86 protein-coding genes and 2 pseudogenes (2 of these 88 cut by a window edge) are annotated in these 115,343 nt (G+C 48.3%); 39 read left to right on the forward strand and 49 right to left on the reverse strand.

What is annotated here, in order from left to right; genetic code table 11:
- From NYE70_RS21555 to NYE70_RS21565, 3 genes are all read right to left on the reverse strand, one after another.
- Positions 1–954, reverse strand: the 5' portion of a protein-coding gene (locus tag NYE70_RS21555) for a glycoside hydrolase family 2 protein (RefSeq protein ID WP_341048101.1). 930 nt of this gene lie to the left of the window's left edge; the window shows 954 of its 1,884 coding nt (coding positions 1–954); its start codon is at positions 952–954; its stop codon lies off the left edge, out of view.
- A gap of 127 nt (positions 955–1,081) precedes the next feature.
- Positions 1,082–2,221: a 5-methyltetrahydropteroyltriglutamate--homocysteine S-methyltransferase gene (locus NYE70_RS21560; RefSeq protein ID WP_341048102.1), complete on the reverse strand. Its 1,140-nt coding sequence runs from the start codon at positions 2,219–2,221 to the stop codon at positions 1,082–1,084.
- A 126-nt stretch (positions 2,222–2,347) separates the two neighbouring features.
- Complete coding sequence (locus NYE70_RS21565; RefSeq protein WP_211022836.1) at positions 2,348–3,259, reverse strand: LysR family transcriptional regulator; 912 nt, start codon at positions 3,257–3,259, stop codon at positions 2,348–2,350.
- Between the two features lie 141 nt (positions 3,260–3,400).
- Here NYE70_RS21565 and NYE70_RS21570 point away from each other — a divergent pair, with 141 nt between their 5' ends.
- The gene (locus NYE70_RS21570) at positions 3,401–4,642 is read left to right on the forward strand and encodes a peptidase (protein WP_341048103.1); all 1,242 of its coding nucleotides are present in this window, start codon (positions 3,401–3,403) and stop codon (positions 4,640–4,642) included.
- A 58-nt stretch (positions 4,643–4,700) separates the two neighbouring features.
- On the opposite strand, the gene NYE70_RS21575 is transcribed toward NYE70_RS21570, so the two are convergent.
- The 3 genes from NYE70_RS21575 to NYE70_RS21585 form a co-directional block, all read right to left on the reverse strand.
- Positions 4,701–9,602 (reverse strand): S8 family serine peptidase, encoded by a 4,902-nt coding sequence (locus NYE70_RS21575; protein ID WP_341048104.1) that lies wholly within the window; start codon positions 9,600–9,602, stop codon positions 4,701–4,703.
- 358 nt (positions 9,603–9,960) lie between these two features.
- Complete coding sequence (locus NYE70_RS21580) at positions 9,961–10,710, reverse strand: PIG-L family deacetylase (RefSeq protein WP_290405646.1); 750 nt, start codon at positions 10,708–10,710, stop codon at positions 9,961–9,963.
- Positions 10,707–11,024: a DUF1806 family protein gene (locus NYE70_RS21585; RefSeq protein WP_290405647.1), complete on the reverse strand. Its 318-nt coding sequence runs from the start codon at positions 11,022–11,024 to the stop codon at positions 10,707–10,709. The genes NYE70_RS21580 and NYE70_RS21585 overlap by 4 nt, the downstream gene beginning before the upstream one ends.
- Before the next feature lie 179 nt (positions 11,025–11,203).
- Between NYE70_RS21585 and NYE70_RS21590 the strand changes: the two genes are divergently transcribed.
- From NYE70_RS21590 to NYE70_RS21600, 3 genes are all read left to right on the forward strand, one after another.
- Complete coding sequence (locus NYE70_RS21590; RefSeq protein ID WP_341048110.1) at positions 11,204–11,962, forward strand: GNAT family N-acetyltransferase; 759 nt, start codon at positions 11,204–11,206, stop codon at positions 11,960–11,962.
- Between the two features lie 285 nt (positions 11,963–12,247).
- Positions 12,248–13,498: a chitinase gene (locus tag NYE70_RS21595; protein ID WP_341048112.1), complete on the forward strand. Its 1,251-nt coding sequence runs from the start codon at positions 12,248–12,250 to the stop codon at positions 13,496–13,498.
- 95 nt (positions 13,499–13,593) lie between these two features.
- On the forward strand, positions 13,594–14,340 hold the full coding sequence (locus NYE70_RS21600) for a GTP pyrophosphokinase (protein WP_341048113.1): 747 nt from the start codon (positions 13,594–13,596) through the stop codon (positions 14,338–14,340).
- Between the two features lie 47 nt (positions 14,341–14,387).
- On the opposite strand, the gene NYE70_RS21605 is transcribed toward NYE70_RS21600, so the two are convergent.
- From NYE70_RS21605 to NYE70_RS21615, 3 genes are all read right to left on the reverse strand, one after another.
- Positions 14,388–15,548 carry a YecA family protein gene (locus NYE70_RS21605; RefSeq protein WP_341048115.1) on the reverse strand — a complete coding sequence of 387 codons (1,161 nt, stop codon included), beginning with the start codon at positions 15,546–15,548 and terminating at the stop codon, positions 14,388–14,390.
- Between the two features lie 40 nt (positions 15,549–15,588).
- Positions 15,589–17,544, reverse strand: coding sequence for a translation factor GTPase family protein (locus NYE70_RS21610; protein ID WP_341048117.1), 1,956 nt, complete (start codon positions 17,542–17,544; stop codon positions 15,589–15,591).
- Between the two features lie 429 nt (positions 17,545–17,973).
- Entirely contained in the window at positions 17,974–19,128 is a 1,155-nt protein-coding gene (locus NYE70_RS21615) for a GGDEF domain-containing protein (protein ID WP_341048119.1), read from the reverse strand.
- Between the two features lie 396 nt (positions 19,129–19,524).
- Here NYE70_RS21615 and NYE70_RS21620 point away from each other — a divergent pair, with 396 nt between their 5' ends.
- The 3 genes from NYE70_RS21620 to NYE70_RS21630 all read left to right on the forward strand — a co-directional run bounded on the left by NYE70_RS21620 (position 19,525) and on the right by NYE70_RS21630 (position 24,214).
- Positions 19,525–20,298 carry an NAD(P)H-dependent oxidoreductase gene (locus NYE70_RS21620; protein ID WP_341048121.1) on the forward strand — a complete coding sequence of 258 codons (774 nt, stop codon included), beginning with the start codon at positions 19,525–19,527 and terminating at the stop codon, positions 20,296–20,298.
- Between the two features lie 348 nt (positions 20,299–20,646).
- The gene (locus NYE70_RS21625; protein ID WP_341048122.1) at positions 20,647–22,452 is read left to right on the forward strand and encodes an ABC transporter ATP-binding protein; all 1,806 of its coding nucleotides are present in this window, start codon (positions 20,647–20,649) and stop codon (positions 22,450–22,452) included.
- Positions 22,439–24,214 carry an ABC transporter ATP-binding protein gene (locus NYE70_RS21630; RefSeq protein ID WP_211022848.1) on the forward strand — a complete coding sequence of 592 codons (1,776 nt, stop codon included), beginning with the start codon at positions 22,439–22,441 and terminating at the stop codon, positions 24,212–24,214. Before NYE70_RS21625 ends, NYE70_RS21630 begins: the two co-directional genes overlap by 14 nt.
- A 101-nt stretch (positions 24,215–24,315) precedes the next feature.
- Here the strand turns inward: NYE70_RS21630 and NYE70_RS21635 are convergent, their stop codons facing one another.
- Entirely contained in the window at positions 24,316–24,888 is a 573-nt protein-coding gene (locus tag NYE70_RS21635; protein WP_341048123.1) for a YdhK family protein, read from the reverse strand.
- A 223-nt stretch (positions 24,889–25,111) separates the two neighbouring features.
- Between NYE70_RS21635 and guaD the strand changes: the two genes are divergently transcribed.
- Together guaD and NYE70_RS21645 are read left to right on the forward strand one after the other, a co-directional pair.
- Positions 25,112–26,479 (forward strand): guanine deaminase, encoded by a 1,368-nt coding sequence (gene guaD / locus NYE70_RS21640; protein WP_341048125.1) that lies wholly within the window; start codon positions 25,112–25,114, stop codon positions 26,477–26,479.
- Between the two features lie 39 nt (positions 26,480–26,518).
- Positions 26,519–27,889: a uracil-xanthine permease family protein gene (locus NYE70_RS21645; protein ID WP_341048127.1), complete on the forward strand. Its 1,371-nt coding sequence runs from the start codon at positions 26,519–26,521 to the stop codon at positions 27,887–27,889.
- 140 nt (positions 27,890–28,029) lie between these two features.
- Here NYE70_RS21645 and NYE70_RS21650 read toward each other — a convergent pair whose 3' ends face one another.
- From NYE70_RS21650 to NYE70_RS21695, 10 genes are all read right to left on the reverse strand, one after another.
- Positions 28,030–31,329 (reverse strand): endonuclease, encoded by a 3,300-nt coding sequence (locus NYE70_RS21650; protein WP_341048129.1) that lies wholly within the window; start codon positions 31,327–31,329, stop codon positions 28,030–28,032.
- Positions 31,330–31,528: 199 nt separating this feature from the next.
- Complete coding sequence (locus NYE70_RS21655) at positions 31,529–34,141, reverse strand: family 16 glycosylhydrolase (RefSeq protein WP_341048130.1); 2,613 nt, start codon at positions 34,139–34,141, stop codon at positions 31,529–31,531.
- Between the two features lie 149 nt (positions 34,142–34,290).
- Positions 34,291–35,415, reverse strand: a complete 1,125-nt coding sequence (locus tag NYE70_RS21660) for a glycoside hydrolase family 88 protein (RefSeq protein WP_341048944.1) — start codon at positions 35,413–35,415, stop codon at positions 34,291–34,293.
- On the reverse strand, positions 35,415–37,310 hold the full coding sequence (locus tag NYE70_RS21665; RefSeq protein ID WP_341048131.1) for a DUF2264 domain-containing protein: 1,896 nt from the start codon (positions 37,308–37,310) through the stop codon (positions 35,415–35,417). The genes NYE70_RS21660 and NYE70_RS21665 overlap by 1 nt, the downstream gene beginning before the upstream one ends.
- An 89-nt stretch (positions 37,311–37,399) precedes the next feature.
- Positions 37,400–39,157: a glycoside hydrolase family 35 protein gene (locus NYE70_RS21670; RefSeq protein ID WP_341048133.1), complete on the reverse strand. Its 1,758-nt coding sequence runs from the start codon at positions 39,155–39,157 to the stop codon at positions 37,400–37,402.
- Positions 39,158–39,198: 41 nt separating this feature from the next.
- Complete coding sequence (locus tag NYE70_RS21675; RefSeq protein ID WP_341048134.1) at positions 39,199–40,473, reverse strand: Gfo/Idh/MocA family protein; 1,275 nt, start codon at positions 40,471–40,473, stop codon at positions 39,199–39,201.
- Between the two features lie 214 nt (positions 40,474–40,687).
- Positions 40,688–41,008, reverse strand: a complete 321-nt coding sequence (locus tag NYE70_RS21680) for a hypothetical protein (protein ID WP_341048136.1) — start codon at positions 41,006–41,008, stop codon at positions 40,688–40,690.
- A gap of 33 nt (positions 41,009–41,041) precedes the next feature.
- Positions 41,042–42,001, reverse strand: a complete 960-nt coding sequence (locus NYE70_RS21685) for a metallophosphoesterase family protein (RefSeq protein WP_341048138.1) — start codon at positions 41,999–42,001, stop codon at positions 41,042–41,044.
- A gap of 47 nt (positions 42,002–42,048) precedes the next feature.
- Positions 42,049–42,867, reverse strand: coding sequence for an MBL fold metallo-hydrolase (locus NYE70_RS21690; RefSeq protein ID WP_341048139.1), 819 nt, complete (start codon positions 42,865–42,867; stop codon positions 42,049–42,051).
- Positions 42,864–43,658, reverse strand: coding sequence for a DeoR/GlpR family DNA-binding transcription regulator (locus tag NYE70_RS21695; protein ID WP_341048141.1), 795 nt, complete (start codon positions 43,656–43,658; stop codon positions 42,864–42,866). Before NYE70_RS21695 ends, NYE70_RS21690 begins: the two co-directional genes overlap by 4 nt.
- A gap of 195 nt (positions 43,659–43,853) precedes the next feature.
- On the opposite strand from NYE70_RS21695, the gene NYE70_RS21700 reads away from it, so the two are divergent.
- The 6 genes from NYE70_RS21700 (at position 43,854) to NYE70_RS21725 (ending at position 50,187) form a co-directional block, all read left to right on the forward strand.
- Positions 43,854–44,849: a metallophosphoesterase family protein gene (locus NYE70_RS21700; protein WP_341048143.1), complete on the forward strand. Its 996-nt coding sequence runs from the start codon at positions 43,854–43,856 to the stop codon at positions 44,847–44,849.
- A 30-nt stretch (positions 44,850–44,879) separates the two neighbouring features.
- On the forward strand, positions 44,880–45,737 hold the full coding sequence (locus NYE70_RS21705) for a DMT family transporter (RefSeq protein ID WP_341048144.1): 858 nt from the start codon (positions 44,880–44,882) through the stop codon (positions 45,735–45,737).
- Between the two features lie 121 nt (positions 45,738–45,858).
- Complete coding sequence (locus tag NYE70_RS21710) at positions 45,859–47,277, forward strand: MFS transporter (protein ID WP_290405669.1); 1,419 nt, start codon at positions 45,859–45,861, stop codon at positions 47,275–47,277.
- Position 47,278: 1 nt separating this feature from the next.
- On the forward strand, positions 47,279–48,109 hold the full coding sequence (locus NYE70_RS21715) for a MerR family transcriptional regulator (RefSeq protein ID WP_290405670.1): 831 nt from the start codon (positions 47,279–47,281) through the stop codon (positions 48,107–48,109).
- Positions 48,110–48,126: 17 nt separating this feature from the next.
- Positions 48,127–49,605 carry a cellulase family glycosylhydrolase gene (locus tag NYE70_RS21720; protein ID WP_290405671.1) on the forward strand — a complete coding sequence of 493 codons (1,479 nt, stop codon included), beginning with the start codon at positions 48,127–48,129 and terminating at the stop codon, positions 49,603–49,605.
- Positions 49,606–49,716: 111 nt separating this feature from the next.
- Complete coding sequence (locus NYE70_RS21725; RefSeq protein WP_290405672.1) at positions 49,717–50,187, forward strand: hypothetical protein; 471 nt, start codon at positions 49,717–49,719, stop codon at positions 50,185–50,187.
- Positions 50,188–50,301: 114 nt separating this feature from the next.
- Here NYE70_RS21725 and NYE70_RS21730 read toward each other — a convergent pair whose 3' ends face one another.
- The 3 genes from NYE70_RS21730 to NYE70_RS21740 all read right to left on the reverse strand — a co-directional run bounded on the left by NYE70_RS21730 (position 50,302) and on the right by NYE70_RS21740 (position 56,725).
- Positions 50,302–51,093: a HEAT repeat domain-containing protein gene (locus NYE70_RS21730; protein ID WP_341048145.1), complete on the reverse strand. Its 792-nt coding sequence runs from the start codon at positions 51,091–51,093 to the stop codon at positions 50,302–50,304.
- Positions 51,094–51,161: 68 nt separating this feature from the next.
- Entirely contained in the window at positions 51,162–52,154 is a 993-nt protein-coding gene (locus tag NYE70_RS21735) for a GNAT family N-acetyltransferase (RefSeq protein WP_341048147.1), read from the reverse strand.
- Between the two features lie 182 nt (positions 52,155–52,336).
- Positions 52,337–56,725 carry a carbohydrate binding domain-containing protein gene (locus NYE70_RS21740; RefSeq protein WP_341048149.1) on the reverse strand — a complete coding sequence of 1,463 codons (4,389 nt, stop codon included), beginning with the start codon at positions 56,723–56,725 and terminating at the stop codon, positions 52,337–52,339.
- 260 nt (positions 56,726–56,985) lie between these two features.
- Here NYE70_RS21740 and NYE70_RS21745 point away from each other — a divergent pair, with 260 nt between their 5' ends.
- Positions 56,986–58,695 (forward strand): cache domain-containing sensor histidine kinase, encoded by a 1,710-nt coding sequence (locus tag NYE70_RS21745; RefSeq protein WP_213654695.1) that lies wholly within the window; start codon positions 56,986–56,988, stop codon positions 58,693–58,695.
- An 11-nt stretch (positions 58,696–58,706) separates the two neighbouring features.
- Positions 58,707–60,344, forward strand: coding sequence for a response regulator (locus NYE70_RS21750; protein ID WP_341048153.1), 1,638 nt, complete (start codon positions 58,707–58,709; stop codon positions 60,342–60,344).
- 91 nt (positions 60,345–60,435) lie between these two features.
- Here NYE70_RS21750 and NYE70_RS21755 read toward each other — a convergent pair whose 3' ends face one another.
- The 7 genes from NYE70_RS21755 to NYE70_RS21785 all read right to left on the reverse strand — a co-directional run bounded on the left by NYE70_RS21755 (position 60,436) and on the right by NYE70_RS21785 (position 70,264).
- A complete protein-coding gene (locus NYE70_RS21755; RefSeq protein WP_341048154.1) occupies positions 60,436–62,160 on the reverse strand; it encodes an extracellular solute-binding protein in 1,725 nt (574 codons plus the stop codon).
- Positions 62,161–62,252: 92 nt separating this feature from the next.
- The gene (gene bglS / locus NYE70_RS21760; RefSeq protein WP_341048945.1) at positions 62,253–62,966 is read right to left on the reverse strand and encodes a beta-glucanase; all 714 of its coding nucleotides are present in this window, start codon (positions 62,964–62,966) and stop codon (positions 62,253–62,255) included.
- A 159-nt stretch (positions 62,967–63,125) separates the two neighbouring features.
- A complete protein-coding gene (locus tag NYE70_RS21765) occupies positions 63,126–64,697 on the reverse strand; it encodes a response regulator transcription factor (protein WP_341048155.1) in 1,572 nt (523 codons plus the stop codon).
- 3 nt (positions 64,698–64,700) lie between these two features.
- On the reverse strand, positions 64,701–66,539 hold the full coding sequence (locus tag NYE70_RS21770; protein WP_211022875.1) for a sensor histidine kinase: 1,839 nt from the start codon (positions 66,537–66,539) through the stop codon (positions 64,701–64,703).
- 139 nt (positions 66,540–66,678) lie between these two features.
- The gene (locus NYE70_RS21775) at positions 66,679–68,352 is read right to left on the reverse strand and encodes an extracellular solute-binding protein (RefSeq protein ID WP_290405679.1); all 1,674 of its coding nucleotides are present in this window, start codon (positions 68,350–68,352) and stop codon (positions 66,679–66,681) included.
- Between the two features lie 88 nt (positions 68,353–68,440).
- Positions 68,441–69,325, reverse strand: coding sequence for a carbohydrate ABC transporter permease (locus NYE70_RS21780; protein ID WP_341048156.1), 885 nt, complete (start codon positions 69,323–69,325; stop codon positions 68,441–68,443).
- 18 nt (positions 69,326–69,343) lie between these two features.
- Positions 69,344–70,264, reverse strand: a complete 921-nt coding sequence (locus tag NYE70_RS21785) for an ABC transporter permease (protein ID WP_211022877.1) — start codon at positions 70,262–70,264, stop codon at positions 69,344–69,346.
- A gap of 147 nt (positions 70,265–70,411) precedes the next feature.
- On the opposite strand from NYE70_RS21785, the gene NYE70_RS21790 reads away from it, so the two are divergent.
- A complete protein-coding gene (locus tag NYE70_RS21790; protein ID WP_341048157.1) occupies positions 70,412–71,155 on the forward strand; it encodes a glycoside hydrolase family 16 protein in 744 nt (247 codons plus the stop codon).
- A 628-nt stretch (positions 71,156–71,783) separates the two neighbouring features.
- Here the strand turns inward: NYE70_RS21790 and NYE70_RS21795 are convergent.
- From NYE70_RS21795 to NYE70_RS21805, 3 genes and pseudogenes are all read right to left on the reverse strand, one after another.
- Positions 71,784–73,009: pseudogene (locus NYE70_RS21795) on the reverse strand (RtcB family protein).
- Complete coding sequence (locus tag NYE70_RS21800; RefSeq protein ID WP_341048159.1) at positions 73,009–73,809, reverse strand: nucleotidyltransferase domain-containing protein; 801 nt, start codon at positions 73,807–73,809, stop codon at positions 73,009–73,011. Before NYE70_RS21800 ends, NYE70_RS21795 begins: the two are co-directional and overlap by 1 nt.
- 35 nt (positions 73,810–73,844) lie before the next feature.
- Positions 73,845–74,960, reverse strand: coding sequence for a slipin family protein (locus NYE70_RS21805; protein WP_341048161.1), 1,116 nt, complete (start codon positions 74,958–74,960; stop codon positions 73,845–73,847).
- 582 nt (positions 74,961–75,542) lie between these two features.
- Between NYE70_RS21805 and NYE70_RS21810 the strand changes: the two genes are divergently transcribed.
- Genes NYE70_RS21810 through NYE70_RS21820 form a run of 3 tightly spaced genes read left to right on the forward strand, consistent with a single transcriptional unit; the run spans position 75,543 to position 78,413 of the window.
- Entirely contained in the window at positions 75,543–76,853 is a 1,311-nt protein-coding gene (locus NYE70_RS21810) for a helix-turn-helix transcriptional regulator (protein WP_211022882.1), read from the forward strand.
- A complete protein-coding gene (locus NYE70_RS21815; protein ID WP_341048163.1) occupies positions 76,840–77,739 on the forward strand; it encodes a WYL domain-containing protein in 900 nt (299 codons plus the stop codon). The genes NYE70_RS21810 and NYE70_RS21815 overlap by 14 nt, the downstream gene beginning before the upstream one ends.
- Complete coding sequence (locus tag NYE70_RS21820) at positions 77,739–78,413, forward strand: hypothetical protein (RefSeq protein WP_341048164.1); 675 nt, start codon at positions 77,739–77,741, stop codon at positions 78,411–78,413. Before NYE70_RS21815 ends, NYE70_RS21820 begins: the two co-directional genes overlap by 1 nt.
- A gap of 60 nt (positions 78,414–78,473) precedes the next feature.
- On the opposite strand, the gene NYE70_RS21825 is transcribed toward NYE70_RS21820, so the two are convergent.
- The 6 genes from NYE70_RS21825 to NYE70_RS21850 all read right to left on the reverse strand — a co-directional run bounded on the left by NYE70_RS21825 (position 78,474) and on the right by NYE70_RS21850 (position 83,889).
- A complete protein-coding gene (locus tag NYE70_RS21825; RefSeq protein WP_341048165.1) occupies positions 78,474–79,364 on the reverse strand; it encodes a spermine/spermidine synthase domain-containing protein in 891 nt (296 codons plus the stop codon).
- A gap of 74 nt (positions 79,365–79,438) precedes the next feature.
- Positions 79,439–80,287: a restriction endonuclease gene (locus NYE70_RS21830; protein ID WP_341048166.1), complete on the reverse strand. Its 849-nt coding sequence runs from the start codon at positions 80,285–80,287 to the stop codon at positions 79,439–79,441.
- Between the two features lie 27 nt (positions 80,288–80,314).
- Positions 80,315–80,968, reverse strand: coding sequence for a copper amine oxidase N-terminal domain-containing protein (locus tag NYE70_RS21835; protein WP_290405692.1), 654 nt, complete (start codon positions 80,966–80,968; stop codon positions 80,315–80,317).
- Positions 80,969–81,094: 126 nt separating this feature from the next.
- Positions 81,095–82,258 (reverse strand): DUF4317 domain-containing protein, encoded by a 1,164-nt coding sequence (locus NYE70_RS21840; protein ID WP_290405693.1) that lies wholly within the window; start codon positions 82,256–82,258, stop codon positions 81,095–81,097.
- Between the two features lie 94 nt (positions 82,259–82,352).
- Positions 82,353–82,931, reverse strand: coding sequence for a DUF4256 domain-containing protein (locus NYE70_RS21845; RefSeq protein WP_341048168.1), 579 nt, complete (start codon positions 82,929–82,931; stop codon positions 82,353–82,355).
- Between the two features lie 49 nt (positions 82,932–82,980).
- Positions 82,981–83,889 carry a putative RNA methyltransferase gene (locus NYE70_RS21850; protein WP_341048170.1) on the reverse strand — a complete coding sequence of 303 codons (909 nt, stop codon included), beginning with the start codon at positions 83,887–83,889 and terminating at the stop codon, positions 82,981–82,983.
- Positions 83,890–84,236: 347 nt separating this feature from the next.
- On the opposite strand from NYE70_RS21850, the gene NYE70_RS21855 reads away from it, so the two are divergent.
- From NYE70_RS21855 to NYE70_RS21870, 4 genes are all read left to right on the forward strand, one after another.
- A complete protein-coding gene (locus tag NYE70_RS21855) occupies positions 84,237–84,857 on the forward strand; it encodes a TetR/AcrR family transcriptional regulator (protein WP_247681867.1) in 621 nt (206 codons plus the stop codon).
- A 25-nt stretch (positions 84,858–84,882) separates the two neighbouring features.
- Positions 84,883–87,309 carry an MMPL family transporter gene (locus NYE70_RS21860; RefSeq protein WP_341048173.1) on the forward strand — a complete coding sequence of 809 codons (2,427 nt, stop codon included), beginning with the start codon at positions 84,883–84,885 and terminating at the stop codon, positions 87,307–87,309.
- 146 nt (positions 87,310–87,455) lie between these two features.
- On the forward strand, positions 87,456–88,055 hold the full coding sequence (locus tag NYE70_RS21865; RefSeq protein WP_341048175.1) for a group-specific protein: 600 nt from the start codon (positions 87,456–87,458) through the stop codon (positions 88,053–88,055).
- Between the two features lie 101 nt (positions 88,056–88,156).
- Entirely contained in the window at positions 88,157–89,536 is a 1,380-nt protein-coding gene (locus tag NYE70_RS21870; RefSeq protein ID WP_341048177.1) for a WG repeat-containing protein, read from the forward strand.
- A gap of 60 nt (positions 89,537–89,596) precedes the next feature.
- On the opposite strand, the gene NYE70_RS21875 is transcribed toward NYE70_RS21870, so the two are convergent.
- Both NYE70_RS21875 and NYE70_RS21880 read right to left on the reverse strand, forming a co-directional pair.
- Complete coding sequence (locus NYE70_RS21875; RefSeq protein ID WP_341048178.1) at positions 89,597–90,163, reverse strand: GNAT family N-acetyltransferase; 567 nt, start codon at positions 90,161–90,163, stop codon at positions 89,597–89,599.
- Positions 90,164–90,290: 127 nt separating this feature from the next.
- Positions 90,291–91,373, reverse strand: a complete 1,083-nt coding sequence (locus NYE70_RS21880; RefSeq protein ID WP_290405698.1) for a nucleotidyltransferase domain-containing protein — start codon at positions 91,371–91,373, stop codon at positions 90,291–90,293.
- A gap of 217 nt (positions 91,374–91,590) precedes the next feature.
- On the opposite strand from NYE70_RS21880, the gene NYE70_RS21885 reads away from it, so the two are divergent.
- The gene (locus NYE70_RS21885) at positions 91,591–92,079 is read left to right on the forward strand and encodes a YfbM family protein (RefSeq protein ID WP_341048181.1); all 489 of its coding nucleotides are present in this window, start codon (positions 91,591–91,593) and stop codon (positions 92,077–92,079) included.
- A 97-nt stretch (positions 92,080–92,176) separates the two neighbouring features.
- Here the strand turns inward: NYE70_RS21885 and NYE70_RS21890 are convergent, their stop codons facing one another.
- A complete protein-coding gene (locus NYE70_RS21890) occupies positions 92,177–93,193 on the reverse strand; it encodes a carbohydrate-binding protein (RefSeq protein WP_341048182.1) in 1,017 nt (338 codons plus the stop codon).
- A gap of 186 nt (positions 93,194–93,379) precedes the next feature.
- On the opposite strand from NYE70_RS21890, the gene vanR reads away from it, so the two are divergent.
- From vanR to NYE70_RS21905, 3 genes are all read left to right on the forward strand, one after another.
- Complete coding sequence (gene vanR, locus NYE70_RS21895; RefSeq protein WP_341048183.1) at positions 93,380–94,081, forward strand: VanR-ABDEGLN family response regulator transcription factor; 702 nt, start codon at positions 93,380–93,382, stop codon at positions 94,079–94,081.
- Between the two features lies 1 nt (position 94,082).
- Positions 94,083–95,201 (forward strand): sensor histidine kinase, encoded by a 1,119-nt coding sequence (locus tag NYE70_RS21900; protein ID WP_341048184.1) that lies wholly within the window; start codon positions 94,083–94,085, stop codon positions 95,199–95,201.
- A 125-nt stretch (positions 95,202–95,326) separates the two neighbouring features.
- Entirely contained in the window at positions 95,327–96,745 is a 1,419-nt protein-coding gene (locus NYE70_RS21905; RefSeq protein ID WP_290405813.1) for a VanZ family protein, read from the forward strand.
- A 56-nt stretch (positions 96,746–96,801) separates the two neighbouring features.
- Here the strand turns inward: NYE70_RS21905 and NYE70_RS21910 are convergent, their stop codons facing one another.
- The gene (locus NYE70_RS21910) at positions 96,802–97,290 is read right to left on the reverse strand and encodes an S-layer homology domain-containing protein (RefSeq protein ID WP_341048185.1); all 489 of its coding nucleotides are present in this window, start codon (positions 97,288–97,290) and stop codon (positions 96,802–96,804) included.
- A gap of 156 nt (positions 97,291–97,446) precedes the next feature.
- Between NYE70_RS21910 and NYE70_RS21915 the strand changes: the two genes are divergently transcribed.
- From NYE70_RS21915 to NYE70_RS21925, 3 genes are all read left to right on the forward strand, one after another.
- Positions 97,447–97,803 (forward strand): putative zinc-binding protein, encoded by a 357-nt coding sequence (locus NYE70_RS21915; RefSeq protein WP_290405701.1) that lies wholly within the window; start codon positions 97,447–97,449, stop codon positions 97,801–97,803.
- A 129-nt stretch (positions 97,804–97,932) separates the two neighbouring features.
- Positions 97,933–99,318: a VWA domain-containing protein gene (locus tag NYE70_RS21920; protein ID WP_341048189.1), complete on the forward strand. Its 1,386-nt coding sequence runs from the start codon at positions 97,933–97,935 to the stop codon at positions 99,316–99,318.
- Between the two features lie 44 nt (positions 99,319–99,362).
- Positions 99,363–99,521 carry a hypothetical protein gene (locus NYE70_RS21925; protein WP_211022906.1) on the forward strand — a complete coding sequence of 53 codons (159 nt, stop codon included), beginning with the start codon at positions 99,363–99,365 and terminating at the stop codon, positions 99,519–99,521.
- A gap of 23 nt (positions 99,522–99,544) precedes the next feature.
- Here NYE70_RS21925 and NYE70_RS21930 read toward each other — a convergent pair whose 3' ends face one another.
- The gene (locus NYE70_RS21930; RefSeq protein WP_290405703.1) at positions 99,545–100,114 is read right to left on the reverse strand and encodes an SF0329 family protein; all 570 of its coding nucleotides are present in this window, start codon (positions 100,112–100,114) and stop codon (positions 99,545–99,547) included.
- Positions 100,115–100,132: 18 nt separating this feature from the next.
- Entirely contained in the window at positions 100,133–101,125 is a 993-nt protein-coding gene (locus NYE70_RS21935; protein ID WP_290405704.1) for a tRNA dihydrouridine synthase, read from the reverse strand.
- Between the two features lie 254 nt (positions 101,126–101,379).
- On the opposite strand from NYE70_RS21935, the gene NYE70_RS21940 reads away from it, so the two are divergent.
- Complete coding sequence (locus NYE70_RS21940) at positions 101,380–103,305, forward strand: chitobiase/beta-hexosaminidase C-terminal domain-containing protein (protein WP_341048192.1); 1,926 nt, start codon at positions 101,380–101,382, stop codon at positions 103,303–103,305.
- Positions 103,306–103,361: 56 nt separating this feature from the next.
- Here NYE70_RS21940 and NYE70_RS21945 read toward each other — a convergent pair whose 3' ends face one another.
- The 4 genes from NYE70_RS21945 to NYE70_RS21960 all read right to left on the reverse strand — a co-directional run bounded on the left by NYE70_RS21945 (position 103,362) and on the right by NYE70_RS21960 (position 108,761).
- Positions 103,362–104,156 carry a response regulator transcription factor gene (locus tag NYE70_RS21945; RefSeq protein ID WP_341048193.1) on the reverse strand — a complete coding sequence of 265 codons (795 nt, stop codon included), beginning with the start codon at positions 104,154–104,156 and terminating at the stop codon, positions 103,362–103,364.
- Positions 104,068–106,215, reverse strand: coding sequence for a sensor histidine kinase (locus tag NYE70_RS21950; protein ID WP_341048195.1), 2,148 nt, complete (start codon positions 106,213–106,215; stop codon positions 104,068–104,070). The genes NYE70_RS21945 and NYE70_RS21950 overlap by 89 nt, the downstream gene beginning before the upstream one ends.
- Positions 106,216–106,424: 209 nt before the next feature.
- Positions 106,425–106,925 (reverse strand): cupin domain-containing protein, encoded by a 501-nt coding sequence (locus tag NYE70_RS21955; protein ID WP_211022912.1) that lies wholly within the window; start codon positions 106,923–106,925, stop codon positions 106,425–106,427.
- Between the two features lie 138 nt (positions 106,926–107,063).
- A complete protein-coding gene (locus tag NYE70_RS21960) occupies positions 107,064–108,761 on the reverse strand; it encodes a hypothetical protein (protein WP_341048196.1) in 1,698 nt (565 codons plus the stop codon).
- 1,144 nt (positions 108,762–109,905) lie between these two features.
- Here NYE70_RS21960 and NYE70_RS26040 point away from each other — a divergent pair.
- From NYE70_RS26040 to NYE70_RS21985, 6 genes and pseudogenes are all read left to right on the forward strand, one after another.
- Positions 109,906–110,094 (forward strand): annotated as a pseudogene (locus NYE70_RS26040) (helix-turn-helix transcriptional regulator); the annotation flags it as partial.
- Positions 110,095–110,287: 193 nt separating this feature from the next.
- Positions 110,288–111,382: a DNA sulfur modification protein DndB gene (gene dndB, locus NYE70_RS21965; protein ID WP_341048197.1), complete on the forward strand. Its 1,095-nt coding sequence runs from the start codon at positions 110,288–110,290 to the stop codon at positions 111,380–111,382.
- Positions 111,372–112,877 (forward strand): DNA phosphorothioation system sulfurtransferase DndC, encoded by a 1,506-nt coding sequence (gene dndC / locus NYE70_RS21970; RefSeq protein WP_341048200.1) that lies wholly within the window; start codon positions 111,372–111,374, stop codon positions 112,875–112,877. The genes dndB and dndC overlap by 11 nt, the downstream gene beginning before the upstream one ends.
- Before the next feature lie 18 nt (positions 112,878–112,895).
- A complete protein-coding gene (dndD, locus tag NYE70_RS21975) occupies positions 112,896–114,902 on the forward strand; it encodes a DNA sulfur modification protein DndD (protein ID WP_341048201.1) in 2,007 nt (668 codons plus the stop codon).
- Entirely contained in the window at positions 114,899–115,264 is a 366-nt protein-coding gene (locus tag NYE70_RS21980; RefSeq protein WP_341048203.1) for a DndE family protein, read from the forward strand. The genes dndD and NYE70_RS21980 overlap by 4 nt, the downstream gene beginning before the upstream one ends.
- Positions 115,265–115,285: 21 nt before the next feature.
- On the forward strand, positions 115,286–115,343 hold the start of the coding sequence (locus tag NYE70_RS21985) for a cysteine desulfurase family protein (RefSeq protein ID WP_341048205.1). 1,073 nt of this gene lie beyond the right edge of the window; 58 of the gene's 1,131 nt are visible here — the first part of the coding sequence; the start codon lies at positions 115,286–115,288; its stop codon lies off the right edge, out of view.

Raw genomic sequence — 115,343 nt, forward strand, 5'->3', positions numbered from 1 at the left:
GACTGCGCCGGCCTTATCCTTCCCGACACGGAAATCCCGCATCGCAAAGTAACTTTGTATCGTATCGAGCGTGCTTCCGTCTTCCGCATGCAATCGGACGGTTAGATCGTACAGAAACGGGTTGTCCGGGCTCCATAACTTCATTTTCGAAAAATAAAGCTTCAGTTCCCCGCCAACCGGACTACCCCCGGTTGCGACGATTTCGCCATCCGCATAAGCTATCGCCTCAATGCGGTTATGTACGGAATCGGATCCACCATTCGCAGAATCAATATGTATAAATACGGACAACTCCCCGTCCGCCAGGTCGGGCACCAGCCGAAAGGAGGCGATATGCGCTTCGGGAACCGGCTCAAGCCATACAGTCTGCCAAATCCCCGAGACGGCCGTATAGAACAGCCCCTTGGGATTCAAAGCCTGCTTGCCGCGTTCTTGCCCGAACGTGTCCGTCGGATCCCAGACCCGAACAATAATCTCTTGCTCTTGACTCCGCTCCGCATTCCCTGCATTTAAATGCCCGGTAATATCCAGGGAAAATGGGGTGTAACCTCCGGTATGTTCTCCGGCTTTACGCCCGTTGACCCAGATTTCCGTTTCCCAGTCCACCGCCCCAAAATGCAGCAGCAGCCTTCGCCCTTTCCAATTGTCCGGCACGGAAAATGTTCTCCTGTACCACAACCATTCCCCGGGACCCAGCGGTTGCTGCACCCCTGACAGAGCCGACTCTACCGGAAATGGAACCAGAATTAGACCGTCCCACAAGTCCGGTGTACCGCTCCCTTTCGCCCTGGGAGTGATCGCATATTCCCAAAGCCCGTTCAAATTCATCCACTCGTCCCTGACCATTTGAGGCCGCGGGTATTCCGTAAGCACTCGCTGCGGGTCGACCTGGCGCCCCCATCGGGTCTTCAGCCCTGCTCCGGCTTTCCAGCCGGACTGTTCCGTCCGTTGCATGTCATCCCTCCTTTTCTGCCTTGCATAATAGCAATTCTAATCTATATTTATTGTTTTGATAATCCATGAATTCCTCGCAAAAAGAGCGGAACCCGATATGCACCGGATCCCGCTCTCACTATATTCTCTAGCTCCATATTTCCTCGGCAATTTCCTTGATGAAGGCCAGCTTCCGCCACTGTTCTTCCTCCGTCAACAGATTACCTTCCTCCGTAGAGGCAAATCCGCACTGCGGGCTGAGGCAAATTTGGTCCAAGCCCACAATTTCCGCTGCTTCTTTAATGCGGGCGACAATGACATCCTTGTCCTCCAGCACTCCTGTTTTGGAAGAAAACAATCCCAAGACGACCTGTTGATCCTTTAGCTCTTTCAGCGGTGTAAAATCCCCGGCCCGCTCCGTATCGAATTCAAGATAATAGCCGTCGATATGCTGTATTCCGAACAACGTTTCCGCAACCGGCTCATATCCGCCAGACGAAGCCCAGGTGGAGTAGTAATTGCCGCGGCATACATGGGTCGTTACGACCAGGTCGGACGGCAATCCCTCAACCGCCTCCTGATTTACGCGGGCATACAGCTTCGCGATTTCGGCCGTATCCACCCCCGCACCCTGCATCGTTTTAGCGAATTCCCGGTCACAGAGCATGCCCCATGTGCAATCATCCAGTTGAATGTTGCGGCATCCTTCCTCATAAAAAGCAAGAATCGCCTTATGATAAGCCTGAGCGGTATCTCTCGCCAACTCGTCGGTGCTGCTATAATACTTGTCCGTACTTGCCTTGTTCTCTGGACGGAGCAGCTCCGCCAGGAACTGCGCTGGCGCCGGAATCGTCTGGCGGGCAACGACGTCGTCTCCTGCCGCTTGCTTCAAGAACCGGAAGTGCTCGACGAACGGATGGTCGGAAAATCCGATTTTCCCGTTCAAACGCGCGGTTTCCGCTCTTGTCTCAATGCCGTTGAACTGGTAGCCTTTTTCCGATCCTGCCTTCTCTACGCCGTCCAGTCCCCACATGAAATCCAAATGCCACCAGGAACGTCTGAACTCTCCGTCCGTCACGGCCTGAAGTCCGGCCGCTTTTTGCTGCTCGACCAAATTGATAATTTCGCGATCCTCAATTTGCTTCAGCTCGGCCTCCGTAATCTCTCCTTTGCCGAATTGCGCTCTGGCCTTCTTCAAAGCCTCCGGCCGCAAAAAACTCCCCACTACATCAAACCGGTATGGCGCCGCCTTTCTGGATGTTCCTTGAACCGTCGTCACGTTGCACATGGCTGATATCTCCTCTTCACGATTGAATTTGAATTCGTTAAGAGAAAAATACCATACCTACCCGGTTATAGAGTAACTCCAATAAGCTATAACTGGTTATAGCCAAAAGCTATATCTGTCTTTTTGCTAGCCCTGGGTAATCTTCACGGACTCCTTCAGAGCCTCGACGTAAGCCAATGCCAATTTGGAAAGCGTCGCGTGCTTATGACAAATCCAGCCGACATTAATGCTTTCACTGCAATCGAGCGGGACTGGGATAATTTCGTTTCCATTGAGATCCGAACTGAGCACGCCTGTAGAAATTGTATACCCGTTCAACCCGATCAACAGATTGAATAGCGTCGCCCGGTCATGGACCCGGATGCTCTTCGGATGCGACAACGTACTGAGAATTTCCTCAGAGAAATGAAACGAGTTGTATTCCCCTTGGTCAAAGGACAAGTACGGGTATTCCCGCAATTGGTCGATCGTCACCATCTCTTGCTTGGCCAGCGGGTTTTGAATGCTGATGAAAATATGCGGCTTCGCCACAAACAGGCTGTTGAATTGCAGCCCCGCTTCTTTTAACAGCTTGTTAATAACCTTGGCATTAAAGTCATTCAAATAAAGGATGCCGATTTCACTGCGCCGGGACTTCACGTCCTCGATAATTTCATGCGTTTTCGTCTCGCGCAGCGCCATCTCATATTCCGCATGCCCGTAATCTCGCACCAGGTTCACAAAGGCGTTCACCGCAAAAGCATAATGCTGGGTGGAGACCGAGAAATGCTGGGGAGCCAGCTTTCCGTCCAGATAACGGTTCTCCAGCAGTTCCGCCTGCTCGACCACCTGTCTGGCATAACTCAGAAATTCCGAACCCTCATTGGTCACGGAAATTCCCTTATTCGTCCGCTCAAAAATGGTGACCGAAATCTCTTCCTCCAAATCCCGGATCGCATTGGATAGACTGGGCTGGGAAATAAACAGCCGCTTGGCCGCTTCATTCATCGAACCGCGGTTTGCGACCTCGATGACGTACTTCAATTGCTGCAAAGTCATGGTTGCCGCCCCTCTCACACTGTGTACTCCATTATTCCTATTTAATGACGATTTTCCGCCAAGTGCAACATTTCAGGAATTATCCCGTCAAGGTTAATGAGCAGAGAACATAACATCACCATCCGACGGAGGACTCTAACTATGAAAAAAATGAACAAAGCTATCGCTACAGCATCCCTACTGGCAATGACCGCAATTCCGTTAGCCGCTTTTGCGCAGGATGTACCGCCGCCAACCAAAACCCCTGATTTAAGCATGGTTCAAAATCAAAATCAGGTTAAGATCGTACCGGGCACATTGGGACAAATTACTGACTTCATCAATGATGAGACCGGTAAATTCATTACAGTTAAAGGACGCGGACTCGCGCCTACCGATCAAAGCGAAATCATTCTAGCGATCACCAAAGATACGAAAATCGTGGACGCAAAAGGCAATAAAGTGGCTCTGAAGACCATTATAGATGAAAAGAAAGCGATTAAAGCCTTCTACGGTCCTAATATCACGAAAAGCTTGCCCGCCCGCGGAACCGCGTTGACGCTGGTCGTTCAGGATCAGTCGTTTACGGCGATAGACGGCGTCGTATCTGAAGTCCGGGAAAACGGTATTTTCGTCAAAGGAACCGATATTTACTCCGGTTTTGAGGACAGCATTGTGCTGCATTTTGCGGACAAGACCCAACTTGTGGACCAAACCGGCAAGGCTATTACGGCTTCCGAAATTAAAGAAGGAATGACGGTAAGAGCGTTCTACGGCCCGGCCGTCATGCTGAGCCTTCCTGCCCAATCCACGACAAACTATGTTGTAGTAAACACGGAAGAAACAGAAATGCCAAGTGAGGAGGCGCCGGGTACGAACGGAGTAATCACCAATATTGCGGATAATACCATCACAGTGATCGGTAATCCTCTGGAACAAGGCGGTATCAACTATATTTTCCTGAAGGTGGATGAAGAGACACAGATCGTGGACGAAAACGGAGTGGCATTGACCAAAGATGCCCTTAAAGCCGATCAACGAATCATCGCCTATTATCCTGAAGTCATGCTCATGATTTATCCGGCTCAATCTCATGCCGATAAAATCGTAGTTCAATCCGCGGTTGCTCCTAAAGTGGAAGGAACCATTCAAGCTTCCGATTTCGCTTCGGAAGGCCAAGTTTACGTGAATGTCGGTTCCGACGACTCGAAGAATAACGATGTTATTCTGAATATTTCGGAAGACACGGTAATCATTCCGCTGCTGGCCGGAGAACCTAAGCTCAAAGCCGGCATGAAAATCGTCGCTTACCACTCGCCGATCATGACCCGTTCGCTTCCTGGAATGACGAATGCAGAAATCGTCATCGTAACGGAAGACAAAGACGCCGAAATGCCGCGTTAAGACCTGCATGATACAAAAGAACCTTCAACCCGCCTTTGCGGATTGAAGGTTCTTCTTTTTACTTGGTATACGTCTTAAAGATCCGATACACCACCACGGCTGCTTCCGCACGAGTCGTAAAGGACTCCGCTTCGAACCGGTTTTCGCCTTTGCCCTGCATCAGTCCAAGCTCTGCCACCTGGGCTACCGCTTTCTTAGCCCATTCCTGAATGCTACCGCTGTCGGCAAATCCGGACTGCTGCCCATCGGCTGAACCTGTTTTGCCCAAGTACTCCAGCACTCTAGACAAAATAACCGCCATTTCCGCGCGTGTAATTCGTTGATCCGGTGCGAAGTTCAGGTTATCATATCCGCTTACGAATCCTTTTGCAACCGCGGTTTGCACGTCCTCGTAATACCAGCTTCCTTCCTTCACGTCACTGAACCGGGCTTCGCCAGCCTTCTCCTTCTCCAGCTCCAGGACCCGGATAAGAAGCGCAACGAATTCAGCTCTGGTTACTTGGGACCCTGGTGCAAATGTCTCCGCGCCTTGGCCGGTAACGATGTCCTTGGAAGCAAGCACTTCAATTTCGTTCACAGCCCAGGCATAGTTCGAGCTTGTCACATCCTTAAACGAGATGTCCTTAGCCATATACATATACCGGCTGAAGCTGTTCAGAGTGACAACAATTTTGCCGTCGATCAAGCGTCCCGGACGCTGGGTAAGCTGTCCTTTGTCACCGATCTTAAACAGGCTGATTTTTTCCCCGTTTAATTGCCCTGCGGCAAGTGCGATTACCGGGATACTCAGCTCCACAGGCTTGCTGAAACTAAGTCCTTCCAGCGGATTTCCGTCCTTATCCAGAATCGCAAAGTCATAGTACTGACCCAGCGGTTTGATCGACGATCCGAGTTTCAGACCGGCCAATAACTCCTTAGTAGCGTCTTCTGTTGCAGGAGTCACTTGCACAAAAGCCGCTTCCGCCGAACCAACAGCCCCCGCCGGCAGTGTCAGCGTCAACCCGTTCGGTAACTTAACCGTAGCAGGCTCATTCGGCTTGATCGCCGTTTTGACAGCTCCGTTTACCGATGGAGTCTCCGGTTTCGGAGTAGGAGTTGTAGGAGCCGTTACGCCGCCTCCGCCACCACCGCTGCCTCCGCCGTTGCTTCCACCGTTACCTCCGTCACTACCACCAGGATTTGTAACCTCCGTAACAGTAACTTCCACGGTTTGAGTCAATCCTTTGTAACTCACTTCCACAGCAGTACGGCCAACCTTCTTGCCGCTTACCAGTCCCTTTACTGCCGTGGCTACACTCGTATCGGCTACCTTATATTGCGCCGTTCCCGTTACATCCGACACCTTGCCGTCCGGTCCTTTGTAAGTGACCGTCAGTTGCTTGTCGGTCCCCTTCTGGATGGAGACGGTTTGAGGGGTGACGGTAAGAACCGATTGCTCTTGGATCGTAACTTCTGCGAACGGCGTTAAATCTAAGGTGATTTCCTTTCCTTCAGCATCAAGCAGTTGTAGATTCTCAATTTCGAATTTATAGTTTCCAGCCTTTTCTCCTGAAAAGTTGAAGAAAGCTAGGGAGCCTGTACCGGAGTAACCAATCGTATCATTCAGACTGACGGAATATTCATGCCTGATTGTATCCGCAGTATGCTCATACGCCGCCTGGGTAACCGTCAGCGGTTTTTCCGGATTATACTTGGTTTGATGATCGCTTAACTGCGGACTCTCTAATACATTAATAAATTCCAACTGATTGTTATACAAAAGATCGAATTTTGCAGAGTAAACAGCTTCCGTACTTGCAAAATACAAGCCAAGTACGAACTCATCATTAAGTTGTACCTGATCCGGGAAAATCAGAGGAGCGACATAATTATTCAAAGTGTAGTCGACAACATGAGCCGGCTGAATCATTCCGTTGCCTGCCAAATCGTATACATACACTTCAAAAGTGTTATTCCCGGGAATAATCGGAACCGGAATTTGGAATCTGCCGTTTTCATCAATTACACCATCGATTTGAGTATAACCCTCAGGGTTATCAGGTGTCTCAATCACCGCAGCAACGCCAATCAGATCAGAAATTACATAATCAGACTCATCGCCAACCAACAAATCGATCAACAGATCCTCGGTTATCTGGCCTGAAATCTTCCCACTCCCGCTCGTACTGTCAAAAACAACAGCGGGATCGTCAAGTTGACTGACAGGAGCCTCCCTATCGATTATGAAATCTTTTGATTGCCCCAATAACAACTCTGCCTCTTCCCATGAATTTCCTACAGCAGGAACAATGAAATATAACCCATCCGGCAGCTCGCTTCCATCCCAGCCGGACAATTTATATTCTCCAGGTTTAAAGCCATCTTCTTTTTCATACAAGGTGAATAACCATGACCCATCGCTTGAAAATACCTCGAATGAAAGATAGGAAGTATATTCATTAATTTTAAACAAGATATCCGATGTATCACTCACCCCATCCGCATTCGGAGAAAAAACAAACGGAGATAGTTTTAAATCCGTGACTACATCAATTTGCGGAGCTTCCCCTATATAAAGTGAAACCGGCATTTGAATCACGTGACCACTGCCCGATTCCTTCAAAATCAGTTCACCTTCGTAGTGCATTCCCTCTAAGGTAATAGGTACTTCAACGGTAACCGTAAAAGAATCCTGTCCATTAGGCGAAATAGCAACTTGGTTCTTGGATAGCTCTATGCCCACCGGTGAGTCGCCATACCACTTGGTCTCAATCGAATAAGCAGAGCTTGCCCCTACTATATCTTTAACGATAACCTGACGATTGGCGCTAGAGCCATAATTGACATAGCCGAATGAAACGCTGCCCGTGTAATGCGTGGTAGGTTCATTGTTTTCCACATATTGAGTTCTTTCCTCAGTCATAGCTACGGCTTTGGCTTGGAGGATTTTTTCCAGTGAGACACGTCCGGCTCCCTGATCCATATGTGTGTATTGTTTTCCCATACGATCATTTAGCTTTATCGTATTATTCATAAGCAAAGATTTGAGTTCATATACGCTTAGTTCAGGATATTTCTGCTTTACCAGTGCCGCGGCACCCGCAATATGCGGAGCTGCCATGCTAGTACCGTTTTGGGCTTCATACCAGCCTTCATACTCGGTTACGCTGGACAAAATCCCCATGCCTGGTGCGGAAATATCCGGCTTCAGATCGTATGATGGTTTCGAAGGACCACGAGAACTGAAATCCGCCATAATATCCTGCTCTATGATGGAATCAAACGCCACCGTGAGCTGCGGATTTTTATTCAACTTTTCCTTGATATAATCGCCATACGTCCCGGAAATCGCATAAATCGGAATGGTGATATCTTCTTCTCCGAGTGTGACACTCTCTAGCGCACCCGGTAAATTGTTATAAACAATGGCGGCAGTAGCGCCTGCCTGAATCGCATATTTTGCCTTTTCCGCAAAAGAGATGTCCCCGCGTTTAATAAATGCGATTCTACCTGCCAAATCCTTTCCTTCATAATCCGTTTGATACCCTAATCCAACTTCGACCAATTCATAAGAATCCGTTAAATTCTCGATTCCTTGGGATTTATCAAAGGTATCCATGAAAAATTCATCCGATCCGCCTGTAATTTTCAAGATCGGCGTGTTCAATGGCGGTTTGGACGCTCCCACTGTGATGGCCAGATCCGCTGTACCTGGATCCGAAACGGTAGCTTCGCCAGGTCCGCTGTTACCGCTGGATACAACCGCAATAACGCCTGCCTTGACCGCATTGTTCACTGCAATGGCATCTGCCGAACCCTCATTGTTGGATTCCGACCCGAGTGAGAGGTTTATTACATCCATCTCATCTTCAACAGCTTGCTCGATGCCTGCCATTACGTGTTCCGTAAGACCACTGCCATAAGGGCCAAGTACTTTATAGGCGAAAATCTGGGCCTCCGGGGCAACTCCCGTAATCCCTTCTTCAAAGTCGTCTGTTCCCGTTCCTCTTCCTGCAATAATTCCCGAGACGTGACTTCCATGCGAAGTCCAGTACGGCTTCCCGGTTACAGGATGATATTCGTTGGTTTTCGGATCCAATGCTTTTGCCTTCAGATAATCTTCCCTTGTCGTTTCATAAGGCTCATTATCGTCGTTTACAAAGTCGTACCCCCAATAACCTGTTGGAAGGGCGCCTTCCAAATCGGGATGGTCATTGGCAACCCCGGTGTCGATAACACCGACTTTAATTCCGCTGCCCTTCACTCCCTCATCCCAGAACGATTCGCTCCCGATGAATGGAACACTGCCTTCCGGCGTTACGACGGTAGCATCCGATTCCGCAGTCGCATACACCGTGTTGTTGGGATAAACGGCTTTGACCCCAGGGAGCGCGAGCAGCTCCTCCACTTGGTTGGCCGCGATCGTCAACGAAAATCCATTAAAGATCTCAGAATATTGACGGCCGATATCGGCATTCAATTTGCTCGTTACGTTCTTTTTAAAATTTTGCTGCTCTAAATTTACTTTTAATTGATGAGATGATACCGAAAAAGAACTGGAGCGCGACTTACTTTGAAGCTGTCCGGCTTCAAATACTTTCACGGGTTCTTCTTGAAGTTCCACGATGACGGAGATTTGTTCGTTGCTATCTGAAAGTGGTACAAAATTTTGAGGTTCAATCGTAGATGTTAATGAGGGGTCTTGCTGTTCGAGTGTTAATTCTTGGTTTGAAAAACTCTTTTTTGAGGACTTTCTAAAAGACTGCTTTTGCTTTCCTTGCAGCGAAGTGTTTGGATCAAGCTTTACCGAATCTAGCGATACGGCATCCGGGTTCAGTCTTGATATGACCTGACTTTGCCCTTTACTATCTTCTGCGAGCGGACTGCCCTCTTGCGCTCCCGCTGCCGGAAGAAGCAAGGTGAAGGCCAGAATGAAACTTAATAGTCCGGCAAATAATTTTCTGTTTACACTCCTACTCAAACTCTCATCTCCCTATTCTTGGTATTTTAGGTATGTCATCTACTGAAGTTGCCGTCCTATTTCTATTCTATGATTTAACAAGAAAACCTCTAATATTTTACAAAATATATAATAAAAATTCCCAGTTACATAATATTACAAATTGCGACATGATCCTATCTTTCAACTAATCCCTAGGAGATTGTCTATTAATTATCCGTCCTTCCCAAACGGACAAATCACCAAAATGTCCGCCTAAAAGTGGACAAACAGGATATATGCCTAGTAAAACTAACACGGGTCCATGCACAAAAAGCCCTTACACAACCATCAGGTTGCATAAGGGCTTAAGCTTAGCTTAGTTAGGCTTCTCTTCTACTTAACTTTCGAAGGCAAATATCGCGCTGCTATCTTCCGACTGAAACAAATCGTCGTCATTCACGAGGGGAGCCGCTAGCTCCGTTTTTATAAAATACTCATGCATGCCGAACCGTGCAAGGGCCTCTGCGTCCGGGAGCCACACCCATTCATCAATCTCGGATTGACAGCGGTGGGCCCGAAATGCGGCCAGCTTGGCCTCCAGATGCTCCGACACATTGATTTTAACGATATCGCTACGGGTATAGCCAAATCGTTCCGGAACCTCCATCATGTCTCCGAACGATATATAGTACAGTCCATCCTTACGCCCGGCGCGTCTGAACGCCGCCTTAGTCGCTTTGCCGATCGCGCAATGATCGGGATGTCCGCCCAATCGTTCATGGAAGGTCAATACCGCATCTGGATTGATGTCACGAATTAAGTCTTCGATCCGTGCAGTCAAGCTTTCTTCATCCGTGAATTCCACGGTCTTGTCGCGAATATCCAGGAAAATTAGTTCACGAATCCCGAGGCAGTCGCATGCTTCGCGCAATTCGTGTTCCCTTGCGGCTGCGATGGTCTCCCGGTTAAGATATGGCGGATTGCCCATCCGCCGTCCCATTTCTCCCCGCGTCGCGCTTACCAGCGTAATATCGGCACCTTCCGCCGCATATTTGGCCAAGGTCCCGCCGCAAATAAACGTCTCATCATCGGGGTGTGCAAATACGGCAAGCAGCTTCCGAGCTGCACTACGATTCATATTGTTCATTCAGGAAAAGGCTCCTTTCCCATATGGAGAGCTACGTCCATGCGTCCCCTGTCGTCAAATCCGGCCAGCAGCAAACGGCCCTGGTCGTCGATTTCGTAATGGGTGAGCGACTCCATCCGAAGCCAGCCGTGTCCATCAAAGCGGAGTGCTGCCCGGTAAGGGCCGTTCCCTTCTCCTGCAATAAAAGCATCCGTTACTTCAACCTTGAAATTGCGGACGAATACATACGATGTAGCTTCACTGTGAATAAAGGCTGGTCCTCCGGTAAATTTCCGGAGCTCGGCCTCCACCTGCATTCGGTCTATTTTTTTCATCGTGATCCAGTACCTTCTTCTTTTTAAAAATACCAACCCGTTTATTATATCAGGATTTCAAAACCAGAGCTGATTGAAAGTTCATACAATAAAATAAACTTATTGAATATATATACAGTAATATGTATAATTATCCGAAATAAATCATTCCATTCATAGGAGATGAGATGTCGAACAGTATGGATCATAAATTGATTGAAGAGCTGGCCCTAAACAATTGGCCCGCCTTAACCACCCTGCTCTATGACGGATGGATACTGCGTTTTGCGGAAGGGGTCACCAAGCGGTCTAACTCGGTCAGCCCTTTGTACGGATCTACACTGGATTTGAATCAGAAGATCGAGGAATGCGAAAAAGTTTACGCTGCCAATCAGCTGCCCGCCATCTTTAAAATCACACCGTTCATTCATCCCGCCGATCTGGACACTGCTCTGGAACAAAGAGGCTACGAGATGATCGACATCACCAGCATTCAAACCCTGAAGCTGGACCGCCTTGCGGAACCCCTGCTCAATACCGTCAAAATCCTGGAGCATGCGGATGGGGAATGGCTGGAGCAATACAGCAAAATAGATCAGGCTTCGGCGAGCAAAATGGACACGATGGTACGGATGCTATCTCACATCCGAACCCGGAAAGGCTTTATTTTGCTGTATCATAACGGACAAGCGGTCGCCTGCGGCCTGGGGGTAATTGAGCGAGGGTTTATCGGACTGTATAACATCGTTACGGATGCCGCTTACAGAAATCAAGGCTTCGGGGAACAGATGATATTGCATCTGCTTCGGTGGGGTCAAGCCAACGGGGCAACGGACAGCTATCTGGCCGTAGTCGCCAACAACGGACCTGCTAGGTCTCTGTATTCCAAAATCGGCTTTACCGAAGTCTACAACCATTGGTACAGGATTCAAACAGAAGGATTGCCGCAGGCGCAATGATCAATAAGATAAATTTATCCCAGCGGCTTTATTCCTATATTCCGCATTCTTCCAATGGTATTCGGGATCCAGACCTCGGGGAGGAGTGCCGCAAAGATCCGACCGCACCTCCCTTAATTCAACATCTTATCCCCTGCTGTTGGTCCTCCTTGATTAACGGCAGGGGATTATCATTTCTCCAGAAAACCGTCAGCTTTTTTCCCGTGGGCAGCACTACCTATATACATCGAAAAAACGCCTGAGTAATATGGAAGCGTTATCAACCCACGGAAGAGGAGAATGTGTATGTCCGATCGAAAGTCCCCTGTTATGACCAAGGTACTGCGCCGCAGTCTACCTATCGCTTTAGGCGCCGCCTTGTTTGCGGCTCCCCTGTCCGCATTCGCCCTGGAAGGAGCTTCGAAGCCCGCCCCGCCGCACCCAAATGAAAAGCCCCCTGTCCTTAGTACTGTCCAGTATCAGGGCAGTTCACTACTCGTCGGTGAACACCGTCTCTTGCAGCGTAAAGATATTTTCCGGGAATGGGACGGCATCGATCCCGACTATTCGCCCGATAAAGCGATTGAAGCCGTTAAGGCCCTTCTGTCGGAAAAAGATTTTGAGGAATTATTCCCCTACCGGTTAGGCTCCAAGGAATGGTTCAAAGTGGCAAAAGGAAAAGAGTACTTCAAAGAGGATCAAACCGATTATTTTTCCTATGACAATCTCATGAATGCCGTAGCTGAAGTATCGAACCTGAAAATAAAGATCAGCACCCGAACCGGGACCTCCGCCCAGGAAATACATAGGCTGGACAAAGAGGCCAAGGTCGAGACGCTGGTCCTTCGCTCCGCCGATTTTAATTCGGCCGAGAATAAGCTGAAGCCGATCGAGACCGTGATTGTCGACTGCGGAACTTTCCTGAAAGAAGGCTTCAAAAAGGACCGAAAACGGGAATTGGCCGCGTTTCTTGCCAACCTGTCGCATGAAACCGGCGGCGGCTGGGATGCGGCACCGGGCGGCCCACTGCGCTGGGGCCTGTTCTGGAACGAGAACATAGCAGGCCGGACCGGCGCCAATATGGATGCGTTCGTCGATCCGGGCACCGCCGAACTGTTCCCGGGGACCACCGGCAAACGATATTACGGCCGCGGGCCGATCATGCTGAGCTGGAACTTTAACTATGGATTATTCAGCTCCATTATTTATGGGGATAAAAGCGTCCTGCTCAACAATCCGGAAATAGTAGCGGCCGATGGAAAAATCGGCTATATGACGGCCATCCTGTTCTGGATGACCCCGCAAACTCCAAAGCCTTCGGCCCATGACGTGATGGTCGGCAGATGGAAGCCGAACGCGGACGAGAGGCTGAAGGGCCTAGGCAGGCCCGGCTTCGGCACCACCATTATGGTCCTGAACGGTCTCGAAGCCAATTTGGGCGAGGTCGAAGGCAGCCCGGTTAAACGCCGCGCAGGCCATTACCGGGAGATTACGCAAAGAATGGGCGTCGATATTTCCGGCGAGAAGGTCGACACGCTGAACATGAAGCCGTTCTAACTCCTTTTAAGACAGTTGGAAAGCGGAATCGGAAATAGGCTATAATAGAAGGACATACGCTTTCCATACTCTTTTTCACCAGAAGGACGGTAAACATGACACACAATCCCCTCGAACAGATGAAAGTAATTCAAAAAAATCTGACCCGCTTCATGATGATGTATAAATTTGCCCTGCAGGAAGTCGAAACGAAAATCGAAATTTTGCAGGAAGAATTCCAGCTGCTTCACGATTACAATCCGATCGAGCATACGAAATCCAGATTGAAGTCTCCGGAAAGCATCATGAAAAAGCTGTATCGCAAAGGCGGCGCGACCTCGCTTACAGACATCAAGAACAATATTAAAGATATCGCCGGTATACGGATAACTTGTTCGTTTATATCGGACATATATCGGATCAGCCAGATGCTGCAAAGCCAAAAGGACTTAAATATTCTGTCCGTTAAAGATTATATAAAAAACCCGAAGGCAAACGGCTATAAAAGCCTTCACCTTCTGGTTGAAGTCCCGGTATTCATGTCCGATGGCGAGGAACTGATGTGCGTTGAAGTCCAAATCCGGACGATCGCCATGGATTTCTGGGCAAGCCTGGAGCATAAAATTTTCTATAAATACAACGAAGCTGTACCTGAGCGTTTGCTCAAGGATTTAAAAGTCGCGGCTGACACTGCCTATGAACTGGATTTGAAAATGGAGCAGCTTCAGCAGGAGATGGAAGAAATCAAGCTGGCCCAACAATCCGAACCCGGCAATGATCTTCAATTGCTGATCAACAACGAGAAATTCAAAATTCCGGATAACCTGCTGAAACTAGTATCCGAGGGACTGGGTCAAGCGTAAGCGTCCACCATCCAGGTGGACATTTACGCTTTTCGTCCATAGTTCTCTTATTTGCCGCAGCACTTCTTATACTTCAATCCGCTGCCGCATGGGCACGGTTCATTCCGCCCGACTTTTGCCGATTGAACCGGAGCGTTAGCTCCTCCAGGCTTCTGGCCTGATTCCCGCTTGGAAGCGCCCAGTTCATTCGGGGTGTGTCCGCAGTTCGACCATCTTCTTGTATGGTTGCTTATATCGACGATCAAGCCGATCACCCGCTCCGCTTCCTTCGGGTTTTCAAACACCAGATCCCGTCTTTCGAATTCGTAAATCAGCTGATCCAGCGGGGCATTCATGGAGCAAGCCAGCTGAATGTCGTCAACCAGCGCATCGACCATCTCCTCGTCTTCGCACATCCGATTCAAGACATAAGTTTTTAACGATCTGAGTTGGGGCGTCATTTCAAAGTAACCGTCATCCGCGTATTTCAGCAATTCCGTCTTATCCGGAACATAATGCGGTTTGCCTTGAATTTCCTGCAGCAACGACTGCAATTCCCCTTCCTCGCTGTTGTAGACCAGCCCCACATTAATCAGATATCCTTCTTCCAGAACAAAATTCTGTTCCCTTTGCAAAAACTGCTTGATGATTTCATCCAATTCCTCTTGTTCAAGAGGGTCGGAGGCATTTTGCCCATTGTATATTTCAAGAAGCTTGTCCGGCGTATAAATTCCATACAAGTTGGACAAAGCGAGCAGATAGTCGAATACTAGCGCCATTTTATTGCGTTTTTTCGCAAACTCCGGCGTATTTAATTTCGTAAATACTTCCTTCACTTCATCAGGCATAACCAGGTACAGCTTACCCTCATTAAAATAAGTAAACACGATCCCCAGCTCCAGCATGAGCCGGTAATACCCGTACGGGAGGTAGTTGTCCTGCACGAAAGAATCACCATAAGCTGCCTCAAACACTGCCCATTCCGCAGCATCCAGAATGAGGAGAATCGACTCCAGCTGAGCGGGGTCCGTGATATACTCCTGAACCGCCTTGGCCAGCTCGGCTTGTTTCATTTTCGATCGGCCGGGTACTTGGTATGCTCTGGCAAGCGATGCGGTCCGCGTCTTGGTTAAGCCCTTCAGGGTTTCTCTTAAAGAGTGGTTCACCTCGCCGACAATTGCGTACTGAATATTACTTTGCTCCAACATTTGTTCAAAATCGTTTGTCATTATAAACTCCTTTTTTAGATACTAAGTCATAACAAATAAATTATAAGGCGTGCATGTTCGCTTCTGCTTCTTTCCACCCCACCGTATATCCTTGACCCTTGGCGCAAAAGATCGAAGAGGAAGTATATTCAGGATCGGCATCTTTGTTGTAGCCGATTCTTTCAATGATCTCCTGCTCATTATGGCATCGGTCATATCCGGCAAAAGTCAGGCTAAGCACGCCTTTCCCATGGGTAAAGGAAGCTAGCTGGCTGTTGTAATCCATAAATGTAGCTACCGGCACGGTTCCCGTCAAAATAGCCTTCTCCCCCTCATTTCGGGGAGCATCCAGTCTGCCGTTGGCCTGCACGATATCCGAGATGACGCGGCCAATCTGTTCGAGGTCCACTTTGATTTTAAACTGGTAATATGGCTCTAGCAGGACGTTGGACGATTGCTCCAATCCCTGACGCAACGCTCTAAACGCAGCCTCTCTGAAGTCTCCGCCCGTCGTATGCTTATTATGGGCTCTTCCGGTCAACAAGGTGATCTCGACATCGGTTAGCGGCGAACCGGTCAGCAGACCGTGATTCTCCCGTTCAAACAGGTGGTGACGGATCAGGTTCTGATTCCCGACGGACAAATCATCGGCATGGCAGACATTTTTAAACGTAATCCCCGAATTCCGATCCCCTGGCCGTAACTGCAGATGCACCTCGGCATAGTGCCCCAGCGGTTCAAAATGGCCGTAACCGTTCACCTGGGTGTCGATCGTTTCCTTATACAGTATTTCCGGACGGTCAAATTTCACCTTGAGTTTAAAGCGCTCATAGATTAGCTGTTCCAACACTTCAAGCTGGATCTTCCCCATCACATGAAGCTGGATTTCCTGCAGTCTTTCGTCCCAGATCACATTCAGCGAAGGATCTTCCGCATCGAGTATTTTAAAATAGGCAAGCGCCTCTTTAACATGGATCCCGGGCTCGAAAATAACCTTGGACTTTAAAGTGGGCACCATTTCGAATACCGCTTTTTCCTGTAATTCCCCTATGCCATCCCCGACGGCGGCCATGGATAAACCGGTGACCGCAAACAGTTCGCCCGCCTGCACCCGGTCAACCGGCATAAACTCACGCCCGTTGTATTTCCGGATTTGCGTAATTTTTTCGGTGACGGGTCGATCCGCATCCCCATACTTCAAGTTATCCCTTACGCTCAAGGTTCCGCCTAAGGCTTTGATGAAAGTGATTCGGGTACCATGATCATCATGGCGTATACGGTAGACACGACCCTCAAACGGGCCTTCGCTGGAATAATCGGTTTCCGTTAGCAGATGAAGCTTGTGAAGGAAGCTTTCGATCCCGATTCCTTGCAGCGCGGAGCCGTAAGCATAGGAATATGCCTGATTCTTCTGAATCAGGCGCCGCATCGCATTCAGCCACATCTCTCTGTCGTAGCCTTTCTCCAGATAATACTCCAGCAGAGCCTCGTCACGTTCGGCAACGAAATCAATCCACTCTTCGCTCATTCCGCCATCCTCGGCAAACCCATCTGTCAAATTGCAAAGATCCGCGGAGAAATTGGCTCGAATGTCCTGAACCACTTGAGGCACGTCCGCCCCGACCCGGTCCGTCTTATTAATGAAGAAGAAACAGGGAATCCGATGTTTTCTGAGCAGCTCCCAGACCGTTTCCGTCTGGCCTTCGATGCCCTCCACGGCGCTAACAATAATGATCGCCATATCCATCGCTTGAATCGCCCGTTCAGTCTCCGGAGAGAAGTCGATATGTCCCGGCGTATCGATCAGATAATACTCGTCATTCCCATACGAGAACCGACCCTGATCGGCAAATACTGTAATCCCCCGCTGCCGCTCGATTTGATGGCTGTCCAGAAAGGCATCCTGGTGGTCGACGCGCCCCCGCTGTTTAATACTCTTTGTATAGTAGAGCAGCTGCTCCGAGAAAGTGGTCTTCCCCGCATCCACATGCGCTAAAATTCCAATCGTCTTGTTCATGAGCTTCCTCCGGTTGCGAGCCTAGTAATCTATTATAACATACGGAGGGGTTGGGTTAAGGCGGTGGGCACGGATAGAGGATTGGAAAATATAGTATGGGTTGAGTCGCGAAACATTATAGAAGATGAGATTTAACTGGAAAACCTACAGTTATTTTCGAAGAATCAGCTATTTCGAGACAACTAACTGTGAAATATACAGTTAATTTGGTAGGTTTGAACTGTTTTGAAAGAGAAGCGCCGAATTAGCTGTAGGTTCTACATCTAATCCACACCTAAGGCCCATCCACGCAAAATTAACTGCAGAAAATCCAGCTAATTAACCGGCTGTTGCGTTCAAAAGTAGAAATTCACGGGCAGCGTCCATGTCATCTGTAACGGAGCAGAAGCGGCAGGACGAAACGCCCCCCGCCCCCCTTCTCTTCCAATTCTACTTGCTGACGCAGTTCCTACCTTTTTTCTTGGCCCGGTATAGTGCCGTGTCCGCCGATTTCATGACAGCGTCCGGTGTTTTATGTTTATCGTTTCTTTGGGAAACGCCGATACTGATCGTTATGTATATTTGTTTCTGACCCGCGGATCGGGAGCCGCGTTTTTTGCGTTTCGAGGAGGATTTCCCCTTCCGGCTGCCGGGTCTTCGCAGCGTAAAGGCTCTTTTGGACACCTTTTCTCTTAATTGCTCGAGATGCGGAACGACCTCCGGGATGCTTTTTCCCGGGAAAAGAATAGTGAATTCCTCTCCCCCATACCGATAGGCCTTCCCTCCGCCCGTCACGTCCTTAATAATAGAAGCTACTAATTTCAAAACCTCGTCCCCGGTATCATGTCCATAGGTATCGTTAAACTTCTTAAAGTGGTCGATGTCGAGCATCGCCATGGCGTAATTCATTCCCAGCTTCATCATATCCTGCTTAAGCGCCCGCCTGGAAGGCAGACCGGTCAGCTCATCCGAAAAAGCCATAGAGTAGGAATCCTGGATGATGGATGTGATTAGGACGATGCCCGAAGCCGCGAAAAAGACCGGATACATCATGGAATTGGCATCATTGTGATGAACGGCCATAAATACGGCGCACAGCACCCCTATGAAGGAAATATCCTGAGAGGTTTTATATCGAATCTGCCTCAAAATAAGAATGATCCCTGCGGCCAGAAATAAGAGCAGTGCAGCTTGCGATATAGGAGTTAAGGTATGCAGGTTGACCGGCAAAAAGTTTTGATTGATCAGGGTGAGCCATTTTTGCTGCTCCGGGCGGATCAACCAGGCGGCCAATAATGCTTGGAGAAGGATGATTCCGATACGCAGCCCGCCCCATAAGCTCAAAATGCCCCGTTCTTTAAAGAAGGAAAACACGGCAATATTAAAGGGAACCACCATTCCAATCAAGATATAAACGTCCCTGGTTTGAACAGGGGGCCATTCCCCTTTTATTCCCGGCAAATAGGTAACGGCAGCCAAGCAGATCGCTAGAATGATAAGTATAAAAAACTCCCGGCTCCGATTAAACTTCCAAGAAATCACGGCACCGATCGCCGATACGGCATAAGGAGCCAGCTTTATAATGTCTAATTGCGGGTTCGACATGGTGCTTGTCTTCTTATAGAAGGCATATGCCAATATGATTAAAAGAAATGGAAGTATAAGCTTTAAGATTGTTCTAATTGAAGTTTTCAAATAAATTAGTGCCTCCAACCGGGTTTAATTGCTTTTCTATATTATTATCGGCTGATCCTTGCAGGGGCTTAACCAAACTCTCCAAGATCTCCTCGAGCAGCGATCTAAAGCCATTTTTTCTAGTGAAAATAATCACAAAGTCTTTATAAGGTCTATGCTATAGTCGTGTGGAGTATACCCACAAGGAGGATATAAATTGAAGAAACTAGCTATTCTTATCTTATCTTATCTCTGAGCTTTGTTCTTTCTTTAACGGCTTGTCAAACACAGAAAGCTTCCCCTGCAAACAAGTCCAACACTACGGAAGTGAAGTCTGATCAAGGTACAACGAACACCGCGGACAGCACCAGCGCCGCTTCGGCCGATGCCACTTCTTCTGCCTCCATTGTACCTAATGAGCTGATCGCTCAGTATAAACCGAAGGGATTTACCGATTCCGATAAGAAAAAGGCGCTATTTGTAGTCGGCGACCCCCGCAAAAACAGCGTGAATTACGATCTGGCGTATACGGCCATGAAGCATTTTGAAGAGAATGGATACGAAGTCGAACTTCGCGATTTATACGACATGAAATTCTCTCCGGTAATTACCCCCGAGGAGTTCTATTATGCAAAGGACGGAACTGGCGAGCCAACGGCTGATGTAAAGACGGAACAGGAGTTTGTCACGAAATCCGACGAAATTATTTTTGTTTATCCGAACTGGCACGATACGCCTAATGCAATTACCAAAGGCTATATGGAACGCGTATTTGCAAAGCAATTTGCCTACAAAAGTACGGATAAAGGACTTGAAGGAATGCTGAAAGACAAATCTATCTTTACGATTATGAACTGCGGTTACCTGGGTGGGGGCCGAGGGTTTATCGGCGATGGGGTAGGAATTAGCGATGATGTATGGGATCAATATATGAAAGCTTTCAAAGTAATGGATGATGACATGGCCGGATTTTGGGGAGTAAGCAACAAGGGACGATTCGTCAACGATCGCACTCCTGCGAACAGCTCCGATAAATACGAACAGGAGTTGAACCAGCTTCGTGCCGACTTGACCAGTTACTTGGATAAAACATTCATTTAATAGAACCCGTAAATTAAAATACATAGAACAGTAGAGACAATAAAATAGAACCTAAATCAAACACCTCCAAGAGAATCGGCCATGTCATAAGATATGGAACGGCCCTTGGGGGTGTTTGGCATTTTGGACAAAGAAGCAGGCTTTTTGCTCTAATGCAAAACTGTGGATAAACGTCCGCTTATAACTGAACTTTCGTCTGATATTTTCGATATTTCACACAAATTCTTTCAATATATATAACAAAAATATAATCATTTCCGGATGTTGAAAAAGACGTTGATCTTACCTGCTCAAGTGGTATAATCACGGTAGTTTGTTGATTGGGTCATAAAGTCTTTTTCAACAAGAATGAAAGAACAATCAGAAACAGGTGATCAGATGTTCGAACTAAAATGGCTGTGGAAGAACCTGGAGGGAGACCGTACGCGGTACATCCTGGCACTTTGCCTCTCGGTGGTGGGCTCCTCGCTCATGATCGTGAATCCTTACATCGGCCAGCGCATTGTCGATACGTTTATAGCAAATGACAACGCGTTGCAGAATTTAACGGAAGAGCGGGGGCTGCTCATTATGCTCTGCCTGGGCATGATCGGCTTTTCCTTGCTGCGTACGGGCCTTGCCTACCTGACGACGATGCAGTACGAATGGTCCTCGCAGAATATGCTTTATCGGGTCCGCGTATTTTTGTACAACAAGATTCAAGAGCAAGACATGAACTATTACGATCATAACCGTACCGGCGATCTTATGACCAAGATGACAGGCGATCTGGACATGGTGCGGCACTCCATGGCGTGGATTATCAAGACGATCATCGAATCGCTCACGATTTTCCTTGCCGCCGTGATTTACTTCTTTACGATTGACGTCGAGTTGACGCTATGGCTGTTGATTTTGTCTCCGCCGATTTTTGTGGTAGCTTACATCTTTGCGAAACGCGTACGCCCTATGTACGTGGATCTGCGTGAACGGCTGTCCCAGCTCAACACCACAACCCAGGAGAACATCTCGGGCAACCGTGTCGTCAAAGCTTTTGCACGCGAAGAATACGAGGTGGAGAAGTTCTCGGACAAGAACGTCAACTACTCCAAAGCGAACAAGACCGCCGCGCTCGTATGGCTCGATTACTTTCCTTATCTGGAGACCTTCGCGCAGGCATTTAACGTGATTCTGCTGCTGGCAGGCGGTTTGTTCGTCATGAACGGCCGGATCACCTTCGGTGAATTCGCCGCTTTCTCCTCGCTCATCTGGGCCATTTCCAACCCGATGCGCAATATCGGTATCATCATCAATGATATCCAACGTTTTTTTGCCAGCTTGACCAAAATTATCGAAGTCTATTACGCTCGTCCCGGCATCGTCAACGAGCACAATATGGTTGACAAACGCCGCTACAGCGGAGGCATCGAGTTTGACCATGTCAGCTTTAAATATGGCAGCGTAGAGGTTCTGCATGATGTAAGCTTCAAAATTAATCCGGGTGAAACCGTTGCCATCATGGGCTCGACCGGATCAGGGAAGACGACGCTCGTCAATCTGATTCCGCGCTTCTATGATGTGTCGCAGGGACGTGTTCTGGTCGACGGCACCGATGTACGCAAGCTGGAGCTTGACGAGCTTCGGGGTAACATCGGCGTGGCGACTCAGGATGTCCTCCTGTTCTCCGACACGATCGACGGGAATATCGCTTATGGCGATCCCGACCTTCCGGAAGAGGATACGATCGAATATGCCCGGCTTGCGGCAGCGCATGATTTCATTACCAAGATGCCGGAAGGTTATGACACCATCGTAGGGGAACGGGGCGTCGGCCTGTCCGGCGGACAGAAGCAACGTATCGCACTCGCTCGCGCTATGGCGGTTCAGCGTCCGATCCTCATTTTGGACGATACGACATCGGCCGTCGATTTGGAAACCGAGGAACATATCCAGAAAAGTTTACGTGAACTCGAATACCCCTGCACCAAGATCATTATCGCCCAACGCGTCTCGACCACCGCGGAAGCCGACCGGATCCTTATTCTGGACGAAGGCCGCCTGATCGAGGAAGGCACCCATGCCGAGTTGTTGGCGAAACGGGGTTATTACTACGAAGTGTTTATGCTGCAGAACGAGGGCATTGGAAGGCAGGTGACCGAGCATGGCAAGGAATAAATTCGACATCGACGAAAACCTGGAATCGCCCTTTGATATCAAGCATTTCCGGCGTGCGTTAGTCTACATCAAGAAGCAGAAGACACCGATGATTATCGCCTTCATTCTTAGCGCCATTTCGGCGGCGGTTTCGCTGTCGGCTCCGCTGATCATGCAGCATGTCATCGACGTCACGATCCCTGCGAAAGCCGTCGGCCCGTTGGTCGGCTGGTCGGCGCTCATGCTGGTCACCATTGTGGTCAGCGTCTATCTGGCCACGATCCGCTCACGGATGATGACGAGCGTCGGTCAGGACATTATCTTTGACATCCGGAGTGATCTGTTCAAGCACTTGCAGCAGCTGCCGTTCAAATATTATGATGATCGCCCTCAGGGCAAAATTTTGATCCGGGTCGTCAACTATGTCAACTCGGTATCGGATGTGTTATCCAACGGTATTATCAACTTTATTCTTGAAATCGTGAACTTGATCTTTATCGCGGCCTTTATGTTTGCCGTGGATGTCCGGCTGTCGTTCGTCATCCTGGCGGGTCTGCCTGTCTTCCTCGGCGTTATGCTGTTGATCAAGACCCGGCAACGGCGGGCATGGCAGGCGGTATCCAACAAGAGCTCCAATGTGAACGCCTACTTGCAGGAGAGCATCAGCGGTATCCGCGTGACGCAAATCTTCTCCCGCGAACAGCGCAACGAAGGAATCTTCACGCGCCTTGCAGGCAGCTTCCGCACGGAATGGATGCGCGCCCTGCGGTATAACGCGCTGATCCCGTTCACCGTCGATAATCTGGCGACGATCGTCACCGCGTTGATTTATCTTATCGGACTGCTGGCGCTGAATCCTCAGGATATCACCTTCGGGATCATTCTGGCGATGGGTACCTATGCTTTCCGGTTCTGGCAGCCGATTCTGAACTTGTCGCAGCTGTACAATAACTTCATCAATGCTGTCGCCTATCTGGAACGGATTTTCGAGACGCTGGACGAACCGGTCACCGTGAGCGATGTGCCGGACGCGAAGAAGTTGCCATCGATTCAAGGGAGAGTAACGTTTGACGACGTCACCTTCGCCTACGATCCCGGCAACAATATTCTTGAGAACCTTTCCTTCGATATCAAACCCGGGGAAAGCATTGCTTTGGTAGGACCGACAGGCGCAGGCAAAACGACGGTCGTCAACCTGATCTCGCGCTTCTATAATATTACCGGCGGCAAGATCCTGATCGACGGTCACGATATTTCACAGGTCACGCTCAATTCCCTGCGCAGCCAAATGGGGATCATGCTGCAGGACAGCTTCATTTTCTCAGGCACCATTCTCGATAATATTCGGTACGGGAAACTGGATGCCACGGAAGAAGAGATCATTGCGGCGGCGAAGACGGTATGCGCCGACGAATTCATCAGAGAGTTTGAGCATGGTTACCAAACCGAAGTCAATGAGCGCGGCTCGAAGCTGTCTCAGGGACAGCGGCAGCTGATCTCGTTCGCCCGTACGCTTCTGGCCGACCCGCGCATTCTTATTCTGGATGAGGCCACCTCTTCGATTGACGCGAAGACCGAGCGGCTGCTTCAGCAGGGCTTGAACGAACTGCTTAAAGGCCGGACCTCCTTCATCATCGCGCACCGGTTGTCCACGGTTAAGAACTGCGACCGTATCATGTACGTGTCCGACAAAGGCATCGCGGAATCCGGCTCGCACGATGAACTGATCGCCCGTCGCGGCCTGTACTACCGGCTTTACACGGCACAGAAGATGGAAGCTTAAGCTATCAACAATCCCCGAACCTAAAGATTTAAAAACAAGCTGCATTTTAAAATCAAAAAGCCCGTTCCATGGACATGTGTCGCAAGGAACGGGCGCTTTTTTTACTCGACCGTAGATAGTTCTTTTTCCGTTACCCACTTATGATTTGTGACTTGTTCACCGCTGACTGTATCGGTGTAATCCACCATATATACCGTTGTTTGTTCAACGGAATCAACAACAGCGTCAGCGCCTTCCATGCCTTTCATATGTTTAGCCATTAACACAACCTTATCTCCAGGTTTGAAGGGCTGATCGCCGGCGTTTTCAATTTCTTCATGGATGACCCATTTGTGATTTTTTACTGTGGTACCGCCGGTAGTCGGGGTATATGAAACCATATAGACATTTGTATCATATGCGCCTGTGATAGTCGCCTTGGCCCCCTTCATTCCTTCCATATGATCCGCTTGAATCACCGCCTCACTCCCCATCGGATAAGCCGGATTCTTTGCAACCTCCAAATCCGTCGGAACTTCACCTGAACCTGAATGATCCATTTGATCATGCGAGCTGGAACCCTCATTCATATTTGCTGCATTGTCCTTAGTGACAGCTGCATTATTGTCAGAACAAGCCGATACAACAAGCGCCATGGCTACAGATAGTATACCTATCAGGAAATTCTTATTCATTTTCCCATCTCCTCAATGCTGTTAGATATTATATGGTGTACAATCCTTATCATACCCCGCCTGGGTATATTTAAAACAAAACCGTTCTCTCCAACAACTACTACACCCTTTCAAACTTCATTTTGAGCACCTTTGATTATTCGCCTTTTTCTATAGACTTCTCGTTTTTGACCGATTATAATAACAAATACATCTAGAAAATACGAACATTAAGGCGGTAATTATGAGAAAATATATGCAAATATTCCAAGGGACTGCCTTTTCCAGCAAATCGCCCAAGGAAATTAAAGTATTGAAGGACCATCTTTTTTGTATCAACACGGAAGGCATGATCGCAAGAATCATTGCACCGCAAGATCCCGACTTTCAACCCCTGCTGGATGCGTATCAAGGGACCGATACCTTTCATCGCTTAGCTGAAGGTCAGTATTTATTGCCGGGTTTCATCGATCTGCATGTTCACGCGCCGCAATGGGCTCAATCCGGAACAGCCTTGGACATTCCGCTCTATGATTGGCTGAACACTTACACCTTCCCGCTCGAATCCAAATTCTCGGATCTGGAATTTGCCAAGAAGGTCTATGAGGATGTGGTTAGCACCCTGCTTGCAAACGGGACAACGACTGCACTTTATTTTGCAACAGTGCATAAAGAAGCCAGTATTCTGTTAGCTGAAATATGCGCCAGTAAAGGCCAGCGCGGATTGGTTGGCAAAGTTGTCATGGATGATCCCGCACAGAATCCAGAATACTACCGCGACGCGGATACCTCTTCGGCACTGGCGGATACGGAAGAATTCATTCTGGCTGTACAAGCTTTGGCCAAATCGGCAAAACAAGGCGTGTACCCGGTAGTAACTCCAAGATTCATACCAAGCTGTACAGACGAAGGTTTAAGAGGATTAGGAGAGCTGGCAGCCAAATACGATACCTATGTTCAATCGCATTGCAGCGAAAGCGACTGGGCTCACGGGTATGTACAAGAGCGGTTCCAGAAGAATGATGCCTTTGCTCTTCATGATTTCGGTCTGCTTCGTGACAAATCGGTCATGGCCCATTGTAATTTTCTCGATGATGAGGATGTACATTTATTTGCTGAGACAGGAACGGCGATTGCCCATTGTCCGGTATCCAACGCGTATTTTGCCAATAGTGTCATCCCGGTTGCTCATTTCCATGCCGAGGGGGTAGAGATTGGATTGGGGTCTGATATCTCCGGAGGATTCTCCCCCAGTCTGTTCGATAATATAAGGCAAGCTGTCATTTCTTCGAGAATGCTGGAAGACGGAGTTAATCCTTCCTTGCCAGCCAAGGAACGCGGCGTACCGGGATCACGGATTACCATTCATGAAGCGTTCTATCTTGCTACGGCCGGCGGCGGTGAAAGTTTAAGCTTACCTATCGGCCGTATTGAGGAGAACTATGCATGGGATGTCCAAATTATTGATACAAAAATACCGACTGCCAAATTGCCTATTTTTGACGAGAACGAAGATTTACATGACGTCTTTCAGAAAATGATGTATCTTGTTCGCCCCGAGAATATCCTTGAAGTCTGGGTACAAGGCGAAAGAGTCCATTCACGACGTTAAGAGTACAAAAAATACTGAAATATGAGGGGCGCATCTGAATTGAAGCCACAACTAGACAATCAAGATCAAACACAAGCGAAGTCACAGCATTTAACGGTCTTACCCGATGAGAAGATTTCATTCAGCAAATCCGTGATCCTGGGTTTGCAGCATGTATTAGCCATGGACGTCTACGTCGTACCTTTTCTGATTGCCATGTTAATCGGTTTACAAGCCGATCAGTCGAGCGCTTTAATTCAATCTACGTTTATTGCTGCCGGTCTGGCAACGATTGTACAGACTTATTTCTGCATGAAGCTGCCTATGGCCCAAGGTCCTTCCTATGTTCCGCTCGGTGCCATCATCACGATTTATGCCGCCAGCGGGGGCGGAGAAGCAGGCTGGAGTTCCGTGTTGGGTGCCAGCATCATTGGCGCTGTCCTAGTTATTATTCTGGGTTATACCGGCATCTTCAATAAAATCGTCAAATCGTTTATCCCTCCGATCGTAGGGGGAACGATTATATTTGTTGTAGGTCTTTCCCTTTTGCCGGTGGCCATTCAAGATAACATCTATGGTGCCGCTGACGCTTCAATCCGTCAAAATGTATTATTAGCCCTAATTTCAGGGGCCGTGCTCCTTTTATTCGTTATCCTGGGTTCTCTGTTCCGCACCAAGGGTTCATTGTTCCGCATCACTTCTGTAATGATCGCCTTAGTTGTTGGCTGCATTTCCGCAGACTTCATGGGTATCTTGGATTTCTCGGCGGTCGGGAACACCAATTGGTTTAGCATGCCGCAGATTCCTTTTGCTGATTTTGGCTTTTCCTTCAATATTTCTGCGATCATCACCATGGTTATCATCTATATCGTACTGCTGGCTGAAACTACAGGAACTTGGTTTGCGATCAGTAACGTCATTGATAAGCCGCTAACGGACAAGAACATTAATCGAGGGGTGATCGGAGAAGGCATCAGCTGCCTGATTTCTTCCTTACTCGGTTCCACTCCGGTTACAGGCTATTCCACGAATGCAGGCATTATATCCATCACCGGTGTTGCCAGCCGCCGGGTCTTTCTCGCGGTAGGAGGTTGGTTCGTCCTCTTCGGCTGCTCCGGTAAATTAGCTGCTCTGATCTCTGCAATTCCTTCGGCTGTAATCGGCGGGGTATTCGCCATCATCTGCGGCATTATCTCCATTAACGGCTTGCAGGTCATGAGAAACGAGACCATCGGCGAAAAAGAGATGTACACCATCGCGATCCCTATGATTTTAACCTTAGCGTTAGTGCTTATTCCTTCCGATTTCTTGAACTCTTTGCCGACTTTCGTGCAATATATCCTAGGCTCGCCTATTCTGGTTGCATCGATGGGAGCAATACTATTAAACAAATTATTACCCGGCGAGAAGCGCGAAATAAGTCTCTCATAATTTCACATCGATAGACTACGAATATAAATAAAACTGGGGCCGATCAAGTTCGGCCCCAGTTTGCATTCGAGTGTTCTTATGTTTCTTGGACGATCTCAAAATTCCATACTTAGCATTGACCAATAAGATTGGGATCGATGCTAATTCCGGGTCACCTGAACCGTAATCGACTCCCCTCTGGTCACCCCTGATGCGTTTATAATTTCCGCATAATAGACATAAGTACCCGCCGTTTTTCCTTCGATTTTCGTTACGGCTCCTTGGGCATTCGGGGTAGCCTCCAAAAGAGATTGCGTATCGATCTGCTCCCCATTTTCGTAAAGCCGATATTCGAAGCCATTAGTTCCCCACCACATATTCATGGAGATCAGGTAGTTTCCGTCACCATCCCAATTATCATGGGACAAGACCGGTTTACCGGGACCCGCATCCGAGACAACAACGACATGCGGTTGCGACCTCGTGACTCCTTGGGAATTGCTCAGTTCGCCGACATAGGTATACACTCCGTTTGATTTTCCGGCGATATCGACAGTCAGGGATTGAGCCGAAGGACTGGCGTCTGTGAGTGAGATCGTCTGAATCAGGATGTCGTTCTCATACAGCTTAAACTCCGACCCGTTATTTCCCCACCACATATTCATGGAGATCGTATAATTTCCGTCCCGGAGTCCGGTATCATGTCCATTGTTGTCCGATAGAACAGGTGTGCCCGGCGCTCCTGCGGCAAGGGACTTCTTCACCTGAAATGCGAACTGATCGCGGGATTGATTACCCGCCGCATCTTCCACCGTATACTGTACGGTGTGTCCGCCCAAGCCAAGGTCCTTCGCACTGATCGGCTGACCGGTTTCAACCTCTTGCCCGTCTATCGACAGTTTCTGTACAGCTATTCCGGAACCGCTATCCGAGCTCTTAAGCTCGAACTTTAGCATATCGGACTCCCACACATCCCCCACGCTTTTTCCTGATTGAGTCAAAGCTACCGCCGGGGCCGTCATGTCCAGCTTCGCTACGATAGACTTCGTCGTTTCAGCGGCACCGCTGCTGCTTACGGAGTAATAACGAATGAGGTTGGTTCCTTCCGTTTCCACAGTAAACGGCTCCGTATACTCCAGCTCAGGCCCCTCATTCACAGCGTATTTCGTGGAAACCTTACCCGTACCCTGAGGATTCGAAGTCGTCAAAGTAACAGTTACGCTCCGGTTAAACCAACCGTTCCCGTTAGGCGTTTCGGAAAGGGCAGCCGTCGTTACCGGCGGAGCAGTGGCCGGGGAAGCCGAAATATCGCTCAGTCCCCGAACCTTCAATTGATAGATCCCCTTAAAAATGGAGGACACGCCTTGTAAATTTACGACCTGCCCTTCCTGATAAGGAAAGTCGGCCAAAGTGATACCGGTTCTGGCGTCTACGCGAACATGATTACGGGTCCCGTCTTCGCCAATCGCATCGAATTCAAATGAACCCGCCGGGGCTGCCGTCACGATATTCGATATTTTAGCCTGGCGGAGTTCGATCAGCCTGCCTTGATTATCGCCGTTTACGGACGACGCCGTTTGCGGCTCAGGCGTAGCCGATGTTCCGGTCTTCTCAATGGATACCGGGTTCGTCAATTCAAGCTCCGTATTATACAAGGCCGTTGTTGCGGTAATCTTCACGACATCCCCTTGGTGGAAGCCTTCGGTATTTTGATATACATAGATACCGCCCGTGTCATCCTGCATATAAAAGGTCTGTCCGCCGAAAATTCCCGGCTCGGTTGTGACCGTCCCCCGCAAAGTAACCACGCTTCCCTCCGGCTTGTTCCGTCCTTCGGCAATCGTAATCAGGGCAGGCACGGCATTCCCATCGTCCGGCAGCGGCTCTGCAGGCACATTTGCCAAAGTCACCGGCTTCGTAAGCAGATTATTACCGTTTTGCCTCAAACGGAGGTTTCCCGCCCCGCTTGTCCCTGGCTTGATCCGGACCGTCAAATCCTTCGTCGCGCGTCCCTGGCTGTTCGAATTCACGGTGAACGTTTCCCCGTATCCATAGTCGGCCGGCCACGTTCCGTCCGCCTTTCTTACCTTCGCCACTTGGGTTCCTCCGGTCAAATAGATGCCGGTGCTGAATCCCGATACGCTCGAATTGGCAGGCAGGTTATCGATAACGACGCGAATCTGAAAATCCTGCGCATTAGGCAGAGTCGCCTGGTGCACAAAATTGTAAGCCGGGCTCGCGCTCGCTGTTTGTCCCCCATAGGAGCCTGGCTTGAACGTAGTCTGATCCCACCACTTATATCCGGCTGCCGGCGCAGACCAAGGCTCGGACTGGGGTTCGGTGGACGCCTCGGGAGCTTCGAAAGGAAGCAGCTTCGTCTCCTCGTCGAGCTGCAAGTTCTCCACTTGATTCAGACTCGTATAATTTTCCTGCTCCGCTAACCAGTTCACCAGATTCACAAGCAGCGTCGCATCGTCTTGTTCTTTGAAGCCGTCATAGGTCGTCTTTTTGGCTCCGGTTTCCTCCCGCAAATATTTAGGAGTAGCGTCCTCCACAGGAGAGGAATCGCCGATGAAGGCCGCCTTGCCGAGTCCCACTTTGGAGACTGCCACATACGGTCCTTCCGCCACGCCCCCGCCTTGATAGACACCCTGATCGACCGCATTGCCCCAAGCCTCGTTAGTCTTTGGAAGATAAACGATGCCTTTGGCTTTGCTCGGGTCCGTAATCGCCAGCGTAGAACCGGCATGCATGGCCACTCCCGCGACCCCTTCAGTAATGCCGAAGGCCTGGTCCGGCGCCACAATGTGATTGGCCGTAATATCGCCCAGAGCATTATAACGGAACCGGACCCCGAAATGATCGGAAAGCCAGTCGGAACTGACGACTCCCTGCATGGCGGCGGAGTTTTTCTCCTCCGCGCTCATCCCTTTCACAGGATTCTCCCAAGCTCCCCGGCGATAGCCGTTGATGGACTCGGAGCCGTCCCAGCGGTTCTTGTTGCGGTCGGCATTGTAGTGATCCCCGATAAAGAAAATGCTCCCGCCTTCTTCGACATATTGCTTCATCGCTGCCTGTTCACTTTGCTTAAAAGGAATATTCGGTTCGGCTACCACGAACACCTCGTAACTGCTTAAATCGCTGTAAGTAATCGGAGTGGACTTGCGAAGCTCCTTCACATCAAAGCCATCCCCCGCCAGAGCTTGTCCGAAATCGGAAAACCCGCCGTCAATAACCCAATCGGCTGCCCCCGCCGTCTGCCCGTGCGTATTGTCGAAGAGCACTTTTTTGCCTGCATTCTCATTGATTACCTTTGCGGCAATGTGCGGTGCCGGATCACTCGGTCCTTCCGCAAATACGGACGACGATTCCATGCCAAATCCCAATTGAAGCGACAACGCCAAAGACAGCGCAATTCCCGACCGCAGCCATTTGGCTCCGGTTCCAGCGATTCTCTTCATGATTTCCCTCCCATAGGCTAAAGAGTAGTACAACACCCTTATTCTGGCACGGGAGTATTATTGGAGGACCCTGTTTATGTAAACATTTGTAAACCAAAACGGCGACTTGCCTCAATGACGCCCTGAGGTCAAATCGCCGTTTGAACTAACCATCTTATCCGGATCGAATCCCCTTATCCAAAAATCGCCGATCCTTCGTTTATTGGGTCACCCCATGAATATACGTTAGCGGCGGGGTATCCAATGCGCCTTGTCCCGGATTATAGGTAAAGAAATATTCGACAGTATCCCCGGCTTGCAGATTATTTACGGGATAGGTATAGTTGCCGTTCCCTGCCGGAGTCATCGCTACGTTCATCTGTACGCCGTTGTTTATTTTGTAGTGCAAGTCCGCAAAGGTAGCGCCATTTACGTAAAACAACAGGTTATCGCCCGTTTTCTTCAGTCCGCGTACCTCATCGCCGATGATGATCACGGCGGGAGCCTTCGGCACAACGGTGATAGTAGCGGAGGCTGCTTTGTTGCCGTCAACGGTGGTAGCCGTTACGGTGGCCATGCCAGGAGCCAGCCCGGTCACCTTTCCCTGCTGATTCACGGAAGCAATACCGGCGTTGGAAACGGTCCAGTTGACCTGCTTGTTGGTAGCATTGGCCGGCGTAACAGAGGCATTTAACTGCACCTGCTGGTCAACTTCAATCTGTGCGGATGCTTGATCCAGGGTCACGCCGGTAACGGGAACATTTCCCGGATTCTCGCCGCCCGTTGAGCCCGGATTATACACGCGCACATAGTCCACCTGCATGGTTGCCGGGATATCCGATGGATCCGGAGCCAGGCCGCCGTCAAAATGTCCGCCGATCGCCAGGTTCATAATAATGTAGAAAGGCTGATCAAATGGAGCGTTCGGATTGTTCGGTGCCGCAACGGAATACCATTGATCTCTCGTAACCTTGAAGAAGAACTTACCGTCCACATACCATTTGAAGTTATCCTCTTCCCAGATCAAGGTATAGACATGGAAGTCATTTGCAAACGTCTGCCCTTGAGGGAAGTGATACTCGCCCGCAATATATCTGTTCACCGGCCATTGGCCGCCAAAATGCACCGCCCCGCTGGTCGTGCCGGGCAGGCGTCCTTTTGCTTCCATCACGTCAATCTCGCCGGAAGCCGCCCAAGCGCCATAAACGGCATCTTCGGGAAGCATCCAAAGCGCCGGCCAGACACCGTTGCCTGTAGGCAGCTTGGCTCTAAAATCCACTCTTCCGTACTGGAAGGAAAAATGATCCTTGGTATTAATTTTGCCTGAGGAATACTGTGCAACCCGCGTTGGATCCTGCGGGAACGTCTTGGGATCGTTCAGGGCTCTGATATTCAGGACACCGTCCTGCAAAAATACGTTTTGAGCACTATTGGTATAATGCTCGAGTTCCGCATTGCCCCAACCCCAGCTGTTGGGGTCATCGTTGATATAATAACCCGTCTCATAGTTCCATTTACTAGTATCTAACTGGGATCCGTTAAACTCATCCTGCCAGGCGAGCGTCATGCCTTCGATGGCCGGGTTGTTTGGAGTTCCGATTGGAATATCTTCATGATCCGTCTCGTCCGGGCGAGGGGCGTTCGGATTGCCTATAAAGGTATAGTAGACAAAATTGCTGCCGACATTTCCGCCGGCCTGCCCGTTCAATGGATAGCCGATCCGTATCTGCATGTCCTCCTGGATCGGCTGGAACCAAAGCCCATAGATATAATCGGCCCAATATCCCCACTGGTTGGCAGCCGACATATTGTTGTAGCCGTTCCCGGAATAGATGAATCCGCTCTGGCCGGAATTGCTCAAATCGACCCATTGGCCGTTGATATTAATCTGGTATACGAACTTGCCCAGCTCGGAGCCTATAGCTGCGCCTCCGTCTATTTTAGGCAGAGGGAATCCGATGGAGCCGCTTTCATTTGCCGTGTAGGTCGTTCCTTCATAAGGGGTTAAAGTGTACGAATTTCTTACCGGCTCATTAAAGGTAATCGTATAGACTACATTGGCCGAAGAAGTTTTGGATTGCAGCTTTACGTTAATGGACTCCGTTACCGTAAACCAGTAGCCTCCTCCGCCATCGGTGAATTGACCGAAGTTGCTGTCATAGATCCAGCCGCTGGCCGCATTATTGTCAATATCGATCCATGTGCTGCTGTTTACAGGTTTTACGTACAACTTCAAATCATCCGCAACGGCTGCATAAGTGATTGCCGGATCATTGTTGAAAATCGGATAAGTAAAGCCTGCACCGCCCGTAAAGCCCGCGGTAATCTGCGGTCCTTGTGTCGGCGTCATCGCGCTGATGGTCGTTTTATTCAAGTTTTGAAAAACAAGATGATAGTCCAGTGTAACGCCGCCGTTTGCCTTGGAGTACAGCTGAATTTCCGTCGTAGCGGAAAGGGTGAACCAAAAGCCGCTCACACCGCCGTCACTCCAATGCCCCCAGTTTTGGTTATAAATATATCCGCCGGCACTATCGATATCGATCCAACTGCCATTGACCTTAACTTTTACGCCCAAGTCGCCGGAGACATCTTGCCAGGTAGCCGAGCCCCCGTTAAAAACAGGCATTACAAACCCGTAGCTGGCTTGTCCGACCCCCGATTTGGAGATGACAGGCCCGTCTGCTGCCGAAAAGTAGGTCATGGATGTAATTGTGGTTCCTGCTTGCGTCGCTTCCCCGTCCGCCTGCACCTTCGCTGTCGGCAATAGACCTAAGCTAACCGTCAAGACCGCCGCCAAAACCAAACACAGCACCCTTTGCCTAAACCTTTTCATAAATACCCTCCCTCAATAAATTAGAGTATATGGTAGACACTTCCATTCTATCGAACAAAAGAATCCTATGAAAAGGTGCAATAATTTTTGTTATGACCCATTTTTTTGGATTTTAATGGTGTTTTTGACACCGGGGCGGGCCTTTCCTTCTACCAATATCCTAGTATCCCTTTTTCCAGCCGAACCAGCGCTTCCAGATAGAAATAGTCTCCCCAGATCATAAAGTCATCGGGCGCGCGATCCCCGCGGACATGGTAAGAACCATGCTTCAGCAGCCCTTCAGCATCCGGAAGGTCCGTCGCGGCATATTTACCGGCCAGCGATTTCATACTGCGATTCAGCACGTGTGCGAACCATTCCCGTTCCGGGTCATCTTCCTCCGTCAGTTTCAGCAGTTCCAAGAGACCGCAAGCAACGATGGCCGAAGCCGAGCTGTCCCGCGGCGTACCTTCTTCGACCGGGACATCGAAATCCCAGTACACAACAGCATCTTCGGGAAGATGTTTAATAAAATACCTTGCCATCTTTTTTGAGGTTTCCAAAAAAGCCGGATACCCCGTATAGCGGTAGGCCAGAGCGAAACCGTAGATTCCCCAGGCCTGCCCCCGCGTCCAGGTGGACCCGTCTTGATAGCCCTGATGGGTTCCGCCGCGAAGCGCATGCCCGTTCTCCGGATTGAAGTAGAAGGTATGATAGGAGGATCCGTCCCCGCGGACCAAAAACTTCTGGCTCATCAAGGCATGCTTCATAGCGATGTCATAATATTCGGATTTTCCTGTCTGCTCGTGCGCCCAAAACAGAAGCGGAAGGTTCAGCAGACAATCGATGATCATCCGCCCTCCGTTTTCCGGGTCCCCTTCCTTGCCCCATGCCTGGATAATGCCAATCTGCGGCCGGAAGCGTCCGACCAGAAGATCGGCGGCCCGCAAGGCAAGCTCCTTAGCCTCCTCGCTTCCCGTTACCCGCCACTGGGCTACCGCGGATAAGGAATACAAGAAGCCGATGTCATGATGATCCAAGGCAACATGCCGGTCCAGCCGGTCCTGAAAGTTTGCCAGGTAAGACTCCGCTGCTTCTTTATACACCGGTTCTCTCTTATACTCATAGGCCAACCACATCATGCCGATGTAGAAGCCTTCAATCCAGTCCCAGTTTCCGTCCCATTCATAGCTCAAACTCCCGGTGCGTTCCGTAATATGCGGAAGCTGTCCGGGATGGTTAGCTATGTTGTGCTTTAATTTTTGAAGCGCATCTTCTAACGCCTGCTCCCACATCAACACTCATCTCCTTGCCGGATAAAGTTCAAAACATCCAAACGGGCAAATTCCTGTTTGGCATCCGCGCTCGTCACGATCCATCGCCCTTCCGCGTCCCGCTTGACTTGCGGAGGACAGCATAACAGCTTCGTATTCGCCTCGGTATAGGCCGCTCCGAACACAGCAGACACGAGCCAATGCTCTCCCGGATCAAGTTGGGCAGTCAAAGTCGGAATCAATGTTCTCGGCTTAAGGAGATTTGTATTTGCCTCCGGGAAAATAATTACCGCTTCTGCGAACCCTTCCAAACCGCTGATCCCGCTGATGCCCCATGGTAGCGAGATGAAAGAACTCCCTGTAGATACGTTGACGGCCGTTTCTTCCGCTATGGAGAAATCGGTAGGTCTTCCGATAGCAAATCCGCCCTCCGCCGCATCCAGTAAACGGGTAGTCACGATCCGGTGGATACGCACATGCCAAAGACCGGCCGGTACCAGCCATGTCCGCACCTCCACGTCCTTCCAAGGAAGCCAGCGGGAGTATACGAAGGTATCTTCGATTTTGAACTCCTCGCAAAAGCGCCGCACCCGATAATGTCCGTCCCGCTCGCATAACGCCAGTGTGGAATCATGTGCCCCTTCGCCGAGTCTGAAATAGCCCTTAGGCACGCTGAATCCAAATCTCGTAGAATACGCGAATTTGGAGTATTTCGCCGCGCTGTGGGCCATTTCGAAGTTCGCCATTTGCCCGGAAGCTAAAGCGGTGACATGGCCGTCTCCTTCGGGGCGGCACAGCACCATACGGGCACAAGGCTGGGCAACCACCGGTTTTAAAGATGGCAGCGGCTCTTCTTCAACGGACCAAAAAGGATGCTCCTCCGGCAAGGCCAGGATCAGAAATGTTTTATAGGCCCAGTACGGGGAGCCCGGAGCATTGTAGCTTTCGCCCATCAGCAGGTTCGGATAAGCGTATCCGATGCTGAGCAGTCCATCCGACAAAAAGATGGGCTGATCAAACCACCACCGTAGATGCCGCATGATAATCCCCTTCATCACACCCAGCGAAAAGGGCTCCACCCCGGCAAATACGAGCGCCGACCAAAAGGAAGCCTGCGCAAACCGGTAAGTCAGGCTGCGTCCAAAGGGAAGACTGCTTCCATCCTCGGCAAACCAGTATATAAAGCTTTGGGCAAAGGTCCCTGCCCTTTCCCGGTATTTCTTTGCCCGTTCCGGATCGTCTTCTTCCATTAACTGTGCATAAATCAGGGTATAATAGTGCATCGCAAACGGAATGTAGTAATCCCGCTGATCGGTAATCCCGTCCGAATACCAGCCATCGTCCAAATAGTACGTATCGATAAGCTCCAGGTATTCATCCATAATGGCTTGATCAAAAGGCAGACCCGCCTTCTTGAATCCGACGTTGACGAGCACGGTGAACATCAGCCAGTTATTCGGGTTGGAATGATCCACAAGGTTAATCTGGTTCAACCACGTGTATACCTGTTGCTTCTGCTGCTCACTCAGCGGATCCCAGATCTTATGAGGGGCCAAGGCCAGGCCGAGGCCAAGGATCGCCTGTTCCACCATCCTTTGGTCCTGCGTTTGAAAATCTCCCCAGTACTCCTCATGCGCCGGATCGGTTCCATGGATGATGCCTTCCAGGAATAATGGCCATAAATCCGATTCGCCTCCGCCGCAAGCATGGGGAACCAACCCCCAAAGCGGGCGGGCAAAGGCCTCCATCAGCGCAATCGCTTCATTATGAATCGCCGCCGTATTTCCCAACTTGAGACCCGCGCATCCGGCCGTAAAATGCGGTTTCAAAGGCTTCAACGTCTCGTGCACTACCGCTTGCAGATCCGCTTTGCTGTCAAACCGCAGTCCGGAAATGGCCTTATTTTCTCGTTCCATCGTTCTCATCCTCTCCTGGCAACTATCCTAATTAAAATTAAAGCCGGATCCAGTGCCGGATCCGGCTTCTTCTCGATAATAACTATGGACTATCCTAAATCAGGCTGATCCAGGAAAGTAACCGCGGCATCGGAAGTTCCGTGCAATTCCAAGATGATGATTTCGTTATCGCCTTCCTTCAACAAAGGCCCAGGCACATACATCGTTTTCTGCGGGCCGATGTTCCAATAGCGTCCCAGATTATATCCATTGATGAACACGACGCCTTTGGTCCAACCTTCAAAACTCAGGAACGTATCGCACGGCTCATCCACAGTCAGGGCCGCACGGTAGAAGCTGGGCTCCGATTGTTCGGAGAGAGCGTCAAAGTCTTCGAACTTCAACCCCGTCAAATCCGTTAATGGCAGCGTATATGTCGTCCATTCCGACAGGAACTGCCGCCCGAAACGGACTCCTTCAGTAATCCCTTTGTACTCTCTCATAAAGGGACCATAATTGATGCGGCCCATATTCTCCACCAGGATGCTGACGTGCAAGCCTTCGCTCGCTACGTCAAACTCCAGTTTCGTTTCCGAATCCCTGCGATCCAGCGTAGCGGCCAGTTTTCCGTTCAGGAACACCTGCGCCCGGTCGCGTAAATTCTGAATGACAAATTCATCTTTCGGGCGAGGCCCCGTAATGAACGTATTATAATGAATAAATCCGTAATCTTGTCCCAGCATCTCCATCGTTTCAGGATACGCTGAATGTATCGGCGTGGAGATGGCATCCAATTGAGCCGATAGCGGGGCAAGCTCTTTCAGCTCCAGTCTGCCGTAAGCCTTTTTAGGGATCGAAGCCGGCAGCTCGCAAGGTCCGAGCTCTACATATTTGGAGATGACTTCACGAATGGCAAAATATTTCTCGGTCGGTTCCCCCGATTCGTTCAACGGCGCATCATAGTCGTAGCTGGTGATCGTCGGCTCATAGCCGTCAACAGTGTGAGCGTTGGCCCCGTTATAGAAGCCAAAGTTCGTTCCCCCATGGAACATGTAAAAATTAACCGATCCATTTTCGCTCAGGATTTCATCCAATACATGGGCTGCGTCCCCGGCGGAACGCGTATGATGCTCATCGCTCCAGTGATCGAACCATCCATCCCAATATTCCATGCACATGACCGGCGCATCGGGCTGGTACTCCCGCAGCTTATCGAAAGCTTCTTTCGTCCGGGACCCGAAGTTTACGGTCGCCAAGGCGCCGGGAACCATTCCCCCTTGCAGCATCGAATCTTCGGCACCATCGGAGGTAAATAACAGGACATCCATTCCGCGGGAGGTCATGCTTTCTTTTAAATGATTCAAATAACGCTTGTCATTGCCGTAGCTTCCATACTCATTTTCAATTTGCATGGCAATAATCGGTCCGCCATTCGTGCAGAGCAGCGGCTTTAGTTTGGGAAGTAATACGTCATAATAGGCATCCACATGCTCCAGGAAAGGCGGATGATAGCAGCGCAGACGCATACCCGGATCGGCCAGCAGCCAGGACGGCATACCTCCGAATTCCCATTCCGCGCAAATATAAGGTGAAGGACGCACAATCACATGCAACCCCAATTCTCCCGCCAGCTCAATAAACCGGACAATATCCGCCATACCCTCGAAACAGAATTCCCCCTTTTGGGGCTCGTGCAGATTCCATGCCACATAGGTTTCAACTGTGTTGCAGCCGCATGCCTTCAACTTTAAAAGACGATCCCGCCAGTACTCCGGTACAATTCGGAAATAATGGATCGCGCCAGAAATAATTCTCGTAGGCTGATCATTGTAATAAAATGTGGGTCCTGAGAAATGAAAAGTTGCCATGTGCCCTCCACCTCGTGAATTTTTACGATCGCTTATAAAGATTATTCGTTTTCCTTGATCAGGATGCTTTGCACAAAATCATCCATAACGATGACTTTGCCTTCCACTCTGAACTGCTCCGCCGCAAATGCCATCAAGTGACTCTGTACGGAATGATTAGCCGATGTGCGGCCCTGCAGCTTCCCGTCGGCACGAACCAATTTGACGAAGTCCTTGATCAATCCCATATCGCCTCCGCCGTGGCCGACGTGACCTCCCGGATTCTCGAACGAGATTCTCTCCACCTTGCCGCTTCCAAAATGAAGCACTTCGATCTCATTTTTCTCCATCGCTCCACGAATTTCGCCTTGGGTCCCCATCAGCTTGATGGTACGGCTAACGTCCTTCGTAAATGCGCTCATCGTAAATGCTATAGTAACGGAATTAGCGAATTCCAGATTTACCACTTGGTGATCCACGACATCATTATCGCAGTGGTAAACGCATCTTCCATAAGGCCCTTCCTGCAGAGCCTTCAGGCGTGCCTCATAGCTCAGGTCATCGCTAATTGCCGATGTAGGCCAATCCGTATTTTCCGTCAAATATTGAGCAGGGGCATAATAGAGACAGGTATCGGCCACCGGACATCCGTCCGTACAACGCAGCGGCGCTCCTTCCGGTGCCTCGCTGGCTTTGAAATGAGACAATGAGCCGAAGGATGACACCCGGACGCAGTCCGAATCGGTCAGCCAGGAAAGAATGTCCAGATCATGACAAGACTTCGCAAGAATCATCGAACTGGATTCATCCTTTCTTCGCCAGTTGCCCCTTACAAAGCTGTGGGCTTGATGCCAGTATCCGACGTTCTCATTATGTTGAATGGACATTAACTGTCCAATCGCGCCATTTTCAAGGAGCTCCTTGATCGTGGAGAAGAAGTTCGTATATCTCAATACATGGCAGATCGAAAAGACCCGGTTTGCGGTCGCGGCCAATTCTCCCATCAGCACGCATTCCTTGGCATCGGGAGACATCGGTTTCTCCAACAGAACATGGTATCCCGCTGCAAGAGCCTTCATCGTCGGCTCAAAATGCTGGTTGTCCTGGGTGCAGATGAATACCGCATCCGCTACTTTAGGGGAGGCAAAGAAATCATCCCAATGGGCAAAGCACGCCTCATCCGCCAGTTTATGTCTTGCCTTAAATTGATTTCTCCGGTCCGCATTCGGCTCGGCAACGGCTACAAAATGAAGCTCATCGGGGTGCTGAATTGCATATTCCGCATAGTTAATCCCCCGCAGGCCTGCTCCAATTAACGCGACAGTGACTTTCTTCATCCCACTCTGCTCCTTTGTATGTGACTTTTTTGTTCCGGCAATGCCGCCGGGATCACTTCCAGCGCAAAATTTTCCCGAGCCAATGGATTTCCTTGACTATCCGTGATTGCCACCGCAATATCAAAAATGCCAGCCGCCGTATCCACCGGAATTTTCACGGAAACCCAGACAGATCGCCATTGATACGGATACCCCGTAAGTCCCCGTTCGTTGTTCAGCGGAAAGAGCGGATCGGATATAACCCCGGCGTCATTCGCAGCACAAACTCGTCGGCATCATGGTAGTTGACAAATTCAGCGGGGGCCAGCTCCACGGTACGAAGCTCGATATGCGGCAGAAGCTCCGATTCCACATGGACCTGCAGCGATCTCATATGAATATTAGTGCGATATGCCATCTGAAAAGAATAAGTTTCTCCGCGCAAAGCGGAACCGGAATGTTGCGGCAGCGCTTGCAGTTCTTCATCCGCAAACACCTTTGTCAATGAACTGACGATTCTCGTTTCCAGTTGATCTGCCGGGTATGTTGTCTCCACTTGATCTCCTCCAGGTAACGTATAATTAAGTAATTAAAACTCCGGCTCATGAACAGGCTGCTCAGCGACAAGACCATCGTTCTGACGAATCCAGGTTTCGAACTGCCGCTCTCCGGCTTTTAGCCGGATTACTCTTGCGCCCGTCGGGAATTTATCCTTACGCATATCGTCTTCATAACTAACATAACGCGTCGACCGGCCGTAGCAGAGCCGTATGCCGTGCAGCATGCCGCAAAAGTCATTCGCGTGGTCATGACCGACAAACGTGCCCATGACATCGCCCATTTCCAACATGGCTGCGAAAAGTCCCGAATTAATCCGCGGCGAGCTGATATATTCATAACAATGGCCCTCGCACACTTTCATCTTCCATACTTCGGCGTATTCCGGCAGAGGGATATGGAAGAACGCCAGCGCAGGCAATGGGGCTCCGCCATTTTGCTCGGCCAATTGCCGGGATTGGGACACATACCAATCGATTTGATCCCGGCGAATCCAGTCGTAGCCACCGACCGCATCCAACTCTGCATAATCCCCGCTGTCGAGAAAAAACAAAGAGGCCGCCGGTTTACCCGTCTGATCCTCTATGGTCAGGACGAAATTTCCAGCCCCGCTTACCCCTGGCGGATCTCCTTTGGCAACGCAGTAGGGATGAAGCAATTGTTCCTCATGCATTGCCTTGCGCGGCAAACTTCCTTCCGCATCATGATTGCCGAACACCGCGGCCCAAAGCACCTGCTTCTCTTCGGCAACCGCAACGGCGCTGCGTAAAGACCGGAGCGGATCCTTGCTCCTTGCGCTTGCCGTCAAATCGCCGTCAAACACGACAAGGTCCGGCTGTTCCAGCGAAATAATCCGCTCCATCGTCTCCTTAGTCACAGCATCGAGCAGCGGTGTCTCCGGGTCCTGATCCTCTTCATCGATAAATTCCATATCCGAAAACTGAACAATGACAAACGTTCCGTCCTCACGAAATTTCAGCTTTTTCTCCATGATGCATTCGCCTCTTTACCACAGATTTCTTCCAAATCCCCGCCGGGTCACAGGTCCACGATCAGGCTGTCATAAGCCACCTTAATACCGTGCGGCTCGAAAACGCTTTCGAAATCCTCATGCAGAAAACCGGAATTATGCGTAATATGAGTCACATAAACAAGGGAGTTGCTCTGAAGTATACTTTGTTCCCGCAATACGCGCTGAACCTCTAGGACGGTCTCGATCCCCATATGGTTTGGATTCCGGTCATTCTTCGTGTAGCTGTGCGTACAATCCAGGATCGCCATATCGATGACTTTGCCTTCAAGCCATTTCCAGGTATCGTCAGGCAGCCACCCGGTGTCATGACCGTAAAACAGTGTCTTGCCCCCTTTTTCAATAAAGAACAGCAGACAAGTTTCCATAGGATCATGGTTTGCAAGCAAAGGGGTAACCCGCATATCGCCCAATACGATACTCTCGAACGGGCGCAAAAGGTGAAACGCTAATCTGTCTCCTGCGGCCGGCCCCACCGTGATCAAGCTCTGGTTAATGGCCGCATCATTGCCGTAAATATGTAAAGGATGATCAATGCCGAGCGCATATCCTTCAGTCCGGTTGTAGAGCTCCCAAGGCTGAAAATGATCGTAATGCGTATGCGTGAACAAAAGATGCTCGATCGCCGCCATATCGATCTGGTCGCGAAGCGCCTGCATGTGGGAATCCGCGGAATAATCCACCTTGGTCACGCCGTCGATTAGTATGGAGCTTCTCGTTCGAATATTTTTCCCTCCGGCCGATCTCGCCTTGCGGCAGGTCTCACAACGGCAGAAAGGGTTGGGGAATCCTTCCGCGGCCGCCGTTCCAAGAAAATGGATCTTCATTGGTTTTTCCTCCTCTTGGGACTTTTCCCCGTTAAGACTTCCACGTCCAGGCGCTGCAGCGTATCCAGCCATTCCTGCGGACAAGACGCGTCCGTAATGATCATCGAAATGTCCTCGATGGAACATATTTTCGCAAATGTGGTAACGCCAAACTTGGAATGGTCTGCGACCAAAATAGCCTCTTCCGCTCGCTGCATCATTTTTCTGGAAACCCCGGCTTCCTCCGGATGAAAATCAGTGATCCCGTCGGACATCGATATCCCTCCCGCCGAAATAAAGGCCTTGTTCACTTTGAACTGATCCAGCAGCTCATATACCATTGGCCCCGTGGCTGCCTGAAACTTTGCATTGACTTCTCCACCGGTAAAGATAATCTTGCCCTTAAATTCTTTTAACGCCAAATTGAGAATCGGGACGGAATTCGTGATCACCGTAACATCGGAACGATCCTTCAACTGTTTCATGATTTCAATCGTGGTTGTTCCGTTATCCAGAAGAATCGTCTCCCCGTCATGAATCAGCGACGCCGCGAGCTTGCCGATCATCTGTTTTTCCCCGGAGTGCATACGAGAACGCTTTATAAAAGCGGGCTCGGTTTGTTCGGAACGGGCCAGCACGGCGCCTCCGTATACTTTGCGCAGCTTCCCTTCCTTTTCGAGCCTATCCAGGTCCCTGCGAATCGTCTCTGTAGATACATTGAACGACACGGACAACGCGTGTACTTGAACCTTTCCTTCCGTGCCCAGTTGGGCAAGGATCGTCTCCCTGCGTTCTTCATGAGATAAAGACATTTCAAACCCTCCGAGCCCTAAAAAGAAATGTGTTATTCGTGTGTTTTTATGTGGTTTTATATATTTAAGGCCAGTGTATATTTTGGAACTTCTCTTGTCAACCAAATTAATTTTACCGGCGCCGCTTGTCCTCAACACCTCTATTGACGGAATGAAGAGCCAGAGATACAATCACTTAAAACAACACAAAACAACATGAAAACACAACTCAACATGATCTTGGAAGGGGATACGAAGATGAGCCGAAGCTTGGCATTTCGAGAGGATGGGACCTTTACCATCGTTCAGTTTACGGACCTGCACTGGAAAGACGGGCAAGAAGAGGATCAGCGCACCAGGGCACTGATGGAACAAGTACTGGATACGGAGCGGCCGGATCTTGCCGTGTTTACAGGAGATGTCATTTATACCGGAGAGGTCGCCCCCGGAGAGCCGGAGTGCGAATCTCCGGAGCAAGCCTTCCGCGAAGCCGTCGCGAGTGTAGAAGAACGCGGAATCCCCTGGGCTTTCGTCTTCGGCAATCACGACACGGAACAGCGGATTACGCGCGAAGAATTGATGCAGGTTGTTCTGCAGCATCGGCATACGGTGAGCGAGTCGGGTCCCAACCATCTGCCGGGAAGCAACTATGCCCTTCAGGTCGCCGACCGGGAAGGCAATTCGGCCGTCAATCTTTATTTTCTCGATTCCGGCAGCTACTCGACCAACCCTAATGTTGGAGGATATGACTGGATAAGACGTGAACAAATACACTGGCTCGCCGCCGAATCGGACCGCCTCAATGACGGTAAAGACGGGAGCAAGCTGCCTGCGCTTGCCTTTTTCCATATTCCGCTTCCCGAATACAAGGAAGTTTGGGATACCCGAATCTGCTATGGACATAAACAGGAGCAGGTGTGCAGTCCTGTCCTCAATTCCGGCATGTTTGCGGCATTGCTGGAAATGGGTGATGTCATCGGAACGTTTTGCGGACATGACCATATCAACGACTATATGGGGAATCTGTACGGTATCTCGCTCTGTTACGGACGGGCTAGCGGCCATAATACCTACGGCAAGGAAGGCTTTCCCCGCGGCGCCCGCTTGATCAGGCTCACGGAAGGCCGGCCCGGCTTCGAAACCTGGCTTCGCCTCGAGGACGGAACGCCTATTATGGAACAACCGGCCCATCACCCGGAGAACGGTCAATAAACAATCCTTCACGAATGGAATGAAAACATAATGCTAATTCCCATAATGCTTGTCCTCGCTTCCGGCATGGCCCATGCCGTCTGGAATCTGTTCACCAAAAAAAGCCGGAACAAAAGCGTCTTCCTTTGGTCAATCATGATGCTCCCCACCCTATTGCTCCTGCCTTCTTTGATTCAGGAACTGGGGCTTCAATCCTTGTCACCCGAAGCTTACGCCCTATTGGCTCTATCCGCGGTCCTGCAAGCTCTCTACTCTTGGATGCTTTCCAAGACTTATGAGCTTGGCGACCTTTCGCAAATCTATCCGATCATGCGCGGTACCAGCACTTTGCTGGTGCCGTTGGTCGGAGTCATTTTCCTGAAAGAATCGCTGTCCGGAGCCGGTTGGCTCGGAATCGGTCTTATGCTTGCCGGATTCTTTGTCCTGACAGGGATGGGAACCCGAAAGTCGAAGGTATCGGTCCGGATGCAAGAGATGAAGCCGCTGCTGATGGCTCTCGGAATCGGCGCTTGCATCACCTGCTATGTACTCGTCGACAAGTTGAATCTGCAGCAGATCTCGCCTTTGGCCCTCCTCGAGATAACCAATATCGGCTTCGTAGCGGGTCTTACTCCGCAGGTCCTGCTCTCCGGCGAGCTTCGCGCGGAGTGGAAGGTCAACTGGCGGACGATGCTCCTCGGTGCCGTGCTCAACCCCGGCTCTTATTTACTATTTCTGTTCGCCATGCAGCAAGCGCCCATGGCCCATATTGGCCCTTTGCGGGAAACCGGGACTATCTTCGCCACATTGTTAGGGGTGCTCTTGCTTAAAGAAAAGCAGGGAACGCAGCGAATTCTAGGCTCCGTGGTCATTGCCTCCGGAATATTACTGGTGGGAATGTGGGGCTGAAATTCCCTCTTTAAACTGGAGTTACTCCATGGTTTACAATGGATACGGAGGCTGATCGACAGCCCTCTTGTATTCATTTGCAAGCGGTTCCAATACTGCTGAATCAGAAGGAGGAAGGCCAGTGCGATTCGTGAAAAAAGCAGTTCGCTCCGTTCGAAATGCTTTTCGGTTTACCACTTCAGGTCTGACCTTGGGAGAGAAATGGCGTCTCGCGCTGCCGGGGCCGATCCTGTCGGTCGGGGGGGTTCTCATTCATAACGTGTTCATCAAGTATTACACGGATATGATTGGCCTTAGCCCAAAATATGTTGCCTGGGTGTATGTGATCTACAACATCTGGAATGCGATCAACGATCCGATGATCGGCGTCTGGATCGACAAGCTGAGGCATCGCCCGAATCGCGGCAAATACGTCTATATCATGAGGGTAACCGTGCCTTTCATGATCATATCCTCCTTCCTCATGATGCTGTCCAGTCCCTCATGGGACCAGTGGCTGATTTTCCTTCTTTATACGGCGGAGTTGTTTATTTATGATACCGCCGCAACCGCCTACGGTATCGCCTATCAATCTTATATGTTGATCGCCGCCCCCACCAAGGAAGAACGCATCGATGTCGGGATTGTTCAGAACTACATCTCCCAAGCGATGTCCTTTCTCATCACCTTGATCCCGACTTTGCTTCTCGTCGGAGACGGGAAGCGCGAGGTGATTATCCCCGTCTTCTCCGCAGTCATTCTGGTGGAGACGGTGTTCTTCACCCTGGCGCTCAGGGGACTGAAAGACGATGCGAAGATGTACGAATCGCTGGAAGGTCAGCAATTCGCGATGAATGAGCTATGGAGCCAGTCTTGGGAGATCATCAAATCCCGCCAGTTCATTACATTTGTTCTGTATTCCATCATCACCGCCGGCCCGATCGGGTTTTATTTTACACCCTACCTGTACTATATGGACGGTGTAGTCAATGCGGGCGGAGCCGTTACGACGACGATCGATGTCGGCACGCATGTCATTGCACTCATGTTCTTGCCGGTGATGGGATACATCATAAAGAAATACGGCACAAAAACAAGTGTCTACTGGGGAACCGTTCCCGCTATCCTCGGCTACGGAGGGATTTTCTTCGCGAGCAACATATGGGCGGTCGCCGCTTCCTACGTTTTGGTCGTTATTACCGTTAATTACATTCGCACCGCGGTCTCGCCGGTGGGAGCGCTGATCATCGACGAGAACGAGCGCACGAGCGGAGTACGCAAGACCGGTTTGTTCAACGGTCTGTTCGCGATCTTCACTGTCGCCTTTTCCAGCCTCCAAACCGTCATCTTCATGAGCGTCATCGGAGCATTCGGTTACGACGGGCTTGCAACAGCCCAGTCCGAAACAGCTGTACTCGGCATTCGCATCGCCACAAGCCTGATCCCGCTAGCTTCTATACTGCTCGGTCTTATCCCCATGGCATTCTATCCTTTCGACAAGAAAAAAGAAGAAGAAATATCGGCATTCAGTAACCAGGCCAGAAGAGGAGGCTTGACTTAATGTGAATGAACCCCCACTGAAACTGAAATTTACAATCGGCGAAGCCTCCAAGATTCTTGATATCCCGGTCGACACTCTGCGCTATTACGACAAGATCGGACTGCTGCTTCCACGCAATCGGGATACCAACAAGTATCGCTATTATGATCTTGAGCAGTTCGACCTGCTCATCACGATCCGCATGCTGAGAGCGATGGACATATCCATCGAGCAGATTACGACCCTCCTGGCGGCCGATAGTCTGATCAACATTCGCGAGCTCATTTCCGGCAAACAAAAGGAGATCGACCGGCAGATCGACTATCTGAAGCATTTATCCAACAAGCTGAAGGTGCTGGGACAACAGTTCGATCAGTTTAAGAACGAGGAAGTCATCGAGCTTGTACAAACGCCCTCTTACTGGGTGCTGCTTACCGATTCGATCATGGAAAGCGGCGACCCCAAACTCGGAAGCAAGGTGCAGCAGCAAATGCGCAACGTCAACTGCCATCAGGAATGGCTGCCGTTCTGCCATATCATCTCCATCGTGTCGGCGGATAACTTGATCGCTGGTAATTATCACACCTACTTAAACAACGGGATCCTGTCAACCTTCCCGATGGAAGGTGATTCAGGCATATTCCGGAAGTTAGAGCCTCAATATTGCGCCAGAAATTATTTGGTCATCCACCGCGACGGATACGACGAGATGGATGACCATTACGAGAAAATGAAGGCGTTCATTTTCAAGCGAGGGCTGAAAATCGCCGGGAATTCACTAGAAATCAACCTTTTTAACCAGTACGACAAGCATTATATCGAGATCAACATTCCAGTGGAAGAACAAGATTAGAAAGGAAGCTGATGACGATGAAAAAACTTACGACGGACGGCATGCGCTTGATTAACGAAGACGGGGCACATGTCATACTAAGCGGCATCAATCTCGTTTGCAAGGAGAAGAAGAAAGGGTACGTCGAGCCTTGCGAAGAGGACCTGTTCGCCTGGTTCCGGGAACAGGGGATGAACGTTATTCGCCTGGGGCTCATCTGGGATGGCGTGGAGCCGCAGCCGGGTGTCTATGATGACGTCTATCTTGGCCGGATCAAGCAGCAAGCCAAATGGGCGGAGAGTCACGGTCTTTATGTTTTTCTGGATATGCACCAGGATTTATACAGCTCTCTCTATGGTGACGGCGCGCCTGATTGGGCAACGCTCGCCGACGATCTCCCCCACGTTACCGGCCAAATGTGGAGCGACGCTTATCTGGAAAGCCCCGCGGTCAACCGCGCCTTGGATCATTTTTGGCGTAATACACCGGCTGCAGGCGGCATCGGATTGCAGGATCATTACGCAGCCATGTGGAAGCATGTTGCGGCTTACTTCGCCGATTGCCCGAATCTGATCGGATACGACATGATGAATGAGCCATATCCCGGAACGAGCGGCCAGGAAGTATTCGGCGCAATCATTGCCGCCTATGCCCATCAAGTATTGGGGATGACAGACTTCAACATGGAAGAGCTTTCCGCGCTTTGGTTCGACGATGAGAAGAAGCAGGAAGTACTTGCCGGCATGGCAAATATGGAGACGTACCGTGTGCTGGTCGAGCATGCCAAAGAAGCCTCGCAAAGTTTTGAGAAGGAAGTACTGGCCCCTTTCTTTAACAAAACAGCGGCTGCGATCCGTTCGATCGACCCCGAAAGGTTCCTGATGCTGGAAACCTCTTATTTTTCAAACATGGCTGTGGAGTCGGGGTTACAGCTTATCCGAAATGATACCGGAGAGACCGATTCCTCACAGGTATTCGTACCTCATGGCTACGATTTGGTGGTGGATACGGAGCATTACGAGATTTACAACCAGGAACGTGTAGATTTGATCTTTGCCACCCACCGCAGGGTACAGGAGAGACTTCAAATCCCCGTCCTGATCGGGGAATGGGGAGCTTTTACGCATCACCCTGCGACACTCGATCTTACCAAGGAGCTTGTTGCGATCTTCGAGCGTTATTTATGGAGCAATACGTATTGGTGTTATGTCGACAATATGAAAGAGACGCCATATGCTAAAGCATTGAACCGTGCCTATCCGCAAACGACGAGTGGCGTGCTGAAAGGATACCGCTTCGATTACGAGCGCGGTGTTATCAGCGTCAAATACATTCCATCCGGCGGCGAGACGCTGATCTATCACCCTCATGCTGCGCGCCTGTCTGCAGATGATATCGTGATTAACGGCGCGAGCGATTATAAAGTCGAGATTCGCGAGTATCCCGGATCGGAGGCCGGCGTTATAGCGATTGTTGTACCGCAAAGCAGCAAGACGATTACGATTATGGCAGGGTAGCCCGCCTTATAAAACCATCTACGGCAATTGGTTGATCATCTTGTAAATTATTGGTTATATAATGAATATGAAGTATATAACAATAATTCCAGGATAAGTCGAGGTGTGTGCATGAGTAATACGAAATGGAGAACCGTTAAACTGATCGTTTTGGCAACCGTATTGACCGTTGCGCTGGGAGCTTGCTCCAGCAAGGATTCCGCTAATTCGGCACCGGATAACCGAAACGCCGTAACCGCCGGGGCTGAAGGAACAGACAGCTCAGGTCAGAGACCGGAGCATTTGCCGAAGGATTTTCCGCTGCCCGAGGATGCTATAATTACCACTTCCCATTCTGAACAGAACGACGGCAAAAAGTCGGCTCTTCTGATTTTTACGTCCCAAGAAAAGCTCGATAAGCTGGCCGACATGTATAAAGATTACTTCCGGGAACAAGGAATCGAGGATGCGGCTGAAACGATCGACGAGAAAAATTTGATTATTCAGGGCGATACCACTGACGAGAGCTGGTCGCTCATCGGCGGCGCTTTGTCCGCACAGGAAGGCACGAATGAGCTGACGCTGACTTGGTCCGAACTATAATAAGTACAGCAAAACAGGCCGAAGGCATGATTGATTCATGCACTTCGGCCTGTTTATTTATCCGCTTGGACATCAAAATACGATTGCGTACAGTGTTTCATCAAAAACTGTCTTTCAGTTCTCTTGCAGAAGCAAGCGAACCTCCGCCACCTCTATAGGATATTTCTTGCTGAGGCGCGCTTTACTGAGATTGGCACTCAATATGCGATCCATTTGCTTGTCATTCATGGCGGCTACCCTTCGCATGACAGCGAATCCTTCCTCTGGCTCTTTCTCAACCAGCACACTCAGGCTGTATTCCAGTCCCTTGTTCAGTACCCTCGCTTCTTCTTTTTCGGAAATCGGCAACCCCATGGCCCAATCCTGTAAAATCCGTTCAGCCAAACGCAGCCCAAACCGTGCATGTTCTCGGATTCCGAGCAGCGGGGGATGGGCCAGCGCTGCCAAAAAGGCACGACGCTCAAGGGCATTCGCTTGTTCCAACCAATCCTCAAACCATTGTTCCAATAGGCCAAAATCCTGCTCCCCGATCCGTTGTAAGGCGATGGCCACCGCTTCGCGCACTCTCCAGCGGGGATCGCTCATCGCTTCTTTCAGCACGGGCAGTGCTTCCTTCTTCCGTTCTGCCGCGAGGGCAGTATAGCAGGCCCCAATCGCTTGAAGGGCATAGAAGGGCAGAAACTCTCCAGGGTCATTGGCTGGAGCTTCCGGCTCCGACCGACGGCTCCATTCCAGCAAGAGCTTCCAGGCCGGTTCATCTGGTATCCGCCCCATGACTTCCTCTGCAAATTGTTCCGCCAGCTTCAGATTTGCCCTTGGGCCCGGAAGCCCGGAGTTATTTTTCAGGAATGCCTCTAAAGCTTCAAAGCCCGTATGACCATCACTCCAATATCGCCATGTTTCCATTTGCGAATTCACCTCTTTCGCTAATATAGAACAAGTTCAATTATTCCTCAGCGGAAATAGCTAGACGGTCAAATTCTGTTACCCGCCGCTTCATAATAATCCATGGTCGAGGTTTCCTGAAAGCCGCAGGACTTGTAAAGCTGGAGAGCCTTCGCATTTTCGGCGGCTACCTGGAGGAATATTTCCTTCATATCAGCTTCCTGCAGCTTCTCGATGGCCTGCTGCAAAATAGCTCGTCCAAAGCCTTGTCCGCGATGCTCCGGCAGTACGCCCAACCCGAAGATCCCCCCTGCCTCCGCAGTCATTTGCAAATGAAACTTTCCGATACTTTGCCCGTTTAGTTCCGCAAGGTAGATGCGCATCCCTCGTTGCTCTTCCGTTTCCGGCAGGGACAAGCCGTCATTGTCATTGTGTACACTCTCATACTCCGAAGTTATCTCCAAGTCCGCGTCCTTTGTAGCGTCCTCCGCATCATAAGTCTCATCGCCAAAGTAAATGGCGTTCTGTCTCGCGATCTCGCGTCCATCTGCATTGGTCGCCTTGCGAAAGGAGAGTCCGCCGCTCAGCAATTCATTTTGCGGCTTCTGATGATTCTGACGCAGATACATTTCATATTCCGAATGTCTGTAAACCGCATCGATTTTCGCTATGTATTTCTGCCCGGACACCGAGGCTCTGTCACATAACAGAAGCATGCCTCCGGAATTTCTTCGCTTCCATTCAGCTACTGCCATTTCATACAGCCGGGTAAAAATCCCCTGCCGCCGGTATGCGGGATGCACCATTCCCGTAACCTCGAGCGGTGAGCCCGTCCCTCCGAAATGGCTTATTCCCAAGTATCCGACCAATTGTTGCTCGTCGAAATACATGAATTCATTGATATGCTGAAGGCCTGCACCATCACCGGTTTCCTGAGACGCCTCCAGTTTATAATCGAGCTCGAGCTTTAGCGTAATTCGATCCTCACGGACGCATTGCTCCTGCAGACGGTTAATCAGGGTGTAATCCTCCCGGTCAATGCCTGCCTTGAGTTTAAGCCAGGGAGCGCTTATTTTCCCCATACAACTACCTCTCTTCTGTTTCATGCCTTGATCACATTATAACTCCGATCATCTCTTCTTCCTAAGAAAACTTAACTATAGTTGAAATCTGCTTCCTGGTTCACAAAAAACCAGCCTGACCGGATTAATCCGGATCAGACTGGTCCAAAAATTCTTACTTCAAACTTCTTACTTCTATCTTCTTACTTGGCAGGCCCCATATTTTTCAAACTGACATTGGAAATGGTGATCTTGTTGAAGCCGTCGTCCGTGCCTCCGAAGTTCCCCATATTAAAGGAGATGCGGGAGTTCGAATAGCCGGGCTTCGTAATCTCAAAATCAAAGGAGAAGTCAGCATCCGTGGTAGTCAGCGCTACCGAATTTCCATAGTAGTCTGTAAAAGCGTAGTCCGGAGCGCCGCCAAGCCAACCTGCGCCAATCCCCAGATTTCGGGCCTTTTCAGCCTTTGCTGTGAAGCTCAATGTATATTTATATCCTTGCTGGATGGCGAATCCTTCGTAAATGAGCTGGCGGCTCCAATCCTGATCCCCCGCCGTGCCGATGGTTGCTTCCAGCACTCCGTTCTTGATATCTAACGTTAGTTCGCCGGCCTCAGGAGCATAGCTGAACCACTTGCTCTCGTTAGAAATCAGGTTTACATTCTGCGGCGGACCGCCTTGCTCTGCCGCCGGATTCACCTCATAAAGTCTCACATTTCCGATCGTAACGGCATGCGCCATATCCCCTTCTACAGGAATCCCAAGTCCGAACGCCAATTGCGAATCGTAATCCGATTCCTCCGTCATTTCGAACGTATAAGAGTAGTGCTGCATGACCGTCGTCAATTCGGCAGGCTGTTCCATATACTTTGTATAAGGATCAACATTGAGTCCTACTGCCGCTTGCAATGTTTTAGGGTCCGTGGAGGAAGCATCAAACTCCAGCCGGTAATGCTTACCCTTTTCCAGTGAAATGCCGTTTTGCTGCAGTTGGGAATCCCACCAATTCTGCGTACCGCCATCCACTTGTAGGGTCAGTTCCCCGTTCGAGTACGTAGTATCCGTCACAGACACCGTCTGCCAGCTGCTCAGGTCCGGCGTAAACTTGTTGTTCTTGACCTTGTTTTCCGAAATATCCACCCAAAGCGTATTGTACTCGCGGCCTTCAAAATCGAGATAATAGCTTTGCGATGAATTTAACTGAACCGGCTCAAAATAAACCGTCTTGTACGTCTGCCATCCTCCGGTTTCGCCAAGGTTATACGTTGATTGAGTGACGGTCCTTCCGTCCTCGTCCTTGACGCTGAGTCGGATCTGCGAGTTCGGATCGCCGCTCGCTACCCTGGCGGACAGCACATATTCCGCGCTATGGGCAACGTTCGCCTTAAATTGCAGCAGATCTCCTTCTCCCATGTAGGCCACATGCTTGCCGCCTTCTTCCGAATCCTCCAACTGTAATCCGTTCATGACCCAGGCATCGCTCGCCTGAATATGGGCATATCCGTTTACGGTGACCGGATTGCCGCGCTTCACCAGACGGACATTGTCCACATACGCCGTTCCCGTATCGCCTCCGAACAGCAATTGCAGTTCGGACTCGGCAACCGCAATGCCGTCGCCAATCACGATCTCATAAGCATAGTTCTTCATTTCGCCGGTAAGCTGTGCCATCTTGCCAAGCGGGAACTGAACCGCATGTCCGTCCTTGCTGGTAAGGCCAATCTCCATGGCTCTAGGCACATCCGCTTTGGCCTCAAAATACAGGCCATACGTTGCATTCGCCTCCAGCTTCATCCCCGGCTGCGCAACGACCACCTCTTCGGCAGCGCCGGCGCTCGCCACATTCACGACAAGCTGGCGTTCCATGATATGCGACTTGCGGAAATTATTCACGGACACGTCAGCATTTGCTCCGGACGCTACATGAGCTTCCCAGAACGCTAACCGGTTCGTGCCCTGATCAAACGTGCCGTTATAAATCAGGTTCAGGTCCGGCAGCGGCTTCCGCTCCACAACTTCCGGCAGTGGGGCTGCATTTCCGATTTCTTTGACCTGAACATTGGCAAAGTAAACTGTTGCATCATTCAAGCCTGCATTAAATTCAAATCTCGCATTATTGTCGGTTTCGGAACGCATATCAAATTCATATTCAAAGGACTTCCACGCTGTCGTCAGGTCAAAGTTTACTTCACCCGAATAAGCCTTCCAACTGCCTCCGAATTGGGTAACCTTGGACATGATCGTACGGTTTGCGGATGCCTTGGCATCGAACGTAACCTTGTACTTCTTGTCTTTTTCCACAAAGAGCGGCATTTGCGTAAGCTGCAGGGAATAATTCTTTGTTCCGGCATTGTCGATCTTAATTTCCGCCGCCTTGCCCTTTTCGGCATCTTCGACCACCGATATGCTGCCTGCGCCGCCTTCGTTCTTAATGAACTCCCAACTTTCCGGCACACCCTGCTCGTTTACGGCACCCGCATATTTCTCGTTATACAGAAGGTTCCCGTCCTGCTGCGGATTGCGCTGCGGCTCAATCGCCGGCGGGTTACCCGTCACATCCGGCCAACTGGCCAGATCCTTGTAATTATAGACGCGTACGAAGTCGACTTTCATCGTATCGGACACAAAATCGTTGTCCGGCGCTCCCGGCCAATCTCCCCCGATCGCCGTATTCAGGATCAGGTAGAAGTCGCGGTCAAACGGAGCGGGATAAGTATAGTATTCCGGTTGTCCCGGCGCCTTGGTTCTCCAGCGCTCCACTTCCTGTACCAGGTGTCCGTCCACATAGAAACGGAGCACGCCCGGCAGCCATTCTAACTGAAAATCATGATAGTCATCGGCAAATTTCGCTCCGCCAGGAAGCGTGTAGGTTCCCTGATCATGTCCATGGGATCCGTCCGGCTGTACACTGTCGTAGTGGATCGTGCTGTAGGACAGGCTTGTATTTCCTGTGCCTTTGCTTCCTCCGAGCATCTCCATAATGTCGATTTCTCCGGAAGCCGGCCAGCCGCCGTAATGGGCTTCATCGGTCGGCATCATCCAGATCGCCGGCCACATGCCTTGCTGCTCAGGCAGCTTGGCGCGAACGACTACCTTGCCGTAGGTCCAATCCTGCTTGTTTTTGGTGGTCAGCTTGCCCGAGCTGTACTCTTTGGTACCGTAACCGCCTTTTTTCGCTTCAATTTGCAGGACGCTGCGGTCTCCTTCTTTAACAATGCTTACATTGTTCGGGCTATAGTATTGCAGCTCGTTATTGTATACCAAGCCGGTATTCTCTACGTTCCAATTGGACGCATTGATCTCTGTCCCGTTGAAATCGTCTTGCCAGGCCAGCTCCCATTTGCTGTCCGGTATGGTAGTAGGCGCTACCGGTTTCTCTTGGTTTGGCTGTGTCACCGGAGGCGTTGTTGTCGATCCGCCCGATGAGCCACCCGACGATCCGCCCGAAGCCGGCGGTGTCGTTGTTCCTGAACCGGACGACGGCTTGTCGGCTGGTCTCGACCCGCTGAACCCGGGCTCCACCTTCTCGCCATTCAGCGTGACTCCGCTAGCAGCTACCGTCATTTGATCGACTGCTCCCTGCAACTTAAGGGCGGTTCCCTGTGCCAAGGCGTCAACCTTCAACGTGCCGAACTTACTGTCCAAGCTCTGCTCGATGTCAGCCTTTTTCAACACAAGGAGTTCCTGGACCTTGCTACCCGCCAGAAATTTTATTCCTGCCGTCTCTCCTACTTTGTCGACAATAACCCGGCCAAGCTCTGAACGTGAAATTTGGATGGAGCCGCCGCCTTTCATGATGACGCTTCCGGTCACCTTGACCCCGTCCAGATTGATATCCCCCTCACCGATACCTTCGGCCAGAATCAGGTTTCCATCAATGACGATGTCCTTCAAGGTTACACCGGCAGAACGGATAACCAGATTGCCGTTCACCTTTGAAGCATCATATACGCCGGGAGTCTGAACTACATCGGCTACCATTCCGGACAACAGTGACGCGAATTCCGCCCTCGTCATACGCGCTTTTGGATCAAGCTTGCCTTGATAGCCCTTCATCACGCCTGCTTCCGTCATATAGGACAGCGCTTTCATCGCATAACCGGAAATATCCTGCGCATCCCGGAACTGCTGCAGGGCACTCCCGAGCTCCATACCTGTCGATAATTGAAGCGCCCGGTCGATGATGACGGCGGCTTCCTCTCTCGTTATTATCGCGGTCGGAGACAGATGATTCGCATCGATACCGAGTATAATCCCCGACCCGTTAGCACGCATCATTGCCTCATAATACCAATCCCCTGGACGGACATCCTCAAACTGAGCGGAACTCTGACCCGTAAAACCGAGCATCCGGTGCAGCACCGTCACGAACTCCGCCCGGCTGATTCCTGCGCCCGGTCTGAAGCTCCCGCTCTCGTCCCCTTGCATCAATCCCAATTCACGCATATGTACTGCTGCGGACTGCGCCCAATGTCCCGATAAATCCTTAAATACGGGCGCGGCTTGATGGTTGCTTCCTTCCTGGCCGTATGCCGCAGGACTTGCGGATAGCGTCAGGCTGCAAGCCATGAATATAGCCAGCCATTTTTTCATCGTGTAATCCTCCCCATTGTGTTAAACTCCTTAGCAGCCTCGTTAAGCGGAACTCTTCCAAATCGGAAAATGGTCTTTCACAGGCCGTCCGGACCTTGTATAGTACGATTATAGCAACGTCGATTTGCGATCTATATCCTAATATTCCAACAACGATATTGATATTTTAACTAGATAAGCCGAACTATCGATGGAGCATTAACGAACGTCAACGAAACCATTCCTTAGTTCAGCTTGTATGGATAGGGGGCCTACTAACTTTGCTCGCACGCATGAATGTGTTTACCAAAATGACCTTGCTGATCCTGCTCTTTCTCATTCCGGTTCTTATCCTCTACACTTATTCCAACCGGGAGAGCGTAGCCGTCATTGAGAACGAAATCCAGAGCGCGACGACGAACAGGCTGTCTACCTTCGCCTCCTCGATAGAGTCGAACATCTATCAGTTGTCGCTGTACGGCATATCGATCGGACAGGACTCCAGCATTCAGGAGTTTCAGCTGCCCGACAACCGGATCCCCTACGAACGTGTTCGGCTCAGCGGCGCCATTTTGGAGAAGATGAACTTGTACAATGCCGCCAGCAAATGGCATTCTACGATTACACTTTATTTCCCGCGCATCCGGCAGGTAATCTCGACGGAGTATTATGACTCCCCTGCCTATGACGAAAAAGAGTTCAGCGAGCCCTTCCCGCAAACCTGGGTGTATAAAGACAACAGCTTCATCTGGCATACGACCGAGCCGACAACAGAAATGTCCGAGCCGGGCAAGGCCCGGCTGATTACCAAGATCAGCTTCCCGGCCAATCAACTGGCCGCCTTGCTGGATCAGAACAAGCAGAACAACCGCGGCGATCCGTTCCTGTTTCATGCGGGGCTGGGTGTAATCAGCAACAGTTCGGCGAATACAACCCTGATGACAACGCTGGCCGATCAGCTTAAGTCACTGCCGCTCCAGGAAGAGAGCGGCTTTCGAACCAAGCTGGATGATACGGAATACTACGTGTCTTATATCAGGTCCAAGAGTCTGGATTGGTATTACGTGGACTACGTGCCGATGCAGCAAATATTAAGCCCGGTCACTAGCAGCAGAAATCTGTTCTACATGTCGATCAGCGTTCTTCTGGTCATGAGTATTGTAGTGATATTCACCCTGTACCGGAGCGTCCAACTTCCGCTGCTCCAACTCGTCAAGGGCACCAGACGGTTGTCTGATGGAGATTTCTCAGTTCGGCTGGACAACCCGAAGCACAATGAATTCAGTCAGTTATTCATCCGATTCAATATTATGGCCCAGCGGATTCAGGCGCTCATAGAGAACGTCTACGAGGAGAGGCTGCGGCGGAGGGAAGCGACACTGAAGCAGCTTCAGTCCCAGATCAATCCGCACTTCCTTTATAACTGCCTTTTCTACATCAAGAATATGGCGCGAATGAAAGACGAGGAAGCGGTTGTGGCCATGGCGCTCAATCTTGGCGAATATTACCGGTACATAACCAGATCCGAGAAAGATCTTGCCACGATTTCCGAAGAATTGAAAATGGCGACCAATTACTTGAAGATTCAAGCTCTGCGCTTGGAGCGAATGAGTTTTACAATCGATGTTCCCTGTGATATTTTAGACAAAACCGTCCCGAGACTGACGCTTCAGCCCATTATTGAAAACGCAATCATTCATGGTCTTGAGCCTAAGGGCGAACATGGCGAAATCCGGATACGGGGCGTGTCCGAGAACGGGATCAACATCATTACGGTGGAAGACAGCGGAATGGGGATGACCGAAGAGCAATTTGTGAAAATGAGGCATGACTTAGTAAAGCCGCTGGATGAGCATATGGGGTGCGGGACATGGAATGTTCATCAGCGACTGACCTTTCAATTTGGTGATGAATCCGGCCTAATCTTCCGTCATTCTCCGCTAGGCGGCGTCCGGGTCGACATCACTTGGCGGGATAATATGGACAAGTAGGTGAATACAGCATGTTGCAACTATTATTAGTGGACGATGAACGCTCCGTTGTTGAAGCATTGGCCGAGACGATCCCTTGGGATAAGTGCGGAATCGGAACCGTCCATGAGGCGTTGTCAGGCGCTATGGCGCTCGACATATTGGAGAACCATCCGATCGACATCGTCATTACGGACATCCGGATGCCCGGCATGTCCGGCATGGAGCTGATTTCGGCCATCCGCAGCCGTTGGCCGCTGGTGAACACGATCTTGCTGTCGGGTCATGCCGACTTTGAATATGCCCAGCAAGCCCTCGTTCAAGGAAGCTTCGATTATTTGCTTAAACCCGTCAGCGACGAAGATCTGATCCACTCCGTTACACGACTCGTAGAGCGCATCAAGACCAAGTGGGAACAAGCCGCATCCTATCAGAAGGCGCTCTATACATTTCGGGAGAATAAGCCCTTGCTTCGCTCCACGATGCTCAATGAGCTGTTGACCGGCCGGACCTATTCGGAGGAAGCACTGGCGGATAAGCTGAAGCTCCTCGAGCTTCCCTTTACAGCCGGCGATGAACTCGGGATGCTGGTGATCCGGATGGAGGAGCATCTGTCCGAAATGGCCCAGCGGGAACTCGCGCTCATGGAATATGCCATTTGCAATATCGTAAACGAAGTGATGCAGAAGCAATTCCATATCTGGCATACGAGAGATGCCCATGATTACATTGTTATTCTGGCCGTCAGCAGGCAAAGCCCCCTATCCTCAGGCAGAGGCGATCAAAATAAAACGCTGCTGGAGCAATATGCCGCTCAAATCCAGTCCAATGTGCAGATCTATCTGAAGGGTGCCATTTCGATCCTGGTTGGCAACCGGGGGATATTTCCTTATCAAGTCCGTGAGATCTACGAGCATTCGGTCATGTCCATGCGGAAGCGGATGGGACAAGGGCAAGGCTTGTTCGCCAGTGCGTCGGATGAGCCCGATACGAAACCGATTCATTCGATCCGGTCACTGTATGAACCTCCTACCCTGCTCAGTTTGCTGGAAGCGGGACGATTCGAGGATGTAGAGCGGAAGATCCGGCAAATCTTCGAGGAATTGCTGGAGTCGGCGGGGGATCAGGCTGTAGCCGAGCACCTTATCGAAGCCTATCACGTTTTGGCCGGGGCCTTCGCTTATATTATTCATAAGAACGGCAAGCAATTGTCCGCAGTGCTGCCGGAGGATTCTTATCGATATTTTGAGTCTCCCGGCTTTTCTACCGTCCAGCAATTGCTGGATTGGTCCATCCGTGTACTTCATTGCATCCGGGAAGACTCCGAACAGGATTTAAAAGACAATCACAGCACGATCGTCCGCAGCGTGAAGAGCTTTATCGACCGCAATCTGGCCGGGGATGTATCTTTACCGGCGATTGCAGATGAGGTGCACTTACATCCGGTATATCTGTCCAAGGTCTATAAAGCCGAGACAGGGGAAGCGCTGACAGCCTACGCCTACAGAATCAGAATGGAAAAGGCGGCTTTCTATTTGCGCACCTCGACGGCCAAGGTGTTCGAAATCGCCGAGCTTGTCGGATATAACAATACTGCCTACTTCATTAGGGTGTTCAAAAAATATTACGATGTCACACCTCAGGAGTACCGCGATCGTTTGCCTGTCTAGACCATATACCCGGACAAAAAACAGGCGTTGCAGATGACTTCTGCAGCGCCTGTTTTCTTTGCAATGCGGCGAGCCCATGACCCTATGAACCTCATTGCCCCTCATTGACGGTCCGGTACCACTCGTTCACTTCCCGGGTAATTTGATCGCCTCCGGCGGCCTTCCATTTCTCGACAAAGGTATCGAAGTAATCAATCGATATCTTGCCATAGATGATCTGGGAGAAGGTATCCTTTTCCATCCTGGAAAGAATATCATTGTTCATGTTCATCGTCTCCGTCGGAGGCCCGGTAAACATCTGATTCATGGCAATATTCCTCTGAACCATTACGATCTCCGCCGCTTCGAGCATTTCCCGGGAAGCGCCCGATTTCACCTTTTTCTCAAATGGGGTCACGGCTTTCCCTCCGTACGCAAGCTTTAGCAAGGTCGCCATATTCAGGCTTGGAATGCGGGCGCCGTCAAAAGTGACCGTATACTTCTCGGAATCATAGCCCTCGGTATGCACGGCATTGTTCGTTAGTTGATCTCCTTCGCCGGCTATGGCCTCCTCGTTTTCCCCCGCCAGTCCGTTCTCGAACTCACTGCCGACTTCCGGATTGGCGAAATGATCGAACAAATAATTCTGATACGTAAAAAATGCCTCCGGATGCTCCATGTCCTTGTTGATCAGGATCACCCCGTTGGCAATGGACGTACCGTGCCTGCCTGCTCGTCCATCCTCCCCGGAAGGAATGGGGTAGGCTCTAATCCTAGCCCCTTTAACTTTCTGCTTCACGTCCGCCAGCGGCCATGCAGGCATCCAATGAGGACCGACCACTATTCCCGCTCTTCCTGCGGTGAATTCCTCTACCGCTTTGGCCTCGTCATACCATCCCGCCATTTCCGCAAGGTAACCTTTGCCCATCCAGCTCTGCAGCTTCTCCAGCGCTTGCTTGGCTCCAGGCGATATCGAACCGTATTCCAGCTTGCCTTCCTCCGTCAAATTCCACTGATTCGGCAGGGTACCGTAAGCACCGAACACCCAACCGGCATCGGACATCCAGGTATTGACCCAGTTCTTGAAGCCGAACGTCAGGCCGTAAGTATCCTTTTCCCCGTTTCCATCCGGGTCCTGGTTCGTAAAAGCTTCCATGATGATCTCCAGGTCGCTTAACGTCTTCGGCGCTTGGAAGCCGAATTTCATCATCCAGTCCTCGCGAATCCACATGACCGGATCGCTGTTATAAGCGTAATCGAGAATCGGAATTCCGATTCTTTTGCCATCCTGCATGTACGGATACCAGACAGTAGGGTCCTCCTCCACGGCATCCTTCCAGGTATCGCTGGCATATTTGTCGAACAATTCGCCTGCATCGAGGAACTTGCCGGATTCTATCAGCTCCCTGACGAGGTTGAAGTCGCCGCGGTATGAAATAATGTCGGGCATTTCCGCATCGGATGCAAGAGACAGCCGGAGCTTGGTCTCGAAGGCGTTATTTGTGGAAGGAGATACCCAAAGATTCTTCAACTGGATCCCCAGCTTGTCTTTGGCCCACCTCGTATGGCCATTGTTATCCTGATCTTCCCCCTCCTGGAACTTCACGTCCGGCCCCCATGGCCGAAGGTAGGTCAACGTTATCACCGGGTCGTATTTCCCGTCCTTCGGCAGTTGGCCGGCAGTGACTTCGTCCATCATCCCACCGGCCGGTCGGTGGCCGGAATCCCTGGAATCCCCGGAATCGGCGCCGTCCCGACAGCCTCCCGCAACCACGGCGAGGATCAAAATGCCTATCATGAGCAAGCTGCTCCTGGATTTCTTACCGTTTCTGTTCAACCGCAGCCCCCCGCTTATCCTCAATTTTTCTATATTACTATCAGACTAACACAAAACAGCCGCTCCGGCGGCTGCTTTGCGTTGCATGCGATCTAATTGCTCGTATATTTTAACCAATCGTATTCCGCATACAGCGGATTGGCGCCGTTATACGAACCTAACCAGGCGTCAACGCCCGTTCCGTTCCAAATGTTCATCATGATTTTACCGGGCGTGCTTGGAATATTCGTCGTAGCCGTATGCTTCAGCACACCGTCCACATACCACTTGATGTACCCGGGCTGCCAATCAAAGGCATAGGTATGGAAGCCGGTCGACGCATCAAAACCAAGATTAACGACCTTCTCATGGCCGCCTACCCCGTTAGTAAAGTAGTTAAATTGCACCTTGGTCGTGTCTTTTCCCAAAAACTCGATATCGATCTCATCCCATTGCGTACCGTAAGAAGGGCCGGTGTAAGTGAAGAAGGAGGACACGATGCCCGTATTCTTGGCCGGCTTCATGCTAACCTCGTATAATCCGTATCCATACGTGTATTTGGACTGATATTCACCGCAGTCAAATCGATTGTAAGCCGAACTCGTTAATCCCAGCTTCAACTTTCCATCGTTGGTGAAGCCGGCATTATTGGCGCGCCACGTACAATTGAACATCCCTCCGTTGGAATAACCGTCCGCCTTATGCCAGGTCTCCGAATTGAAGTAGGTGAGCGGCTCCCAGAACACATACCCCGCAAATGCGTTGATACTAAGAACCAGGGAGATTATTCCGGCAGCCGCTACAGTGATCCAAGACTTCTTTTTCACTTTCATCTGACACCTCCATCGGATAATTACCGGTTTCGAAGCGCTTCCATCTCCGGCGTTTCCATTGTATATCGGGGCGGTGTCGCTCTCTATAGTAAGATTGAAAGTGAGATAGCACTATTTCAAGATCCTCGGCTTCATGAGTTCGATCTTAACTCTTCATAACGCGTTTTCCTGGCCTTTCCCCTCCCTTTCAAGCTTCCGCCGCATCCGTTGCCGGTACTCTGTAGGCTGCATGCCCATCACTTCCCGAAAGGTCCGCGTAAAGCTTTTGTAGCTTTCGTAGCCCACCATGGCCGCCACCTCAATGACCTTATATTCCGTTTCCGCCAGCAGGCGCCGGGCTTTATCCAGCCGCACATCCCGCAGATATTCCGCAAAGCCCTTCCCGACATTTTTCTTGAACAGGTTGGAGAAATAGGCATAATTCAGGGACACGTGGTTTGATACCATCGCCAGATCCAGCGGCTTATGATAATTTTCGTGGATGTAGCGGATCGCTTCGTTCAAATCCTGCGTGTTGCGGTAGCTACATTTGAATTCATAATAGAACTGGTTCAGCCGGAGCAACTGCTGTTGCAACGCCTGGATATAATCACGAATACCCGGATGATCAAAAATATTACGCAGGCACTCCATATCCAGCGTTTCTTCCCCCATGTACGGACGGATGACCCGCTCATATTCCTCCAGCATCTGCACCATGGCCCGGCATAGCTGCTCCGTATAGCGGATGTGATACCGCCGCAGCACATTTTTATGAAATAGTCTTGAAATTTCCTCGGTAATTTTGCCGCTATTTTTGGTGCCGATAAATTGGAACAGGTGATATAACTCATCATACGGTAGCTGCCATTGCTGTTCGAGACCGGCAATATCCGTTGGCAAAATACAGCGTTTCTCCGGAAAAAGGTAGCTGTGGCGGTATAGCTCCATCACTTGGGCGTAGCTGTCCGGCAAGCCCTTTAATCCTTGCTGCGGATTCGTCATGGCCGTGATGGCCCCCATCTGCTCCTCCTTGAGTGCGGCAGGCAGAGCTCCGGGGTCGACCGACGCGTCAACCGCAAGGATCAGATGCGGACGACGCTGAAGGCAAATGCATCCCCTTTTGCCATAAACGCGGTAAGCCATGGATTCCATGCCATGGGAACTGCTGGCTCCCGGCTGGTTAATCCATACCTCTTCCCTCAGCAGGCACAGGCGGTAATTCTGCCAAAGCTCCGGATTTTGCTGCTGGGTCCGGTGAATCCACTCCTCGTCACTTACCGCTCCTTGCATGAACATGCGCAGCTCTTTCCGGTCCGTCTCCTTGGCGCGGCGGGAAACATGCTTCATATTGCGCGAGAGGGCCTGCCGGGTTCTTACCTCTTGCAATACGTGCTCGACCGAGGCTTGCAGATCCTCCCGCTTCACGGGCTTGAGCAGGTAGCCCTTCGCCCCGAGGCTTATCGCTTTCTGGGCATAGGCGAAATCGCTGTAGCCGCTGATGATCAGGTAATCTACCTTAATGTGCTCCTCCTTGGTATGGGCCATTAACGTCAATCCATCCATATCCGGCATACGGATATCGGTAATCACCAGCTGGATACTGTGCTGACGGAGTATTTGCAAGGCCTCGATCCCGTTCGCAGCGCAGTAAATCTGGTCGAGCTGCAGTGGGAACTGGCCCAGCATGGCCTGCAGGCCGTCGCGGATGTGCTTTTGGTCGTCCACAATCAGTATGTTCATCATCCCTTACCACCCTCCAAGATTCACATTTTCCCAAGGCAAGCGTATGGTTACGCAGGTATAGGATCCCTGCACGCTGTCGATCCAAAGACCGAAGCCTTTGCCATAATGGAGCTGCAGCCGTTTATGTACGTTTTCCAGACCTAGCCCGTTTTTACCGGCAATAATAGGCGTGTCCGAATCCCCTTGCAGCACGGCTTGCAGGTCGGCCAGCGTCTCCGGATCGACTCCCGTGCCGTCATCGAAGATTTCGATGATCAATGTACTGTTATTGTCCACCCATACGGTAATTTGAATATGCAGCTTGCCGCCCGGAGGAGCTGCATGATGAACGGCATTCTCCACGATCGGCTGCATGCACATCTTAGGAATGGCATAGCTATGCACCTCCTGAGGGAGATCCGCCGTCAACCGGACGTTGCCGCCTTCCATGAAATTGATGAATTTAACATAGCTCCCGATGTTCGCAAGCTCTTCTCCGAGGGCCACGGTATCGCCGTTCCATTTCATGCTATACCGCAGCAGCGAGCCTAACGACACCAGCGCATCGGCGATAACGGGCTGCCGCTGTACCTCCGCCTGCATCCGGATCGCTTCCAGCGCGTTATACAAAAAATGCGAATTGATTTGCGAATGGAGCGAGTGCAGCTGCGCATTTTTGGCGATCAGCTGTTTATCCACCACTTGGGTCATCAATTGCTTGATCTCATCCAGCATTTTGTTGTAAGTGACGGCTACCTCATCGATTTCATCGCCGGTTTCATCTTCGTCCAGCCCGGTATCGATCTTCTCGTCGAGCTGGCCTTTCCGTACCTTGCGCATGGAGGACAGTACGCTGTCCAAGCGGCGGAACAAGCGTCTTGTCGTATGCGAAACCAGGAGCATCATCAACAGCATTACGCTCAAGGTAATCACAACGACCAACGCATACCAACTGCGAGGGCCTTTCATTAACGCCTGGTGGGAGGCGACATCCACGACATAGGCGTCGAGCGGGGCAATATATCGGTACACCGCATAATAGGTTTTATCGTCAATTTTGACCTTCACCGGACGATCCTGCTCCAGCGCATTCAGTTGCCCGTGAATGTGAATCAGGATTTCATCCAGCTTATCCCCCGCCGCTTGCGAAAAGGTATGCCGGGGATTGTAAATATAGCGGTAAGGCGCGCTTCCCTCCATCACTACAGAAAAGAAATCGCCCCCTGTCTCCTCCAGAAGATCGCCAAAAAACACGCTGTGTGAGGCGCGAATCTCCATAATGCTGGGGAGTTGCTGCTGTTGGCCTTGAAGGCGAACCAGCCGGTAGTAGGACAGCGTATCTTCCCCCTCCCGAAAAGCGAATATGCGGTACGCCGAACCGCCCTCTTCCCGAAGCGTCTTCCAGTAATCCTGCGGGGAAAACCTGTCGTAATGATAGATTTCGGGCCAGATCTCATACAAGTTCGGATTGTCGACATAAAAACTGAGCTCGCTGATCATCTCGTTGCTCTGGATAATGTTGTGCATCTGCTCAAATTGATTCTGCCTGAATTTCACCAGGCGCAGGCCGTCCCCGAGCATATTGGAATGAATGAAATCCACGAAGGACTTTTGCGTCAGCGCCGTGGAGGAAGCGTTTTCAATAATATCCATTTTGCTGCGCAGCTTCTCATTAATCCGCGAGACATGGCTGCTTCCAGTCGCCATCGCATCCTTGTACAGCTGAGTTTCCTGAATCCGGATAAATAAAAAGGATACGACAATAGCAGGGATGGCAATCAGCAGGCTAAATGCCAGAAATAACTTTTGAGAGATACGGGAATTGCGGTAGATCTTTCTCATTTTCGTCAGCAGAATCTTCATTACAAATGCCCCTCCCTACCTCTGTAATATACTATATATTACAAACCGGCCGGCAGGTAACCCACTTTATCGCTCGCATAAGAGTCGACAACTGCAAAAGCAGGGATACCGGTCACCCTTTTGGGTGACCGGCAGCCATTTACTCCGCCATTTTGGACTTTCTAGCGTCCAGCTCGGCCTGACGGTATTCCATCACCTGGTCAAAACCATAGCTCGCGCGACGGGCAAGGAAGTTCTCGAAAATTTTATCAAAAGCGGCTTCATCCTTGGCGGTAATCAGCTCCGGCAGCACCTCTTCCCAGTTCTGGGAGATACGCGACCAGGTTACGGCTACTTCGGAATCGCCGAGAGGATCAAGGCCCTTATAGATGCCGCCGTCAATATCGGCCTGCGCGTTGGCGAAGTCCTCCATCTGCTTGATGACAGGCGCTTTCTCCGGTCTCCATTGATTGACAATAACCGGGTTGCGCATCATCCAGTAGGTATCCATGATGCCCACTTCTTTTTCAAGCTTCTCAATATCGGTTTCGAGCAATTGCACCATATCCGCTTTCAACTGCGGTTTGCCATCTACGTTCTCCCACGTTTCGCCTTCTTTGCCAAGGAACAAATCCCGTTGGCCTTCTTCGCTGGCCAAATAGGTTAAGAAGCGGATCGCACGTTCAGGGTTTTCGCAGGATTTGCTGATCATCGTCACCATCCAGCCGTCCATGTTGCCCGGGAACAGTTTCGCCGTGTCCCCTTTGCTGTTTTGCGGACCGTCTACGGCGATGTAGTAAGAATCCGGGTTCTCGCTCGCGGCCAGCATCGGGTTGACGGCCGTCATCCCGGTCCATTCGCGGACCATCATGAAGTAGCGGGCATTGTTCGTTTTTTCCTCTACCTGGGTATCGGAATCCACCAGGAAGTCCACGTTAATCAGGCCGCGTTCGTAGGCGGTGCGGAATGTTTTCAACCAGGTGACATAATCCGGGTCCGTCGTACGGTCGTACACTTTGCCGTCTTTTTCAAACGGAATCGCCAGCAGGTTCTGCAGGTACTCGCTCATCCCGTAAGGCACGTTCCCTTGGGCAAAGAAGGGACTGATCGGTTGTCCTTTGTACTTGGAATACTTATCCTTTACCGTTTGCAGGGCGTTCAGGAAACCTTCCGGCGTGGTCAAATCCGGGCTGCCCATTTCCTCGTAGAGGTCCTTCCGTACCAGGAAGGTTTGGTTGGCGGCGGTCATGCCGGTTTCATGCATCAGGTTCGGGCTATAGGAATCGTTCGGAATGCCGTAGGTATTGCCGTTCTCTTGTTTATACCACTTCAGCGTACCGTCGCCGGCCACTTTGAAGAAGTAGGGATCATATTGGTCCGCCAGTTCATTCAAGGCATACACATGATCTCCTTCCCACAGCTTTTTGACAGCGGTTTCCCAAGAGCCCATCGTAATCAAGTCCGGCAGCTTGCCGGAAGTCATCATCAGGGTAATGTGCTCGTTAGCTTCGCCGGATGGAACTTCAATTTTGACGTTCACGCCTGTCTTTTCGGAGATATACTTGGAGTTCAGACTCTCTCCCCAAGTACGGCCGTACCAGGAAGCGCCTACGAACCAGGATAAATCCACAGGGCTGGTATCCAGCTTCCAGGCAGGTTCCTCCGGATTAAGCTTAGCTTCGACCGCGGTATTCTCGGGTTTGGCATTGTTGTCCGCTGGCTCGGAGTTAGACGTACTTGCGTTGTTCTTGGACCCCGAGCAAGCCGCCAAGCTCAGCATCAGGATTACAGCCAACATGACCGCCAAGCTTTTCTTCATACGTTTGTGTTTCATTGCATGATCATCCTTTCTTTATTTCCAATGGATTTTGTATATGAATCATCCGCCCCTCCAAGCCTTGGCTTAGTCAGACCGATGACGCTTACCCTTTAATTGCGCCGATCATAACGCCTTTGACCAGATAGCGCTGGATAAAGGGATAGAACGCCAGAATCGGCAGCGTGGCCACCATCATGGAGGCAAACTTGATAGAGTTGCCGGGCAGCTTGGCCCCGAACTGAGCCATGGCCTGCTGCTGCATGAACGACATGGAATTCTCGGCAATGATTTTGTACAGCATCGTTTGCAGCGGCAATATTTCCTGCGAGCGGATGTACAGTACGCCCTGATAGTAATCGTTCCAGTGATATACGGCTGCAAAAAGCGCTATGGTCGCTATTACCGCCATGCTATTGGGAAGTACAATTTTGAACAATACCCCATAATCCGACGCGCCGTCTACCTTGGCTGACTCCTCCAGGCTTTCCGGGATCGTGCGATAAAAGCTGATGAAAATGACCATATCGAAAAACGTGTACATCGCAGGAATAATGAAAACCAAAAAGTTATCGTACAAGCCCAGCTTGGTCATAAGGATAAATGTAGGAATCAGCCCGCCCGAGAACAGCATCGTAATCAAGGCGATTTTCATATATACCTTGCGGCCAATCAGGTTGGATTTGCTCATGCCGTAAGCCACAATGGCGGTAAACAGCACGTGTACCACGGTCCCGATCACGGTACGCAAAGTGGTGACCAGAAATCCGTTCATCATGTTTTCGTCATTGAATACCACGCGATAACTGTCCAGCGACACCGCTTTGGGAAACCAGTTGACCGTGCCCAACAAGGCCTGCTCCGGAGCGTTAAACGAATTAATAAGCACAAAATACATCGGGTACAGCGTTATAAAACAAACCGCCAGCATCAGCAAGGTATTGCATATCGTAAACACGCTGATGCGCCGGAATCTTCTCCGCATTTCCATGGATCATTCTCTCCCTTCTTAAAAAATGCCTTCGCCATTGAGTTTTTTGGAGGAAAAGTTGGCCAGGAACAACAGTCCTAATGCCACAATGGAGCGGGCAAACAGAACGGCCGTGGAGAAGGAGTGACGTCCGGATACCAAGCCCATGTTGTAGATATAGAGATCCAGGCTTTCCGCCATCTTCATGTTCATGTTGTTCTTCAACATAAAGATCTGATCGAAGTTGCTGCCGAGCAACCCGCTGACCGCGAGAATGAACAAGATGGAAATGGTAGGACGGATGCTTTGAATGGTGATATGCCACATTCGCTGCCAACGGCCCGCGCCATCCAGTTCCGCCGCTTCGTACAAACCGGGATCAATGCCGGAGATGGCGGCGATATAGATGATAGCGCTCCAGCCCATTTCCTTGAGCGTATCGGAAAAAAAGGCAATCCACCAGAAATACTTAGGCTCGCTGTTAAACAAAATTTCCCGATCTTGAACTCCTATCGCTATCAGCAATTGATTGATCACGCCGCCCTCACCCAGCCAGTTGAGCATGATCCCGCCAAAGATCGTCCAGGCGATGAAATGCGGTAAATACGAAATCGTCTGCACCGTACGCTTAAAGCGAAGACTCCGGATTTCATTCAGCAGCAGAGCGAACAAAATCGGGATCGGAAATCCCAGGATCAGCTTAATGCTGCTCATTCCCAGGGTATTGCGGATCGAACGCCAGAAACGGTCATCCGTCACAAAGTCCTGGAAGTGCTTCCACCCTACGAAGGGCGAGTCCATCATGGGCTTTGCGATGTTGTAGTCCATAAATGCAATAATCAGCCAAAACATGGGGATGTAGCAGAAAATAAACATCCAGACAATCCCGGGGATAACCATGCTTTGCAGTTGCCACTGTCTTAAAAAGGTTTTTATCTGTCCAGTTTTATGTTGGAACATATGCCTTGCCTCCTTCCCTTTCATCGTATGAGAACGGACATAGGAAAAAAAGGCCAGGATTTTTGACCCTATCCCATTATTTTGGATTCGTTTGACCCGCCGTTAAATTTCAATATGCTAAGGGTAGATGAAAGGAGTGTTCAAAGGATGAACAAGCTGATATGGCAACAGGATTTCTTACATAGCGGGGCTGATTTGAGCACATGGAACATCCGCCTTGGCAACGATTTGCTGGACGATGAAGGCCATATTCTAGCCCCCGGCTGGGGAAACGGAGAACAGCAGTTTTATACGGGAAATCCCGGCAACTTGTATATCGATGAAAATGGTTTGAACCTGTGTGCGCACCGCGAGACGACCGAAACGGACGGACGGAGCTTCGCCTACACTTCCGCCCGTATAGACACCCGGGACCGCTTCTCCTTTTGCTACGGCAAGCTGGTCGTCCGGGCCAAACTGCCTGTTGGTCAAGGCCTCTGGCCGGCGATCTGGCTGCTCCCTCAAGATAAGATTCATGGCTTCTGGCCCGCCTCCGGCGAGATCGACATGCTTGAAGCCAAAGGCCGCCTGCCGCAGGAAGTATTCGGCACGCTTCATTACGGAAAGGATTGGGATCATAAGGTCACCGAGGAATTCTCCCATCGGTTTGAATCGGGATCCATTAACGAGTTTCACGATTATGCGCTGGAGTGGGATGCCAGCTCCATGCGCTGGCTGGTGGACGGGAACTGCTACGCCGAGCGCAGTCTACTGCCAGGCCTGATGCCGTTCGACGTCCCTTTCTACCTGGTACTTAATCTGGCAGTAGGCGGCTGGTATGACAATGTGCCGGTGGATGAAGAAGCGCTGCCGGCGAAGATGACGGTTGCGGGGATTTGGGTGTATGAGTAGGTTCCTATCCTTTTCGCGAACGGCCTAAAGTCCGGTGCTGCCTCCGGGTCCTTAGGCTAAGCAAGTCAGTTAAACAGGTAAGATAGAAAGATTAACTGTATTTTCTCCAGCTAATTGGACCGTCTGCCCCCGTTTTTCAAAAACAGCTGTAAAACCAACAGCTATTTTCACTTTATTTGCTCAATTAGAGCCGATAACGACGGATTAGCTGCAGGTTTTACAGTTAATGTCCGAAAAGGCTTATACTGCAGAAAATTAACTGTAGGTTTTACAGTTATCACGTCCTTGAATCGCGCTGGAGATAACAGCTATGTTAAAAAGAGCAAGACAATATCAGGAGAACGTGATCCTCTAAAGGGCCGAGGATGTCTTGGCTTAAGGTAAGAACCCAGACCGATTCTTCATTTTCGTATTCTCAACAATAGAATAAGCCCACCAGCTTAACCAAAACTGGTGGGCTTGTATTATCGTTGCAAACCGTAGGTGCCATACCTGACAGTTCTCTGATTTCTCGCGTCATACATTTGGGAAGAGCAAATTAATAAACGTCACCGCGATTAAAGACACCTCCATCATGGAGTTTTCTAATGATTTCATTACACAGGAGTTGGAACTGATGCTCTAGGCATCAGTCCTTATACGGATCAAACTCATCCGCCCCGGCCATACAAACGCCGATCGGCTTCAAAACATGCATAACCTCGATCGTTTCGGCATGCGCATCCAGCACTTCTTGAAGCTTCCGATATACAAAAGGACTCTCGTCCGTTCCTGCTCCGCGCAATTCTACGCCGAAGCTTCGAACCGCCTCCATCATTTGCTCCGTGCTAATTTCACCGCGCTGCGGGTCCGGGATTTCCAGTTCATTTTACCGGCAGCCTGGGTCCGGCTCATGATTCGCCCGGCTCCGTGCACCGTGCTGTAATAAGCCTCCCGGTTCTCTATGCTGTCTTTCCCTTTTACGATCACGGAAATATCCCCCATGCTGCCGCCGATAAAGCCAACCTGGCCGGGCGCGGATGGTGTCGCCCCTTTACGGACAACGACGACTTCTTTGCCGTCATGCGTTTCCTTCCATGCATAGTTATGGTGGTTATGCACTTCAAGGTCCGCTTCCGCTCCCAAAATAGCCAGCACCTGTTGAATCACATAGTCCCTTCCGGCATACGCGTACCGTCCCGCCAGCTTCATCGCCCGGTAATACATATCGCCCAGCTCGCTGTTCAGATCAAGCAGCACAGGCGGCTGATCCATCTTTTCACCGGGAGCGCTCGCAAGGAATGTTCTGCCGGCAGCCAGATTAAGAAAACCGCTTGCCGTTTTATGCCCAAATCCCCGGCTTCCAAAATGATTCGCGATCCACAAACGTCCGGTTCCCGCTTCTTCAAACAAATCTACAAAGTGATTGCCGCTGCCGACGGTGCCCAGCTGACTTTGCGCCAATGCCTTCAACTTGTCGTGTTCCTGGCTGCCTACCGCCTTATAAACTGCCCAATCCGGATCATCGAAAAGATCATGGTCGACCTGTTCATGATTGACCCGACCGATCCCGAAGGAGACTTTACGGGCAATCTGATCCATCACCCGCGCCAAGTCAGGCTTCATATCCGACGCGAATAAGTTGGTTCTCACCGCTTTATTTCCGCATGCAATATCATAACCGACCCCGGAAGGAGAGATTTGCCCGTCATAAACGACAACTCCGCCGATCGGCTGACTGTATCCTTTATGATGATCCGCCATCAGCAAAGTTTGAACTACATTGCCGGTTTCCGCGCACGTTTTCGCTTGAGCCAGCGCTCCATCATCGGGCTTTCCCCAAACCCGCACTCCGTCTATATTTTGATAAGTCATTAGTTTCTCCAATCCTTTCCCCATACTTCCTCTAACACAGTCCGGAACAGATCGTCCAGCCGCTGACTTTGGTCCCCGCCAGACGGGGGCATGCTCGCCGCCATCTCTTCGTAATACTGTATTCTATCCTCCAAAAATACGTTGATCGGCTCGATTCTCGGTTCGTAATCCATCTCGTCGCCTGCCTTTTTACGAACAAGCAATCCGTCGATCATCGTTTTTAGCTGGCTGTCCTTTGGAACTAGGTCATCGACCAGCCGGTCAAATTCTACCGGGGGCATGGTATCATGTCTTTCGATCCATTCGCAAGCCAATAGCGGACGAAGGACATAGAAGTATTTTTTGATTTTTACCCGTTCACCCTGGAGGTACTCCCGATAATTTCCTTTTGCCATGTGCAGATAGTGGTAAATACATGACTTCGGGGAAAAGGTGAGCGGCACAATGCGACGGATTTGATCCGCAATCACATGGTTCTCCCTATATACAATCGGGGATTGAAGCCACTCGAGCAGCGGCGGATTCGATTTACGGAACAGGTTCAAGGCTTTGCGCAAATCCCACCCGTTGATATCCAGCATATCGCTGATCGGGCGCTCGATAACATCCCGTTTTTCAAATATCGAAAGGTACCAATCTAAAGGCCTGACATAAATAAATCTGACGTCGTAGTCGCTATCCTTTGAAGGGAAACCCCACGCCCGGCTGCCTGATTCGCATGCATACAGGATCCGGACGTTTTCCTCGTGCTCAATCCGCTCCAGTGAAGCCAATATTTGTTGATGGTAACTACTGCTCATATAAAACCCTCCTCACCAAACCCCTGTGATGTTCATTATTTGCTTGCCGCCTTATTCTCACCAATAAGTGAGCTTAAACGTTCCAACAGATCCCCGCCGCCCGTTAAAGAGATCGAACCGATCTTTTCGCATATCTTCTCTAAAAACTCCAGCTCTTTCAACCGGAACAACGTCTGGTTCTCATCCATCAACTTCGCCGTATTCAGCAAGCTTCGGGTCGATGCCGTTTCTTCCCGGCGAGTGATCAAATTCGCTTGGGCCTTCTTCTCCGCAAGCAGGACGGTATTTAGGATATCTTTCATTTCTCCCGGTAAAATAACATCCTTAACTCCCGCACCCAGAAATTGCACCCCATACTCCTCACTCTTCTCATGTAAACGGGACAGGATGAACGATGCGACGTCCTCTTTCCGTTTCAAAAGATCATCCAATTTAAGAGTTCCGACATATTCCCGGAGCATCAGTTGAAGCTGGATATGAATTTGCTCTTCGAACGATTTGATCTCCAAGGCGCGCAGCGGCTTTATGATTCTGTATTGGCAAACGAAATTCAAACGCAGCGACACTTTGTCTTCCGTCATGATCTCCTGGCCGATAAGATCCATTTGCTGCTGCCTCATATCCATCGTTTTGACCACGATCGAAACGGGACCTCTCCAGAAGTAGTATTTTCCAGGTGTGAGCTCTCGTTGCAGAACATGATCATAAAATAAAAACCCGGTTTCATAATTCGCAATTTCGCAGGATTGCACATAAGCCGTAAGCTTCGTCAGAACCGAACGGTCGATCTCGGCAGGCAGCTCGGGCTGTCTAATATCCGTGTGCAAGAAGGCATTCTTTTTCAGTATATTCCAAAAAGCATAGACGCCAGGCTTCAACAGTTGCACGAATTGACCGTCTTCATAATGCAGGACATACTCATGATCTTGTACCCGTACGATATCAAGTTCTTGCACAAGAGCTTCGTCATGGAGAAACAGCTGCAAGTCTCTTCCTTCAACAACGAACGGTTCCGTGATATTCATGATCACAACCGTAGTTTGCGACCAGACCGAAAAGTGATAAGTCCCCGGATTAAGCTTTTTTGTATAACTTCCTTTATGAAAAAGCAAACCGCGCTCATCAGCTTGAATGATAACTTTTTTAAACATATGAATTACTCCCTTCATGGTTTGACCAATGGATTTGGAATCCCACTGAGGTGCAGGCGGAACCTCGTTTTAGCTGGGCGATCTGCGGGTGATTTGCAAGGATATGAGATTCAGAAGGATGATCCGACTTCAATCGTCCTGCTTACTCCTCCATCCGAGTAAAGTTCCCCGGAGCTGCGCGCCACCGGTATCCACGGGTTGCAAAGCCTTTCCTGCAGTGCGCTCCTGCTAGCCGCTAGGGATTCCTTCCTTTGGTCTTTGTTCAATTTTCGCTCGATTGGAAGTCGAGTGCTCTACCAGAATCGCTCCCTAGGCGATTGGGGAATCGAACCCCAAATGGAGTTCTTACCGATTGGGTTCGTACAGGATACCGCGACATAATATGTACGGCACTGCGGGATAAACCGATATCCTCGCCTCGTTACGACCGCCCGCATAAGAACTGTTTATATAATCGCTCATTTCTAACTGACCGAACATGGCGAAAGTATTACGACCGGGATAATAATTTTCCATCTCACCCAAATCTCTCCCCTCTGCTACAATGGAAGAAGATGATTTATTCGAACGGGGGATATCTTTTTGGCTAAGGAAAGCTTTGATAAAGAAATCCAATTTCTGCGTATGTTAGTGCTGACAAGCGGTGCTTTTAGCAGACAACAGTTCGCGGAGAGATTGGGTATTTCCGTCCACACTTTTGATAAAACAATCCGAAGGCTCAAAGAAGTCGTAAACTCCATGCATCCGCATTTGCCGCAGGAACAGAACAAGGATTTTTCCGAGTCCCTTCGCTTCAGTTATTATGACTCCACCGACCCTTTGCTCTTGTTCCTGTTTCGCGCTAAATCCGTTAAGGAGTCCGAGAGTCAAAGAATCTCGCTGCTGTTAGCTGCGATGAATGATCAGGCCTTGACTGCAATGGAACTCTTGGATACCTGCTGCAGCAGCTTGCCTTCAGGACTTCCTATGCCTGACGAGAAGACCATTCGGTCGGATCTCAAGTACTTGGAAGAGGTCGGCGTCATCAAAAGAGATCCGGGGCCCCGTCCGTACCGTTACCGTATTAAAGACGACTTGGTACGGACTCTATCCGATGAAGAGCTTATCGACTTGTATGATTTTGTGGATGTGATGGCGAACACACAGGTTCCTTCCGTACAAGGGTATCTGCTGCGTGACGGGCTCAAGAAGCAGCTTTCGCGCAATCAGTTTGAACAGCATGCCGTAGAGCCATTTCTATACAAGTACCACTATTACTCACGAATCTTGGATGAGGCGCATCTGTTCACGCTCCTTCATGCCATCCGTCACCGCCGCAAAGTCCGTTTTCTTTACTTTTCGCCCAAATCCGAAAAAAGCTACGCCTCCAAGAACACCAATCCTCTCTTTGAGCGGGACACAAATGGCAAAACCCAAAAGACGCTTCCGCTTAAACTGGTATACGACCATCAATATGGAAGATGGTATTTGCTTTCTTACGGACGGGAAGGGATCCGGAAATACCGTATGGAGGGAATCACACAAATCGAAGAGGATGAATCCGTAGATGAGACTTGGTATGCGGAAAAGCAACATGAACTCGCCGAGAAAATCAGATATAGCTGGCTGATCGATACCGGACGGCCTGTGAAGGTACGCGTTCGTTTCTATAATCCGGGAGGCTCTGAACCGAACTTCGTCAAAGAGAGGGTCATTCTGCAGGGACAATGGGGACAGATTGTGTATGAAGATGAGCATTGCTTTATTTATGAAATCACCGTAAACGGGACTACCGAGATCAAGCCGTGGTTGCGCAGTTTCGGCTCCAGCTGCGAGGTTTTGGAACCCGTTTCGCTGCGCCGCCAAATGATAGACGAATGGAAGGAGATTCAGGCATACTATGAATCTGTTTGAGAAAATATTCAATCACCAGATCATTTCCCGCTTGGAGGACTCCGGCACCTTCATGGTCACCTCGCATGAACGGGCCTGGCTGAAGACGATGCTCGAACATCCCGCGGCGGCGGAAGCTTTCACGGCGGACACGTTGGATAAGCTGCGCTCCGCTCTTGAGCCGGATCAGGTTATGGACATATCCCACCATTTGATCGAAAAAGCCCGCACCATGGAAAAACAGGTCTACCATCCCCTCCTGCGGTCTTTGCGGCGTTTGATCATGAATAAAACAGGCATCCGCATCACGTATGAAATTAAGGGGGGCCGGGTGAAGACCGAACATTCCGGGTTTCCTTATAAACTGGAGTACTCGATGGTCAAACGGGAGTGGTACTTGCTCTGGTATCATACCCGGCATCGCGCCCTCATGAGCACCAGGCTGAACAAAATCCATTCTGCCCTGCCAGAACCTATCGAGCCGTCAGCAGCGGAGAACATTCTGAAGATAATCGGCAAAACGCTGGATTCACGCAAAAGCGAAGCAATCATCGAAATTGTCCGTGTATATAACGAAGAGCTGTCCCGCATTCTTTACGCCTTCTCCAGCTTCGAAAAAAGCGTGGCGTACGATGAAGAGAAAGATACCTATCAAATCAAGGTTTCTTTACTCGGGGATGAAATGGAGTATTTACTCTCCAAGATTCGTTTTCTCGGGAAACGGGTCCGGGTATTGGAGGCCGTCCATTTAGCGCGGATACCTGCAACAAGGCCTTCCAAGACGAAAATGATTTGGTTGACGATATGGATAATGACGATGCTGAGGAGTATTTTAATCAACTCTATAGAGATGCATTGCAAGGCACGCTTACCCTGCATCATGACGGGTGCGGATACTATATTGTAATGGTGGTTTCCGGCGAATCCGCCGGCCAGTTGTATTATATAGATACCTGTCATGGACAAGGAATACGTAAGATCAGCGACTCCTTTGCGGAGTATTACTTGAAGACGCTTGAACGTAAAATACTGGAGAGACGAGCGGACCTGGAGCGAAATGATAAATTTGAGTGCGTAATTACCCAGGTCAGACTAGGCGGAAATGTCCGGGATTTAACGGTAACTAAAACAAAGCTCCCCTACGAATTTCAATTCGAATACTTTTGCCCAGGGGACTTTGCCCGTGAAGGGGAACGTACCGAGCTGACAAAAGTTCAAGACCGGTTGGTCGTCTCCTTGTATATGAAAAACGTATCCTTTAGCCCTTTAGATTACAAGAAGTTAGATAAAAGCGTCAGCCCGCCCCCTTCCCAGCCCGATAAATCGTCCGATCGTCATTTGCAGCTTATTGGAGAAAGATCCGAGCATATCGTGATCGGGCAAGTCCGAAGATTATTTAAATATGATACGGGCGAATTGGCATTTCCACTCTATGTTCAAGGGCTTGAACAAGAGATTCTTATCCAGGGATTAGACATTCCCGATTTGTCGGTAGGTGAGATGCTAGAGATTCGAGGGAGGTTGTGCGGAGAGGTTTATCAGATCACTTCGCCCGACTCAAGAAAAAAGACACTCGGTTAATGTCGCCGAGTGTCTTTTAGTCTTAAAATCCACAAATCTTACGATGCATCAGGCAGTAAACTACATATAACACAAGATCGACTTTTCGATCCAATACGTAAATACCGTATCAGGATGGCTATTCTTCTCAATCTCTTTCATTTTCAAATACATGTCCATGCCGTCGGAAACGTCATGCCATAAATCGGTGAACACGAAATCATATTTCTCCTTAGACAGATGTTCCTGGGCGAACTCAAAAGCGTCTGCCTGGATGACATTAATCTTATGTGCATGCTTGAATTGCGGGAGCACATGTGTTTGAAACAGCTCGATCACATCTTTATTCAGATCCACAATCGTAACGCTCTCCACGTTCTCTTTTTCGGAAACCATATAGGCATAATAGCCGAGCCCGAGTCCAAAAGTAAGTACATGACCGAATGCTTGATCGATCGGCTCCCTCATCGTTTCGATTTCATTCGGCGTAATCGTCATCCAGATTCGGTCGTTTTCCAGTACTGCCGGAAATCTGAATTCCGTATCGAAAAATCCGATTTGAGGGATTTGCCGCCCCTCTTCCGTTCGGAGGATATCATTGCACACAAAGCCTTCAAAAGGCTTGTATTGTTCATACTTTAATTCGCTCTTGCCGATTTTAATACTCAGGATCTTGATGTTCTTATAATAGGCGTTCTCGTAATATTCGTTAGCATCCAGTTTATGAATCATCCGGTCGAAATACTTGTTGAACAATTCCTTATCGCCCGCATTTTCAACCACATCCAGCCCAAACGCGGCAGCCAAGATCAGCTTAAACGCATATTCCGAAGATACGCCGCTGTTTATGACCTCATCCATTTCTTCTTTATCTATATAGTCTGGAGCGTTATTTAGATAGTGGCTAAGCAAAGCAAATACTTTGTAATTGTCCAGTTTGATTTTATCCGATACGAACTCTTGATTCTCCATGTCCTCACCCGTTTCTGTGTCTTTTTACAATATTAATACTACTACGAGTATGGACTGAAGTGCTCTCCTCGAATCTATAAAGTTTTAGTATTTCGACAACTTGGAAAATTACTACACCCCATAAATTCAACGCCTTGTTTGCTCTTTCTTCGTACCATTGGGGCACCACATTTACAAGTCAGAGTACTTGATGCAACAACGTTCTTTTGAGTTTTCGCGAGATTCGTTTTTGTCTGGCCTTTATTTTGACGTTTATTACTTGGTTGCCATTTCCCCCAAGTTCTTAGCTTTTGCTCAACAAGCGAACCATGCCAGTAGTCGACTTTGAACTGTTCAGCTTCCTTTTTGGCTGGAGGAGTGAGATCTGATGTGGTTATGAGCAGTGAAAGAATGCAGTCATGATTTCGTTTTGCCGCAACCAGTTCGCGCACAGTCGTCACGGAAACATGATTATGATCAGCGTAGCACTTAGCCTGTACCGCAGTCTTTTCGCCACGTTTATCGATAATAACAAGATCTACTCCACCGTCATTTCCGCCTACACCTACTTCTTTCACAGTGTATCCCTGGTCGCGGAAGTAAAGAGCTAATAACCTCTCGAATTCGGCCCCGGATAAATCATCCAACCGACTGGTTAATATAGTCGCATCATTTCTACAACTCTTACTCGACCGTCTTGTTGTACCTGTATTAACAGATTGCAGTTTCGTCGATTTATTTCTCTGTTTTTTCTTGTTTCGTCTCTTCCGAGTCCACATTCCCCCTAGGATTTCAGCTACTAAAACAGAAACAAGTAGAATTCCGAAGAAGAACCCCCAGTGTAGTCCTGGGATGCTAAAGTAAAGCGTCAGTCCCCCAATAATAAATATGCCTCTTAGTACATAAGCGAGTTGTCTGCCTTCTGCATAGTAAGTTCTGGCCATTGATGTTAATCTACCCTCCCAGCCTAATTAAATTGAAATTTCAAGCGTGTTACTGCTGGATTTATATTCGATGCTTGCTCCTAATCCTCTGGCGAAAACTTGGGCAGGAACATATGTAGTGCCATTAATCGCCTTGGGAGCTGCACTTGCTGTTTCGGAAGTGCCATTATAGAACACCGTTTTGCTTCCAAGAGTAAGCGTGACCTTACGGTCTCCTTTAGTTACTTCAATCGTACCGCTTTCTTTATCAAAAGTAGTTGCAGCTCCCAGTCCCTCAGCAATTTCGCGCAAAGGAACAAGGTTGGTGTTTTGATAAATTACAGGCTGGCTGCTGAAGCTGAGTTTCTCGCCATTTACGTAAACCTCAAGCCCGGACTCCTTATAAGCAGGCGTTGATGGTTTTGGGGTGGAGCTTTTTTTAGAGGTGGAGCTCTTAGGTGTAGTAGAAGATTTAGTGCTCGAACTGGAGGAAGATGAACTCTTGGATGAGGAACCCTTAGATGATGAGCCCTTGCCGTTGTGATAATGGTACTCTCCATATTCCAATCCCCATTTGGTGCAGTTTGTCTTGCAGGTATGCCCACCTTTGGAATCCGTCCTGCCTGGATGCGCAGAGATAACAGACATACTAGAGAATATTAATAATAGAGCTAGGGAACCAGAAACCCATATTTTTCTCATAGATCATCGACTCCTTTTTAGTAAAATATACCTATATAGAGTAGCATAACCTTAAGATGGTATACGGGCAACTCAAAAAAAGAAACGCCCGATTCTGAGATCAGGCGCTTCCCTAATTGCTATTTACTATAAAGTCTCTGTGGTGAGCGTAAATCCTTCGACCATAACATCTTCGTCGACCTCAATCATGAGGCATCGTCTGCCTTGAAAATTCACTTGTTTCACATACTTTAAATCTTGCGGGCTGATCGAAATCGTGGCCACCTTCGTATCGATCTTGATCGATTTCGAAGTGAATTTCGGCATAACACTGCTAGCCTTCATTTCATAGTATTTATCGTCGATGATATTTTGAAACGCCCGTTCCACTTTTTCCGATGTCACGTTCTCTACTCCGCTTACCGACAGCACACGTTCCACATCTTTATAATCCAACGTCGGCGGTTCTTCCTCCTCGTGGGTTTCGATCACCTGGTAGATTTCCTCATACACATTGGAGAGAGTAGCCGCATCCAGTTCCTCGCCTGCCACTTCCTTCACGATATCTTCGAAGTAGACTCTCTCTTCCTGCGCAGTTATGGACTTTTCGGCATTCAGAACCTGCTCGATGAAATGCAGATCCGGATCATTCGCTCTCCCCGTGCAATAGAGAATACGATTCACATCGGAACTGTTGTCCGTCACGCTAGGGTAAAAGAATCCCTGCTCCGGCGAGCTTAGCTTGATAATCGGATCTACCATGACATTGTACTTAAATTCCCTCTCCACATAGTCAAACAGGAGAGTTTTACGTTGCTGCTCCGTGGAATTCACGCTGCATAAAATAAACGGATGCGCAAACATCTCGTCCTTACCGGTTTCCTCGGCTTCTTCATTTCGGGCCTTGGTCGGACGATAGTACTGTCCGCGAACGAAAGTGATTACCGTATCCTTTTCATAGCGGGTGTCAGCCAGCATTTTATCCACCAAATGCAGCATCAGATCCTGCCATTCGTCCGGGTCCCCTGTCACTAAGCCTTGGTGAAGAAGCACTCGCGTCGGATCTTCTGCTTCCTCTTGAAATTTTAATTCAAACAGCTTTTGATCCAATTCCCCGGTCAGCAGCTTCTTGAAATTGCCCATATGCAATTCCTGCTTCTCCCTATCAACCAGGCCAAACGGCAGGCGTTCCCAATGATAGATCTCGTTGCTATCCTTCATAATATACACGTTGAGAATGTCGAAAATATTCATTAAATCGTGATCCAGCTTAAATTGCTTCCGTATATGTGCGACTTCTTTCTTCATCATGGTTCGTCAGACATCTCCTACGAGTAAATTGGCGGTTCCTATCGATCCTATTTTGTCATTAAAAAAGCAAGCGTCCATCGGCCTCCGCCAGGATCTAGACCCTTAGCAATCCGCGAAATCCTCTGGCAGCATAATAAGATTCTGCTCCATTGTGGTACACAAAGACCGTATCATAGCGACGATCACAAAAGATGGCGCCGCCAAGTTTTCTAATATTATCGGGTGTCTTCACCCAGCTCGAGCTTTTCAAATCAAAGCTTCCAAGCTTCTGCAGCTCCCGGTATTGTTCTTCGGATAAAAGCTCGATACCCATCGCAGCCGCCATGTCTATCGCGCTATCTTGTGGCTTATGCTCTTTCCGCGATTCCAGCGCTTCACGGTCGTAACACACGCTTCTACGACCCTTGGGGCTTTCCGCCGAACAATCGCAAAAAACGTACTCGTCCGTCTGCTTGTCATGATCAACGACATCCGGCTCGCCGCCGGTTCGCTCCATTTCATGAAGGGACCATAACTTTTCCGGTTGAGCTTCGAGCTTGGCTTGTACACCAGCCCATTCAAGTTCTTGATGGCGGTCCATATTTTTATCAAACCGTGTCTTCAGTGTATGAAGCAGTCCATCATGCTGTTCCGGAGACAACGCTTTTTCGTTGCCGTTGGAACTCGTCGCCATGTTCATTTCCCCCTTCAAAAATGTCTGTCCAAAATCCATACTACCAGATTTATCGGCGGTTTGCTTCTTGTGATCGAGAGCCAAGCAAGATAGAAAAATCAAAAGTGATTTCTCCCTTAATCCGACTCCATGCATGCTCTTTTAACTCTTCCGTCGCCCCCCAAGACAATGGAGTCATATGAACCAATTGTTTAATATCTTCACGGTCCATATTCACACCATATTGAACACGCTGAATATCAACCAGATCAAAATGATGTTTGAACAGCTCCATCGTTTTTTGATTGGAGTAGATATCCCTATCCGTGCTTTTATAGAATATCCCTCTCAACTCTTGGAGGTAGCGGGCTTCGGGAATCACCTTTATTACCATTCCCTGATCCTGAAGGATTCTCTGGAAGCCGGAATAGTTAGATGGCGATAAAATATTTAGAATAAAGTTGAATTGTTTATCCGCAAACGTCGGCTTTGCGAGATCGGCAACGCACCAGATGGTTTTGGAAGACAAATTCGAGGCCATATGGATGCCTTCTTTAGAAATATCAATGCCTACCCCTAACAGATTACATTCGGATTGTGCCATCTTAACCTTGTGCTGAATATCGGATAAATGCGAGCCTTCGCCGCACCCGGCATCCAGTATTTTTACCATTGGATCGGATGGGTTTAATTCTCTTAGGATGTTATCGCAAATCCGGGTCATCAGAGGCTCAAAAAAGCCTTTGTCACTAATTGTCTTTCGGGCTTCAAACAGTTTTTTATCATATTTAGTCTTTAAAGCGTGGGTTGTTAAGTTTACATATCCCTTCTTTGACAGATCAAAGCAATGACGGTTGGAACAAATTAAACTCTTTAAATCTACAACCTGCATGGAATGCAAACAGATAGGGCAAATAAAAATATGTTCATATTCTGAGAGAAGACGTGCGGCGGTAAACTTCCCTTTTTTGGACAACACAAAGAACACCTCATTCATTCGTATTAGTAAATGAAAAAGGCACAGTTAAATAAACCCAAGCATCCTTGTTCAAAAAATGCCGAGCTTACAATACTGTACCTATCATTAACGTAAACGAATGAATTTGATGATCATCGATAACAACTCCTATAGAAGAATCCGGGAGATGCGGTAGCGCACCTCTTAACATTATATCTAGAAGGATATGGTTTGTGTAAGATTAAGAATTCCCATTTTAAAATGTTTGGTTTCCCATTGTGCAATGTTGCCCATTGGGCAATAATATATTATATTAAATAAAGTTCAGGTTTAATATATCGAATTCAAGAAAGGAGGGCGCATGGATCTTGGACTCCAAGCCAACCAATTTGCGCGACAAAAAAAAGGAAGCCACCGCCTATGCTTTGGCTGAGGCCTCCTTTAGGCTTGCGCTTGAACGAGGCATGGACGGATTCATCGTCGAAGACGTCGTTCGGCAGGCCGGCTACTCCCGCAGAACCTTTGCCAACTACTTTTCGTGTAAAGAGGAAGCGGTAGCGGCCTATTTTATAGGCAGTTCCTCCAATGAAGATGCGAAGTTGCAGTTTGCGGGCTTGCCTCCGGATGCGACCCCGCTCGATGCGCTGTACAGCTTGCTGAAGCTGCAGTTTACTTCCGAGTTTCTATTCAAACTGAGACAGTTTGTATCGTTAGCGAATCAGTATCCGACGCTTGAGCCCTATATTCTCAACGTGTTGCGACGCCTGCAGACCGCTGCCCAGGAAGTGCTTGAACAGTTCTCCCAAGGTCGTTATGCCGACGGGTATACCCATCTTCTTGCCGGTGCCGTCTACGGAGCGTTCGTGCCTATTCTGGACGGGCGATTGAACGTCCTTCTGCCGGGCGAATCACAAGATGTTCGCCCCGATGCGATATCGTTCGATCAGTATTTGAATTCCATGTTTGCTTATTTACGCAACGGCTTCTAACTCAGAGAGATAAAGGAGAAATCATATGTCAACATTTCTTTACCGATTAGGAAAATCGGCTTATTCCAAACCATGGTATTTCCTCCTGGCCTGGATCGTCATTCTCGGTGTTGTGGGCACTCTACTCGGCATCAATGGCATCCAATCCAGCTCCGAAATGAAAATCGAAGGCACGGAATCGCAAAAAGTGCTGGATATGTTGGCTGAGGAGCTTCCTGCCGCTGCCGGCGGCCAGGCGAGCGTCGCTTTTACCGCTCCGGACGGAGAACGTCTGGATACGCCGGAACGTGTAGCCTTGATCATGAAGGCTATCAATGATGTCTACAACATGGACTACATCATTAACCCTATGGAACTCGCCGCTCAAGCTGCAGCCGCAGGTCAAGCTGGCGCAGCAGGCCAAGCAGACGCGGCCGCTCAAGGCGCGGCTGTAGATCCAACGGCTGCGGTAGATCCATCAAACGCGGCAGACCCATCAGCCGCAGCAGGGCAAGCTGACGCGGCAGGTCAAGCAGCTGCAGCCGGACAAACCGCGGCCGCAGGCCAAGCGGCTCCTTACGGCCCGCTCATGGCGAATGGCGTCCCTGTTCCAGGCGTCATGCTGTCCGCAGACGGCAGCATCGCCCTGTTCCAGTTCCAGTTTACCGTTCAGCAAACATCGCTGCCTGCTTCCGTCCCGGATAACGTGATCAAAGCCGTTACTGAAGTTGAGCAAGCAGGCTCCGGCATCACGGCCATTCCAAGCGATTCGCTGAAGAGTACGCCATCCATCGGATCCACGGAAGCGATCGGCGTAGCCGTAGCCGCAGTTGTGCTGTTTATTACGCTCGGTTCGATTGTTGCCGCCGGGCTGCCGCTGATCACCGCGCTCCTCGGCGTTGTGATCAGCGTGGGAGGCGCGTTTGCCCTCTCCAGCGTCATCCAGATGAATGATATAACTCCGATTCTTGCCGTCATGATCGGCCTGGCGGTCGGCATCGACTACTCGCTGTTTATTGTGAATCGCCAGCGCCGTTTAATTCTCGATGAGAAATTAAGCGCCCGCGAAGCGGCAAGCCGGGCGGTTGGTACTGCCGGCAGCGCTGTATTTTTCGCCGGACTGACCGTCATTATCGCACTTTGCGGCATGCTGGTTATCGGCATCGGCTTCTTGTCGACCATGGCTCTGGTTGCCGCTGTCAGCGTTCTGGTCACCGTCCTGTTGGCGCTAACCTTGCTGCCTGCCCTACTGGGACTGGTCGGCGAACGGATCTGCACAACCAAAGCCCGCAACAAGAGCGCGGCCGCCGGAAACAAAGCCCGTCACGGGTTCTCGCACCGCTGGGCAAACGCTACGGTGAAATACCGCTGGATCATTATTGTTCTGGTGGTCCTGGTGCTTGGAACAGCAGCGATTCCGGTAACGAAAATGGAGCTTGGTATTCCGTCCGGGGCCTCGGCCAACTTGGATACCCCTGCGCGCCAAAGCTATGACGTCATCTCCAAAGGCTTCGGGGAAGGCTTTAACGGTCCGTTACTGCTGGTAGCCGAGCCGAAAAATAAGTCCGATAAAATTTCGATGGAAAGTCTGGGCAAATTGATTCAGGAACTGCAAATGCATGATAACGTCACGCTTGTGACTCCAATGGGAGTCAACGAGACTGGTGATATCGCCATTATCAGTCTAATTCCGAAAACCGGCCCAACCGATACGGAAACGAGAGATCTGGTTCATGATCTGCGCGATCCCGATTCCAGCTTCGCATCGGCAAGCAATGTTAAGCTCGGCGTGACCGGCTTCACGGCCATCAACATCGATATGTCATCCAAGCTTTCCGAAGCATTCCCTGTATATATTGGCATCATCGTGATCCTGTCGCTGATCATCCTGCTTCTCGTTTTCCGATCGATCATCGTTCCGATCAAAGCGACGGTCGGCTTTATCCTCAGCGTCCTCGCCACTTTCGGCCTGACTACGGCCGTCTACCAGTGGGGATGGCTGCACTCCCTCTTCGGCTTTGACACGGGAGGACCGCTGCTCAGCTTTATGCCGATTCTGGTCACCGGTATTCTGTACGGACTGGCCATGGATTATCAAGTATTCCTGGTCAGTTCCATGCGCGAGGCTTATGTGCACGGACGTCATGGCAACGAAAGCGTTGTTCACGGCTATGATCTTGCCAGCCGTGTCGTGCTGGCCGCAGGCATTATCATGGTTTCCGTGTTTGCCGGCTTTATTTTCGCACCTGACGCTATGATCAAGCAGATCGGGTTCGCCCTGGCATTCGGTATCCTGATCGATGCTTTCATCATCCGCATGACGCTCGTTCCAGCCGTAATGTCAGTCTTTGGCGACAAAGCCTGGTGGCTTCCGAAATGGCTGGACCGGTTGCTTCCGAATCTGGATGTCGAAGGCGACAAGCTGATTGCCAAGCTGCATGCCGTGGACTCCCAAAGTAACGGCAAGAAATAAATAAAGAAATCTAAAAAGCAGAAGGGTTCAAGAATCTTATTAGGTTCTTGAGCCCTTCTTATTTTTTCAAACTATAAACTCAGCAGTACTTGATGATAAAATGTGGTAAGTAGTAGAAACCACACCAAAATTCGGAGGTAGCAGGCTTGCAAATACAAAACCCATTCGTTATTGAAAGTGACGCTCCCTATTCCTTAAATTATTTAATCTATATAGAAAACGCATATTTAAACAGTAAAAGTGTTGAAAGAATGACTCCTAAATTTCCATATATTGATGTATCTAAGTGGGCAATCATTGAGGATGAACTATTTTTAATTAGATTTAATGAGATCTGGGAACATGTACTACATAACATTGCGACTAATCGACATTTTGACCATAATGCAGTCTTAACAGATAATAAAGCCCTCTTTAGGCCCTTATTTCAAACTAACCTAAATGGGGAAATGGGTTATTCTGAAAGTATAAAATCCTTTTCAGCTTGGTGGAATGGACTTGCAGGCCGAATCGCCGTTGAACATTTTTTAGATAACCAGATACTTGGCATTTATCAAGAGATGTCCCAAACCATCAAAGAAGATAAGCGTTTGAAGATTAGTTTGGTATATGACAAATTCCCCTTAGGAAGATTACAAATCCTTCCGTGGTACGCTGTTCTTCCAATAGAAGACATCTTTCTGTATAAGAAAAACAAGGATATCATTCCAATGCTATTAAGTTGCTGTAATCAAGAATTATCTTAGCAGACTTAACAACTAAAAAAGATAAAATGCAATTTACTAAAATTTATGATTGTTATATATTTTTATAGTGTTTTAATAATTCATCAGGAGAGGAACAACATATGAAAAGTAAAGTGTTAGCCTCCCTATCCGTGGCTCTTTTATTGATCGCAGGATGTGGGCAGAAGGAAGAGGTTGTACAAAATCCCGTAAGCGAGGTAAGTCAAGTAGAAACCGGAGAACAGGCAAACGAAGAAACAGCCAAAAAGCGGCTTGTCGAACAAGGTTTCGAAATCGAGCAACTCCATACATATCGAAATGAAGACGTTATCCTATTTGAATTAAAACGTGAAGGCGATGTTTATTATGCTATGATGGACAGCAACTATGAATGGATGCTGCAACCGACAAATGAAATCAAGGGCATTCAGTACGATCCTTCGTTTTCCCAAACGGAGTATGATCTTGTCATTTACGAAGGTGAACATGCGCCGATCATTCAAGACGGGTTAATTGCATTATCCGTTCAGGACGACCGTGCCCGAGAAGACGAAGGTTTGCTATGGGGGTATATGAATACCAAGGGAGAATGGGTCATTAAGCCACAGTACCGTTCCGTAAACCAATTCTCCGATGGAGTTGCCATTGTAGAAACCATCGAGGAAGATCGCGACGATTTGCAAAACTCACGCACGATCGCTATTGATAAAGAAGGAAATGAGCTGTTTGAAATTTCTAAACATACGGAAGGACAAGATTCTGAGGAGGATTCTGTCTACATCGATAGCTTCAAGAACGGGTACTTGAAAACGAGCAAAGGGATTTATAACAAAGACGGTCAATTATTCGCTATAGATTTCATTCTTGCTCTTAATGAAGTGTCCGATGACTTTTATAAATATTATGAAGTTATCGGTGATCAAGTTGTCATCATACTCGACAATAAAATTAAGGTATTCTCATTACAAGGCGAGTTAGTCAGAGAATTCCCTTATCCGATGTCAGAAGATGAATTTGAGGAAGAAGCCGGTGAGCTATCCTCTACTAACTTGAAGTTGTACACACCTAAAGCTCTAGCCGATTCCAATCAATTTATGGTTAAAAATAAAATTGTGAAATTGAATGGAGAAGTTATTTTTGAGGGCGGGAATTTCCTCATCCAGGATGACATTATTGTTTCAAGAAGTTCTAGCGGTGAAGAAAGTGCTTGGAACTTCTATGATTTAAAAGGAACCCCCATTACGGATAAGAATGTAGTTGGTATTCAATTAGAAGAAGCATTGTACTACAACGAACCCCATTGGGAAGAGGGGAACGAATATTACAAGTTGATTTCTACAAAAGGAGAAGAGTTGATCGGCGAAGACCGTAAAATAAGCTCTGTATCCAGATTGGGAGACAGAATTGTTCGGGCGAGAGTAACGGATCCAAGTACCTTGGATGAAATTGACGTGTTAATAAATACCGAAACTTTAGAATTTATCAAAGAGGTAGACTTATAAGTTTAGTTCAAAAAGAAGCAGTTTCCACAAAGGAGCTGCTTCTTTTTTTATTAGAGGGGTCTATCCCAGGTCTTCTTTCAGAATACCGTAAATCTCTATATCGATAATTCCTTTACCTGCCCATAGCGTGGCTTGTCTTAATGTTCCCTCTTTAATGAAGCCGTTCTTCAACAAAACCTTCTTTGAAGTCTCATTTAGAGGCATTACTTCTGCCTGAATTCTGTTGACATGAACCTCCGTAAACAAGAAGTCTATTAATATTTCCAGCGCTTCGGTAGCTATCCCTTTTCCCCAATTGGATTCCGACAAAAAGTACCCCACCGTTACTGCGTTTACCTTTTGATTAAAGTCGACAGCTTCAATAATTCCAAGCACCCGATCGGGTTCAGGATTGGCGAATATCCCCCATTTCACCCTGGACCTTTTATTATAATCTCTATCGAAATGGCCGATCATATTTTTCACAGTAGCTTTGTTGTATTTAGGGATGATGCCGCAGTATTCAAATACTTTGTCATTGTTATAAATTTCAAAAACTTCGTCCACATGATGATCTTCAATCTTCTTCAATAGGAAATTATCTGATTTTAGGTTGGGAAACTGCCCGAAAACCGCTTCAATGTTCACTCTGCTACCGCTTCCTTCCGTAGAATTATTCATACCCTCTTCTTGATCGATAGATCGATATGTATAATTCTACCTTGCATCACAGTTTGCCTCTTCATGCATATTGCTAATTTATGATGAAAAATTGCTATATTTTCATATATTCATCATATAGCTGCTCAAATGAATCGTATCGCTCCACTTTTCTTCCGACTTTGTTGTATTCATCCAGATATTCATCCATCGCCTGCAGGAATTGTTCTTTAAACAAATAAAGATCATCGGCATCAAAATATTGCATCAGGTCCATTTTCTTCGTCCCGATCGATTTTGTCATTTCATCAACGAAGTTCTGAGCGCCCATCGCCGCATGAAAAGCGTATGACTTGTCATTTAATTCAGCACTTTCGATAATTTTGTTGCGATAATTGCACCACAATTCTTCGTATGTACCACGAAGGTTATCGAATGTCGGGAGGGACTGCACGCCAAATTCCTTATCCATCCTGAGATAGAGGTCATTCATGCTTTTCAGCAACCGGAAAGAAGCGCTTCTGATTTCATCCACCGTTTTCGCCTCAATCACGGCCATATAGTTATGTTCATAATTTTCAGGGATATAACGGTATTCCCTGGTTTCCTCCAGGTATCTCTTAATGCCACGCTTCAAATAAGTGTTATTCAAATGGGTCAATGCGTTTACCAGGTTATACACAACTTCGCAAGAAGCATACCGCACCGTTCCAAGATCCTCCGAAAGCAAGGTATTGGCATACTCCTGTTTCGCCAGATCAATGTGTTGTTTCGCTCTCTCAATACACTCCCTGCCGATCGGCTTGGCTAAAGTGTCCAGCGCTCTTTGTTTATAGGAATTGAATTTCTCCATATACTCCGGCTTAGCGCAATATAAAATCTGCAAGTCAATCAGATGCGAAACCATCGCACTCTCTAGCTTGGCGGCGGCTTCAATTCTGGTTTCCCACGGAGTACAGTATAAATCGTATCCAACATCCCCCAGTATAAAACACGACGATATTCCCCAGCCGCGGTCCGTATTGTTGATGATAATGAGATCAAGGTCGCTTTTTTCATGAAAGTCCCCTGTATTAAACGACCCCGTCAACCCAATGATCGCAATGTCCTCGGGAAAATCCCGCTTGGCGCGTTCAATCACCATACGAATCAAATTTTCGTTTTTCTCGATAAGCATTTGCCTGATAGTATCATCCATAAAGTTCTGCCTCCCCTCACATCCATCCCGGTCTGATTCCATTATATAGGCGTACCAGCTTGAGTTATATTCCATTTTCCCTTATAAAAGAAAATTCCCTTTTAAAATATTAGAGTTTATGTTAATTCCAACGGTCCTTGAAATCCACAATTCCAAAATGTTACAGTTGCTATAATTCAGTGTAGCTCCTACTAAAAATGAAAGGAAGGCTGACTACATGGGAATACGCGGATATTATTTTTCATTGGATAATAAGCTGGTGCAAGAAGTCGCAGCTGGCGACATTGCATTAAAAAGTTTGAAAATCGCCGATTATCCCGGATTAAATATTGATAGATCCTGGGAGGCGATTCATTACTTGCTTTGCGGAGATATTTCGGATGGTGAGCCTCCTCTTGGTTTTGTGGTTCCGATCACGTCGGACAAAGGCATCGATTTCGGCTCTTTCGGGGCTTTTTACTTGCATGCCGAGCAAGTTGCAGCAGCGCTTCAGGCCATATCCGAACTGGACGAAGCGGGGCTCCGCTCGCGGTATGATTTCCCGGCCATGCTCAAGGAAGAAGTATATCCTCTGGAAGCCGGTATAGTTTCGGAAGAGGATGCGGACGAGTTTTTTGCCTACCTGCTTCAGCATTTTAACGAAATTCGCCGCTTCTACAGCCAAACCGCAGCCGAGGGCAAAGGAATCATCTTCTATCTTTTCTGACCACGATCCGCCTCAATAAAGAACAAAGGGCATGGGTTATGCAAGCAACGATCTGCTTGGTAACTCATGCCCTTTTTAATATAATTGCCGCTGTACCTTAATTTTTACCGCCATAGCCCTTATAAGTAGCGTAAACTGCATTTGCATATTGATCTGCAAGTATCGGACGGCCGTACGAATCTGTTGCTCCCGGATACCAATTATCTCCTCCGTTATAGTGCAATAATCCGTTGTATATATTTCCAAACCTTGTAATCTTCTCATTTAAAATCAATGCGCCGAGATATACCTGATCTTGTTCACTGTTATGATTATACGCACGGCCAAACTTTGAGCTAAATTGAGATGAATACGCATTGCGTGTGTTCGGTTCTACCTGCATTAATCCGTCGCCGGCGGATGGACTACCCGGTAAACCTGCTCCAAAGCTGCTCTCTTTTTTGATAACCGCACTTAGCAATAAAGCAAAATCTCCGCCTTTACCGTAGGCATTGTCCGCATTCATAACATAAGTCCAGATATGAGTTGGAACCTCGGCAGGCTTTGTTACTCCGGGAGATGGTGAGCCCGTATAAATCTTAACTGATGACATTTTATCATTGACCGTATTGCCAACCCAGGAGGAATCCGAGGTATAGGTCCACTTTGTTCCTCCAAAATTATCATTCTCATAGACTTCAACCGTCCAGCCGCTTGGGACCTTGAGAGACGACATCCAGTCATTCGGAATTCCATTTGCGTTCAACTGAGATAGTGTATAGTTGCCTACCCCGAGCGTCACTGCTTTTCCTCCATAATTTATATCCGCATAAAATATTGCTCCGTTCGTTGCCGGTGGTGTGACGGGCGGTGTAGTTCCGCCGCTTCCGCCCTTCTGCCATAAGGCAGGGACATTGGACGGCTCCCAACCTACGAGGGAAGTATGTGCCTGAAGACAGGTATAAGTGCTTCCACTATAGGTTACTGTGTCATTTACTGCATATGCGGTATTTGGAGCCCATGCTCCTCTAGCGGCTGCGTTCACTGACGGTAAGGCTGCAAAAAATGTGGATAGAAATACTGCTAAAACGACCAAAAGTGATAAGGGTTTAAATGAATGCCTGTTACTAGTCATTTTCAAACCTCCTTGTTTTGGTTTGTCTGCAGCCCGTCATTTAGACATGCCACAGGTTTTAACTGTACTACGATTCCATTTTATTTCCACATTTTAAATTAATTCCATAATTATTGTTTTTTATCTTTGGTTTTCTTTTTGTATTCTTTTGATACAATAAAGTTTCCTATAGAAAGGAGCATTACTATGTCTAATAAAATACTCGTGGTTGATGACGAACGTGAAATAGCTGACTTGATTGAGATCTATCTCAAAAATGAAAATTTTACTGTCATAACCTGTTATACAGGACAAGATGCCATAGAATGTATTAACACCACCGACTTCGACCTTGCAATTTTAGACATTATGCTGCCGGATCTGAATGGCTTTACTTTATGCCAGCGCATAAGAGAAAGTCATACTTATCCCGTTATTATGCTTACCGCGAAAGATGAGGAAAGTGATAAAATTACGGGACTTACGCTTGGAGCTGATGACTATATCACCAAACCTTTTCGTCCCTTGGAGATGGTTGCAAGAGTCAAAGCGCAGTTACGCCGATACAAAAAATACAATCCCGCTCATATAGAAGATACAGCAAACGAAGTAATTGCTCATTCAGGCTTAATCATGAACATTACAACGCACGAATGCTTCTTAAACGAAAAAGCCCTGGTGCTGACCCCTACCGAGTTTTCTATCCTTCGTATTCTCTTGGAGCACAAGGGGAAGGTGGTCAGTGCGGAGGAATTGTTCCGTCAGATTTGGCAGGATGAATATTACAGCAAACGCAATAACACAATAACAGTTCATATCCGCCATTTACGGGAAAAGCTGAATGATACGGTCGATAACCCAAAATATATAAAAACAATATGGGGGGTGGGGTATAAAATTGAAAAATAGAATGGAAAAACGATCTGATTATACTCGTTTGCAAGTGGAAATCTTGTTTAAGCTTATAGGCGTTATTGCCTATGTGCTTTTGGCAATCGTTTTTACAATCACTCTGCATTGGAATGGGATCGGCGGTAGAGTAATTACGGAGCTGCTGTCGTCTTTTTTGCAAATAGAATACTTTACGGCACAAACCCTATATTATCCCCTTTTCTTTGTTTGGATATTGATTTTCGGCGCATTGCTCTTTCTCATTATTCGTGCATTTCTGCGGTTCTGCACCAAGTTGCTTACCGACATCGATCAACGGCTGAATATGCTGCTGCTTGACGAATCGGCTGAAATCAATTTGCCGGAGGAATTAGCATCCATCGAGCAAAAGCTGAATGTCATGAAGCAAACTATGGAAAAACGTCTATCGGACGCGCAGTTGGCGGAACAGCGCAAAAACGATCTTGTCATGTATCTTGCCCATGACATCAGAACACCTCTCACTTCTGTAATTGGCTATTTAAGTTTGCTGGAGGAAGCCAAAGATATGCCGGCAGAACAACGAGACAAATATACGAGTATTACACTGGAGAAAGCGTACAGGCTGGAAAAAATGATCAATGAGTTCTTTGAGACTACGCGGTACAATTTGCAGCAAATCCGGCTTGAAAAAGAGAACATTGATCTCGATTATATGTTGCAACAGTTGACTGACGAGCTTTTGCCTGTTCTTTCGCAACGGGGAAACACAGTGATTTTACGCGCGGATGAAAATATTACTGTCTATGGCGATCCGGAAAAGCTGGCGAGAGTGTTCAATAATATATTGAAAAATGCCGCTGCTTACAGTTACCCGGAAACAGAGATTGAGATTATCGCGGAAAGCCATGTCGAGGAGGGAGTTAAGATCATATTCCAAAACAAAGGCAAAACCATTCCAGCCGACAAGCTGTCAACGATATTTGAAAAATTTAATAGGCTGGATGACGCGAGAATGAGTAATACGGGTGGATCGGGGCTGGGGCTGGCCATCGCAAAGGAAATCGTTAAGCTGCATGGCGGTACGATTCATGTTCAAAGTGAGAAAGATACAACTGTTTTCACAGTTCAACTTCCGCCGCAAGAGTTCACTTCTTAGGATTTTCTTAGGATTTCATCAATGTAATATTAAAATATAGGCTCCCTGCTTTCGTTATAATACAAGCAACGAAAGCAGGGAGTTTGTTGTCTGCTTTATTCTTAGGAGGTCTATGAAGAGTGGATATGATAACGGTTTTTCAGGCCCTGCTTCGGTGGGGGGTGTGGGCATTGATCGGTGGTGCTTCGATTGCGCTTGTTATTTTGCTTGTTTATATAATTTACAAGAAGGTGTTCCGCGGAAAAAAGAGCATAACAAAAACACAGGGAGTCGTCGCCCTTCTGCTGTCCTGTTGGCTGTTGCTCGTATTGGCGCTTACCATAGCAAGCCGTGGAGCAAACTATACCGGCAGATTCAACATTGATTTTTTCAGCGGCTATATCAACGCCTGGAATAAGTGGTCCTTCAGTGAGTTGCAGCTTATCCTTTTTAATATGTTGATGTTTGTCCCGCTCGGCTTTTTACTTCCCCTCTTGTGGCAAAAAGCGGAACGATTTAAGGTCATTTTTCTTGTATCTGTCAGTACAACCGCTCTTATCGAAATTAGTCAGCTATTAACGGGAACAGGTATTTTTGAATTCGACGATCTGTTTCACAACTGTTTGGGAAGCCTCTTTGGTTACTTTTGTATTATGGCAATCCTTTCTATGATTCGGGAAAAGCGCGTCCGCTTCGCTCCTATTGGAAAGTTACTGATCCTGCCTTGCTTGATTGGAATAATTATTGGAGGGGCATTTTGGGTTTATGAGCATCAACCCTATGGTAATATGGCATTATTACCTGCGGCAAGACAGGACATGTCAAAAGTCAATCTGACAACGGATTTGAACCTGTCGGAAGCCCCGGCTTCCGCTTCCGTATATCAAAATGTGAATGTTAACGATAAAGCTTATACGGACCGTATCGGGGCTGCTATTGCAGAATTGGAGAGCATTTCTTTCTCCGGTAATCCCCGGCGTGAAAGTGATAACAAGATTTATCTTGGCAGGACAGCTCAAGGCAATACGGCGCAGCTTGATTTCTTTGTCAGAACGGGAACTTGGAGCTTTACGACATGGACGGATGCCGCTTTGCTGGCGGAAGATACGGCCAAACAGCTTAGAGAACATTATGAGAACTGGTTTATCGAAAATGACTTACTTCCCGGTACGGCCGTATTCTCCGTACAGAATAATGACACTTTAAGGTGGGATGCCGCTATGGAAAATGATTTAGCAACGAATACAGCGGCCTTTGCTTCCGGCCCCGTTCTCATGCAGTTTGATGATAATGGTAACGTCGCTTCCCTATTATACGATCTTTACTGGAATGATTACGTAACAACGGAAAGCATTATTTCCCCGAAGGAAGCCTTCGCAGAGGTAGAAGCGGGTAATTTTGAGCAGTACGCGCCTTTCCAGCCAAACGATAATTTGTATGTAGAGAGTTATAAGCTTGATTATGCCTACGACACTAAGGGATTTTATCAACCGATCTATCGATTCGAAGGATATATCAACGAACGCGAAAACGCTTGGTCTTGTCAAATCCCGGCTTTGAAATAATATTTCATATAAAGAGCCACCCAAACTTGTGGGTGCCTCTGCATTTATCAAGAAGACTATTCGAAATTCTTATTATCGATAAGTTTAGCTCTCTCCAGCATCCGCTGAATGATGACCGCGGATTCCGCTCTGGTCATGTTGCTTTTAGGCTGTAGGCCTGCATTGGAGCCGCCCACAAGTCCACTTTTCACCATAGACGCGACCGCTTGTTTAGCCCAAACAGATACCGATGCGCGGTCCGCGAATTTCGAGAGCATAGCATCCGCTTCTGCAACGCTAAAACTCGATTCTAATCCTGCAAGCTTCATCGCCCGGGCGATCATGATCATCGCCTCTTCGCGGGTGATCGTCTTAGCCGGGTTGAACGTTCCGTCCTCGCTCCCCGCTACGATACCGTATTCCTGCGCCGTCGCTACTGCTCCGGCATACCAGTCGCCAGGGTTCACATCCTTGAACTCAGACTTTGTTCCATTGCCGGTCAGTCCCAGTGCCCGCACGATAATCGCCGCGAACTCCGCACGCGTGATGGCGGCGCACTCATTCATACGCGTGATTTACGCGGGTCAGATGTTGGCGATCACATTCTGGACCTGGTTAAAATCCCTTTAGACGGAGGAAAGACGAGTGACCCCCCTCACAATTCAATCCGTAAACTGAGATTATACTGACAATTACTTTATTGAATTGGAGAGGGATAGCCAATGAAAAAAAATGATCTGCCGCTTGTTTATTCATGTTCCGGATGTTCCTCGGCTGCACAGACCGCTAACCGGATTGCGATTAAAATGGATAGGGAAATGATCGCCGAAATGTCCTGCATCGCCGGTGTCGGCGGTGACGTAAAGCCGCTTGTCAGAACAGCCAAGTCGGGACGTGACATCATTGCCATTGACGGTTGCCCGCTGGCCTGCTGCAAGAGCTGTTTAGCCAGACATAACGTGGAGCCTAAGCATCATTTTGATTTATCGAAATTCGATGTGCCCAAGCGTCTTGGAGAAGATCCTAATCCCCAACACGTACAGAACGCCTATGATCAGATTCTTGAACATATCAAGTAATGTCCGCTTGGTGTTTCTTCCTCCAGAAGTAATGGTTACTTCATAGGAAAGGTCTAAGGACCCTTTCTCTTCCTTTTTAGTGTGGTATTATGAAATTTGATACTTTTTGATCAAGGAGGAAGTATTCCATTGGTTGTAAGAAAAATGTACACCTTAGTTCTGTTGTCATTCTTGTTGCTTGCCGTAAGCGCTTGTTCCTCTAAGGAAAAAGCCAGTGACGCCGATCCGCAGCCGGCCCCGTCACAGAATAACTCTATCGAGACGGCGGAGCAAACCGGCCCGAAGAAGGAGGCAGAGGATGGAGAGGACTTCCGTCCCTACCAAACCGAGGATGTCATGGAGCGGCTCCTGCTTGCCCCGGGCAAATTCAGCGGAGAACAATATGATGAAGCAGAAGTAAAGAGATGGATTGATCAATTCCCGGAAGGAAAAACGGCGGAGGAATACTACGCCCGCCTGCTCTCCTTGGTCGCTGAGGATTATCGGCCGTATCATAAGCTTTTTAGCCAGTACGATACCTCTTATCAAGATGCAAGCGCCATACCGGAAGAAAGGGAACAGCCTGGTTCCCCGGGGAGCAAACAATTGAACGTTCAAATTTTATTCGATGCGAGCGGGAGCATGGCAGGGAAAATCGGCGGGGAGACAAGGATTGATCTGGCCAAGGACGCCGTAAATAGCTTTGTTTCCGAGCTTCCCGAGAACACGAATGTGTCTCTGCGCGTATATGGCCATAAAGGAAGCGGGAAAAACAGCGACCGTGAGCTGTCCTGCAGCAGTACCGAAGAAATCTACGCCCTGGCTCCATATCAAGAGGAAAGCTTCGGAAAAGCGCTGAATCAGTTTGCTCCGGCTGGCTGGACCCCTCTTGGCGCTTCCATCGAAGCCGCGCATGATGATCTGCAATTCTATACGGGAGAGAACACCGAGAACATCATTTACATCGTAAGCGACGGAGTTGAAACCTGCGGCGGCGACCCGGTCGGTGCAGCCAAAAAATTAAATGAGTCGGCAGCAAAAGCGATTGTGAACATTATCGGTTTTGACGTGGACGATGAAGGACAACAGCAGTTGAAGCAGGTCGCCGAAGCCGGAAAGGGCAAGTACACCACCGTGCGGACAAAACAGGAGATCGAGGACTTTTTCAAAAAAGAGAAGCATCGCCTGATTGAGGAATGGTTTGCCTGGGAATCCGAAAATGTGGGTCAATATTTTCAATCCGAACAAACTCGTGTCGATGAAATGTTTAAGAAAGAGAAAGAAATGATCGAACTGGTTTACAGCGAACAGGAGCATCTGGACACGCTCTCCAATTATGTTGATGAGAAATTTGATGTCAATGGCAGAGAGATAAGAGATTATACCCGCAAATTGGGATTTGCATTAAGAGAATATGCCCGAAAAACCGCTTTCGGACTCAGAGAAGAACTGCGTGACAAAGGGCTCGAGCATCGGAACGAAGTTCGGGATCAAGGCCTTGAAGAACGCCAGAACCTTCGAAACAGCGGGAAATAAAGCCTGCAAATTGTCTATTAACGTTTACAATGGGGGGCAAATTCATGGGGGCAAATAACAGACCTAAGTTGACAGTGATTGAAGGGAAATTGAATCAGCAAAAAGGAGCGGACGAAGAAACTCGCCGCCCCTTTTGGTTTCGGATTCTCGAAGGGATTCTTATGTTTTTTGTGAGAATTATTAGTTGGATTCGGCATCTTTAAGCTCCCAACACGGGGATCCACCATCACAACGTATTCCGCCGCAATTCATAAAAATACTGCACAATCGGATGCTTTAACTTTATTTTCTCGGACATGTTTATGATCCGCTTCTTACCAACTCTTTTGTCCACCAAGGCTAGAACATTCATTAAAATATCGTTGCTTTCCAGACTTTCCTCGATAGGGGTCGTCAAGAACTTATTTGCCACCACGATAAAATTGGACTTGCTTAATGAAGCCTGTGCGGACAAAAGCTCTTTTGCATGTTCCGTACTTTTTCTGCTTCTGGCCATCACTATTAAACGATCCTCCGGCACTGGCCCCTTGGTCCCTTGTCTGACCGCTTCAATTTCTTCACTGCTGACAGGAACCTGGATATCCGGATCATTCTTAACTTCCAACTCGGTTTGATACCATCGAATAGAATTCGTTTTATCACTCATCTGGAGTACATTCTTTTTATCCACCAAAATATAGCAAATCCCCGATTTATCAGGCAGATAACGGTACCCTGGCGCGCGGTATTCTACCCTTACATGTAACGCAGGACTAAGAAAGCTATCCAGTTGCTGCTTCAATTTACTCCAGGACATGATATCCCCCTCGGCTGTTTATTCCCCGTGTTCCTCCGGGCCATCCTGCTCCTTGCTTGCAAACTCATCCAGCAGCGCCCGCACTTCACTTGTAGACCTGGTGTTCATTAACGTATTTCTTAACTCACTTGCCCCTCGAAATCCGCGGACGTATATTTTAAAGAAGCGTTGCAGAGGTCTGAACGAACGCGGTGGCCCCAGTGCTGAATAGTGATCGTGGAGATCCAGATGCAGCCGCAGCAAACCAAGCAATTCTTCACTGCTGTGTTCCTTCGGCTCCTTCTCAAAAGCAAACGGATTATGAAAAATACCGCGCCCGATCATAATCCCATCCACACCGTACTCTTCAGCGAGCTTAAGGCCGGTCTGACGGTCAGGGATATCCCCGTTAATCGTCAAAAGGGTATCCGGCGCTACCTCATCGCGCAGCTTCTTAATCTCCGGAATCAGGTCCCAGTGAGCAGGCACTTTGCTCATTTCATCTCTGGTGCGCAGGTGAATGGACAAATTAACAATGTCTTGCTTCAAAATATGGGTTAGCCAGTCGCGCCATTCATCTACGTCACTGAAACCGAGCCTTGTTTTTACACTAACGGGTAATCCTCCGGCTTTGGCAGCCTGGATAATCTCTGCTGCGGTTTCGGGACGGCAGATCAGGCCGCTCCCCTTTCCGTTCTCCGCTACATTCGCTACAGGGCACCCCATATTAATATCGATACCTTGGAAGCCTTCTTTCGCCATACCGATGCTCATTTGGCGGAAGTATTCCGGCTTGTCTCCCCAGATGTGCGCCACCATAGGCTGTTCATCCTCTGTAAAAGTCAACCGCCCACGCACACTATGGTTGCCCTCCGGGTGACAATAGCTCTCCGTATTCGCAAACTCCGTAAAAAACACATCCGGTCTGGCCGCCTCACTTACGACATGGCGAAAAACAACATCCGTCACATCTTCCATAGGCGCCAATATAAAAAATGGCCGTGGCAAATCACGCCAGAAATTATTTGTCATATTATAAACCTCTCTATTTAAATCAGGATAGACATTAAATAAGTATATCATAACCCGGGAGAAGCTTAATTACCCAATATATTCATATATAGCTGAATGACAAGGAACGATCAAGACTATCAACAGTCAGACTTGAATTGCGAATCAAGCTCGAACTTAAAGTTTTCTTTAACTTTCATTCATGAGCTAATCTACCATGATAAAGTAATAGGAGGAAAATCAATAATATCTATCACACTTCAGGGGGACAAACGATGAAAAAAAGAGTTGTCGGATTATTGATGACAATGCTGCTTTGCTTAAGTGCCGCCATTTACTTGGCCGATAACGCAGTAGCTGCTAAGACTTCAGCCGACTTTACAGACTTGAAGGATCTGGACGCGGCGACGAAAGCCAAGTTCGACGCACTGATATCTGCTGGAGTATTTGAGGGTGTGGCTGAGGGAACTTTCGGTCTTAAGGATGAGATGAACCGGGCGCAATTCGCCAAGGTTGCCGCGTTGATATTCGATTTGGAGGTGGATAAGGATTCACAGACGTCTTCATTCAAAGATGTCAAAGCCGATGACCCTGCAAATGGATATGCGGTGCCATACATCGAGGCGGTGAAAGCCGCAGGGATCACGGATGGTTATGGGGACGGTGTCTATGATCCTGCAGGTAAGGTAACCAAGGAGCAGTTAGCTACGTTCTTGATTCGCGGGCTGGGAAAGAATGCAGAGGCCCAGGCAACGCCGGGCGTGAATGATAAGTCTGTCTCTGACTGGGCCAAGGGATATGTGGCCTTAGCGTTGGAAAAAAAATTGATGTCCAACGGATCGGACGGAACGTTCGGCGGGCAATCGAATGCAACTCGCGATCTGCTCGTGACAGGCGCTTACGAAGCCAAAGAGCAACATGCAGCACAGGTTGAAGCGAAGAAAAAAGAGGAAGAACAAAAGAAGAAGGAAGAAGAGAAGAAGAAGGAAGAGGAACTGAAGAAAGCGGAAGAAGAAAAGAAACATCAGTCTGTGCCGTCCTCGTCTCCAGTTACACAGCCAGGGCCGTCTTCATCATCCCCAGCTCCGCAGCAGCCGGTACAGGCTACCGTTGAGACTCCTACGGCGCTTCCTGCAGGCGGTGCTGTGACATCGGGGACACAAGTTACTTTGACTTCAACGACCGCATCTGCGGAGGTGTACTATACGACGGATCTCAGTGAGCCGACAACCTCCAGTACGCGGTATACAGGACCGATAACTATTACGAGCAATACAACGATCAAGGCTGTCGCCATTAAGACCGGATCGAAGAATAGCCCGGTTGCGAGATTTGAATATACGGTCAATATGCCAATCCTGTTACCTGACTCGATTCAGCCTATGACTGAAGGAGAGTTCTATACCGGCAGCGTAGCGAAGCTATCCGGAGGAACGGGAGCCGTTACTTATGCAGTGACAGATGGCGCGCTGCCTGAGGGACTGACTTTAAATCCTATCACGGGAGAGATTACCGGAATTCCAAGCGTGAGCGGTGGGTATGACTTTACGATCAGCGCGACGGATTCGGCAACACCTCCGGCAACCGAAACCAATCAGTATACAGGTACTATTTCGCCTGCATTATCCTCCAAGACGCCGCTGGACCTGATTAATGAAGCGGCGGAATCCGGTGATTGGACCGCGGTGGATGAGTCGATTTTTGCTGCCGCAGGAATTACGGGAGTTACATCCGAGTACCTATCCGGTATCCAAGGCATATTGCAAGACTATGATTATCCTTCGAGAGCACTGCCCAAAGATCAATCTCAGATTCAAACCATTGTGAATGAGACAATTAACCTAACTCTCATCAACTATTATTTTGCATATGGTTATGGAACCGAACCTACCAAGGAAACTTTTGAGCTCGCCGGTCTCACTGGAGTTACAGATGCGAATCTAGCCGATATCATAGCGCACCTTCAATCGAAATATAGGGGAGCTGGCGGTGAGCCTGGTGGTGATCCAGGCGGATTCCCAGGAGGATTCCCTAGTGACGATTCTGGCGAAATCCCCGGTGACGGTTCCGGCGGATTCCCTGGAGGTTTCCCTGGCGACGGTTCGGGCGGATCATTATACTCCGGGTCCTCTAAACAAGAAGTCCAGGCTGTGATTGACGAGTACTTGGCAATTTGGGGTCAAATGAACTTATTAGAGTAGAGCCATAACGGCGCAGGGAGATCATCCCTGCGCCGCTATTAATCATGAATTCAACCCTACGGTTGCAGCGCACCTCTGGCAACCAACATATATCCGGCCCCCCGAATCGTAACAATTCGCTCAGGGTGGGCAGGGTCAGCCTCGATTTTTTTGCGTAAATTGCTGATGTGTACAGCGACCGTTCTCGTATCCTCCAGACTCTCCGTTCCCCAGATGAGCTGAAACAACGCATCGACACTGACGGCACGATTCACGTTTTGGGCCATAAAGGACAGTAAACTGAACTCTTTTTTCGATAAAAAGGTGGTTTCACTCCCTATGATAACGGACTGTGCGTAGAAATCCAGCGTAAACCCCGGTAACTCCAGCAGTTGCTCCCGTCTCCCCGCCGATACCCTGCGAAGATGAGCCTTGATCTTGGCCATGAGTACTCCCGGACTGAACGGTTTGGTCACATAATCGTCGCCCCCATAAGATAATGCGTCAATTTTCACCTCGTCTTCCTCACGGCTGCTTAGAAACACAATCGGCGCATCCGTGTAATTACGTGCGTTCCTGCACCAATCAATGCCGTCTTCATTAGCCAGCATTACATCCAGTACAATCAAATCCGGCTCGAACGATACAAGCAGCTCCATGGCTTCTGTCCCGCTATAGCTGTAGGAGCACAGGAAGTCCTCACGCTCGCAATAAGCCTGAACAATCTCGCATATATGGGGATCATCATCGACGATCATAATTTTGTGTCCATTCCTCACGCCGTCACCTACCTTCTCCACGAATACTAGGAATGGATATGTAAAATATCGACCCGGTCTCTCCGTCGCTCTCCGCTCGAACCATTCCTCCATGCGCTTGCACGATTTCCCGGCAAATCGCCAGCCCAAGCCCGCTGCCTTCAACCTCATGATCCATGCCCGGTCGATCATACCTGTAATTGCGATCGAAGATTTGCTCGAGCTGATCCGGAGGAATTCCCGTACCAGAGTCTTGTACGCTAATGATTGCATAGCGGGTATCCTTCACCTCGTCCACAGCTAACCCAATAGACACCACCCCGCCGCTGGAGGTAAACTTCATGGCGTTCGACACTAGATTGAACAACGCCTGCTCCATCCTTTGCATGTCCATCTCGACAATAGGCGATTTTGTCCCTTGAACATCCGCATCACTCATATCCAGCCTGAAATCCAGTCCTGCGTCACGCACAACCAGTTCGTATTGTTCATAGAACCGGCGCAAGAAGTCAGCCACATCAACCGGCTCCATTCGATACGAGACTTGTCCCGTCTCCAAATGCGACAAGAAGGACAACTCATCGATCATCCGGTTAATCCTAATCGTATTATCCCGGATATACTTCAAGTACTGTTCATTGCGTTCCGGCTTGACTCTGTCCTGCACAGCTTCGACATAACCAAGCATGCTGGACAGCGGCAACCGCAGATCATGCGTAATGTAGGCAAGAAGCTTCTTCCTGCCTTGCTCGGATTGAAGCAGCCGGTCATACGAAGTGCGGAGATCATCATGAGCTGCGGATAAGGCATATGTGCGTTCCTGCACGGTCTGTTCCAAATTTATATTCATTTCAGTCAGCTTATTATTCGCCTCCTGCAGCTCACGTGCAATTCTCTCTTCGTTCGTTGCCGCCCTTGTAAATCTGGAAGAAAGCAGAAACATCTGTGCGATCGTAAATACCAACAGACCAAACGGAGAAGTATTTCCGACGGGTGACCATTCATTGTAATACAGAAAGTCATTGATGACCGTAACCAAAGCAACCACCGACACCAGCAGGAAGAACAGCGCCCCCTCCATACGCCGCACCGCCGCTTGGCCCAGCCCCACCATCAGATACACCATGTGCAGAACAACGATCACACCGATGACCGTTAATAACTTGGTATAGAAAATTGCAGGAGTTACCGCAACTACTAAACAGAATGCGCCAGTTACAACCTGCGAACCAAGACGAAACCAACGCGACACATAATTCGGAAAAATGCAGTTCGCGTACATCATGATGATATAACCACCGCTGCATAAAATCAGGTACTCGATCTTGAACTGCATTTCCCATGGAAAAGCCGGCCACCATTGTGTAAGCAAGTGCTCCCCGACCAGCAACGATCGGATGCCAAACAACAAGGTGAACAGACCAAAATACAAGGGAGCCCTGTCTTTCCGTCGCAGTACGAACAACAACAGGTGATAGATGCCAATGACCAGAAGGCTTGCGGTGATGAACATTTCATCAGCGATTTTCAGATGGGTTCTGACCGTTAATACATCACTGCCGCCCAACTCGATATCCTTGGTAATGCCACCCCGCTTATGATGGAAGTTGGAGACTTGCATCACCAGCTCCACGGTATCATTCTCGGGCTGGAAGAACACCAGCTTCGTTGCCAGACGCGGTGTCATGCTGTTCTTGTCCTGGCCAACGACACCGACTTCTGCCAGCAGCTCGCCATTCACCCATAATTTATACGCATGAAAAATGGTCGGCAGCCGCAGCGCAAGCCGCTCGTTTCGATCCTGCTCGCTAAGCTGGATAACCACCCGAAAAGTTGCAAAGCCTGTACCGTCCAGTTGCCGGCCATCTAACCGATAGCCTAGCCAGGAGCCCGGGATGCTGATCCAGCGGTCATGAGGTCCGTCCTTTACCAAACGATTCTGAATGTCCTCAGGTGACAGCAGCTCTTTCCAGTAGAACGCCCACTCCCCTCTTAACTTTAGCGGATTCTGACTGACATGAACCTGCGTAATATCCAGTATGCCTTCTTCGCTTTGGAACTTAGGGGAGTCCGTTGCCGAGATGACGGCATAGCTTGCAATCAAACCTACAACAATGGCAGCAGTTATGTACAGAAAAATCTTACTTGAACCGAATCGGAAAATACCCCTCACGATGAACCGACCCCAATCTACAAAATGCGACATTTAGCTAATTATTTAAATAATAACATCATTAAAGGAAAATGGGGCCTGCAAATATCGGCGGGGCCTTAAACACAAACATCATGTTTGAGGCCCTTTTTTTGAACGCAAGAAAACCGTCCTCACCCGGACGGTTTATTAATGTGTAAACCCATGTATACTCCAAAGCTAAGTCTTACTTACTTCGTACCTTGTGCGATTGCTTTCGTTTCCTGAACTGTACCATATGGATGCTCAGGGGGTGCATAGATAACATAAACTTTAAGGGGGCGATTACCTGTATTGGTTAGATTATGCCATTTTCCGGCAGGTACCATAATGGCATAGTCCTCGCACGCCATAACTTGAAAATCTAAATTATCTCTTCTATCACCCATTTGAACAAGGCCCTGACCTTCTTCAATCCGTATGAACTGGTCAGTTGTCGGATGGACTTCCAAACCTATGTCTTCCCCAACATTAATACTCATTAAAGTTACCTGAAAATATTTACCTGTCCATAAAGCAGTGCGGTAATTGTTGTTTTGTTTGGTTGCTTGGTCAATATTCACTACTAATGGTCTTGTTCCATAATCTTGTAATGCAATGTTTCCATATGGAGTATAGTTGTGGTTGTTCCAGTTGTAATAGTGGGGGCTTTGATTTTGCCATTGATACTGATAACCTGAATTAGCGTACATGCTTATGCTCCTCTAAGTGATTTTCTTATTGACCATTTATCCTATGCAACTGCCTAGTTACAGGTACGCAAAATGGGCAATAGCCCACTAGTTTACAACGATGAAAAAAAGAGGGGTTATTTGCCCCTCTCTTCCTGATCACTTCACAGGGATCGTATAAAACATCCGGCTTCCATTACCGTTGGTGTACCAGACCACATTTCCTCCGCTGACCACCGGTTTACATTCAGACAACATAAAATTTTTGATGGTCTGAACATTACCTGTCGCTTTGCCATTTCCGTCGATTAGCACATATTTCACATCACCTGGACGGTTTTCCATATCGAACTCCTGCCACAGCACCATCATTTGATCATCCGAAATACGGATAAGCTTGGGAATCGACGCGATCTGGTCAGTACCGACATATTTGGCCAGTGTAACTGTATGAACGGAGGAATTATTAATACTGTTCTTAGGCAACACACTCAGTATGATATCCCGCTGGTCCCTTTCCAGCCCTACCATCTCATACGAGGTGTAGTCCCTAACCAAGGAATGGTCTACCGTATTCATCGCGGCAATATAGCTGCTTGAGGACATCTCAACCCCGCCAATAGAAACCCCAGTCGCATTCGCTCCGATTCTGCCTGGAATCTTAAGCAAATCCACCTCGTTGTAACTCATTCCGTTGCCCTTATGAAGAACTACTGAACGGGGATAGGCATCCCCATGATCCACTAGCACTTGCGAACCACCATCAAACAATACATATTGATCAAACGAGTGGCTGACATGATTTTTCTGGAATCGCCCCAGATCGTTGGTTACCTTCATATTTGAGGTATTGACGATAATAGTGAGCTGGGATTGATGATTCAGCTTGTCCTCCGTTGTGTATCTTGTACGCGAAGTATGGAACACCAGAGTATCGCCTGACTCGGCCATTCTTCCGGACCCGGCATCAAAAGGTTCAACGGTATAGCTCTGTCCCCCAGTTATAGAGACGCTGTCCTTTCTTTTGAAGCTTTTATCATACCGGACTATCCGGATTACTTCCTTGTTGTCGTTCTCTTCGCGGTTCTCTTGTCCAAAAGCGATATAATTATATTGAGCCCCGCTATAAAAACCGCCAAACAACGGCAGCTCATAATCGATCTTTTGCGTTGCCGCCAGCTCATACTTAGCATTGTATGTATCTATCGTAATCTGTTTGCCAGCCTCCACGACACTTACTGTGCCATCGGAGTTATTTACTAGATAAGATGACACCGTACTTTTCCATCTTGGAAAATAAGAAGACTCGGCATTCCCCTCCACTTCACCGGATACCGCCGCCCGGTAAGCATTATCCGGTGTTCTTGAGAACATGACCAGCCGATTCTGCTGACTGTCATACGATAGCTCGAAAGGGATTTTGTCGGCCAAATCTCTTAATTGAAAGTAAGTGTTCCCCTCAATGTTGTAGGCCTTAATGGACTGCATCACCCCGTCTACCATGACTTTAGAGGTGGACAACGTAGCAGTATATGTTCTACTTCGGCTAAAATAAATGCTGTCCTCCGTTCCCTCAGGTGAATAAGCTTTCCCTGTTTCGATTTCAATGGCTTGATTCCCCGGATTCCAGGTAATATTGAATTGACTTGGAGTTCCCGAGAAATTCCGGGCCAGATCACGCAAATTGAAGTAATTGCTGCCCGCGATATTGAAGCCGTTAGAGCTCTTTTCTTCCCCATCAAAATAGGTGCTGCTTCCAGTCACCGCAGCCTTAACTGTATTACTTGCAAAAGTCTTGATGCCAAATGCCGGAGTTACCAGCAATAGAACAAGTAACAAACCAAAAATCCTTTTCATTCTTCGTTTCCCTCCATTGAGTACGATATGTATAGCAGACTAAATTGCGTCTTTTATTACTTATCGGCAATGGTGTGTCACTGGTTAAGGAGGATTCGTAGCCACAGCTATGATACATAATTGGATACGGAACGAAAGTCGCCCCAAAGCGCATCAGGATCGATCTGAGAGTGACAGAGCCGTTGTTTTCTCAGCAAGCTCGCTGATGTTCGGGGTGCGAGTCAAAAGGCATTCGAGTTCATATATTCCCTTGCAGTTTGATTTTCGTAATTTTTGAATATTCTCCCGAAATAAGTGATACTTAGTATTTTTCCCGCAACATGAGAACATACAAAACCGGAATGTCCGTATGAATACTTATATAAAATAGTTTCTTCAAGAAATTTACATCTTAAAATACACAGCAAATCTTTAGCCTCTTAACTAAGTCGATTATAGGGGAGCACTTCTAAAAGTTCATTTTGTAGATCCCCCCAAAAACTTCAATTTGCTGTACACCCATTTTTATCTATCTTACCCGATGCAAGAAGTAAGCTGAATCTACTAGACACCTGAGGTCGATTTTCTTTTCTTTACACCATATGGATCTTCCACGAACTCACCATACTCCAAACTAAGCTCCGCTACTCTAGCAATAATAATTGTTACTTTTAACGTTTCAATTCGAAAAAGCTTATCGATATGGTAATATCTTAGCCCATTTTTAGTTTTACATTTGAACTTCTATCCTAACTGCATCAGTGCCACAATCACGCATCACACATTTTCATCGTGATCGAGTTGAAGTGAACGGAAGCCGACCTACCGGAGCATCATTAACCTTTCATGGGCTTCGTCATCTTTATGCCTATAATGGCTTGGTCACGGAAATATCAATACAACGATGAATATCTATGGACATGCCCTACGTACGGCCGACCAGTCAGTAAGTGATAAGTTTGAAGTATTTTTTTAGTAAATAACTTGTTAATTGTGGTACGGCTCAGCTTATCGTCTTAGAGCGAAAGCTGATAACACAGTGAAATGTTAGCGTACAATTGTTATCGTATTTCTAGCTATTCTTTTGTTATCCAATGAAAGGCGCAATACCAAACTTTAAGGTGGTGTTCGATCCATGAATGTTACGAACAGCAAGGCATAAGCGATGGGGATATTTCTCAAATCACACAGAGAGCGGCTTACTCCGGAGGATGTGGGCTTGGAGTGAGTTCCCGAGCAGGAATCGGAAGACGCCTGGCTTAAGGCGCAAGGAGGTCGCCGTACTAGCAGGTGTAAGCGTCACCTACTATACTACTATACATGGCTTGAACAAGGACGGGATCTGACACTGACCCTTCCAGAGATGTGATCTAAGATAATGCACTATGTCTTGGGAAGTGTTATCACCTTTATCTTTTAGATATTTTGATTATTATCTCCCTTTTTCGTCAATTTACTAATATAAATATTGAACATCCGTTCGCATTGAAGTAAAATCAAATTACATTCATTAATATTACGTACGTAATAAAGGAGAATGCTCTATCATGAATTTTAGTTATAGTTTTCCCGCTCTCCGCGGAATTCAAGCAGGGAGAGAATTCTATACCGTGATGTGCCCGCTCAGGCTGATCCCTAAGATATTCCTGTTCGATGAAGAAGAGATTCCCGCTGAACACCGGGCTCAGCGTCTTATGAATAAATCAAGAATTCCGGATATAACCAACTATATTCTTGAAAATCCAAAGGACTACATATTTTCTTCGTTAACGGCATCTGTAGATGGGGAATTAGTCTTTCAGGAACATTCCAGCAAGCTTAAAGATATAGGATATCTCTCGATCTCACTTGATTCAAAATTTCTAATTAATGACGGTCAGCACAGAAGAGCAGCAATTGAAGAAGCTTTAAAGATTGCTCCAGAACTTGGTGATGAGACCATTTCTGTAGTCTTTTTTCATGATTTAGGGCTTGTACGTTCTCAGCAGATGTTCTCCGATCTTAATCGACATGCGGTGAACACAACTTCTTCTATCGGTATACTTTACGATCATCGCGATCAAATGTCTCTCATAACAAAGGGAGTAATTTCAGAGATTCCCTTGCTGGATCGATACACCGATCGGGAAAAGGTAAACCTTTCAAAGAATTCTCCTAAATTATTTGCATTAAACCATATATTCAATATGAATTGCAGACTACTAGGTAAGCGGAAAGGCGAGATGATCTCTGAGCAAGAAAAGGAGTTCGTAAATGAATTCTGGATTCTTTTAAGTGCTACTATTAATGAATGGCAACAGGTGCTGAAGAAGAAAACATCACCTAGAGATTTACGGGCAAATTCTATAGTTGCTCACGGTGTTTTCTTAGAAGCTATAGGTATTATAGGTCACTATCTTTATTTCTATCATCCGGATGAATGGCAGAAATATATTAAAAAATTAACACATATTGAATGGCACAGGGATAATAAACAAGATTGGCAAGGTCGGGCCTACAGTCATACAGGCCGTATTAATAAGAACAATCAGACCGTTCAACTCACAGCCAATCTGATAAAGAATAAAATTGGACTCCCTCTTACTGAACAAGAACAAAAAACAGAAGATAAATTTAAGGAGGTCTTTCCTCTTGGAACTTAATATTTTTAACACTGGCAGTAAATTTAATGAATCTAGAGAATTGGTGAAAGAAGTATATCTGGCCGATGATCGTCCCTGGGTAATTGGCTTCAGCGGAGGTAAAGACTCAACTGCTCTGGTTCAAATAGTATTTCAGGCATTAAGCGAACTTCCGCCTAATCAATTAAATAAGAAAGTATATGTGATTTCTTCGGATACTCAAGTTGAAACTCCTCTTATTATTGATAAAATTACCCGCACCTTAGGAAGAATTCAGACTAAAGCTCTTGAAATGGGACTTCCTATTGAAACTCAAAAAGTAAGACCAAAAGCTGAGCAAACATTCTGGGCTTCTATTATTGGCAAAGGGTATCCAACTCCACGTCAAAAATTCAGATGGTGCACTGACCGGCTAAAAATTGAACCTGCTAACAAATTCATTCTTGAAAAAGTAGATCAATTTGGTGAAGTTGTTATGCTTCTTGGGGTCCGGGATTCCGAAAGTTCTACTCGAGCCGCTGTCATGCAGTCACATACTATAGAAGGTAAAAATTTAATGCTGCACTCGTCCCTGCGGAATGCCTTTGTATTTGCACCGATTAGATCATTTAATGTAGACGACATTTGGGAGTTTCTGCTCCAATATCCTTCACCTTGGGGCGATGATAATAATGAACTGCTGCAATTGTATCAAGATTCCAGTAGTGAATGCCCACTGGTTGTAGATAAAGAAATTAAGGAAAGCGCTGGTTCATGCGGAAACAGTCGATTTGGATGTTGGACTTGCACCGTTGTAAACGAAGATAAAGCACTGAGTGGATTTATTAATAGCGGAGTAGAATGGCTAACTCCACTCTATGACTTCAGAAATTACCTCGTGAATATTCGTGAAGATCGTTCTAAACGTCAGAAACATAGAATGAATGGTGAAGTTTACTTGACAACGAATCTCGGAGGAGTTAATGAAGAGGATATTAGAGCGAAGAAATATAAGAGCATCAAAAAGTCCGAGATCAAACAATTTATAGAAGATAACAATATCAATCTGGCAACAATTGAAAAACTTGATATATTTGTTGAAGATGAAGATGGAAAGTTCAAGCGATTCGGGGTGGGCCCTTTCACCTTAAATGCTCGAGAAGAGATTCTCAGAGAACTACTTAGAACCCAGAAAAAAGTTCGTGAACTTTATGATCCAAATATCGAGCTCATTACTTTTGAGGAACTTAAAGAAATCCGTAAATACTGGCACAACGATCTTCAATGGGAAGATCGCCTCCCTCGAATTGTTGAAGAGGAAACCGGAGAAATCTATGATTGGCATAAAGATGACCGCCCTGTATTTAAAGAAGATCAGCTTACTGACTTAGAGACACTCTGTCAGGAAGAAGGGGTAAACTTGAATCTGCTTAAAAAGCTGATCGCAGTAGAGAAGGATTACTCCGGTGTGAAAGTTCGAAGAGGGCTGATTCAGGCTTTTGACAAGACTTTAAACCAAGATTTCTTACATTTATAAAGGTGGATTAGATACTTCATGCAGATCAACAAACTGGTCCTTCGTAATATAGGTGCTTATCACGGGGATCTTAACAATTTTAACTTTAAAACAACCACTAACCATAATGTAATATTAATTGGCGGGAAAAACGGAGCTGGAAAAACTACCATTCTGGAATCCATTCGAATCGCTTTATTTGGCTCTATGGCCTACGGTTATAATACTGAGAATGAAGCTTATTTCAGGAAAATCCGATCCCTGCTTAATCGAAAAGCTCTTCATGAAAATAATCAGGATAAGTACCAAATTGTTCTTGAATATCTATCAACAGAAGAGTTTGAACCTATTACCTACTCTTTAAACCGCAGCTGGACTATTAAAGATAATAAGATTAGAGAATATTTCTCTGTTAAAAAAAATAATGCTCATCTTAATGCCCAGCAGATTTCTGATTTTCAAAATAAACTCAGAGAAGAAATGCCGCCAAGGTTATTTGAACTTTGTCTATTTGATGGTGAGGATATATCCAGAATTGTATCTGAAGAGAAAATCCCTGATTATTTACAGGATGCAGGAAAAATCCTCTTTAACCTAGACCTATTTGTTAACCTAGAAAAAGACCTTCAAAACTACAGACAACAGCATGCCAAGAAAAACTCGGACACTTCAAAAGAATTTGAACTCAAAGATTCACTTGAAATAGAACTTCATGATCTACAAAATCAATTAGAAAATCTCCAAAGTGATCTGCTTAACTTTCAAGATGAAGCTGCTGAACTCACAGATTTAATAAGACAAGATAAGAAAGATTTTGAAATTCATGGTGGACTTATTCAGGAGAACAGACAGGAATTAATCCAACAAGTCAATGAAATTGAACAACGCAGAAAACAAAATTCTGATCAGATCAAAGCATTTACTTTATCTTATCTTCCATTCTATATTGCTCGTGAAACGTTAGCTAAAGTTACAGATCAAATTGCCAAAGAGAAGGATTATGACTCTTTCGAGTATATAAATACAACCTTGAAAAAGGATCACTTATCACAATTACTAAACAGCCTTACACCATCGTCGGATTTGAACCTTTCAGATCAACAAGTTGAAAGTTTGCACAGTGGTCTATTAGACCTTATTAAACCTTCAATTACCGAAGTGTTCCATAGATCTTCATTTGAACAACAGAATGAAGTCTACTCCATGCATAAAAAGATTCAATCAATCAATGCACAGCATTATGTTGAATTGTTTGATGAAAATGCTGTTTTATTAGAAAAGTCCCAGGAATTACGTAAAGCGATTGATCTTAATGATAATTCAAGTGAATTCAAAGAACTTCTTGAGCGAATTGAGGACAGTAATAGAAGATTAGAACAAATTAAAATGATCTCCGAAAAGCAAGAAGATGAAATGAATGAAATAAATGAACAAATCAAACATAAAGAAATCGCATTAATTAAACTCAATGATAGAATACGCGAGTATTATAAATCCGAAAGTTCCTATGCAATGACTGAGAAGTTATTGACAGTAAGTCAGCGTTTCAGGGAGCGGCAGTGGCAAAAGAAACTGAATGATGTCGCTAAAGAAGCAACGAAAATGATTAATATCTTATTCCGAAAAAAGGATTATATTGACCGTATTCATATCGATTCATCAAGTTTTCAGATTACACTGTACAATAAACAAAGACACGAGATTACTAAGGAACGTTTGTCAGCTGGCGAAAAAGAAATGTTAATGTTGACAGTAATCTGGGCTATGTTCAAAGTATCTGAGTGGAAACTGCCATTTGTCTTTGACACACTATTCGGACGACTCGATCAAGACCATAAAAAATCTCTGATTGAACATTTCATTCCGAAATGCGGGGATCAGGTATTAATGTTCACTACAGACTCAGAAATTGGAACTGAACATTTCGAAATGATTAAAGATATAACTTCATTATGTTATACATTAGAATACAACTCATTCCAGGAAACAGCTGAAATCGTTCGGGGCAGATATTTTAATATGAGTAAGGAGATAAGCCCACAATGAATTTCACTCTCAAAACGTCTAAATATACAAAAGAAACCCTGTTACAGCTTCAAGCTTCCACCGGGATAACACCTAATATCTTGATTCGTTATGCGGTAGCTCTATCTATAAAAAAAGGGGATGTCCTCCCTCTCAGCAAAGACTTCAGTGATGGCTTAGTTCTTAACCGAAATACAGTTACTGGGGAATTTGATTATATTTTTCGGGCAATGATTACACAGGCTGCCAATAAAGAACTGACCGATGAAGATTACTTCCCGGGATACTTCAATGCCCACCTAGAAAGAGGTATACGTGACTTAGCCGCAGAGTACAAAGGCGCAGGAAATGCTGAGAAATTCATTCGTGCCTTGCTAATCTAACACAAAGGGCAGGGATAACACATGATCTATTTAGATAACAGCGCTACAACTAAATTACATCCAGAGGTTCTTGAGACCA

This window comes from Paenibacillus sp. FSL R5-0407, from assembly GCF_038009185.1.
GTDB lineage: Bacteria > Bacillota > Bacilli > Paenibacillales > Paenibacillaceae > Fontibacillus > Fontibacillus vini.

What these genes read in the sequence shown, in the direction of transcription:
- NYE70_RS21560 (WP_341048102.1), bottom strand. Translation starts at nt 2,221, where the DNA reads ATGTGCAACGTGACGACGGTTCAAGGAACATCCAGAAAGGCGGCGCCA.
- NYE70_RS21565 (WP_211022836.1), bottom strand. Translation starts at nt 3,259, where the DNA reads ATGACTTTGCAGCAATTGAAGTACGTCATCGAGGTCGCAAACCGCGGT.
- NYE70_RS21570 (WP_341048103.1), top strand. Translation starts at nt 3,401, where the DNA reads ATGAAAAAAATGAACAAAGCTATCGCTACAGCATCCCTACTGGCAATG.
- NYE70_RS21580 (WP_290405646.1), bottom strand. Translation starts at nt 10,710, where the DNA reads ATGAACAATATGAATCGTAGTGCAGCTCGGAAGCTGCTTGCCGTATTT.
- NYE70_RS21585 (WP_290405647.1), bottom strand. Translation starts at nt 11,024, where the DNA reads ATGAAAAAAATAGACCGAATGCAGGTGGAGGCCGAGCTCCGGAAATTT.
- NYE70_RS21590 (WP_341048110.1), top strand. Translation starts at nt 11,204, where the DNA reads ATGGATCATAAATTGATTGAAGAGCTGGCCCTAAACAATTGGCCCGCC.
- NYE70_RS21595 (WP_341048112.1), top strand. Translation starts at nt 12,248, where the DNA reads ATGTCCGATCGAAAGTCCCCTGTTATGACCAAGGTACTGCGCCGCAGT.
- NYE70_RS21600 (WP_341048113.1), top strand. Translation starts at nt 13,594, where the DNA reads ATGACACACAATCCCCTCGAACAGATGAAAGTAATTCAAAAAAATCTG.
- NYE70_RS21605 (WP_341048115.1), bottom strand. Translation starts at nt 15,548, where the DNA reads ATGACAAACGATTTTGAACAAATGTTGGAGCAAAGTAATATTCAGTAC.
- NYE70_RS21610 (WP_341048117.1), bottom strand. Translation starts at nt 17,544, where the DNA reads ATGAACAAGACGATTGGAATTTTAGCGCATGTGGATGCGGGGAAGACC.
- NYE70_RS21615 (WP_341048119.1), bottom strand. Translation starts at nt 19,128, where the DNA reads ATGTCGAACCCGCAATTAGACATTATAAAGCTGGCTCCTTATGCCGTA.
- NYE70_RS21625 (WP_341048122.1), top strand. Translation starts at nt 20,647, where the DNA reads ATGAAAGAACAATCAGAAACAGGTGATCAGATGTTCGAACTAAAATGG.
- NYE70_RS21630 (WP_211022848.1), top strand. Translation starts at nt 22,439, where the DNA reads ATGGCAAGGAATAAATTCGACATCGACGAAAACCTGGAATCGCCCTTT.
- NYE70_RS21635 (WP_341048123.1), bottom strand. Translation starts at nt 24,888, where the DNA reads ATGAATAAGAATTTCCTGATAGGTATACTATCTGTAGCCATGGCGCTT.
- guaD (WP_341048125.1), top strand. Translation starts at nt 25,112, where the DNA reads ATGAGAAAATATATGCAAATATTCCAAGGGACTGCCTTTTCCAGCAAA.
- NYE70_RS21650 (WP_341048129.1), bottom strand. Translation starts at nt 31,329, where the DNA reads ATGAAGAGAATCGCTGGAACCGGAGCCAAATGGCTGCGGTCGGGAATT.
- NYE70_RS21655 (WP_341048130.1), bottom strand. Translation starts at nt 34,141, where the DNA reads ATGAAAAGGTTTAGGCAAAGGGTGCTGTGTTTGGTTTTGGCGGCGGTC.
- NYE70_RS21660 (WP_341048944.1), bottom strand. Translation starts at nt 35,415, where the DNA reads ATGTGGGAGCAGGCGTTAGAAGATGCGCTTCAAAAATTAAAGCACAAC.
- NYE70_RS21665 (WP_341048131.1), bottom strand. Translation starts at nt 37,310, where the DNA reads ATGGAACGAGAAAATAAGGCCATTTCCGGACTGCGGTTTGACAGCAAA.
- NYE70_RS21670 (WP_341048133.1), bottom strand. Translation starts at nt 39,157, where the DNA reads ATGGCAACTTTTCATTTCTCAGGACCCACATTTTATTACAATGATCAG.
- NYE70_RS21675 (WP_341048134.1), bottom strand. Translation starts at nt 40,473, where the DNA reads ATGAAGAAAGTCACTGTCGCGTTAATTGGAGCAGGCCTGCGGGGGATT.
- NYE70_RS21685 (WP_341048138.1), bottom strand. Translation starts at nt 42,001, where the DNA reads ATGGAGAAAAAGCTGAAATTTCGTGAGGACGGAACGTTTGTCATTGTT.
- NYE70_RS21690 (WP_341048139.1), bottom strand. Translation starts at nt 42,867, where the DNA reads ATGAAGATCCATTTTCTTGGAACGGCGGCCGCGGAAGGATTCCCCAAC.
- NYE70_RS21695 (WP_341048141.1), bottom strand. Translation starts at nt 43,658, where the DNA reads ATGTCTTTATCTCATGAAGAACGCAGGGAGACGATCCTTGCCCAACTG.
- NYE70_RS21700 (WP_341048143.1), top strand. Translation starts at nt 43,854, where the DNA reads ATGAAAACACAACTCAACATGATCTTGGAAGGGGATACGAAGATGAGC.
- NYE70_RS21705 (WP_341048144.1), top strand. Translation starts at nt 44,880, where the DNA reads ATGCTAATTCCCATAATGCTTGTCCTCGCTTCCGGCATGGCCCATGCC.
- NYE70_RS21720 (WP_290405671.1), top strand. Translation starts at nt 48,127, where the DNA reads ATGAAAAAACTTACGACGGACGGCATGCGCTTGATTAACGAAGACGGG.
- NYE70_RS21725 (WP_290405672.1), top strand. Translation starts at nt 49,717, where the DNA reads ATGAGTAATACGAAATGGAGAACCGTTAAACTGATCGTTTTGGCAACC.
- NYE70_RS21730 (WP_341048145.1), bottom strand. Translation starts at nt 51,093, where the DNA reads ATGGAAACATGGCGATATTGGAGTGATGGTCATACGGGCTTTGAAGCT.
- NYE70_RS21735 (WP_341048147.1), bottom strand. Translation starts at nt 52,154, where the DNA reads ATGGGGAAAATAAGCGCTCCCTGGCTTAAACTCAAGGCAGGCATTGAC.
- NYE70_RS21740 (WP_341048149.1), bottom strand. Translation starts at nt 56,725, where the DNA reads ATGAAAAAATGGCTGGCTATATTCATGGCTTGCAGCCTGACGCTATCC.
- NYE70_RS21750 (WP_341048153.1), top strand. Translation starts at nt 58,707, where the DNA reads ATGTTGCAACTATTATTAGTGGACGATGAACGCTCCGTTGTTGAAGCA.
- NYE70_RS21765 (WP_341048155.1), bottom strand. Translation starts at nt 64,697, where the DNA reads ATGATGAACATACTGATTGTGGACGACCAAAAGCACATCCGCGACGGC.
- NYE70_RS21770 (WP_211022875.1), bottom strand. Translation starts at nt 66,539, where the DNA reads ATGAAGATTCTGCTGACGAAAATGAGAAAGATCTACCGCAATTCCCGT.
- NYE70_RS21775 (WP_290405679.1), bottom strand. Translation starts at nt 68,352, where the DNA reads ATGAAACACAAACGTATGAAGAAAAGCTTGGCGGTCATGTTGGCTGTA.
- NYE70_RS21780 (WP_341048156.1), bottom strand. Translation starts at nt 69,325, where the DNA reads ATGGAAATGCGGAGAAGATTCCGGCGCATCAGCGTGTTTACGATATGC.
- NYE70_RS21785 (WP_211022877.1), bottom strand. Translation starts at nt 70,264, where the DNA reads ATGTTCCAACATAAAACTGGACAGATAAAAACCTTTTTAAGACAGTGG.
- NYE70_RS21790 (WP_341048157.1), top strand. Translation starts at nt 70,412, where the DNA reads ATGAACAAGCTGATATGGCAACAGGATTTCTTACATAGCGGGGCTGAT.
- NYE70_RS21800 (WP_341048159.1), bottom strand. Translation starts at nt 73,809, where the DNA reads ATGAGCAGTAGTTACCATCAACAAATATTGGCTTCACTGGAGCGGATT.
- NYE70_RS21805 (WP_341048161.1), bottom strand. Translation starts at nt 74,960, where the DNA reads ATGTTTAAAAAAGTTATCATTCAAGCTGATGAGCGCGGTTTGCTTTTT.
- NYE70_RS21815 (WP_341048163.1), top strand. Translation starts at nt 76,840, where the DNA reads ATGAATCTGTTTGAGAAAATATTCAATCACCAGATCATTTCCCGCTTG.
- NYE70_RS21820 (WP_341048164.1), top strand. Translation starts at nt 77,739, where the DNA reads ATGGTGGTTTCCGGCGAATCCGCCGGCCAGTTGTATTATATAGATACC.
- NYE70_RS21825 (WP_341048165.1), bottom strand. Translation starts at nt 79,364, where the DNA reads ATGGAGAATCAAGAGTTCGTATCGGATAAAATCAAACTGGACAATTAC.
- NYE70_RS21830 (WP_341048166.1), bottom strand. Translation starts at nt 80,287, where the DNA reads ATGGCCAGAACTTACTATGCAGAAGGCAGACAACTCGCTTATGTACTA.
- NYE70_RS21835 (WP_290405692.1), bottom strand. Translation starts at nt 80,968, where the DNA reads ATGAGAAAAATATGGGTTTCTGGTTCCCTAGCTCTATTATTAATATTC.
- NYE70_RS21840 (WP_290405693.1), bottom strand. Translation starts at nt 82,258, where the DNA reads ATGATGAAGAAAGAAGTCGCACATATACGGAAGCAATTTAAGCTGGAT.
- NYE70_RS21845 (WP_341048168.1), bottom strand. Translation starts at nt 82,931, where the DNA reads ATGGCGACGAGTTCCAACGGCAACGAAAAAGCGTTGTCTCCGGAACAG.
- NYE70_RS21860 (WP_341048173.1), top strand. Translation starts at nt 84,883, where the DNA reads ATGTCAACATTTCTTTACCGATTAGGAAAATCGGCTTATTCCAAACCA.
- NYE70_RS21870 (WP_341048177.1), top strand. Translation starts at nt 88,157, where the DNA reads ATGAAAAGTAAAGTGTTAGCCTCCCTATCCGTGGCTCTTTTATTGATC.
- NYE70_RS21880 (WP_290405698.1), bottom strand. Translation starts at nt 91,373, where the DNA reads ATGGATGATACTATCAGGCAAATGCTTATCGAGAAAAACGAAAATTTG.
- NYE70_RS21885 (WP_341048181.1), top strand. Translation starts at nt 91,591, where the DNA reads ATGGGAATACGCGGATATTATTTTTCATTGGATAATAAGCTGGTGCAA.
- NYE70_RS21890 (WP_341048182.1), bottom strand. Translation starts at nt 93,193, where the DNA reads ATGACTAGTAACAGGCATTCATTTAAACCCTTATCACTTTTGGTCGTT.
- vanR (WP_341048183.1), top strand. Translation starts at nt 93,380, where the DNA reads ATGTCTAATAAAATACTCGTGGTTGATGACGAACGTGAAATAGCTGAC.
- NYE70_RS21900 (WP_341048184.1), top strand. Translation starts at nt 94,083, where the DNA reads ATGGAAAAACGATCTGATTATACTCGTTTGCAAGTGGAAATCTTGTTT.
- NYE70_RS21905 (WP_290405813.1), top strand. Translation starts at nt 95,327, where the DNA reads ATGATAACGGTTTTTCAGGCCCTGCTTCGGTGGGGGGTGTGGGCATTG.
- NYE70_RS21910 (WP_341048185.1), bottom strand. Translation starts at nt 97,290, where the DNA reads ATGAATGAGTGCGCCGCCATCACGCGTGCGGAGTTCGCGGCGATTATC.
- NYE70_RS21915 (WP_290405701.1), top strand. Translation starts at nt 97,447, where the DNA reads ATGAAAAAAAATGATCTGCCGCTTGTTTATTCATGTTCCGGATGTTCC.
- NYE70_RS21925 (WP_211022906.1), top strand. Translation starts at nt 99,363, where the DNA reads ATGGGGGCAAATAACAGACCTAAGTTGACAGTGATTGAAGGGAAATTG.
- NYE70_RS21930 (WP_290405703.1), bottom strand. Translation starts at nt 100,114, where the DNA reads ATGTCCTGGAGTAAATTGAAGCAGCAACTGGATAGCTTTCTTAGTCCT.
- NYE70_RS21935 (WP_290405704.1), bottom strand. Translation starts at nt 101,125, where the DNA reads ATGACAAATAATTTCTGGCGTGATTTGCCACGGCCATTTTTTATATTG.
- NYE70_RS21940 (WP_341048192.1), top strand. Translation starts at nt 101,380, where the DNA reads ATGAAAAAAAGAGTTGTCGGATTATTGATGACAATGCTGCTTTGCTTA.
- NYE70_RS21945 (WP_341048193.1), bottom strand. Translation starts at nt 104,156, where the DNA reads ATGGAGGAATGGTTCGAGCGGAGAGCGACGGAGAGACCGGGTCGATAT.
- NYE70_RS21955 (WP_211022912.1), bottom strand. Translation starts at nt 106,925, where the DNA reads ATGTACGCTAATTCAGGTTATCAGTATCAATGGCAAAATCAAAGCCCC.
- NYE70_RS21960 (WP_341048196.1), bottom strand. Translation starts at nt 108,761, where the DNA reads ATGAAAAGGATTTTTGGTTTGTTACTTGTTCTATTGCTGGTAACTCCG.
- dndB (WP_341048197.1), top strand. Translation starts at nt 110,288, where the DNA reads ATGAATTTTAGTTATAGTTTTCCCGCTCTCCGCGGAATTCAAGCAGGG.
- dndD (WP_341048201.1), top strand. Translation starts at nt 112,896, where the DNA reads ATGCAGATCAACAAACTGGTCCTTCGTAATATAGGTGCTTATCACGGG.
- NYE70_RS21980 (WP_341048203.1), top strand. Translation starts at nt 114,899, where the DNA reads ATGAATTTCACTCTCAAAACGTCTAAATATACAAAAGAAACCCTGTTA.